Origin of the sequence: Glaciecola sp. KUL10 (assembly GCF_003203515.1) — a bacterium.
Classification (GTDB): domain Bacteria; phylum Pseudomonadota; class Gammaproteobacteria; order Enterobacterales; family Alteromonadaceae; genus Glaciecola.
The window spans coordinates 461,372-576,714 of sequence record NZ_BGNG01000001.1 but is presented as its reverse complement, the minus strand read 5'-3'; the positions used below and the strand labels follow the sequence as shown (position 1 = coordinate 576,714).

Below are 115,343 nucleotides of genomic sequence, written 5' to 3'. Positions count from 1 at the left end.
CAACAGGTGCAACTGCATCTGTAATCTATGTTCCAGCTGCATTCTGTAAAGATTCTATTGTTGAAGCCGTTGATGCAGGTATCGAGTTGGTGGTTTGTATCACCGAAGGTATCCCAACAATCGATATGCTTTACGTAAAAGAGTATGTGAATCAAAAAGGTGCACGTATGATCGGTCCTAACTGCCCAGGTGTGATTACTCCTGGAGAGTGTAAGATTGGTATCATGCCAGGACATATCCACAAACCAGGTAAAGTGGGCATCGTTTCACGCTCTGGTACATTGACTTATGAAGCCGTTAAGCAAACTACTGATGAAGGTTTTGGTCAATCTACTTGTGTTGGCATCGGTGGTGACCCAATTCCAGGTTCGAACTTCATTGATATTCTTAAGCTTTTCCAAGAGGATCCGTCGACAGAAGCAATCGTGATGATTGGTGAAATCGGTGGAACAGCGGAAGAAGAAGCGGCTGCGTTTATTAAAGAAAACGTAACTAAGCCAGTTGTTTCTTACATCGCGGGCGTGACTGCTCCTGCTGGTAAAAGAATGGGCCATGCAGGCGCAATCATCGCAGGCGGTAAAGGTACTGCTGATGAGAAGTTCAAAGCTTTAGAAGCTGCTGGTGTTAAAACTGTTCGTTCACTTGCTGATATTGGCGCAGGTTTACGCGAAATTACAGGTTGGTAGTTTCTCAAATACCCCTTTATAAAAACCCAATCTAAAGATTGGGTTTTTTTATGCTTCGACATCCATTTCAATACATTTATATCGTATATACGTTATAACTGAGTTCTTTAAGCTTAATCGCTTTACTGCCGAAATATACATATATTACACTTTTCTTTAGATCAGATATAATGCGATAGCATTTTAGTTGTAGCACAATGATCTTCATTCTTCTTAAGGGTGCATGATTCACATGGAAATTAAATGATATTAAAAGCTGGTACTATTTTAGCTGATAGATTTACAATAATAAGCCCCCTTGGGTCTGAATCTACCCCAACTATCTACAAAGTGTTTGATAAACAAGCACAGTGCAATAGTGCCATAAAAGTGATTGCAGGTGCGCAATGCAGTGCTGAACGAAAAGATGAGCTTCAGCATAAAATACGTCAAATATCAGCACTCTCTCATCCAAACATAGCTCACATTGAAAAGGTTTATGAAGAAAGCGAATTACTTTTTTACACTCTAGAGTTATGTGATGGTGAATCCATGTACTCTCGTTTGCGCAATGAAATATCTCGCCAAGATTGTGACCTATGGCTTAAGCAAATCCAAAGTGCCATGCAAGCGTTCCATCAGATCGGTTGTCAAATAGGGGAAGTTCGGATAGATAAAATCCTCATTGACATTAATAATAATATTCATGTGATGGACTTTGCGACTCAAACGCCAGAAAATGCATGCTATGAGCCGGGGACTATCGCAGATTTGCGAGCACCCGAAGTCAAAATGGGAGAGACGCCCACTGCAAAATCAGATGTCTATTCACTCGGTATGTTAGCTCATTTGCTATCAAGCTGTGTAAACCCCGATGAGCTCAACAAAGAAAACAAAGCAAGAGTTAAACTTATCAAGCAAGCTGCTAAAAAAATCTCGGTTGAATCCCCTGATAAGCGTCCAGACATTATTCAAGTAGGTAGCTTATTGTCACGTCAGAAAGAAGGGTTTTTGAGCCCTAAAAATATCATGTTGTCTTTTAGCGGGGCTATTGTACTTGCATGGGTCATTAACTATTTTGTTCTCTCTGTACATGATTATGATTCTTTAGACGGATCTCGAACACAGAATATTAGTGTATTAACGGACGATAGCCTTCAACAAATTACTGCTGTGGCATCACTGTTGTATTACCCAATTAATAATTGGTCCCAGTTTTCAGTTGTTCCGCCCAAGCGTGTTTCAAACTTCGTTAATAACCTAGCTTTAAAGCCTCTGGATAGCTCAAAAGATTTTGCAAAGGTGACAGAGGCATTTGCGCTGAATTATGTGATCACTATTAGCAGCAGACAAACATCGCAAACTTCTTACTTATTTAGCGCTCAATTAAAATCAAATAAGCAAGAAGGCAGTATCTTTGAAGTGAATAAAAGAGCTACGGCACAAACGCTTGATAGAGATCTGAGTGAATTATCAATACTGATTTTAGAAGCGATCGCAAACTGGTCGTCTAATGAGGTTGAGAAAGACTACAGCACTTTTTTTGACTTAGCACTTCGGGTTACTGATCAAACAGGCTCAAAGTTTAAGCTACTGACTGAAAAATTGGATAAGTTCCCTGAAATACAATACAAAGCGATCCTTCAAACCTTAGAAAGTGATTCTCAAAGTGCGGCGCAAGCAATGTTAGCGCCGGTTGTTATTAGCAACGATAAGTCTTATTGGTCGTTAATGCTAAATCGTATTGCAGCACAGATATCAGGGTATCCAACCAAGGAGTTAGCAATAATTGAAGAGATCGAGCAATTGTTCCCTGATCGTATTGAAGTTCTTAAGCGCAAGGCGGCTTTACTAGATGAGCTTGGCGAGAAAAATAAAGCGGATTTAGTGTTAAGAAAAGCCCTTACTCTTAATAAGCAACACCCAGATATATTGTTTTCAATTGCAAAGCTGAAACTTGATAGAGGGCTTTACCAAGAAGCCATAGATAACGAACTGTCTATGGCTCAACTTGCTTACAGACAGCAAAATAATGTGTACGAAGAAAGTCGAGTGAAAATAAAGTTTGGAGAGGCTTATATAAAATTGGGTCAACCAAAGACAGCACTTCGCTTTTTTAAGGAAGCACTAGATTTGCTGGAAATTACAGAGTTCCCCCTTAAGAGAGCTGATATTTTTAAACAGATTGCGGATATATCAATTGAAAACCTTGATTATGAAAAAGCTGAAAAAGAGCTCCTTTCAGCAATAGAAATCTATAAGCGTTCAAACGATGTGACAAAGGAAGTGGAGACTTGGCTGAAGGTAGCTGATGTGCAACAAACAGCTGGAAAAGCAAGTGACTCTCTTATCACTTTGAGTGCGATTTATGCGAAGGTGAGAAAAGAAGCAAGTGGGGATGATTATTTGCGATTAAAAATTGCCTTAGCCAAAACCCATTATTTGTTAGGGCAGTTAGCGGAGGCAAACAGTCATATTAAATACGTGGTTGAGCAAATTGAACTACTGCCAACTGATTTGCTATCTGAAGTCTTCATTGTTGAAAGTAAGATACGACTCCTGCAAGGTGATCTAGACGCTGCTAATGCCGCTTTACAGCGCTACAATACAAAGGTAACCACGAGCGAAAAAAGCTTCGTGGCAAGGTTACAAGAAAGCAGATTAGCCTTTTTAAACGGCAATCTAGCCGAATCTCAGAGAATAATCGATGCTTTAATAGAGGCTTCAGCAAATAACGGTGACGTGAACACAGTAGAAGCTTATTTATGGCAAGCTGAATTATGTTTGCTAATCGCTGACTTTGCATGCGCAGAGTTAAATAGAGTAGAAGCCAATAAATATCTTCAAACCAATATGAGCGATCTTCAGATCAAAGATATTTGGTTAACCACGGCAATAGCTCACAGCAGTGGTGCAAATAGAGGTATGTCGCCCGATCTGTTCTTTGACTTTTTAAGTGCCCAGCAAATGTCAGTTTCAGAACGGCTGGGATATCTTATTGATATTCAAGAAAGGTTTGATTTGAGTTTTGACAGTGAGTATGCGAGGGCAATAGAGCGCTCACTCAAGCAAGAGTTTATTCTGCTTAATCTTGAATATAATTTATCCAGAGCAAAGGACACCGCAGACTTTAGTGAAGTTAATCGTCAGCTTGGCCGAATACCTAGATATTGGCGCTATCATTATATGGTTCGTCAACTTAGAAAATTCGATAAGTTGGATGACGATATTAATGTTACAGAAAGTTTAATGCTTCAACAAATGACTGAAATTCAATTAAATAACTATAAGCGGTACTATCAGTAAAACAGGTATCTAAAACGATTAAGAAAAAACTTGATGTTTGTGAATGGAATGTTAATATGGTGCCTCAGGTATTAGTTGTAAGCTCTATTATTAATGAGAATAAATAGATGTCCAATTTACTTAAGGGTTGTCTAGGTCTCATTCAAGGCAACGGCTATTCTGATACTTGTATAAATTTCTATTTTTAATTCGCTGATTCGCGTTTTTATTTACACTTCATCTTAAACGATTAAGTTATGCGAAATGGCAAAGATAATAAAAACAGGGCACACACATGAAACATACAAACATATTTAAACCCGCAGTGCTATCGCTTGCAGTCGCAACTGCTTTTGGCTCATCTGGCTTAGTCGCACAAGAAATCGAAGCAAATACACCTGATGATAACGTCGAAGTAATCGCGGTGACGGGTATTCGTGGCTCGCTTATTCGTGCTCAAGCAGTTAAACAAGATTCAACTTCAATTGTCGAGGCGATTTCTGCAGAAGATATAGGGAAATTACCAGACTCATCGATTGCTGAGTCCTTAGCGCGCTTACCAGGGTTAGCAGGCGAGCGTGTAGGGGGGCGCACATCCGGTATTTCAGTTCGAGGCTTTAAAGAAGATTTCGTTGGCACATCATTAAACGGGAGAGAGCTAATAGGAATCGGCGATAATCGCGGTATTGAATATGATTTGTACCCTTCAGAAATTATGACAGGTGCGACGATCCATAAGACGGCAGATGCAACGCTCATCACGCAAGGCTTAGGTGGTACAGTGGACTTGCAAACCGTCAGACCTTTAGCTGCATCTGAAACATTGACCGTCACCGGTGTTATTGAGCAAAGCTCCGCGCCGGCGGATAACCCAGATTTTGATGATCAAGGTCATCGCTATTCATTGTCATTTGTTGAGAAGTTTGCAGATGACACTGTCGGAATTGCCGTGGCACTAGCGCACACGACAACACCCAATAACCAGCGTAAATATGGTGTTTGGGGTTATAATACAAATGACGATGGAACGATTACCCCAGCTGGTTTGGATTTAAATGCTCAGTCAACCGAGTTACAAAGAGATACCGTTTCAGTTGTACTGCAATATCAACCCAATGAGCAACTCAATGTCTTGGTTGATGCGCTTCAAATAGACTTCGAGGACTCAGGTGTTCTGCGTGGTTTTATCGAACCGTTTGCTACATCAAATGTAAGTGGAACGGGTGCAAATAACACCGGTACGCAAATTGAAGTGAATCCAGTTTTAAGAACCGATCCACTTAACAAAGATGGCGAGTTAAAGGCTTATGGTTTAAACATTGAATATTACTTAAACGATGACTGGTCAGTTGAAGTTGACGTTGCACACTCTGAAGCTAATAAGTTTGAACAGCGAGCAGAATCATATGCTGGACTTGGACGTTCAGGTTCCTTAACCAATGCTGATTTCGGCACAAGAACATTTGAAATGTCTTCTGAAGGGGTATTTTTCACCGGCAGCACAGGTTTAGATGCTTTCTCCGACCCCAATACCTTGCAACTCACTGGCCCTCAGGTTTGGGGTGGTGGTTTAGCAAATTTAGCATCTCAATTTGAGACGGATGCGTTGAAAGCAAGTGGCGAGCCCTTTAATTATTTAAACGCACAAGATGGTTTCAATAACTTCTTTACCATCAAAGAAGAGCTTACTCAATTTAAAGTAGAAGTTGAAGGCATGTTAGACGGTGGCTTTTTCACTAAATTAAATGCGGGTATACATTATTCAGACCGCTATAAAGATAAAGAAAACAATGGCTTCTTTGCAACAGCATCCTCATATCCTAATTCTCTGTCAATTTCAGAAGCGTTACCTTCAAGTGCAATAGTCGGCTTAACTGATTTAACATGGGCGGGATTGGGATTTGTTGTTGCATATGACGGCAATCAACCGTACCGCGACGGTACTTACACACAAAATAATGGTGGTTTCTTAGAGCCAGACCGATTTGGTGATACCTATGTAGTGGAAGAAGAAGTCACTACCCTTTATGTAAAAGCAGATTTTGAGTACGAAGTTGGCGATATTCTCGTTTTCGGTAATGTTGGTGCTCAATATATGGATACGGACCAAACATCTGATGGTGTGTTAGGTGTAATCGGTTCAAATTTCCGTGTGTGTGATGCGGATAGTAACTCTGTTGTTGATGATGATTGTGCAATCACTGATGGAGCTAGCTATTCGCATTTTCTTCCTAGTTTAAATATTAATGCGGAAGTCATGGAAAATAAATTTGTTCGTTTTGCAGCATCAAAGACAATATCAAGAGCGCGGTTGGACCAGATGAAAGCTTCAGGTTTTGTTAAGTTTGACCTTAACGACCAATTTATTACATTACGTGATGAAGACGTACTAGCTGGGGCTGGTTCTCCTTGGTCGAAAGAAGCGGGGAATGCACAGTTACGCCCACTAGAATCCAATAACTTTGATTTGTCTTTCGAAAATTATTTTGACGACGAGGGTTATGTGGCACTTTCTTTGTTCTACAAAGACTTGGTTAATTTAACGCGTACTGCTAATCCAACAATCGACTTTACAAACGATGAATTTAATAATGGTGCAAACTATTTTGTGCCTGGTTTCCATAGTCGGGTAATTGATGTTGATATCACTAATTCTCAAAACGGAATTACTTACCCTGCGGGAACCGAGGTTATACCTCCTTCACTTGGCCAATTTTCATTCTTTGAGGATGGTTTAGAAGGAAGCGTCTCTGGTGCTGAAATTACGGCAAACTTACCACTGGGAATGTTTACTGACACATTAGAAGGTTTTGGTATAGTGGCATCCGCGACCTTTATTGATGCTGAAGTGGATGATGGTTCATCAATTCCTGGTCAATCCGACGAAATCACTTCGTTCACGGCCTATTATGAAAATGAAGGCTTTGAAGTGCGCTTCGCGGTTACCGATCGTTCTGAGTATTCAACATACGAAAGAGGTGGCTCGAACAAAATAGCTGAGGCGACACGGGATGGCACGCAAGTTGTCGATGCTCAAATTTCCTATGATTTTGAAAATTCTGAAAGCGAAATGTTACAGGGACTGAGAGTGTCGCTTCAAGGAACAAATATTCTTGATGATGCGGATCAAATTTCTCGTGATGGCAACGGCATTGTCACACAACGTCGTGAATTTGGGCCTTCTTACATGGTCAATTTTAATTATTCTTTTTACTAAGACCTAAACGATTAAGTACGGCCTCTATTGCTATTGCGTAGAGGCCGTTTTACTTTCACGAAAGCGCTTTTGTGTTAATTTCAAAGCAGGCTCTGTGTTAATATTTAATTGGTGTTTGAATTCGGGGAAATATTTAGGACTATGCAGAATGCTATTAATAAAGTAGTGATAGCAGGTGGCGGAACAGCTGGCTGGATGACGGCTGCTTTAATGAAAAAGATTCTTGGGCAACAAGTACAAATTGAATTAGTGGAGTCCGAAGATATTGGTATCGTAGGTGTTGGCGAAGCTACTATTCCACCTATTCAAACTTTTAACCAAGTATTGGGGATCGATGAAAAAGAGTTTTTGAGAGAAACCAACGGAACGATAAAACTTGCTATTAAATTTGAAAACTGGCGAGTAGATGGAGAGAGTTACTTTCACACCTTTGGCGCTCCGGGTGCAAATATGGGCTTTTGTAATTTCCAACATTATTGGCTAAGGGCAATAAGAGAAGGACACCGAGCGTCTTTGTGGGATTACGATCTGAACTATTTATGTTGCTTAGAAGAGTCATTTAATAAAGTAAACTCTCAAAATCCGATGTTTGATATGCCATATGCTTATCATTTTGATTCGGCCTTATATGGTAGATACCTTAGAAAATTAGCAGAGCAAAGTGGTGTTGTGCGCACAGAGGGTATTATTGAGCATATCCAACAAGACTCAGAAAACGGCTATATAACTGGCTTGCAATTAAAAAATGGCGCTCAAGTACAAGGTGACTTGTTTGTAGACTGTACAGGCATCCGCGCCTTGCTGTTGCAAAAAACATTGGATATTGAATATGTCGATTGGTCAAAATGGCTGCCTGCAGACAGTGCACTTGCTGTACAAACTGAACGATTCGAAAAAACGCTACCCTATACAAGAAGCATCGCACATAAAGTCGGTTGGCAATGGCGCATTCCTTTGACACACCGAAACGGGAACGGAATAGTCTATTCGTCAAGGTACACAAACGATGAAAATGCAGAACGAATATTGCTTTCTAATCTAGAGTCTGAACCGGTTAATGATGTCAAGAAAGTAAGTTTTAAGACTGGAAGAACAGTCAAACAATGGGATAAAAACGTGATTGCTGTCGGACTCTCAAGCGGATTTTTAGAGCCCTTGGAGTCTACCAGTATTCATTTGATTCAATCCGCTGTAGTCCGCCTATTGAAGCTTTTTCCTCAAAATGGGATCACTCAATCAGTAATAGATTTATATAATCAGGAATCGGAAGTGGAATACGAAACTATTCGTGATTTTATTGTTTTGCATTACCACGTAAACCAAAGAAACGATTCTGACTTTTGGATAGACATGCGTAACATGGATATCCCAGATAGGTTGCGAAATAAAATAGAAGTATTTAGTTCAGTTGGCAATATGTTTAACGACCAGCATGACATTTTTAGGGATGCATCTTGGTTACAGGTAATGCTTGGGCAAGGCATACAACCGAAAGACTATCACCCAGCCGCAAATGTTCCCACTTCAGAGCAATTGAGGGAGACGCTCAACAGAGTATTTGAAGCGAAACGGCAACCGCTTTCAAAAATGTTGCCTCACGATGAGTTTCTCAAGCGTTACCTGAGTAGCTAGATGGAAAATATAAAGCCAATTAAAAAGATAGTGATTGCGGGAGGCGGAACCGCAGGTTGGATGGCTGCAAGCCTTTTTAATCATCATTGGGCAAAGTATGGCGTTGAAGTATCTGTCATTGAGTCACCACAAATCGGAATTATTGGTGTTGGGGAAGGTTCTACCCCCTCATTAAAAAGGTTCTTCTATAACCTTGGTATAGCTGAAAACGAGTGGATGCCTGCTTGTCACGCAACTTACAAAGTCAATATTCAGTTTGAAGGTTGGAGTCCACGTTCAGGTATCTCAAGATACGGCCATCCATTTATTTCTCAAATTGATACGTTCTCAGAGAAGCATTTTTATACTAATTGCTATACGCGTCGATTGGGCTTAGACGTGAATACTTATCCTGATGACTTCCTGCTTTGTGGTTGGCTGGCAAAACTAAAGAAAAGTCCCATTACACCAGTACATTTTCCTTTTGTGGTTGAATATGGCTATCATTTTGATTCTGCGTTATTGGGGCAGTTTCTATGTGATAGAGCTAAGAAACTCGGTGTGCAGAATATTCAAGCAAATATTGAAAGTGTTGAACTGGCTAAAAATGGCCACATAAAAAATTTAAAACTAGATAGTAGGCAAACCATAGAAGCCGATTTTTTCGTAGATTGCACTGGCTTCAACAGTTTACTGATGCAAAAAGCCCTCAATGTCGGGTTTATTCCGTATAAAAGTAACCTGTTTAATGACGCTGCGGTGGCGATGCCTTCAAAAGTAATCAAGCAACCATTGCCGCAAACTAAATCAACGGCCTTGTCCAATGGATGGGTATGGCAGATACCGTTGCAACATCGCACGGGTAATGGTTATGTTTATGCAAGTGACTATATTTCGAAAGACCAAGCTGAAACTGAATTGCGCAGTCATTTGGGTTTATTAGAATCAGATGCTGAAGCCAAGCACCTGAGAATGAATGTAGGCCAAGTTAAACAACATTGGGCACGTAACTGCTTAGCTGTCGGCTTATCACAAGGCTTCATTGAACCACTGGAGGCGACTGCATTACATTTAACTCAAGAAGCAATTGAGTGCTTTATCGATAAGTTCGAATCGGCTAACTTTACTAATGATAATCAAACTGATTTTAATAGCGAGATGAGTGAACGTTATGAGAGAGTGCGCGATTACATCGTTGCTCATTACAAATTAAATTCTAGAGATGACTCTGCGTACTGGCGAGATAATCGAGCAAATATGAATTTATCAGAGTCACTGCTAAGTCTATTGACGGTTTGGTATCGAAAAGGTGATATTGGTGCTGAAATAAAGCGTCAAAATATACAATCACATTTTGGTGTAACCTCGTGGCATTGCATGTTGGCTGGTTATGGTGCTTTTCCAGCTCTCGCCAGAGAACAACCCGGTAAAGGAGATATGTACGCAAATGAAGGACTGGCTAATTTCTTCAAATCCTGCTGTTTAAATTTCGAATCACTTTAGCCTAAGATACTGGTCTTTCCCCGTTTGCGCGTATGGGGCCTTTCAAATATTATTAAACAATAAATCACTTCCCACATAATCTCCGTATCTAGATCATGTGATGTTAGGTCTTAACACTCATAAATCTAAACACTGGATTAAACTCACTCAATAGCAACAGGAAATGACTTGAAAAATTCAACACCAAATCATCAAGAATTATGCTTTTTACCCCTTGGAGGCACTGGTGAAATTGGAATGAATATGAACTTAATTGGACATGATGAACAATGGTTGATGATAGATTGCGGTGCGACGTTTCAAGCGCCGTTGATGCAACAAGAGGACAGTAATCCAAACGCTAAAACGCATGATGTTGTTTGCGCAGATCCAACCTTTATAGAAAACCGCCTACACCAACTCCAAGGCATCGTCTTGACTCATGCCCATGAAGATCACATTGGCGCACTTCCTGCCTTGATTGAGCGTTTTAATTGTCCGATTTATGCCACTTCTTTCACTGCAGAAGTTTTAAAACGAAAACTCTATCGAGAAGATAAGGCCCACTTGGTAAACCTTGTTGTTGTGGAGCCAAAGAAATCTATTCAAATTGGAGAGTTTAATGTCAAGTGGCTGCCAATAACGCACTCTATTCCTGATTCAAATGCCATGTTTATTGAAACTAAGGTAGGAAACATTTTTCATAGCGCAGATTGGAAAATGGATAAATCGCCCGTTCAAGGCAAGCCGTTCAATAAGCAATTATTTAGCGAGCTCGCTAACAAAAAGCCATTCGCTATGTTGTGCGATTCTACAAACGCATTAAAAGAGGGGTATACGCCTTCGGAAAGCGATTGTTATGAAGGTTTATCAAGGCTTGTAGGTCTACAGAAGGGCAGAGTAGTGGTGACATGTTTTGGAAGTAATTTAGCACGCTTGATGACATTAGCGAAGATTGCAGCAGAAAACGGTCGATATATGGCCTTGCTTGGTCGCTCATTGGAAAATATGTACAGCATTGCCCGTTCACAAGAAATTTGGCCAGATGAGCTGAAGTTAGCTAATAGGAGGCACATGGGATATTTGCCTAAGCAAGAAGTCTTGCTAGTCGCGACTGGTAGTCAAGGAGAACCTCGGGCGGCACTTGGGAGGCTAGCGAATGAAACTCACCCTGATTGCGATTTAGAATCAGGTGACTGTGTCATTTATAGTTCTATTGTTATTCCAGGTAATGAAAAGCCAATTTTGCGTATGGTAAACAAACTTAAGGGAAAAGGTATAGAGGTATACCAATCCGAAAATTGTGAATTTTTGATTCATGCTTCGGGTCATCCATCCCAACGAGACTTGTTTGATATGTATCAGTTAATTAAGCCAAAAGTCGTAATTCCGACGCACGGTGAAGCCGAACATATGGCATATAATGCTAAAGTCTCACATCAGGCAGGTATCCTTCAAAATCTCGTTGGTAAAAATGGTGATCTGTTTTTGTTAAAACCTGTAACCTCGATTAAACGTGGCTTTGCGAGCAGCGGTAGGATAGATATCACTCGATAAATTTTAACAAATTTTTATCATTTTTGATTATTATGTCACTTTTGGAAAAAGTCTTTGTCCAAATTGTGGTTTTTAAAATGATGTTCCAAATTTAGATTGCAGTCACCAAGCGATGCACACCAAACAAAGGAACATTCATGAAATCAATGTTAAAAAACAAATTAGCGAGTGCCGTTTTATTCGGTTTAGGTTCATTGGCAATTCTACCAAACGCCAATGCGATTGAGCTGTTAAAAGTTGAATCTGAAACTGGGACAACTACTGTTAGCATGGGCGGATATGCAAAAGTAGATGTTCGTCATGTAAACGGTGACATTGCTTACCAAGACTATTGGGTTGCTAACTTCCCAGGCGGCGCGCCTATTGAAACCTCTGCTACCGAGTTTAACGTAAAAGAATCTAGGATTAATTTTAAGGTCACTCATGGCGACGTGACTGGCTTTATTGAAATGGATTTTTATGGTGGCAATGGTAACGAGATCATTAGTAACTCTACTAACCCTCGTGTAAGACATATCTTCCTTCAATATAAGGAATGGATGTTAGGTCAATATTGGTCGACCTTTATGCCACTTGCAGCCCTTCCTGAATCACTTGATTTTGGTGGGCCTCATGTAGGTGAAGTGTTTATTCGTCAAACAATGATTCGTTATACTAAAGGAAACTGGCAGTTTGCAATTGAAAACCCAGAAACGTTTGGTGATGGTGATTCTGGTTCAAGCTCAAGTGCTGTGGGAACGACAGGTTCAAATGTAGACCCTGATGAAAGTGTTCCTGACTTTATTGCACGGTACAACACTAAAGGTGACTGGGGGCAAATGTCTTTTGGCGCACTTTTACGCAAAATTGATCAAGGTGGTATTGATGAGACGGCCGCTGCAATTAATATTTCCGGGCGTATTAACAGTATTGGTCGAGATGATTTCCGTTTCCAAGTTAGTCTAGGTGAACCAGGGCGTTACGTAGCCGCTGCAATGACACCAGATATTTGGCCAAATCAAAATGGTGAGCTAGAAGTTGAAGAAACGACGGCATACACAGTTGCCTACCGTCATTTCTGGGGAGATAGTGATTATCGTTCAACAATATTTTATGGCGCGGCAGAAGCCGATCAATCAGGTCGTGAGCGCAATCATTTTGGTATCAATTTGTTAACCAACATTACACCTAAGCTAACAACGGGTGTAGAAATTGGTCGCTATTCAATCGAAGATGCTGGTATTGAAAGTGTGAACTCTACTTACCTACAGTTCTCTACTAAATTTGCATTTTAAATATTAACTTGGCATTTCAGAAAACAGGCTTACTAGTAATAGTAAGCCTGTTTTGTTTGTAAGGCTTCTCGGTAATGATCGACTAAGTGCTTTAATTTTTGATCGGGTTGTCTGCTCTTTGGATAAATTGCATACATGCCCATGCGTTTACCTTCAAAACCTTCAAGTATTGTTACCAGTCGGCTCTGCTTTAACTCATCATAGACCAAGGCTTTAGGTAAGAATGCGATGCCTAAATCTGCGATGGCAGCTTGTTTAATTGCCGTCAAATTATTGGTCTGGAAGCGCCCGTAAATTGGAATATTCCTTTCTATCTCGTCAATTTTAAAAGGCCAATGCTGATTACCCGCACTCTCGAACTTATAAATCAAGCAATGATGCTCTTGAAGCTTATCAGGGTGTTTAGGTTCGCCATGAGCGCGTAAATATTTAGGCGACGCACACACTACCCATTGGGAGTCTATAAGACGTCTCGCAATGAGGCTTGAGTCATCCAAAAACGCGGTTCGGATTGCTAAGTCATACCCTTCTTCAATCAAGTCAACAAAACGGTTGTTGATATAAAGTTCAAGATTGACGTTTGGGTATTCTTTGCAGAACTCTGCGCTCGCTTGGTTCAGAACAAGGTTCGCTGTGACGGCGGGCATGGTCACTTTTATCGTGCCGCGCATTTCATCTGCATACCCAGTTATTGCATCATTTGCATCTTGAATAGCTAATTTGGCTAACCTCGCTTTGCCGTATAGCGTGCGCCCTGCGTCGGTCAAATTTAGCTTTCTTGTTGTTCGATATAAAAGTTGTACATTTAAAGAGGCTTCTAAACGGCCTATACGTTTACTAACCACAGAGTTTGTAAGGTTAAGCTTATCTGCAACTCTTGAGAATGATCCCTCATCTACTACCTGCACAAAAAGAATTATATCGTCTGCTTTAACCATGTGAGGGCCCTTATAAAGCTTGTTTGATTTTGATTATGTCAAAAAAAGCAAAAAAGAATGTTTAAAGACATCATATATCAATTAATTAATAAGGAGTAGAGTACGGTAATTAGTTACAATATTTTAACGTCTTGCAATTAAAATTCGGACTAGGGCAAGTTTGAATGAGTGACATTAAATTGATATTTCGATAGAGCAGGTAGAGATTATGGGTAGCAATGTTTTTAAAACAGGTATAAACAACAGAATGCAAGCTAGAGTGCCCAGTGAATTACTGTTACAGAAATTCATTTCTTGTTTGGGTGTAAGAAATGTCAGCGCTGACCCTGCCAAAAACGAACACTTTAGAAAAGGTTGGCGATCTGGTGGTGGTGAAGCGCTTGCAGTGTTGTTTCCGCAGTCTCTTATTCAGGCCTGGGATGCCCTAAAACTGTGTGTAGAACATAATTGTATTATTATCATGCAAGCAGCCAATACGGGATTGACTGAGGGGTCGACACCGAGTGGCAATGAGTATGACAGGCCCGTTATTGTCATCAATATGCTTGCAATCGATAACCTTCATTTAATAAATAATGCTGAACAAGTGATTGGTTTTCCAGGTACTACGCTGCATCAATTAGAAAAACAATTATCTGTCGAAAAAAGAGCACCTCATTCGGTTATCGGGTCTTCCTGCTTAGGTGCCTCTGTCATTGGAGGTGTTGCGAACAACTCAGGAGGTGCACTGATAAAAAGAGGGCCTGCCTATACCGAACTTTCATTGTTTGCAAAGATAGATGAGCACGGTGAATTAGTATTGGTTAATCATTTGGGAATAGAGCTTGGCGACACACCAAAGGAAGTATTAACCAGACTCGAAAATAAAGAGTATAAACAAACAGGCTTGTCTCAGGGGGATAGGCTCGCATCAGACAAAGAATATGTTAAACGTCTTAAAGATATCGATGCGGATACGCCAAGTCGCTTCAATGCTGATAAAAGGCGTTTGTATGAAGCAAGTGGTTGTGCAGGAAAACTTGCTGTGTTTGCGGTGCGTTTGGATACACACCCAATCTCTAGCCAAGAACAAACATTTTATATTGCTACCAACGATACTCATGAACTAACAATGCTGCGCAGAAAAATGCTCAGTGACTTTGATGACCTTCCAGAAGTCGCGGAATATATGCATCGAGATATTTTTGACGTATCAGAAAAATATGGTAAAGACACTTTTTTAGCTGTGCAATATTTAGGAACCGATTTGCTGCCCAAAATGTTTGCATTGAAAGGGCGCTTTGACGCAATTTTTAATAAGTATAAATGGTTACCTCGTTATATTAGTGATAAATCGATGCAATTGATCGCTATGTGTTTCCCTAGTCATTTACCCAAACGAATACTTGAATATCGTCAAAAGTATGAGCATCACCTGATATTAAAAGTGAGCAATGACAACATTGAAAAGACACAACGCTTTTTGACACAGTATTTTGATGGTTCGGAACATGGAAGCTTTTTAGTTTGTGATAAAGAAGAAGCGAAGAAAGCTTATTTGCACCGCTTTGCCGCAGCCGGTGCAGCTATTCGATACCATACCCTTTTTGAAAAGTCGGTTGGGGATATCTTGGCGTTAGATATTGCGTTACGTCGTAATGACTTGAACTGGTTCGAAAAGTTACCAGCTGAAATTGATTCTGCGTTGGAAAAGAAACTCTACTATGGACACTTCTTTTGTTATGTATTCCATCAAGACTACATTTTAAAGAAAGGTACTGATGCCAAACAAATCAAAATGATGATGTTAAAACACCTTAACGCTAGAGGGGCAAAGTATCCTGCGGAGCATAATGTTGGCCATTTATATGAGGCTGAGCCAGACCTACAAAATTTTTATCGAGAACTCGACCCAACAAATAGTTTTAATCCTGGTGTCGGGAAGATGGAAAAGACACAAAGAAACTGTGCATGTTGCCTCTAGGTATTAGTTTTTTTAATACTTAGATAAAGTATTTTTGAAAGACGCTCAGTAGTATTTTCGTTATGATCAGTTGTTAATTTAACGAAATTGCGCTTAATATGTTGTTGCGCTTGGGAACTAATGCCGTAAAGCGAGTGTTGAGTGTATTTACCGAGAATAAAACAAAAAAAGCTATTGATTCTATAACGCAGTTTTTAACTGTTATGTTTCTGTGCTTTCTAGTTTCAAGTGTCTACGTTTTGGCTGAAGAGCCCATCATAAAAGACCCTCACTTCTCCAGTGTCAATTCTGACACTGGTCTTAATCAAAACACCATTAATGATTTGTTGCTTGATAAGCAAGGCTTTTTGTGGCTTGCGACTGATGAAGGCTTATCAAGGTTTGACGGCAATAAGCTTATCACGGTGCATGGCAATACTGGTGCGCTTACAAACAATCCCGTTAACGTTATGTTTGAAGACAAGCAAGAACGATTATGGTTAAGCTCCGGTGGGCAAGGTGTTTACATTTATGACAAACATACCGACGATGTCACCGAATTACCAAAGCAATTTTACAGCTTGACTGAACAATGGGTACAAGGCGCTGAAACCATACTTTCGCTAAATGAAACGGAAGTTGTCATTGCTTATCATGAGAAGATAATTGCATATAATAAACAAACACTTAACGAACGCCTGTTGTTTGAGTTATCGCAAGAAGACGTCAAAAATGATCGCTGGATACGAGCAATATTAGTTGAACAAAATGTGTTGTTCGTCGCTACTAATAATGGTCTCTTCGGAATTGATTTAAAGAGTAACACTCACAAAATGATTGATTTCATTCAGGGCTTGAAAGCGTCAAATCAGGTCACAACAGATACTAAATCGCTAGCAAAACATAAGCAAGATACTCTATTAATCGGCACAATTGCTGGTTTTTATAAAATGCCTTTAGGTGCGACAGTCAATTATGTTTCACAGGAATGGCAACTGCCCCCAAGTTCCTTAATAGATACTAAGCGAAATATTTGGAGTCTTTCTCAATCAATCAATAACAGTACATATGTTGGGACTGATATTGGTATTTTCGAGCTAGATGCACAAGATAATTTATCATTTTTATTCGAACCAAAAATAGCCGAAATGGCGCTTTCCGATAAGCGAGTACGCGCTATGGAAAGCGATAAATATGGCAACCTTTGGTTTGGTACCGAGTATAATGGTGCGTTATTTTGGACTAGGTCAAGCTTAATTTTTCAAAATATGTATAACCGAGTAGATACTATCGACAAGGTTCAATTAAGCGATAATAACGTGCTTGCTATTCATCAAAACAACGCACAAACACTTTGGTTAGGAACCAATAATGGTCTTACCAAACTATCATTGAACACAGGTGATACGCAAAGATACTTAATGCAAGATTACGTCGCTTCTCTTTACAGTGACTCCAATATTTCTCAAATCATATCAGTAGACAATGACAGTTTGTGGTTAATGACAGGTGAGACACTGCGCAAATTTGATATTCGCTCTGAACAATTCATAGAACTCCCTCCTAATCCAAACCAAAGTGATAATTGGCAAGGACAATATATGTGGGGAATGGCAAAACAAAGCAACCAATACATTTGGGGGTTGTTTGATGATGGTTTTTATAGAATTGATACTGCCACGGGGTTCGGAAAGCATTACCCCGTTGGTCCCAACGATTTCCCCTTATCCGGTATGCTTTCAATTCTTAAATATGATAAGAAATCCAAGCAACTTATTATTTCCGGATACGGCAGTGTTATAGGTTTAGATGTCGATACTGGTGATATTCAGATAATACACACTGTAGCGTCAGACTCTATTCAAACAGATGTATTACCTCAGAGTTACCTTAGAGACCGCGGCAATAACATATGGATAAGTTATCCCGGTAAAGGCCTTTTTAAGCTCAATGGTGAAACCAAAGAGTTAATTCATCATTATACTGTAAATGACAATTTGCCGTCTAACCTGATATATGAACTCACTCAAGACGATATAGGGAACCTTTGGTTTTCATCACACTCTGGTATCCACATGTTGGATATTGAGTCTGAATTAATATTCAGCTTTTCGAATATGCATGGCATAAGCTCCAGTGAATTCAATGCAGGTGCTTCAAAGGTATTGGTTGATGGAAGATTTGCCTTTGGTGGAACCAAAGGCATCACTATTTTTTCTGCTGCAAAGGCCCGTCAAATCTATAATGTGTCAACAGGAAACCCTTTAATAACAGAAGTTATGCTGGCTTCTCAAAATTATGCACAACCGATTTATGCAAGCAGTGCTGAAACGCTCGAATTAAAACACAGTGATTATGGCTTGAAAGTTTACTTTTCTACCTTGGATTATGCGACGATTAAAAATAATTTATATTTGTATGAGTTATCGTCTGAATCCAAAACCATAAAATACCCCCCAACGATCAATAACTTTATCGATATTCCGACACTTAGTCCGGGAAGATACACGCTGACGGCTCGCAGCATGTTGGAAAAAAATAGCGATAACCCTGCCACTGAATACACAATATTGGTTAAACATGCTCCTTGGTTATCGCCATTTGCTTACAGCGTATATTTCTTAATATTCACTTCTATTCTGGGCAGTTATATTTATAAACGTACTCTTTATCAAAAGAGCTTAGCTAGGGCAAATCAAAAAATCACTATGTATAACAACCGGTTGACGAGTGCCTTAAGGGCGAGCCAATCGGACATTTGGGAATGGCGTTCTGGTTCAAATATGATACATTCACCGCGCCTGGAGCAAGAATTAGGTTATGAAAAACATAATCTAGAGATAAATTTCGAAGAACACATAAGCTTGTTGCACGATTCAGATCGCCTACGGTATTTGAATGCTTGGCGACACTTTGTAAGTGGAAAAATTGAGCATTTCGACCACACTTATCGCATGCGCGCCTCTGATGGTAATTTCATCTGGTTTAGAGATTTGGGAAGTATCATTCGGGTTAACGATTCAAATGAAATGGTCGTAACAGGCACTTATACAAATGTTACCGATGCAATAGCTTCAAAAGAAAGGTTAAAACTGTTCGGTGATGCTTTTGAGCATACGCGCGATTGGGTATTAATCTTTGATCAAGAACGCGCGCCTGTTGCGGCAAACCCCTCATTTTTAAAAGCGTTTAATATCGGGTTCGATGAAAAGTTGAACGATGCTTTGACTGACATATTTGAGACACAACTAAGTCTATACAACAATTTATACTCAAGGCTGGCTACGCTATCGCCTGGTGACAGTTATAAGACTGAAATTTCACTCACGTTAAATGCGCGCAAAGTGACAATTATAACAGATATAAATACTATCGTTGATGATAGTAATAGCACAGAAATTTTGCACTATCTTGTGATTATGACAGATATAAGTGAGCAAAAAGAAGCTCAGTACGCATTAGAGAAGCTCGCAAACTACGATGTGTTAACCGGGCTCATAAATCGAACCCTATTAATAGACAGGCTCGAGCAATCTATCAAAACAGCAAAACGGCACAATACAAAAATTGCTTTACTTTTCATTGATTTGGATCGTTTTAAACCTATAAACGATACCTTTGGCCATGACGCAGGAGACAAAGTGTTAGTTGAAGTGGCAAATCGTTTGAAAGTTCATTTTAGAGAACAGGACTCAGTTGCAAGACTTGGAGGGGATGAATTCGTCGTTGTTCTAGAGGAAGTAGATGCAATTGATTCAGTTAATAAGCTTGTTTCAGAATTGCTCATTGATCTCGAAAGAAGCATCCTAATGATGAATCAAAGTATCAGTATATCCGCTAGTATTGGCGTAACATTGTTTCCTGATGACGGTTTAAATGCTGAACATATGTTACGCAATGCAGATGTTGCGATGTACAACGCAAAGCAAACTGGCAAAAACAGATTTCAACATTACACCGAAAGCATGAACCTCAAAGTCCAAAAAGATATGCTACTTCAAAATAAGGTTAAAAGGGCGTCGGTGGGGAAAGAGTTTGAAAACTTTTATCAACCAATCGTAGATATCGAGAAAAACAACACAGCTGGGTTTGAAATGTTAATGCGTTGGAATAGCGACGGAGAGTATATTCCCCCAGCATTGTTTATTCCTATTACCGAACAATTAGGCTTAATAAGAGACCTAACGATGAGTGCGATTGAAAGCGCCATTGAAGACTTGAGCCTTTGGTATGCAAATGGATTTGAGGGATATGTGGCTATAAACCTATCAGCTAAGCAATTTTCAACAAGACCTGATTTTGAACGCATACTAAGAATGTTATCTCTCAAGTCTCTTCCTACTAGTTGTTTACGATTTGAAATCACTGAAGGATTATTAATTGATGTGAATTCAAACACAATTGATTACATGAGTGAGATGAGACAATTAGGGTTTAAGATTTCATTGGACGATTTTGGCACGGGCTACTCTTCTTTGAAATACCTAAAAGAATTCCCCATCGACATTGTTAAAATTGATAAATCATTTGTTAGCGATATCGGCATCGATGAAGGCACTGAGTCTATAATCAAGTCAACCTTAATAATGACGGAAATGTTGAGAATTGATACTGTCGCTGAAGGTATCGAAACTCAAAAGCAAGTTGACTACTTTTTAAAAACAGACTGCCGCTATCTGCAAGGGTACTTTTTTTCGAAACCAGTTAGTAATCTCATGGCTGGGGAGCTTTTGTTTAAAAATTGGTTGGTAGATACACAACAATACCAGACTTCCAATAAAAACATTGCCTCAAACGACTAATATAAATTTTATTTATATTTTTTTATGGCCCTTATGGTTCGTTGATTTTAACCTTTTCAATGCTTAACATCGTAAAAAACTGATTAAAAAGCCTCAAAAAATCAGTTGTATATTATCTGCAATAAGCCATTATTATTAACATGTGAACAATATGTAAATAATATGGACTGAATATGCCACTAGATAACACAAATCTGATTTCTCAAGATGCCGTAGTTTCACCGATTTCAATGTTATATGAGTGGGAATCAAAGATTCCAGATGCTTTGTATATGCAACAACCAATTGATGGGGTGTATAAAACATTTACGTGGGCCGAGACGATGAATCAGGCCAGAAGGGTAGCGGCAGCACTTGTAGCCAAGGAATATCCCAAAGGCTCTAAAATAGCGATTCTTTCAAAAAACTGTGCTGAATGGATAATTTCAGATATCGGTATATCAATGGCTGGTCATGTTTCGGTACCAATATTTTCGACCGCAGGCAAGGATACGATTCAATATGTATTAGAACATGCAGAGTGTCCTTTGGTCTTTATTGGTAAGCTAGATGATTACCAAGCAGCGGTTGATGCGATCCCAGAAAGTGTTGAGACGGTGGGTTTTCCTTATAAAGGGATAGACCTAGAAAATTCATGGGATACATTCACTCAAATTGAACCGATGGCTGCAAGCCCCATTCCTGACATGAATGATATAATGACGATAATATATACGTCAGGCAGCACAGGGCAGCCCAAAGGTGTTGTGCATACATATCAAACTGTTGCTTGGGCAGCTAGAAACAGTTTGAACGAACTTAACGTTAACGATAAAGATAGAATCATGAGTTATTTGCCTTTGGCTCATATTACCGAAAGGGTGCTGGTTGAGTTAGCGAGCTTTTACGCTGCAACTAGCATGTGTTTTGTTGAATCGCTTGATACATTCACCAGAGACGTCAAACACTGCGAACCCACTTTATTTATTTCAGTACCAAGGCTTTGGACGAAGTTCCAAATGGGAGTGTTAGCAAAGCTTCCTCAAAAGAAATTGAGCTTTTTGCTCAGCGTACCCATTATCGGTAAAAAAGTAGCGAAAAAAGTAAGAAACGAATTGGGTTTGGGATCATGTCGTTTATGGGCTTCCGGTTCCGCACCTCTTGCACCTGCCACTATTCTTTGGTTTAACAAAATCGGGATTAATATATCGGAAGGCTGGGGGATGACTGAAAACTGTGCGTATGGAACCAGTAGCGTTCCTTTTCGCTTAGATAAAGTGGGCTCGATTGGTAAAGCATACAATGGCGTTGATATTCGAATCGCAGAAGATGGTGAAATTCAAGTCAAATCACCCTGTAATATGATTGGCTACTATAAAGAACAAGAAAAGACGTCGGGTGTATTCACGAATGATGGCTACCTTCGCACTGGCGATAAAGGTGAAATTGATAGTGAAGGGTATGTAAAAATTACGGGGCGCCTGAAAGATATATTCAAAACTGAAAAAGGAAAATATGTTGCACCTGCGCCAATCGAGGCAAAAATAATGGAAAACTCTATTGTTGAACAAGTGTGCGTAACGGGGACTAACTTACCTCAACCGATTGCGTTGCTTGTGTTATCACAAGATGCACTCAAACAAGAAAAAGCGATAAATGAACAAAGTCTTCAGGCGACATTAGAGACAGTCAATGCATCACTTGAAAGTCATCAAAAACTTGACAGAATTGTCGTATTTAGGGATGAGTGGTCAATAGAAAATGATTTACTAACGCCCACACTCAAGGTTAAACGTCACGTTATTGAAGACAAATTTAAGGATATCATTCTTGGTCAATATAGCGAAAGTGTCGTCTGGCAGCACTAATATTTAAGGTCTAATCCATTCAAAGGTAGCGTTCGCTACCTTTTTTTATTCAATAACTACGTATACTTGCCGATAACTTTAGATTGACGTGTTTCTATATACTGGGAACCGTTCGATCAAGAGGCGTTTTATATGAGAACAATAGTCTTAGTTTCTATGCTAGCGATAGCTCTGCTTTCTACTAATGTAAGAGCAGGCGTCGTTATCATCGTCAATAAATCTAATGCGTTGGCAATCGATCAAAAGACAATTCAACGAATATTTTTAGGTAAAGAAAAAAAGTTTCCAAATGGCTCCCCTGTAACCGCAATTAACCAAAGTCCAGACTCAGCAATTAGGTCTGAATTTGATGAAACGATATTAGGGAGAAGTTCAAGTCAAGTTTCCGCTTATTGGTCAAAGCTAGTGTTTACTGGAAAAGGTGTGCCGCCAGCTGAATTGGCAGACGATAAATCTGTAATAGAAAAAGTCGCTTCAAACCCAGATGCGATAGGGTACATCGATTCAAATTCCGTTACCGATAGTGTGTTGGTAATTGAGATTAAATAGATTGATTAACAAGGTAACAAACATATGAAAAAATTACTTCTAGCTAGTGCGATAGCAGCAGCTTGTGGGCCCGGATTTGTCTCAGCAGACATTCGTATTAACGGCTTTGCTAATTTAACTGCTGGGTTTACTACAAGTGAAAACGTAGACGGGGCGGGAAATACGACAGATCTTTTTGGTTATGACGACAATGTAGATTTCAGTAATGGCAGCCTTTTCGCAATACAAATCAGTGGCGATGTAAATGAAAAAGTGACGGCGACCGCGCAATTGCTTGCTCGCGGCGAAAATGATTACGAAGCAGACTTTGAATGGGCATACCTAACCTATTCGGTAAATGACAACTTTTCAGTGAATGCGGGCCGTTTACGACTTCCGTTATTTAGATATTCTGCATCTTCTGACGTTGGTTATTCTTTTCATTGGGCACAGACTCCCTTTTCAGTTTATGACGTACCTTTTACCAACTTGGATGGATTACGTCTAGATTATACAAACAATATAGGTGACTGGGATTACACATTGCAACTAGGCTCAGGCACATATACTAGTGAAATCGGAGGCGGTGTCGCCGATGGCGAAGATGTATTACTTATAACCGCTGAGGCAACCTATGAATCGTTTAAAGCGAGACTTGTATATGGCCAGAGTAATACAACGTTTACTGAACCGACTACTGACGCCGCATTTGCTCAGTTAGCACAAATTTCCCCCGTATTAGCTGATAAAATTGCGCTGCGCGATGATAGTGGAACATTTACTGGATTGGGTCTTGAATATGACAATTTTACTTGGTTTGTAAGCGGCGAAATTACAAAAGTAACGGGAGGTGAGTCCTTCAGTGCTGACGACAATGCCTACTTTGTCACGATGGGAACTCGAATAGGTAAATTCACGCCATCAATCACTTATGAGGCACGAGATGGTGTTGAAGATCTCAAGTTTTTAGAAGATATTGCAGCGCTACCTGCGCAGTTTCAGCCCGCGGCGACTCAAATTGTTGTTGGCTTCCAAAATTTCTTTTATGAAGATTATGCCCTTACTACTGTAGGGCTTCGCTATGACCTAGATTCCCAAGTTGCATTAAAGTTTGACGTAAGCAGCTACGAAAATAAGATTCAGGATGCGCTTGATGCAACCTTAGTTCGCATTGCAGTTAACTATGTCTTCTAACGTTAGGAATATTATTATGCTTTTTAAAAAAATTACGCTATGCGCAGCATTCCTGTTGACGAGTTCATTAGCATTCGCTGAACTAACCGTGATAGTAAACCCTTCAAACACTAATGACCTTGATGCAAAAAAAGTACAACGTCTCTTTTTAGGAAAGGACAAAAAGTTCCCAGATGGAAGTGAAGTTTTGGCGGTCAACCTCACCGCTGATTCGTCAACACGCAATAATTTCGATGAAAAAATACTTGGACGAAACTCAAGCCAGGTATCTGCATACTGGTCTAAATTGGTCTTTACAGGGAAGGGGATTCCACCAAAAGAAGTGAGTTCTGACGCTGAGGTTATTGACTTGGTCTCAAAAAACCCTAGTGTAATTGGTTATGTTGATTCAAGTTCGCTCATAGATGGGGTCAAGGTAATCAAACTTTAACATTTATCCCCGATAATTCGATTGAGTTATCGGGGATTATGATAATTGAAATGCGTTTTAGTTTGGGTAACGCTCACTAAGTCCTTTGTAAACTAGCTCCGCATAACCCTTTGAATCAGCGTCAACTAGTCCAAGTACCTCAACTAAATGTTCATTGTCTTCTCGACCATTCCATATTTTTGTATATGTACCTTCTTTGTAACCATGATCTTGTCTGAAGAAATTTAGAATATTTTTACCGACGTATTGTTCAAACAACATATCTGAAGTCATTTCCGCTTGTTCAACAATTTTGATAAAAAGAGGCACACTAAAGCGTTTAGCAACGCAAAGGCCGGCCATTAACTCTAAATTTTCAACTAAACTTTGTTTATTGAAGTCATAATCCACATTGTCAAATGAAAGAGAATCAGGACCAGATTGTAATTCTTGTACAATTAAGTCACTGGCTTTTTGTTTATCTCCATTGTACGCAATAATAATGTCTGACAAGGCAAAGTGCCAAATATCAACAAGCTCCATTTGAACTTGAGCAATATCTTTGTCTTGTGCCTTCCACCATTTCCATCCGTGATGGTCTATCGCTTCAACTGATTCAATCATCGCAGCACGTAAATATGCATATCCGGCGTTCAACCAATCTGGATTTACTTTAATATTCATTTTATCTTGCAGATCTAGCATAGTATTTAGTTGATTATTATTGAGCATGTTGAGTTCTTCTTGTTTTGGTGAGCGATGCATATCGGCGCAGCTTTGTTGTCTGAAGTGTATATAAAAGTATGTTTTTTTTCACTATTAAATAGTTGATTTATAGATAGCGGCCTGAAGAGTAGATGAGTATAAGTTGCTTATAAACAAACAAATTCTAAAATTTCTTTGCTGTCGTCTAGTTTTGATTTTACAGATATGATTTTAACGGGTTGTTTAAAGCTGAGTTGGTTTTCGTTATTTACAACATAGTCTTGAGCATCAAAGTATTGAGCTTTAGAAGTACAACCCAATTTACTCAATTGTGCGTAATTTACCCAACCAATCACAACATCTGGACTAATTATAGTATTGACCAAGCTGCTAAGGTCATCTTTGATTGTCACCGCTGCGCCAAAAACAGGTCGATCACCTAAAACGACATCGGTGTTTGCATCTAACTTTAAGCACAAAACCGTTTTGGGATCAGTGGTTAAGGCTTTATTGTTAGGAACAACCTCTAAAAAGGGCATACCAGTGCTCATTCATTCACTCTTTTTGTAATCAGCTTGGACTAAAATTTACCGATGGTTAGACTATAGCGCAGTTTTGCTTTATGTTTGCTGATGCAGATCAATGATCATTCACTTATCGCAACAGGAATAATAATGAAAATAGTGTTGAAGCCATTTACAAGATTCTTTTGTTTTTTTTATTTAAGTTTGTTTTGTGTACAAGCTGTTTACGCTCAAAAAAATGAGTTTTTAGATAACAAGCAAGTAAAAAATGGCTTGGTTCAAATCGTATATGATGCCTCTAATGATAAAATTTTCTTAGGTCTCAAAAAATCACAATTAGGTCAACAAATGCTTTTTCAAAGCAGCTTACCGCATGGGGTAGGTTCGAATGATATAGGCTTAGATCGCGGTCAACTGGGCATGACTCGTCTTGTCACCTTTAAGCGTTTTGGCAATAAAATAATGCTTAATCAACTTAATACTGATTTTCGAGCAAACTCTGATAATCAGCTCGAACGAGAAAGCATAGACCAAGCGTTTGCAGATTCTATTATTGCAGGTTTTACGGTAGAGCATGAAAACAAAGAACTTATCTATATCGATTATACCGACTATTTGCTGTCTGATATTCATGATGTATCAGGGCGTTTGAGCCGAACTGGACAAGGTGGTTATAGCCTAGATACTAGTCGCTCTGCAGTGTATCTGCCAAAAATAAAAAGCTTTGAGAAAAACACTGAGCTAGAAGCCGTGGTGACTTTTTCGGGTAGCCCCAAGGGAGCATACATTCGTGATGTAACGCCTGATCCCAAAAGTGTGACTGTTCATTTGCACCACTCGTTTATCGAACTACCCGATGATAACTACCAGCCACGTGCTTTTCATCCATTCTCAGGTTTTTGGAAGCACAGTTATATGGATTATGCCGTGCCTATTGAAGACGATATGGAACAAGCGTTTATCCCGCGTCATCGTCTTATTAAAAAAGTGCCAGGTGCGGCAAAAAGCGAAGCAATCGAGCCCATTATTTATTATTTAGATCCGGGTATTCCAGAGCCTGTAATGACAGCGCTGAAAGACGGTGCAAAATGGTGGAACCAAGCGTTTGAAGCTGCAGGTTTTATCAATGCTTTTCAGGTAAAGGTGCTACCGCCTGATGCGGACCCTATGGATGTGCGTTACAACGTGATTCAATGGGTACATCGTGCTACTAGAGGTTGGTCTTACGGCAGTTCTGTAATTGATCCACGTACTGGAGAAATTATTAAAGGTCATGTCACCTTAGGCTCATTAAGAGTAAGACAAGACTATTTAATCGCACTAGGCATGACTAGCCCGCTGACTAGCAAAGATGCTGATACCACCAAACAACAAGCTTTGGCACTAGATCGTATTCGTCAACTTTCTGCGCATGAAGTAGGGCACACATTGGGCATCGCGCATAACTTCGCTGCCAGTGAAATAAACAGAGCGTCTGTGATGGATTATCCTCACCCTCTATTTAGCTTGGGGGAATCTGGAATTGAAATGACCAATGCCTACGATAAAGGGATCGGTGATTGGGATAAATACGTGGTTAGTTATGGCTATGCAGAGTTTGATAGTGATGAGTCAACGGCGCTAAATGAACTTGTTCAAAAAGCCAAAAAAGACGGGTACCGATACAAGTCTGACCCAGATGCGAGAATCGCCAAGCGAGCATCTGCTGATGGACATCTATGGGACAACGGTAAAAACGCGATAGAAGAATTTGAACGCATGGTGAGTTTGAGAGAAAAAGCTTTGTCGAACTTCGGTTTAAATAGCTTACCTTTTGACGCGCCAATATCGGATTTGGAAGAACGCTTGGTACCCATCTATTATTCACATCGTTTTCAATTGGACGCTTTGGTCAAGCAAATATCCGGTTTGCACTATCAATACGATGTAAAAACAAGCGCTAATTCGAATCAAAAGCGCTTTGTGACCCCCGTAAATGCTGAGCAACAACGTCAGGCTATGGTATTAATGCTAGAAAGTCTAAGTAGTGATTTTTTAGCGATTCCAAACTCGATATCGCAATTGATTCCTCCAAAGGCTTACGGTTCATCGCGTAATCGTGAAAGCATGAAAAGTCGTATGGGAATTGCTTTTGATCCAATGACTGCGGCCGAATCAGTAGCAGGATATACGTCCACTATCTTACTTGACCCAAATCGCTTAAACCGATTGGCATACCAACACAGTCAAGACAAAAATGTTCCTTCGGTCTCAGAGCTTGTAGAAGCCTTATTTGAATATACGATAATGCTCAAAGAACACACTGCGTTAAGTCGTCGAATTAAAGACGTTATACTCACGGTCTATTTTGACATATTAAGCGATGACAACCTGGCGCCTGAAGTCAAACAAAGTATGCAAGCACAACTGTTAGCCTACGAAAAGTGGTTAGAAAAACACAAAAAGCAAGATGTGAATGAAGTGACACTTAGACATTTAGCGACTTATTGGCAAACTGGTAAGTGGCATGCAAGGTTTGCTATTAAACCAATGCCACCGGGATCGCCTATTTAATTTAGATAAGGCTTTATATAACCTTACTATATCGGTTTTGATGCGCATTTGATGATAAATGCGCATCAAAAGTCATGCAAATATGCCTTATCACTAACCTACCTTTTTCTTTTACTTGAATGCGTTTGTCTTGAAGTAGCAACAAGTCATCACCAACGAATCGTGCCATTTCTTTTAACTCCCATGCAAAATATTTATCAAACTCAATATTGAATTGAGCTTCAATGACAGACTTTTCTAACTGAAAATTACACATAAGACGGTTAATTACTTCACGGCGTATCGTATCGTCCTGACTCATAACGAGGCCTTTAACACCCAGCGGTCGGGCTTGATCAATGCGTTTGTAATACTCTTTCAACTCTTTTGGATTTTGAATATACAGATTATTAATGCTTGAAATTGAACTCACTCCTAAACCCAATAAAGCAGGATATTGTTTGTTGGTATAACCTTGAAAATTGCGATGTAATTCGCCCTTATTTAACGACTGACATAGTTCGTCATCAGGTTTTGCAAAGTGGTCCATGCCGATAAAAACATAACCTGCATCGCATAGTTTGCGCACTGCCAGTTCAAATAGTGCTAGCTTTTCGTCTGCTTTGGGTAACCATTCATCTTTAATTTTTCTTTGCGCGGCAAATTGACTTGGTAAATGCGCATAGCTAAAGAGTGAAATACGATCAGGGTTTATTTCAATCACTTTATCTAAGGTGCGCTCAAATCCTTCTATATCTTGTAATGGTAATCCGTATATCAGATCCAAATTAACAGACTTGAATTGATGCATTCGTGCTTGATCAACCAAACTTTCAATAAATGCAGTGTCTTGAACGCGATTAATTTTTTCTTGAACATCTTGGTTGATGTCTTGGACACCAAGACTGATCCGGTTAAAGCCGATAAACTTTAATTCTTCAATGTAGCGCTCATGAATTCTTCGAGGATCAATTTCAATACTCATATCGATGCTGGTGCTATGGTCAAACAAAGCCCTGATCGTCGAAATAATTTTGTGTAGTTGTTCCGCATTTAAAAAGCTAGGTGTACCTCCTCCAAAATGAATTTGGGATACACGATATTGTTTAAAATGAACCGCTCTACTGGAAATTTCCTTAATAAGATATTCTACATATTCATTGGCTTTGTGAACGTGCCTAGTCACAATTTTATTACACGCACAGTAGTAGCAAAGGCTGTGGCAAAAAGGGATGTGGATGTACAAGGATAAGTCTTGAACTTTGCTTTTAGTTTCATTGATTCGGATAGCTGAAAAATAACTTTGTTCTGCAATATTGTCTTCAAACGACAACGCCGTTGGGTATGACGTGTAGCGTGGTGCACTGGTATTGTATTTGTTCAGTATGGTGGCATCGAAGATTTCAAGCAAAGTGATAACCTTTTTTTAAAGAAGTTCTCTGAGTGCCAACTAGTCTACTTAAATTCAAATTTGGTTCTTTGATCCCTGTCAAGATATACCCCAGTGAGGTGAGCATAGTTGCGCTAATGTTTGGCGTATTTATAGTTTTAACTGATTAAAATACATCAACATAATAAATTACCCTTATTGGGTAGGTTTACATAACATTTCATTTACAAAATACATAGGGTTTCTAATGGCTGAATTATTTTTAATTAGACACGGACAAGCCTCATTTGGCTCTGATGATTACGATCAATTAAGCGACATTGGTGTGAAACAATCGCAGCTCTTAGGCCAACATTTCGACTCGCTCGGCCAATCATTTGATTTGTGTGTGACTGGCAGCATGAAACGTCATCATCAAACGGCAGATGGCATTTTAAAGTTTGCCAAGTTAGATGGCGAACGATTAGAACATAAAGGTTGGAATGAATTTGACTTTGAGTCTGTCATAAAGGCTTATTTAACACAGAACCCAAGTGAAACACCTGCTACCGGCGCCCCACGTGCAGTTTATTATCGTTTGTTGAAATCAGCGATGCACGACTGGTCAACAGGAAAGTTAACACAAGGACTGCCTGAAACATGGGACGCGTTTACTGGACGAGTGGATGATGCTCGACAAGCAATTCTCAATGCAGATTGCAAACGAGTGTTAGTCGCTACATCTGGCGGTGCAATCGCGATAAAACTAATGCTTTTGTTAGGCGTGAGTGCTGGTCAGGCTATCGACTTTAATTTACAAATCAAAAACACCAGTGTGAACCATTTCTTTTTTTCAAAAAAAGGGTTTCAGCTAAGTACCTTTAATGGGATTTCTCACCTTGAAAGCGAGCAGCGAAAACATCTAATAACTTACAGTTGATCGCCAAAGACAAGCAGTAAAGCAAGCATACTAACTATATGAATTAAACAAAGAGGCTCAATAATGAATTTTGATTACACAGACAAAACCAAGTCGCTGATGAGTCAATTAGACCAGTTTATGCAAACACATATCTTCCCTATTGAAGATGCATATCATCACGCTGTTTTTAATGAAGGTCCAGTTTGGCAAACACCTGCCATGATGCAAGACTTAAAGGCGAAGGCAAAAGACGCAGGATTGTGGAATTTGTTTTTACCAGAAGAATACCTGCCGCATGGCGCAGGGCTGACTAACCTTGAATATGCACCTTTATGTGAATTAATGGGCCGAGTTTTATGGAGCTCAGAAGTGTTTAATTGCAGTGCGCCAGATACTGGGAACATGGAAGTGTTAGCAAAATACGGTAACGAAGCACAAAAACAAAAATGGTTGTTGCCCTTGCTCGCTGGAGAAATTCGTTCAGCGTTTGCAATGACCGAGCCAGACGTTGCTTCTTCAGATGCGACCAATATCGAAACCAGTATCGTTAATGAAGGCGATCACTATCGCATTAATGGTAGAAAATGGTATACAAGTGGCGCAATGAACGAAAACTGTAAAATCTTAATTGTCATGGGCAAAACTGACCCCAGCGCGCAACGCCATGTCCAACAATCTCAAATTTTAGTACCTATAGATACGAAAGGTGTAACAGTAGTTAGACCGATGGCTGCGATGGGCTTTTTAGACGAACCCGTTGGACATGCAGAAGTTTTGTTCGAAGATGTCATCGTGCCAAAAGAAAACCTTATAGTAGGCGAAGGTAAAGGGTTTGAGATTGCACAGGGACGCTTGGGTCCAGGTCGTATTCACCATTGTATGAGATTAATTGGGTGTGCTCAGCGTGCGCTTGACATGGCATGCGAACGAGTGAATAAACGAGTTGCATTTGGTCAACCACTAGCCAAACAACAATCTGTTCGCGAGAGTCTCGCAACAATGCATTGCAAAGTTGAACAAGCTCGCCTGTTAACACTTAAAGCCGCTGATCATATGGATAAGTACGGCAATAAAGTCGCTAAAAACATTATTGCTGCAATTAAGATTGTTGCGCCCACGATGGCGTGTGAAGTGATCGACGAAGCGATTCAAATGCACGGCGCTGCTGGTACATCTCAAGATACGCAGTTATCAGCGATGTTGGCGTATGCAAGAACTATTCGCTTAGCTGACGGGCCTGACCAAGTACATATGATGCAACTTGGTAGAAATTTAGCGGCTGCGAAAGCGCTTTAATCTTAAAGGAAAATAGATATATGCAAGCTATTTTATGTAAATCATTTGCGCCCATCGACCAACTTGTTTTTGAAGAGGTGCCGTCGCCCGAGATTAAAAAGGGCCATGTACTTATCGAAGTGAGCGCGGCTGGCGTTAATTTTCCGGACAGTTTATTGGTTGAGGGTTTATATCAAATGAAACCCGACTTACCCTTTATTCCAGGTAGCGAAGTTGCAGGTGTCATTAAAGAAGTGGGTGAGGGAGTTGCTCATTTAAAGATCGGTCAAAAAGTCATCGGACTTTGCATGCTGGGCGGGTATGCGCAAGAGGTTTTAGTTCCTGCAACTCACGTATTGCCAATTCCCGATCAAATACCACTAGACGAAGCTGCGGGTTTAGTGACTGCTCATGCAACCGCGCATCATGCTTTAAAGCAACGAGCGTCAATTAAAAAAGGTGAAACGCTTTTAGTGACAGGTGCTGCCGGCGGAACAGGTTTGGCGGCCGTTCAGATTGGTAAAGAGATGGGCGCGACGGTAATTGCAGTGTGTTCAACTAAAGAAAAGTGCGATGTTGCGTTGGCAAACGGGGCCGACCATGCGATTAATTACACTGAACAAGACCTAAAAGAAACCGTTAAAAGCTTAACCAATAAAAAAGGCGTTGACGTTGTATATGAGTGTGTAGGTGGTGATATGTTTCATACTTGCTCACGTCTAATGGGATGGAATGGTAGGCTATTGGTAATAGGGTTTGCTGGCGGTGAAATTCCAGAATTTCCGGTAAATTTGTCACTGGTGAAGGGGTATTCAGTTGTCGGTGTGTTTTGGGGCTCATTCACTCAGCATCAACCACAAGACTTTATGGATAATATGAAAGAGTTGGTGACATGGTATATGCAGGGTAAAGTTAAAGTGAATATAGATAAGTCCTTTGCGTTAAAAGACTCAGTTGATGCATTAAAGTACGTAACTTCAAGGCAAGTCAAAGGAAAGGTTGTTATTTTACCCTAGCAAATCATTGTTTAGAGTTTATATTGTCAAACGACATAAAAAAGGGCAACCCTGGCAGGTTGCCCTAAAATGGCAGAGTTCCCTCCGCCTACCATGTTGAACTAGACAATCAACAGGTGATTTAACTTTTAAATTCGTTCAGCTAATGTCGCTGCGATAGGGTTGTCGGCTTTGCCTTGTTCTTCAATCCAAGCTTGCAATGTCTTGCCGTCCTTCTCTGGTGAAGACAAATGCTTTTTCGGCATCTTTTTCACTAGTAAAGTACCAGCTTCAACAGCGTTATTTAAAACGGCCGTTCTTATGAGACTGTTTCCATTGCATGAAATACCCTCGTAATAATCGCTTAACTTCAGCTTGAAGTTTGAGCGAACTATTTTCATCTTCTTGCGCAGCTCACTCTTGTCATCTGCTACAACAATGTTGCAGATATTGGCAAGGGCAGACTGTATGTCAGTAGCGTTAGCGTTGTATGCACAAGATGACATAAGGGCAACAACGAGTAATTTCTTTTTCAACATGATTTTCTCCAAGTGCGTTGTGTCAGAACTTGAAACGAAAGATATAGAAAAAATTTGAAGGCGTCAGTCATTGTACTGATACTTTGGTATATGAGTTGATACTCATAAAGAGGGGTTATAGAAAGTAACCCTAGGCTAAACAATGACATAGGGTTACCCTTGAAATTTGTTTTAAATCACTACCAAGCGGTTACACCACCATCGACAGCAATCATTTGACCATTCATGTATGAATTCCCAGGTGATAATAGTAGTGTCATTACATTAACCATCTCTTGCGGATCACCAAGTCGTTTCATGGGGGTGCCCCTAGCTAACATTGCTCGATCATCATCACTCAGTAAACCATCGATATTCATTATGTTCGTTGGACTAAAGAACGGACAGATTGCATTTACTTGAACACCATATCGAGCATACTCAACCGCTGCCGTTTTTGTTAAGCCTGCAACAGCATGCTTTGCCGCTACATAAGCTCCACCTTTTGGTGCTCCCCCCAAACCAGCTAAGGAACTCACGTTCAATATATGGCCCTTTTTATTTGCGAGCATTGCTGGTATTTGATATTTCATCCCAAATGCGACGCCTTTCACATTGACGTCAAATTGTTTGTCAAATATAGCTTCAGTTAATTCGTGTGTCGGTACCTGTGTGTGCGCAATTCCTGCGTTGTTCACGGCCATGTCCAACTTTCCAAATGAGCTAACGGCTAATTTGACAGCCTCTTCAGAAGAGCTTTCTTTAGAAACATCGGCTAGCATTGTTTTTATCCCTACTTTTGAATCTAGTAGTTCTTTAGTAGCATTTAACGCATCTTCGTTTATGTCAGTTAGCACCAGACTGCAACCTCGGTTGTTTAGGGACTGTGCAAGTAATCGCCCAAAACCTGTTCCAGCCCCCGTTATAATTGCTGTTTTGTTTGAAAAATCTAATAGAGAATCCATATAGCGTCCTTAATGTTATTGAAATGTTAATCTTTTAACATTAATGCTAAAGCAATAGTTTACAGCGCAATATTTTTAATCTTTATAGTCGATTATTACTCCTCCTATGCATTAGTTATGCTTATTCTACTGTATAAAACCAATAAAGTGGGATGATGGACAAGTATGTCTTAACATTTTGTTTTCATTTGAAGATTGGAATAGATCATGGCGCCAAACTTAATAGATTCAGAAGTAGTCACGTTATCCATCAGTGACAATGTTGCGAAAATCGCATTGCACAGTGCACCGGTAAATGCGTTATCGAAGGCCTTAAGGGTCGGTATCATTGATGCAGTTAAATATGCGTTGGCAAATGATGCAGCTAAAGTAATAGTGTTGAGTTCACAATTACCGCTATTTAGTGCGGGTGCTGATATTTCGGAGTTTAGCGACACAAGTGATATGCAACCGATGCTTCCGGATGTTTTAGACGTGATTGAACGTGCTAACAAGCCAGTGATTGCCGTGGTCAATGGTAATGCCTTTGGCGGTGGACTTGAACTCGCATTGTCATGTCATTACAGAATTTCTCATAGTAAAAATAAAGTCGGTTTGCCTGAAGTTCACCTTGGTATATTGCCAGGCGCAGGGGGGACTCAGAGGCTTCCTCGATTGGTCGAAGCCAAAACTGCGCTAGACATGATTGTCACCGGTGCACCCACTCCTGTAACTCGGCTACGGGGTGTATTTGATGTAATCGTTGACGATGTCACACAGTTAGAAAATGGTGTCACTGAGATGGTTGATAAGGTGATTCAGTCTGGTTTGGAAACAAAGCCTGTATGTGAAATCGACTTAAATATGGATGACTCAACCATAGCTTTGTTCGAACAATACGAACAAGGTGTTGCCGCTAAAACAAAGGGTTTTTTTGCACCGGGGCACTGTGTTAAAGCGGTAAAAGCAGCATATGAATTACCGTTTGCTGAGGGGCTAAAACGAGAGGCTGAGTTGTTCATGGAATGCATGAAAACATCTCAGGCCAGAGCTCAGCAGCACTTCTTCTTTGCGGAACGTGCAGCATCTCATGTCGAAGGATTGTCTAGAACCGCTCAAGCAAGAGATATCAAGAAAGTTGCCGTGATTGGTGCAGGTACTATGGGCGGTGGTATTGCCATGAATTTTGCCAATGTGGGCATTCCTGTAGTTATGCTCGAAATGAAGCAAGAGGCCTTGGATAAAGGCCTCTCAATTATTGCAAGTAATTATCAAAACTCGGCGAAGAAGGGCAAGCTAACTCAGCAGCAGGTTGAAGAGCGTATGGCCTTGCTATCTGGTACTACTGACTATGGTGACTTAAGTGATGTCGATCTTGTCATTGAAGCAGTGTTTGAAAAAATGTCAGTCAAAAAAGAAGTATTCGGTGCGCTTGATAAAGTATGTAAGCAAGGAGCCATACTGGCTTCTAACACGTCCACGCTTGATCTAAATGAAATTGCTCAAAGCACCTCACGTCCCGAGGATGTAATTGGCTTGCATTTCTTTTCTCCAGCTAATGTCATGAAGTTACTAGAAATTGTTAGGGGTGAAAAAACATCTGACGACGTGATTAAAACCTGTATGAAATTGGCCAAAAGCATTCGTAAAGTGGGAGTTTTAGTTGGTGTTTGCTTCGGTTTTGTTGGCAACAGAATGATTGAGCCTTATGGACGAGAAGCTAACCGTTTAATGCTAGAAGGCGCTACACCAGAGCAAGTTGACCGCGTGTTAACAAAATTTGGCATGCCAATGGGGCCGTTTACGATGGGAGATATGGCTGGCCAAGATATCGGGTATTTTGTGCGCGAATCTCGCCGTGAGTTTATTGCGCACGATCCGAGTTATTGCGTGGTTGCAGATCGCTTGGTTGAGCAAGGTAGAGTAGGTCTCAAATGTGGTAAAGGCGCTTATCTTTATGAAAAAGGAAGTAGAAAACCGATACCTGACCCAAGTGTATTAGAAGTTGCAAAACAAGAGGCTGAGCGCTTGGGCATTGAGCAACGAGAAATTTCTGATCAAGAAATTTTAGAGCGAATTTTGTATCCCTTAATCAATGAAGGCGCAGACATTTTGCAAGAAGGTATTGCCACTAAATCAAGCGACATAGACGTAATTTACGTCTACGGATATGGCTTCCCTGTGTTTAGAGGTGGACCAATGAAATATGCCGATGAGGTAGGTTTAAAAACCATCAGAGAACGGATGCAGTTTTATTATGAAAATCATGGTGAACATGGCAAAAACTGGTTCAAACCATCTTCATTATTAGAAGAACTTGCTAACAAAGGTAAGTCTTTTTCAGATTTTAAATAGTTTTCTTGCAGGTCTTCATCCTAAGGCCTGTAAACACAAAAAGAGAGAATAATATGCAAAACTTTAAGGCACCACAAAGAGATACTTTGTTTGTCACAAACGAACTGTTGGGGTTTCAAGAGCATTATGAACGTCTTGGTTTTGAGGATGCGAGTGATGATATAGTTAAAGCCATATATGCAGAAGCTGCAAAATTTGCAGAAAATGTGCTCGCACCACTAAATAGTGTAGGTGATGATGAAGGGTGTACAATTGACGATGGCGTCGTGACTACACCAACTGGCTTCAAAGAAGCTTATCATCAGTATGTTGAGGGGGGATGGCCCTCATTGGCACATCCTGTAGAGCATGGTGGTCAAGGTTTACCTTACTCTCTGTCTTCTTCACTCGCGGAATGGTTCTCAGGGGCAAACCATTCTTGGGCGATGTATCCTGGATTGAGTCAAGGGTGTATGGAAACCTTAAAGGCGCATGGTACAGAAGAACAAAAGAAAATATATCTAGAAAAGCTTGTGGAGGGCTCTTGGACAGGGACCATGTGCTTAACCGAGCCTCACTGCGGTTCTGACTTGGGCATGCTTAAATGTAAAGCTGAGCCACAAGCGGATGGAACATATCAACTAACGGGTACGAAGATCTTTATTTCAGCTGGTGAACACGATATGTCTGATAATATTGTTCACATTGTATTGGCCCGCCTGCCTGACGCCCCGGCCGGTACAAAAGGAATTTCGTTATTTATAGTGCCTAAGTTTAATGTGGATAGCGATGGTAATATCCTAGATCGAAACACGGTAAAATGTGGGTCGATTGAACATAAAATGGGCATCAAAGGCAGCGCAACCTGCGTCATGAACTTTGATGCTGCAAATGCAATATTAATCGGTGAACCAAACCGCGGTTTGAATGCGATGTTCGTATTTATGAATATGGCAAGAATCGGCACCGGTATGGAAGGTTTAGCGGCTACAGAAGCAGCTTTCCAAGGCTCACTGGCCTACGCAAAAGATCGACTACAGTTCCGCTCACTAACGGGTAAGAAAAACGTCGACGGGCCAGCAGACCCGATCATCGTGCACCCTGATGTTCGCCGCATGTTACTGACACAAAAATCCCTTAGAGAAGGCAAAAGAGCCCTCGCACTATATTGCACCCAGTTGGTTGACGTAACACTGTATGATAATGATGATGCTAGTAAGAAAATTGCTGAATCAAAGTTAGCACTGTTAACCCCTATAGTAAAAGCTTTCTTAACTGAAACTGCACAAGAAACAACAAGTTACGGTATGCAAGTATATGGCGGCCATGGCTACATCAAAGAGTGGGGTATGGAGCAGTTGGCAAGAGATACTCGCATTTGTACGATGTACGAGGGGACAACGGGTATACAAGCGATTGACTTACTTGCACGTAAAATTATGGGTTCTAATGGAAAATTACTAAGTGTCTTTACCGACGAAATTAAGCAATATTGTTCAACTATTAGGGATAAAAAGCAGTTCAATGCTTGGTCAAATGCGATTGAATCCCACGTCGATGAATGGTTGCAAATCACTCAAGATATTGGTTTGTCTGCGGCTAAAAACCCTGATGAACTAGGTGCTGCGGCAGTCGATTATTTAATGTATTCAGGTTACGTTACTGTTGGCTATTTTTGGTTGAAGATGGCTGTCGTTGCGCAAGAGCAACTTGATGCAGGGACCAGCGAAACTGATTTTTATCAGGCCAAGCTACAAACGGCTAAGTTTTATTTTGATAGAATGTTAACAAGAACACGTTCTTTAGTGTCAGCAATTCATTCTGGCTCAGAAAATTTGATGCAGATGGACGAAGAGTTATTTTATCAAGGTTAAGCCGACCTACTTGCTGTTAAAATAAAAACTTTTATTTAACAGAAGCACTAAAAAAATGCCGACTCTAGTCGCATTTTTTATGTATATCTAACACTCGCGAAAACAAATCGCTTAGGCAGCTTGAGCATGAGTTTGATATGCTTTACAGACTTCTGCGATCTGCTCTCTCATCCACATATGTGCATGATCATGATCAGCACTTACATGCCAATACAAAAAGTATTCAACAGGTGGAATATCAAATGGCATTTCATAGATTGATAGATCATAGTGTTTTGCTAGGTGGTACGGAATACAGGCGATTAAGTCAGTTTTGGAAATCGCGCTAGGCACTGTTAAGAAATGCTGACCGCGCATTACTATTTTACGTTTTTTGCCCATTTTATCCAATTCGATATCGATAGGGCCTGCGCCTGATTTTCTGTGAGAAACGTTGATATGACCAAGCTTTAGGAATGTCTCTAAATTTAATCCGTTTGATAACGCTGGATGATTTTTACGCGCTAGTGCAACAAATCTATCTGATGCAATTCGTTGCTTACAAAGGTGGGGGTCGGTAAACGTTGACGCATCAGCATAAAAATCCAAGCTACCGCTAGCCATAGCCGACACAACACTTTGCCTAGATACTTCATAGTTTGTTAGCGTAATATTAGGAGCACAATGCTGAAGCCTCGCCATTAATCTCGGCATGATGCTGACTTCTAATAGGTCTCTACTCGCAAAATGAAACGACTTTTGAGCTGTTGTAGGGTCAAAAACATGACTTTCTTGAACGCTTTTTCTCAATAGGGAGAGAGCGTCTCTCGCTGGCCCTATAATATTTTGCGCTACAGGGGTCGGGGTCATGCTATGACCTGTACGCACAAAAAGAGGATCGTTTAGCATCTCTCTCAAACGGGCAAGTGAGTTACTTACAGCAGGCTGTGTAATGCAAAGTACGTCTGCAGCTTTAGTTAGGCTGCCTGCCGTATAAATAGCATCGAAAACCGCAAAAAGATTCAAATCGATACGATTCAGATTCATGTTGCCAATTCCTTCTTGTCATTATCAAAAAATATGATGAAGTTATATTTAAGTAAACTATTTGTTACTTGTCCAAGTATAATTCAAAATAATAAAAAAAGAATTAAAATATTAGTTTTATTAATAAGAGAAGACGCCATGAAATTTTCAGATTTAACCCTAGGCCAAATTGTAGAAAGTGATCAGTGGTTGGTCATCAGCCAAGAGATGATACAGATGTTTGCCGACGCGACAGGTGATCATCAGTGGATACATTTAGACCAAGAGCGTTGTAAAAATGAGAGCCCATTCAAAACCACGATTGCACATGGTTTTTTAACGACCTCTCTCATGCCCAAATGTTTTGGTGAACTTATCACGATAGACCCAAGTAGACAGACTCTTCTCAATTATGGAGTAGATTCCCTCAGGTTTTTAGAGTCAGTGCGGGTGGATGATGCGATTAAATATCGTTTCGAGTTGATAGAAATCGAGCAGAAACCTAATGGCAAGCTGCACAAAGTTAAAGCGACAGTTTTGATAAAGGGAAGAGAAAAGCCTGCGTTAGTGGGTGTTTTTCTTTCCTTACTGATTGGATAATTTGAGTTTTCACCCCCAGTGGTCTGACCATATAGATCGATTATTATCACATATTAATAACAAATAATTTACAAACTGCAATTGTCGACCTAATATCAACTTAGCTTGATACAAATTAAGCATATTAAATTTAACACAATGAATAGCTGGTTTAGTCACGCGGGATTTGTGAGTAGGTTAGCTTTTGGGGACTCAACATGAAATTTACCGCTAGAAAGTCAGCACTTGCCGCTTTTGTTTCTGCACAATTGTTAGCTTATCCATCCATTTCGATTGCACAAGAAGCAGAAGAAGAGGCAAATCAAGTCGAATTAATCCTAGTCACAGGTAGCTTTGTAAGGCGAAGTGAAAACTTCGAATCGCCTTCTCCTCTTGCTGTTGTTGATAGTGTCGCCATTGATTCTATTGGTGCGAAAAATATCGGAGACATTACTCAAACTCTTACCATAAACACAGGTGCTGAAAATACACCAGATGCGTTTACACAAAATGCGACAGCCGGTACTTCAAATATAAATTTACGCGGTTTAGGGGTTGCGTCGACACTAGTGCTTTTGAACAACAAAAGACAAGTTGTTAACTCTCAACCAAACAATGGCGGTGTAAATTTCGTCGATACCAGTTCTTTAGTGCCGATGATAGCTATAGGAAGAATGGAAGTTGTTAAAGATGGTGCCTCGGCCCTTTATGGTTCCGATGCGGTTGCCGGTGTGGTTAACTTTATTACCAAGAAGAACTTTGAAGGTGCGCAGTTTAGCGTCGATTATCAAGATGGCGCCCATGGAGACAATAAAGAATATGTTGTGCAAGGTTTATGGGGAGCGGCTTCAGACGATAGCAGTATCATGGCAGCGGTCAGTTACACGAATCGGTCGCCTTTATTTACGTCAGACAGGCGTTTAAGTCGCCCTCAAGACGATACAAGTTCGCTTGGGATGCCAGGCGCATTTTTCATATTACCTCCCATAACTGCGGCTCCTACACCTATTATAGATCCTGGTTGTACTACTTTTGGTGGCGCTCCGATATTGCTTGCACCATCTGGTGTTGGACCTGGCGGCACCGATGTAGGATTCTGTGGGTTTGACTTTGGTAACACATACTCATTTGTTCCTGATGAAACTCGCGTTAATGCTTATTTCAAAGGAACACAGATGTTGACTGATGATATCGAGTGGATTACTGAAGTAAGTTATGCCAGAAACCGAGCAGAGCGGGGTGGTTCTCCATCATTCCCAATATTGACGCTACCCACAGTGCCAGCTGATCACCCTAATAACTTCTTCGGTTTCCCAGTTTCATTCTTTGGCCGAGAGTTGGGTAATGGCCAAGAAGGTGATCCAGCTAACACCGAGTCAGATACATTTAGATTTAGCACGATGTTAACAGGAGAGCTTGAATCAGGCTTCTGGGAGTTGAGCTTTACGAAAGCGCGCAACGATTTTATTTTTACTGTGAGAGACACGTTGGGACAACAGTTTCAAAATGCACTTAACGGTTTAGGTGGATTTAATTGTGACCCTGTGTCAGGTACACCTGGTCAAGGCGGATGTGAATACTTCAACCCATTTTCTTCAAACTTTGTGACGCCCAACAGTCAATCTGTGATTGATTCATTTACCGGTCGTCAAACCATTGATTCAGAATCAAATCTAGAAGTGGTTGAAGGCTTTGTATCGACAGAACTGTTTGAGATGGACGGTGGTTTTGCAGGTCTTGCTGTCGGCGCGCAGTATCGCTATCAAGATTTGACGCAGGACTATGACGAACTTTCCAATCAAGATCGCTTTTCTTTTGTAATCGGTAACCCTGATATCTATGGTGAACAAGACGTTTACGCGTTGTTTGGCGAGCTTGCGCTTCCTGTCACTGATGATTTAGATGTGCAAATAGCATTGCGTTATGAAGACTACGGCGGTACCACGGGCGATACGATTGACCCTAAATTTGCAGTATCGTATCGTGTAAGTGAAGACTTTTCATTACGCGGTTCTATTTCTACTTCGTTTAGAGCGCCATCGATATTTCAGCGTGATGGCGGTGCAACTAGCTTGAATCAAATGGTGGATCCACTCACGGGTGCTGCTGCATTTGCTGCTGCTAGAGCAACGGGTAACGAAGAATTGGTTCCTGAAGAATCGACTGCATACAACCTTGGTTTTTCACTTGAACCAATTGACGACTTGTCAATTGAACTAGACTACTGGAACTTCGATTTTACTAACTTGATTATTCAAGAAAGCTTTCAAGCGATCTTAAATGCAAACCCTCAAGATACAACTCGAATTGTTCGAGCAGGTGATCCATTAAACGGGCCATTGCTTCAGGTTAATACAACGTATGTCAACGCTAGTTCACTTGAGACTTCTGGTTTAGATATCGTGACAAGTTATAAAATTGAAACAGATATTGGTGATTTTACGCCATCATTCAATGCTACGTATGTTTTAGCGTATGATTTGGTCGACCCACAAGCTGGTATGATTGAAGGGGCGGGCAGTCGAAACTTTAATAACATCGGTGTATCAAGTCCAGAGCTGCGCTACAACCTTGGACTCAACTGGAAAACTGGTAGTCATTCGGCAAACGTATTCGTGCGTTATATTGATAGTTATGACGATGATCAAAATGATTTACCCATTGATAGTTATACCTCATTTGATGCGCAATATAACCTTGACTTAGGTGCGGTTTTAGAAACAGAAGCATCTTATGTGCTGACAATCGGTGGAATTAACCTAACGGACGAGAATCCACCACAAGTGTTTACCAATGCAGGGTTCGATTCTAAAGTACACGATCCAAGAGGTCGTCAAATTTATGCGCGGTTAGCAGTTCAGTTTTAGGATAAAAATGATTTAATATTTATGTATTAAAGTTCCTTTAACATAAGGGCATGATTAAAGAAAAGTTCGGTCAGAAAACCGAACTTTTTTTTCGCGTACTAAAATCTAAAATAACGATAAAAAACCAAAGGATTTTCAAATGACAGAAAAACTAACAGAAAGAGAAATTGCGCATCACTTAGAAACTCTGAATAAATTAGCAAAAGACGACATGTGGGTAATCGTAAATGGCAAGCTTCATAAGCAATTTAAGTTTAAAAGCTTCATACGAGCATTCGGTTGGATGTCTCAAATCGCAATATGGGCAGAAAAGTTAAAACATCACCCAGAGTGGTTTAACGTTTATAACACTGTGAAAGTTGATTTAGTTACTCATGATGTTGGTGGAATTAGCGAATTAGATTTTCAATTAGCTACAAAAATGGAAACGTTTAAAAGTTAATTGATTGAAAAGTGTACTAAAAATTCATAATTCGCTCGTAAAGTAAGCAATCAAAACTTTTTTATAAAAAAGCAGCTAACAAGGCTTGCTAGTTTAAAAGCGCTATGTATAATACGCACCACTTGAGAGGCTTAAGCAACTCAAACCAGAATTGACGCGGGATGGAGCAGTCTGGTAGCTCGTCGGGCTCATAACCCGAAGGTCGTAGGTTCAAATCCTGCTCCCGCAACCACAAACAAAAGCTCGCTATTATTAGCGAGCTTTTTTGTTTTTGGGCGGTTGGTTCGAAAGCTCAAAACAACGTTTATCTGAACACAGAATACCCTTCAATTTCAGTCGTCTTGACTTCAATACACTTGTCATTCGTAAAACAGATATTAATCTCGCTTGGTTTATCTACTAATCTCAACCAATCAGCTTCGCTTATCATTGCAGAATCAACATCGTTTATGGATTCAATGATACTACCTGCAACAACATTTGCTTTATCCGCAGGCAAATCAGGGAATACGTACTTAACAAAAAGGCGACCGTCACGCAGTTTTCTGAGGTCTAATCCAGCCAAGTTGTACTTAGTTTTAAACTTAGCATTGGGATACTTCCTGAAAACAAACTCTTCGTTAGGATAATCAATAATAGTGACAAATTGATTTAGTAAAGCACTGCCAAAGATCCACCAATCATCCTCGTCTTCACTTTTGATAACATTTGCTTTGACTTTGCTAATTGATAAGTCTGCAATATCTACTTGTGGGAGCGTCATTCGCTTGTGCTCTGCCTTACCGCTCATGCCAAAGTCAGCAGCATCAATAGTTTTTGTAGGAAGCGAGCCAAGGTTATTATCAAGAAAAGCGGTATTTAGCTTTAAATAGTGACGACTACCAGTGTCAATGACGATGTCTCTAGTTGTGCTTTTGTCGAGATTAAAATGAACCGTTGCAGGGATCGAAATTTTGGACAGAGAGGTGTTAAAGGGCAATATGATATCCGATTGGTAGACAGTTTTTTTTTCACCCGAAATGGTTATTTGATTGTTAGCTTTGTCAAATGTCCAAACGAAGTGTTTCATTAAGTCATGTCCAATAACACCGTCAAAAATGGCTTCATCTTGATGGTGATAGTATTGAGATTGGCTAACAGCAATGTAAGCTAAGTTAACATCATCAAATGTAATCTTACCTAGCGAAAGATTCGACAATTTGGTTTGATAAGCTGGGGTGGCATTATCTTCACCCCAGCCCGCCACACTTAGTGCGAAGCCCTTTTCAAAGCTAAGGTTTTTGACCGCTGGCGTGTCGAAAAGCATGCTAAACGAGGCCCCGGTATCTACTAAAAACAAAAGTTCCTGCTTGTTGTTAGCAACAAGCTTTATATAAGGCTTCTCACCAATATAGCGAGTACCAATGTGTACTATTTGAGGCGTTTCGTCACTCCATTTGGGTATAACACCGTTATTGGCATTCATCATTCTCAAACTATTGACAATTGAGCAACCGCTCAACGTCATTAATACCGTCATAAAAATGGTGAAGGTTCTTATTGTCGATACTAAATATCGTTCCTTTATTTTCAGGGAGTTGTTCATCTGTTTCCTCATCAACTATTTCTATGATGCAACTTTAAATTTTGCAAAGTGAATTTCAGGTGAAAATTAGCAAAGAAAAAACATGAAAATTAATGTCATCGGTTTCACCTTGAATTGACCCATGAATATTTAAATTAAGGCTAATTATTTATTTAAGCTATAGGAATAACGCTGTGAAATTTATAAAACGCATTACAATATCCGCCATGCTGTTATCTTTGGGGGCTTGTGGTTCTTCAAACAACAATAGTCCAATAACAACAGATGCCATTGACCCAGCATATCAAGGAATATGGCTTGCTAACGACAAAGGCTTAGCAATTAAAATTGGTGAACGGACTGTTGAAAATTATATGTTTACTAGTGATTTTTGTTTTCTAACTGAAGATGCTGATGAGGTTGAAACAAGGGACTTAGAACGCTATGTCAGTATAGAGAGCTCAGGAAGTTTATATTGGTTTGCAGGGTATGGACCAAGAGAAATGTCGGCATCTGGCTTTGAACTCATTTCTACTAGTGCATTACCCAATGCTTGCGAAACTAATCTAATTGCACTTGAAGGCCAAGATGGTTATCAGGAAAACCCAGAGCAGACCTTCTCTATATTTAGTCAAATATTCGAAGAGTATTACATGGATTTTGATTTGCAAAATGTAGATTGGACAGGATTAAAGCAAACATATTCAGTTGGCATAACCCAAGACTCAACAAATCTCGATCTGATGATAGCAATGGACGCTATGATTAAACCATTACGTGACGCTCATACATCGATTACAAGCGAATTTGGTACTGTATCTTACAACAATAAACAGGTTCTTACAGAGCGCCTGATAGAGGAGTTTGCAAATACTGAGGGCTTGCCTTATCCGATCCCTGGTGAAATCGTCACTGAAGCAATGCTAGAAAATCTACAAGCCTTTATTTCTGATTCTATTGAACTGCAAAAAACGTTAATACTAGATTATGCTGACGACGCAAGCAGTGTGATCTTCAGAGCAGATGGAGATGTGTTTTGGTTTGTAAATGAAGGGATTGGATATTTGCACATTGGGAAGATGATTGATTACCACCCTGACAATGAAGATGCAGATGATTTGCAAAATGATACCAACGAACTTGCTAGCTTAGACCAAATTTTAGATGAAGCATTGTCAGATTTGCAAAATGTAGATGGATTGATCCTAGATATAAGGACTAATAACGGGGGGCACGAATTTATAAGCCTCGCCATCGCGAATCGATTTACTGATGGCAATGTATTAGCCTATACAAAAAAGCATGGAAAAACCTCACCAGAGGTGGAAGTATATTTAATGCCAAGGGGCGAAGTTCGATATACAGGGCCAATAGCACTTTTAGTTAGCGCTAGCACGGTGTCGGCGGCAGAGACCTTTGCATTGTCTATGTCTGAATTAGATAACGTTGTGTTAATTGGTGAAGCAACCCAAGGCGCATTCTCTGATATTATGAATTGGGAGTTGCCACAGGGGTTTGACTTAGGTTTAAGTAGTGAATATTACTACAGTGCCAATGGGAGTTGGCTTGAGGGACAGGGTGTCCCTGTTGATATCGACACTTCATTTTTCAGTATTGATGAGCGTGAGCAAGAATATGACGCTGGTATTGAAGCAGCTATCGATTGGTTTAAGCAATAAATTAGCTATAAATGAAAGGGAAAAGGAGAGTTAGAATGTTTAAAGGAATTATTGGATTGATAGTTGTTTTGTTTACTCAGCAGACTTACGCGAATACGCAAGTATCTGTTGGTACAGGCTATCAACACGCCTCTATTTTGGGAGCCCAGTTAGCCTATAATGATGGGGTTAATCGTTATTATGTTGCTGCTGGAGTTGTTGGTTATGGTCTGGGTTATGACCGTGTCGTTAGCAACAATAAAAAGCATAGCGTTGGTATCGCAATCGGGTCTGAAGAACTTACTAGCGAAAATGGTTTTGCAGTACTTACATATAACTATTACTTCACTAATAGCAATGAGTCTGGATGGAGAATCGGTGCCACTGTGGGGCGCCGAAAAGAAGATGTTGCCTCATTTTTTGGCGATTTTGGCGAAGTAAAAACCCATTCAGCAGTTTCATTTGATTTATCCTATTTGTTTTAGGTTTTTGAGAGAGCGTATTAAGGTCATATAAAACAATGAAAAAGGTCATTAGGGTTTTACTAGTCGAAGATAATCAAGCGATAGCTAATCAAATTATTCAGTTTTTGGAATCGCATGGTTGGGATGTTGATTACGCATCAAATGGTACTCAGGGAATAAAGCTTGCTCTGGCGTTTAGTTTTGATGTTATTATTTTAGATCTTAACTTACCCGATATAGACGGGCTTCAAGTTTGTCAAAAAGTAAAGTCTGAAGCAAAGTCTAATGTACCAGTTTTAATGTTGACCGCTCGCGATGCTTACGAGGACAAGGTTAAAGGGTTTGGTTTGGGAGCTGACGACTACCTCACCAAACCTTTTGATTTAAGAGAGTTAGCATTGAGATGCGAAGCAATGTCAAGAAGGCCCAAACTTCACGAAGATAGTAGACTTAAAAAAGGCTTACTCTCAATAGATACTCGCTCGTTAGTAGTCACTTGGGGTGACGAACAAATAAAGGTTACTAAAGTTGGCTTTAATATACTTTATAAACTCCTTCTCGCTTCACCTTACCCAGTTAGTCGTTCTGAGCTAATAGACCACCTATGGGGAGATGAGCCACCTGAAAGCAATGCTTTAAAGTCCCATATTTATTCGCTCAGAAAATCAATAGAAAAGGTAACAGATGCACTTTCATTGAACACTATCAGCAATATAGGGTATCTATTGAAGGGTTTGGATGATTCGCTTTAAAAGCCTAAAAACAAGGCTGTTGATTGCATTTGGCCTGCTGTCACTAATCATTTGTCTATTCTTTATCAGACTATCGAGCTTACTGATTGAAACTGCTGAAACAAATGCATTTCAATCAATGCTTATAAAAGAACAAGAAAGGTTGTTGCAGCAAGAAAATTCCGAAAAGCCATCACTTCTTCAATACACAGTTTTGTATAAATCTATCAACTCTGTCCCTCAGGATATTCGTATTGCAATGGCCAATCAACACAGTGGAAGTTTTACAACAAGCGATGGTATGCACTATGTATTTAGACTATTTAAAAATAAAGAAAATCAAAGTGTTTTATTGATGAACGTGGGTTCGTTTACAGCTAATCAATACTTGAGCCAATATAAATCACTTTTTTTGTATAGCATTTCTGTGGCCGCTTTTATTTTATGTGCTCTTAGCTCTTGGTATCTCGCAAAACTGCTTTCCCGACCGATTGAATTACTGACCAAACAAGTGAAAAACAAAGCAACTCATTCTCAGTTAGTGATCAAGGAATCAAACAATATTGAAAAAATTTACGGCTTGGACAGACATGATGAAATAGGGATGCTAGCAAATGCTTTAGATGATTCTTATACGAAAATTGAATCTCTGTTAGTGCGAGAGCAAAACTTCACGCGGGATGTCAGCCACGAGCTTAGAACACCCATTACGATTATCAAAAATACCTTAGCATTACATGAGCACCAGTATTTAGATGCTGAAGAGTTTAACGTTCTTCAAGAGTCAACAAATGAGTTAGAACAAACTGTCGAGGTGTTGTTGGCTTTGGCACGTCAAGAAAATTTGAATTTTAAATCGTTAAAGTTGCTGCCTATTATCGAGCAAGCAGTATTAAACTTATTTCATAAGTACCCGGATATTGAATTTGAAGTGGATTTAGATATCAATTCAAAAGTCACCGCACACTGCAATGCCGCTTTGTTTGGTTTGTTATCACAAAACTTGGTAAACAATGCGTTTTATCATGGAGGTGGGCGGAAGATGAGTATTAAAGAAGTTAACAATGAATTAGTTTTCGAAAACCCAATAGTCACTTCCTCCAACAAAACATCATATAGAGGTTTGGGACACGGACAATATTTAGTCAAGCGAATCGCTGAACAAATGAATTGGAAAGTGAATATTGTCAAGAATGGCCAAGTCTATAAAGTTGCTTTTCTTATCAAGTAACTAAATATTTAATGGCTATGTTTCACCTGTTATTCACCTAGCGAAGCATAAACTGCATTTTCTGGAAGTTATTTTAAAGGATGCAGCAATGTTAGGTTTGTCACTCTCTGGTATGTTTAAAAAGATACTGAAAAGTATGTTCGTTTTTGGCGCAGTGCTACTTGTTTATTTTACGTTAAGTTTAGCATTGGTTTTTTGGCCAAATTCACTTCCATTTGAAACGATTCACAATATTTCGTCAGAAAGTAAACTAGGCTCTATTAGCCCTGACACTAAAAATGGTTTTAGGTTTATAACCAGAGATGGGGAGTCTTTGTTTGTTAAGAAGGTCGGAGAAAGCTCACATACACAGATAATCTTTTTACACGGGATTGCATCAACTCATAAAACGGTATTGAAAACTGCAAAGTTACTAAATAGTAAAACAGGCTCACAAGTGCTTCTTCCTGATTTAAGAGGACATGGAGAGTCAGGCGGTACTGCATTTGATGTCGCATACAAAGGGCAGTATGAAGATGATCTTGAAGACCTTATTTTACACTTAAATGAGCGAGGCAATTACAATATGCCCAGAGGACAGAGTCAGCTAGATAGAAAAATTCTAATTGGTGGTCACTCTATGGGAGGCGGGATAGCGATGAGATACGCGCTAAAAGAGCATAAGCCTGATGTAGATGGTTATCTGCTATTTGCCCCAAACTTTGGCGAGGGACCGACACAGAAGAAAGTCGGCGGCAATGAAAGCCATAATGCTCCTATCCACTTTGATACGAAAAGAATGATCGGCATATTAATGTTGAATTCGATTGGGGTAACTCAATTGGACTCGTTACCTATCATGTACTTTAATTTTCCTCCTCAAATGATGGCCTATAGCTATGCGTCGATAATGTCTGCCCAGCCTATTCGTCCCGATAACACTGAAATGGCACTAGCATCAATAAAACAACCCTTATTAACAATAGTCGGCAGTGAAGATGAGGTTTTTGTCGCGAGTGCTTACCCAGACTTTATTGAACAAAATACAGTTTTGGGTGAAACAGTGTTAGTTGATGAAACAGATCACATGGGGGTGTTGTACAGTGAAGATGCAATAGACAGCGCAGCACGCTGGTTTAATAAGTTATTTTGAGAATTTAGCTATACAGTGGCAATTAAGTTTTCTGTCTAAACATCAATATACCAACTATAAGGAACCAGATTATCTGTAATAGTCCAAAAATCGCGCCAATTGGTTGCAGTACAGGGACTAAGGTAAAGAAGCCAAATATGCTGATGAAATAACCAAAATAAGCGAGAGCAGAAGGGAGTTTTCGGGTTTTCAATATGCACGTATTTATTAATACAACCCATATCGCACCAACCCATTCTGCGCCTTCGCCTAAGCCCATTTGAATCGAGTATATATCTCGCCATAAATCTAAGCTTGTATCCCCAAGCTTAAAGTGCCCGCTAAATAAAAATTCAATGGATAAGATAGCAATTAGACCGCTCGCAAATATATAACAAGACCAAAGATAGCTCATTAACATTGTTATTTGTTCAAGTGAGGAAGGTTCTTTTGACTTTGTTCTCAACAATGAAATACTCAGTATCAACATGCTAACGCCAAACACTAGGTATACCAAGAAATACCAGACTTGCATAAGCAAGCTGGATTGTGAAAGAACCTTGAAGCGTTGATCTGGGCCATCATTAAAATCAGGTACTATGAGTAAAACAAGGCATAGACCGATGATGAAACTGGATGCACAAATAAATGAAGCGATCGCTCCGGCACGTTGTTGGTTATTCATTCCATTCCGATTAACAAAAATTAAATGATTGAAACTATAGTATTTGTTAGCCGCATAAGGTAACACATTAACCCTTGAAAACATAAAGCATTGGTGTTCAAGGTAGAGACTCCGAATTCAGTTGTTTTTGCTCTTGTGGTGCAATGTATCGAGTTAGTTGACAAATAGAAGTTAACAAAGCCCAAGGTTTAACAAATAAAAAAGCCCTTCTAACAAAAGGGCTTGGATGTTTCTCGATGTCGGTTTTGAGCTTCGTGCTTGCTTACGCGGACATACGCGCCATTTGTGACCAAGTAATTAATTCAACTCTATTTCTGCATTTAGTTTTTCTAAATATACTATAAATATGAGTCTTCACAGTGTTTACGCTGATGTGAAGCTGGTTAGCGATTTCTTGGTTCTGTGCACCTTTGGCGACCAAACTAACAATCATCCATTCACGCTTTGTCAGCACAGAATCAACCATTGCACTGGGATTAATTTCAGGTAGAACATTTGTAGTTTGTAAACTACTTGCCATTAAATCATTCAACACAGCATTAAGTGTTGCGCGTTTGAACCAAGATTCACCGTTAGTGATTGATTCTATTCCTTTTAAAATGATATCCCTTCTATCATCTGTGTAAAATACGCCTTTTATTCCTTGCATCAATGCCTTTTTCTCACAAATACCTTTGCCTGGCGCATTTAATAGCACAATAGAAGGAAGTCTAGTTTCCATTCGCAAAATTTTGTCGACGGTCGCATTCGAGTGATTGTTACACATATCAATACAAACGATATCTGCTTTTAACGCTAAGTATGACATATCCTCACTGTCCAACTTTCTTAGCTGAACATTAAAGCTACAAGCTTCTAAAAGTGAATAAAACTGTTCAATTGATTGGGTAGGGAGTTTAGCGCCATTCTCAACATGGGGCGATAATATTACAGCGGTTTTAGAGACCATCATTATGCATATTCCATATACTAATTGTGAGGTGTATTACCATCAAAAGTCACTTGATGTGCCAAAATCGTCTTTAACTGCGACAAAAAGGCTACACGTTTATTATTATTTTACGAACTTTCCTATACCATACCGATTAAAATTGTGTTAGGCAATAGTGATATTTTGTTTTTAAAGCAGTTTTTGAGCTAATTGGTAAAATACTACATTTGTTGATTAACTAATAATCGAATTGTGATTGTTTTTATACTTTCTTAGCTTAAATGTCTTTTATTTTCATGCCTGACTCTTTGTGGTTAGCTACGTTGTTTATTAGTCACTATTCAAAAAATGATATTAGCTATCTAGTGAAACATGAAAATAAGCTAAGTTCATAATAAACACAATATTGTGGAGTTAATATGAAGTATGTATGTATTTCATATTAAATATTGACCGTCTTTGATGTGCTAAACATACCACACAACAACAATCACTATGAAATCATATTTGCCATAGATAAAGTAGGCGCGTATACTACACCCACTTAGGTATAAAGCGTGTTCTTCTTGAGCTATTTATGCACGAGTAGTTCAAGGCGGCTTGCTTAAATTATCAAGCAAGTTGTACATCGCAGTATGATATGAGCTCCGCTTTGACCGGGGCTTTTTTGTATCTGGCGCAATGGTAAATCAAACGTCAGAATGAAATTGGGCTGTTTTGCCCTTTTTTTATATGTGGAGTTAATAATTGTCACAATTAGAAAAACGACTAACCGAAATGCTAGTTTCACCAGTTGAAGCCTTGGGCTTTGAGTTGGTTGGTGTTGAGTTTGTTCGCGCTGGAAAACACTCTATATTACGAGTGTATATAGATAAAGAAACAGGAATCGATGTGGACGATTGTGCTGATGTAAGTCATCAAGTCAGCGCTGTGTTAGACGTCGAGGATCCAATTACGACCGAATACAATTTGGAAGTATCTTCTCCAGGTATGGATAGGCCTTTGTTTAAAGCTGCTCACTACGAGTCAATTGTTGGTGAAACAGTGTCTGTGAAATTGCGAATGCCAATTGATGGCCGACGCAACTTCAAAGGCACTCTGCTGAGCTGTGAGAGCGGGATTATCTCAGTTAAGGTGGATAACGATACTTTTGAATTAGCAGTTGAAAACATAGAAAAAGGCAATTTAGTGCCTAACTTCGATTAATAGACAAATGTTAAGGATGACTCAATTGATTGAGACATCATTGGAGCAAAAATGAGTAAAGAAATCTTATTGGTAGCAGAAGCTGTTTCAAATGAAAAACAAGTGCCAAGAGAAAAAATTTTTGAAGCCCTCGAGTTCGCGCTTGCAAGTGCCACTAAAAAGAAAAATGAAGGCGAAATAGAAGTCCGCGTGAGTATCGATAGAGAAACGGGTGACTTCGATACGTTCAGACGCTGGTTAGTGACTGAAGACGATCACGAGCAAGAGAACCCTTACGCGGAAATTACCATTTCGGCTGCACAAATAGATGAGCCAGAGATTCAACTGGGCGATTACGTTGAAGAACAAATCGAGTCTATTGCGTTTGATCGAATTACTACGCAGACGGCTAAGCAAGTTATCGTGCAAAAAGTGCGCGAAGCCGAACGTGCTCAAATGATTGCCGAGTATGAAGACAGAGTAGGTGAGTTAGTCACCGGTACCGTCAAAAAAGTGAACCGAGACAATATCATTATTGACTTAGGTAACAACGCTGAAGGTGTCATCTACCGCGACGATATGTTGCCAAGAGAAACATTCAGACCAGGCGATAGAGTACGTGGTTTGTTATATGTCATTAGACCCGAAGCTCGCGGTGCACAGTTGTTCATCAGTAGAACACATCCAGACATGTTGGTTGAGTTATTCCGATTAGAAGTACCAGAAATCGCAGAAGAAACGCTTGAAATTAAAGCAGCGGCTCGCGATCCTGGTGCTCGTGCAAAAATAGCTGTTAAAACCAATGATAAACGCCTTGATCCTGTTGGCGCATGTGTGGGTATGCGCGGTTCTCGTGTTCAAGCTGTTTCAGGTGAACTCGGCGGTGAGCGTGTAGACATCGTTTTATGGGATGAGAACCCAGCTTCTTTCGTTATTAATGCAATGGCACCTGCTGAAGTCGCTTCTATTGTTGTTGATGAAGATTCAAAAACAATGGATGTAGCGGTTGAAGCAGACAACTTAGCACAAGCAATTGGTCGAAGTGGTCAAAACGTCAGATTAGCTAGCCAACTCACCGGTTGGGAATTAAACGTAATGACCGTTGACGATCTAAACGCGAAACACGAAGAAGAAAACGCAAAAGTATTAAGCGTATTCACTTCAGGTTTAGACATCGACGAAGAATTCGCAAGCGTACTTGTTGATGAAGGTTTTACGTCTTTAGAAGAAATCGCTTATGTCCCAGTAAGTGAATTGCTTGAAATCGAAGGTTTGGACGAAGACTTAGTTGAAGAGCTTAGAAACAGAGCGAAAGCTTGGTTAACGACCAAAGCCTTGGCTAATGAAGAATCGCTTGAAGCATCAGAACCAACAGAAGAATTGCTTAACCTTGAAGGTATGGATAAGCATTTAGCATACGTACTTGCAAGCAGAGGCGTAACCGACTTAGAAAGCCTAGCAGAACAAGGTACAGATGAAATCAGTGATATTGAAGAACTTGATGAAGAAAAAGCAGGTCAGCTTATTATGGCTGCTCGAAACATCGTTTGGTTTAATGAAGAATAGGTCAACAGGGAGACAGTATTAATATGGCAGAAGTATCCATAGAAAAACTCGCCACAGACATTGGCACAACCGTTGATCGTTTGGTTCAGCAGTTTAAAGACTCAGGTGTGACGAAAGCCGCAGGTGATGTCGTTTCAGAAAGCGAAAAGAAAACCTTACTTGATTACTTAAGTAAACAACACGGTGGCACAGGCGCAGAAGCACCTAAAAAGATGACTTTGCAACGCAAAACTACTAGCACGATTAGTTTGGGTAAGTCTAAAGCGGTTAAGGTCGAAGTTCGCAAAAAACGCACTTACGTTAAACGCACAGATGTTGAAGAGCAGCGTTTAGCTGAAGAAGAAGCAAAGCGCCAAGCTGAAGAAGCGCAAGCAAGGCTTGAAGCTGAGCAAAAAGCAGCTGAGGTCGCTAAAAAAGCAGCTGAAGAAAAAGCTAAAAAAGCTGAAGAAGCTCGCAAAGCCCAAGAAGCAGAGCGTGCGGCAAGAGCAGAAAAAGCGAAGAAAGAAGCTGAAGAACGTAAGAAAAACGAACCTACACTTAGCGATGAAGAACGTGCTGCTCAAGAAGAAGCGCGGGCTGAAGCTGAACGTATCAAAAAGCAGCAAGAAGAAGAAACTCAGCGCAAGCTAGAAGAAGACGCTAAAAAAGCGGCGGAAGAAGCGCGCAAACTTGCTGAAGAAAATGATAAGCGTTGGAAAGAAGAAGAAGAACGTCGCAAGAAGCAAGAAGCTGAAGACGTGCACCTCCACTCTAACCGTTATGCACAAGAAGCGGAAGATGAAGAAGACATGCAAGTTGAGCGTTCTTCTCGTCGTCGTAAAAAGTCGAAAAAGAATGCGGGTGAAGACCTTAAACACGGCTTTAATAAGCCTGCCGCACCTGTTGAGCGTATCGTCAAAATTGGTGAAACAATCACCGTTGGCGAACTAGCAAGCCGTATGGCTAAAAAAGGTACTGAAGTAATTAAAGCCATGATGAAAATGGGCGAAATGGCGACAATCAACCAAGTACTCGATCAAGACACTGCAGTGCTAGTAATTGAAGAAATGGGTCAAAAGTACGAGCTAGTAAACGACAATGCGCTAGAAGACGAATTGATTGCAGATACTGCTTCTGGTGAAAAAGTCACACGTGCACCTGTTGTCACTATCATGGGTCACGTTGACCACGGTAAAACTTCACTACTTGACTATATTCGTCGAGCGAAAGTTGCCGATGGCGAAGCAGGTGGTATTACGCAGCACATCGGTGCCTACAGTGTAGAAACTGATAACGGTCGTATCGCGTTCTTAGATACACCTGGACACGCCGCGTTTACCGCAATGCGTGCTCGTGGTGCTAACGCTACTGATATCGTAATCTTAGTGGTAGCAGCGGATGATGGTGTAATGCCGCAGACTAAAGAAGCGGTTCAGCACTCTAAAGCTGCTGGCGTTCCTTTAATTGTTGCGGTTAACAAAATGGACAAAGAAACTGCCGATCCAGACCGCGTTAAAACTGAGCTTTCTCAATTAGAAGTTATCTCAGAAGAATGGGGCGGTGAGCACCAATTCGTTAACGTATCTGCAAAAACAGGTCTTGGCATAGATGAGCTTTTAGAAGCTATTACATTACAAGCTGAAGTACTTGACCTTAAGGCAGTAAACAAAGGTGCTGCTCGCGGCATCGTCATTGAATCACGTCTTGATAAAGGCCGCGGTCCAGTTGCTTCTGTTTTGATTCAAGAAGGCGAGCTTAACGCTGGCGACATTTTACTATGTGGCGAAGAGTATGGTCGTGTTCGTGCGATGCGCGATGAAAACGGTAACCAAATCAAAGTGGCAGGACCTTCAACACCCGTCGAAGTGCTTGGTTTATCAGGCGTGCCGATCGCAGGTGAAGATGCATTAGTAGTTAAAGACGAGCGTAAAGCACGTGAAGTAGCTGCTAAACGTCATACAAAACAACGCGAAGTGAAACTTGCTAAACAGCAAAAAGCGAAACTTGAAAACATGTTTGCGAACATGGAAAGCGGCGATGTAAGCGAGTTAAACGTGGTACTTAAAGCCGACGTTCAAGGCTCTATCGAAGCAATCGCAGATAGTTTAACCAAGCTTTCAACTGACGAAGTCAAAGTCAACATAGTAGGTAGCGGAGTAGGTGGGATCACCGAGACTGACGCTAGTTTAGCTGCAGCGTCTAGCGCAATTGTAGTTGGTTTTAACGTACGTGCAGATGCAACAGCAAGACGCGTAATTGAAGCCGAAGAAATTGATTTGCGTTACTACAGCATCATTTATGAACTAATTGATGAAGTAAAAGCTGCGATGAGCGGTATGTTAGCACCTGAGTTTAAACAAGAAATCATCGGACTTGCAGAAGTACGTGATGTGTTTAAATCGCCAAAACTTGGTGCAATCGCTGGTTGTATGGTAACTGAGGGTGTTATCAAGCGTAGCAATCCAATTCGTGTATTGCGTGAAAACGTTGTTATTTACGAAGGTGAGTTAGAATCACTTAGACGTTTCAAAGATGATGTTCAAGACGTCAAAAAAGGTATCGAGTGTGGTATCGGCGTTAAGAACTACAATGATGTAAAAGTAGGCGACCAAATCGAAGTATTTGAAATCGTCGAAGTTGCACGAACCATTTAATTATAGTCTTTACTAAATTTTAAATCGGTAACTCATATAAACGGGGGCACATTGCCTCCGTTTTTGTCATTAATACTGTCTCATTTAGGGCAGTACGATTAAAGCAAATATGAGCAAGGCAATATGAGCCAATCGTACTTTAAGGAGTTTTTATGGCTAGAGAATTTTCTAGAACAGACCGCGTAGGTCAACAAGTTCACAAAGAAGTCGCCAGTATTTTACAAAACGAATTTAAACACCGTGAGCCTGATACAGGTTTCATCACCATTAGTAGCGTTGAGGTGTCTCGCGACTTAGCTCACGCTAAGATTTATGTCACTTTTTACGGCGATGACGAAGACGTTATCAATGCTGATCTCGTTAAACTAAAAGATGCTAAGCCGATGGTTAGAAGTCTGTTAGCAAAGCGTTTAAGAATGAGAAGCGTACCTGATTTGCATTTCTTTAGAGATGAATCAATCACAGAAGGCATTCGAATTTCGACCCTTGTCAATCAGGCAAGAGCGTCTGATGACGCAAAAACACAAGGCAAAGACGAAGAAGAGTAATGGGCAGAAAACGCAAAGGCCGCCTTATCAACGGCGTTATACTGGTTGATAAATACACGGGTGAGTCATCAAATTTTATTCTTCAGCAAGTTAAACGGAGTTTTGGCGCTGCCAAAGCAGGACATACTGGCGCGCTTGATCCGCTAGCAACCGGCATGTTGCCAATCTGTTTAGGTGAAGCGACCAAGTTTTCACAATTTTTATTAGAAGCGGATAAAACCTACATTACAACTGCGACACTTGGTGTGAGAACTGATACCTCTGATAGCGATGGTGAAGTAGTTGAAACCAAGCCCGTTGATGTCACAGAAGCGCAAATAGCTGAGGCGTTAAATGGTTTTAGGGGGCAGATAAAACAAGTTCCATCAATGTTTTCTGCGTTAAAGCACAATGGTAAGCCACTTTATACTTACGCAAGGCAAGGGATTACAATTGATCGCGAAGCGCGTGATATTACTATTTATGAACTTAAGTTATTGCGGTTTGAGGGCGACGAACTCGACCTCGAAGTTAGGTGTTCAAAAGGGACTTACATTCGTTCACTCGTCGACGATATTGGGCAAGTGCTGCGTTGTGGCGCTCATGTCAGTATGTTGAGAAGAACTCAAGTAGCTAATTATCCAGCTGATCAAATGATCACAATGAATAATTTATTGGCTTTATCTAAGACTATCAAAGACACTGCTGAATCGACTGAACAAGAACCTGACTACCAAACACTAGATAAGCTTTTATTACCAATGGACACTGCGGTATTAGCGCTTCCAAAATTGTATGCGACTACTGCTGGAAAATTTGCATTCTCACAAGGCCAACCGGTTGATGTCGAGCACTCACTTGATAAAGAACAGTTAGTAAGACTTTATTTGGAAGAGCACGAGACATTCTTGGGCATTGCAACAATTGATGATAGCGGTCGACTTCAACCCAAACGAGTTGTGGTATATCCCTAGCATAAAGCTTGTGTATTAAACGAAGATCGTTATAATACGCGCTCTTTCGGACATGACTGAATTAGTGATCGGCATGTCTTATCTTTAAATCCTTAATATTAGGAGTAATTTATGTCACTAACTACAAAAGAAACTGCAGACATCATCGCAGAATTTGGTCTTAAAGAAGGCGATACAGGTTCACCTGAAGTACAAGTTGCATTGTTAACTAACAACATCAACAAACTACAAGGTCACTTCAAAGATCATAAGAAAGATCACCATTCACGTCGTGGTCTATTGCGCATGGTTAGCCAACGTAGAAAGCTTCTTGATTACCTTAAAGGCAAAAATCAAGATCGTTACACTGACTTAATCAAGCGTTTAGGTCTACGTCGATAAGCGTTAGCGTTTCGTGAAAAAGGCGCCGTTTGGCGCCTTTTTTGTATCTAAAATATCTGTCTAGTTAAGCTATTCTGCGATATCCGAATGCAAGTTCAGTGTATCGCTCTTAACTTGCTGGTTGCTGACTGTTTTAGTGGCTAATTCACGTAGTTGGGTTTCTAAATCAGCGATTTTTGATAACAGATCACCATTTCGTTTTTCTAAAAGCATAATTTTTTCATTAAGTGCATCAATTCTTGTGCCTTGACCTCTTGTCGCTTCTGACGCTTGTTCCGCACTTACGCTAGCAGCAAGAATATCGTTTGCTTGATTATTTAACTTGCCATTTATCCCATCTACTCTTGAGATGAGCGCTTGAGTACTTGATTGTGCTTCGCTTGCTTTCTTATCTATGCCCGTTAATAACTGTTGGGTGTCCGTTTGTACTTTTTTGACCTGCCCATCTAATGACTTAATATCTTGTTGGTTGCGTCTCCAAGCAGAAGCCCACAGCTTGTCCATTTGATCCCAAAGCTCATTTGACTTATTCGTCAATTCGGTAACTTTCACTTGCAATGCAACCGTTGAATTTCCTATTTCTTCGCCTGTCGCTGAAATTTTGTCTTCAAGAGAAAGAATTCGAGTTTCTGCAGCATTGGCTCTTTTCTGTTCAGCTTCTATTTGTTTATATAAAAATACATTCACGCCTAAGGCAGCAACCGCAAACATAAACGCGATAACACCAAACGCGTTGCTGGATTTTGGTGCTGCGGATTGGGATATTGCTGCACTTTGAGCACTTTTATTTGAGGTCTTTCGTTCGATAGGTCTGTGCTCATCCATATCGATGTTTATTGTCGGAAAATCTTTATCATCTTGCTTATTTGACATGTTGAGAACTTCGTTATTGTTGTTTTTCCTGATGTTAAAACAAAACTATTTTTTATGCATGTTATTAAGCTAAAAATGTCACTTTTGATTAAAGAAACAAGTCCTTAGCGCGGATATATATATTAGACAAGTATATATGGATGGCATATATTGATTTTAGGTAAACAAATGAGTTACAAAATTCAGTGAAGTTAAGAAAAAAGCTATCATTTGTTTTAGGTCTGCGCAGCTTACTTTTAGTATCTTTGCTAGGACTCTTAATGGCGTTTCAACAGACGTATTTCGATTTTAAAAATCGAACTGAGGATATAAATGCCTCGATATCGTCCATTATTGATTCAAACAAAGCGTCTGCCTCTAGAGCAGTATATTTGATGGACCCTAACTTAGCAGAGCAAATTGTTAAGGGGCTCAGCTTGTTTGAGTATTTTTCTTATGTTGCTTTAGTTGACGATCGCGGTGAAACAATGTTTGAGATTGTTCGCGAAGAGCTGAGGTACATTAACCCAGTGCTATCTCTCGTTGCACCTAATTATACAGAATACAGTGTTGACGTAGGCGAAGGTAATTTTTCAGGTAAACTGATTCTTCAAGCTAACAACCATGTTGCGCTAAAAGAGGTGTATCAAAGGGCTATTCGTACGTTTAGCATTTCATTACTTGGCTACATGTTGCTTTCTCTCGCTTTGGTTTTACTCTACCACAACTCACTTGCCGTTCCACTTACTCGCCTTGCCAAAAGGCTGCAACGCGTCAACACCTCGTCAATAACAGAGCAGTCTATTGCTCATATTAAAGGGCATGAATCCAATGAGTTTAGCTTGATTGTTGATTCTGCAAATGACCTTTTAAATCGTATCGCCTCAGGGCAATTGTTGTTGACTCAGCGAAGCCAGCGTTTTCGTTTAATTCTTGATACTGCCCCGTTGCTAATTTTTGCAATAGACAATGATGGGCTTTTTGCGTTTGCAAATAAATCAACTGCCGCATTCTATGGTTATTCAATATTTGACCTTAAGGGTAAAAACGCCGAAAAGGTAATTAAAAAGATAGACGCGGATTTGAATCAAAAAATACTCTTATTCATGAACAGTGAGCAGCGACAGCTAGATCTTACTTGTCCTATGATAAATGCTAGTCAACAAACGACGATTCACGAAGTCTCGTTAGTTAAATTTCACACCTTTGACGGACAGAGTTTACTTGCGGTCTGCAATGATGTAACCAAAAGAATAGAAGCAGAAGCTCAAATCGAAGCGCTAGCTTATAAAGACCCACTCACAAACCTACCCAATCGCAATAGACTGTTTGACATATTAAAAGAAGCTAAGCCAATACAAGATACTGATAAATACGATGTTGCTATCCTTGCCGACTTAGACCAATTTAAACGCATAAATGACACCCTAAGTCACAGTGTAGGAGATATTCTCATTGTTGAGTTATGTGATGAATTGGTGAACCAATTTTCTTCAACAGGTGTTGTAGGGCGACTTGGAGCAGATGAGTTTTTATATTTCAGAGAAAATTTAAGTAACGATTTTGAAGTTGCAAAAATAATGGCTACTGAAATCGCTGAAAAAATTAGGCTTTGTATTAATAAAGACATCAAACTGTCTATGCATAGCTACTCTTTATCTGCGAGCATCGGCGTGGTTGTATTTAGACGGGGAGAACATAGCGCTGACTTGATTTTACAGTATGCAGATACAGCTATGTATGAATCTAAAAAACGAGGTCGCAATTGTGTAACCATGTTTAAAGATGAAATGGCAATGCAAGCTGCTAAATTATTAGAGCTTGAGCGCGACATTACCAAGGCGATGCAAGATGATGAATTTTGCTTTGTGTTACAGCCAATTTACGATTCAACTTCTTCCGAAATTGTTTCTGCTGAAGCGCTTATAAGATGGCAAAAAGGTGATGAAACGATATCACCAGATTCATTCATCCCGTTTTTAGAGGAAAGTTCTCTCATTATCGAAGTTGGCGATATTATGCTTGATAAGGTTTGTGCCTTTCTTGCTAAAGTCCAAAGTGCAGGCTTGCTAAAAGATGACTTTAGAATCGCGGTAAATATTAGTGGTAAACAGTTTTCAGATGAACGCTTTCTAGAGCGAGTTATCGGTACTCTGCGCAAGCACCAAGTGGCTGGTCATCATTTAGAGATGGAAATCACAGAAAGCGTTGCTTTGGAAAACTTGGCTGAAACAATTGACAAGATCCACGAACTCAAAAAGCTTAAAATAAGTTTTTCCTTGGATGACTTTGGCACTGGTTACAGTTCTTTGAGTCACCTTAAAGATCTTCCAGTTGATAAATTAAAAATTGATAGATCATTTATTAATGATATTTCAATAGATAAACAAGATGAAAACCTTGTCCGCTCTATCATTCAGCTATCAAATAACCTTGGGCTAACAACGGTTGCTGAAGGTGTCGAAACTCAGCAGCAATTAAACTGGCTCTGCAGCACGGGCCACATGCTTATCCAAGGTTATTTGTTTAGCCGACCGCTTTCTCCAGACGTTTTTTATAGTCAGTTCTTTTCGGATGAATAAAAGCTTTAATGAAAAGCATGGAGCAAACTTCTTAATTATAACGGCGACCATCTTATTGATATTATTGGTTAGTGGTGTACATCCTGCCTCAGCCCAATCTAGTATCCATGAAGAAGACCAAACGTGTGTGGTAAGGTACCCCGCTAGATTAAATTCAATTTATCCCTTTGCTAGTTACCCCAAGATATTACTTCAAGCTGCAATAAAGGTAACTGAAAATGAATTTGGGAACTGCCGATTAGTGCACGTGGGCGGTTACAGTGAACTAAGAAAAGTTACCACATTAACAAAAAACGAAGGTATTGATGTTGCGTGGTTTCCAGCCTCCAAAGAACTAAGTGAAAAATTGCGGCATATCAGCGTGCCAATCCGGAAAGGAATGTTGGGCTGGCGTTTGCTACTAACGCACAAAGACAAATCGATTAATATTTCTCAAGCAGAAACATTAGTAGGTATACAAGGGTTAACGTTGGGCTATGGAGCAGATTGGATAGACTTACCTGCGATGCAAAAATATTTTCCAAAGGTAGTGATGTCGAGTAATGCAGACAATCTTTATCAAATGTTGGCCTTTAAACGATTTGACATTTTTCCGAGGGCGATACACGAAGCGTCGGCAGAATTAATGTTTTACAAATCCGAATTCCCGCAGTTGCGTGTTGCCCCTAAAATTGCATTGTATTATCCACAAGCGGATTTGTTTTACGTAAATCGAAGTAATAAAGCGCTGTATAATCGGTTAACGAAAGGTTTGTTCATTCTAATCGAAGATGGTACCTACGACCGGCTGTTTAATCGATACCATAAGAGATATATTTTAGAGGCAAATTTGATGGATAGAAATGTGATTAAATTAGAAAACCCAAATATGCCTACTGATGTTTTATTTGATGATACTAGATTATGGTTTGACCCGAGTAAATACGATTGATAAATTACAAAACTCAAAATACTTCATTAGGCTTTCATGGACTTTAATTTAAGCGATAGCGCCGCAACAATCATTCAATTGTCACTTGCTCCTATTTTTTTAATCGTCGGTATTGGTCAACTGGTCAATGTAGCAACGGGCAGATTAGCTCGAATTGTCGACCGTGCAAGGTACTTCGACGACATGCTTAGTGAAGATCCTAGTAAGCTCAATAACAAGTGTATTCGTGAACTGGTTTCTTTAAGAAGACGCATGCGTTTTTCAAATTGGGCAATTACATTGCTCACTAGTTCTGCAGTAACTGTCTGTATTAATGTAATTTTATTATTGCTCAATGGTGTACTCACGACTGAGTTAAATGCAGCAGTCATTGTGACATTTATCATTAGTTTGACATTTTTGACTGCCGGACTTGCTGCATTTTTATTCGAAGTCAGTTTAGCAACAGCGTCATTGAAAATTAACCCTAAGTATTTTGACCACTAAGAATCTTTATATTCACTTTCGCTTTTCAATTGACAATAAAGCAACAATATTTTAACTTTAGTCTTATATAAGATATAAAACCTGAGTAGGTGAGCCTTAAAATGACAAAACAACTAAATACCATTCCTCGCGTTGGTTTTGGACTCTGGAAAGTCCCAAAAGAAGAGTGTGCAGATGCAGTCTATAATGCAATAAAGTTAGGCTATCGGCATTTAGATAGTGCGTGCGATTATGGGAATGAGCTTCAAGTTGGAGAAGGCATTAAGCGCGCCATTGATGATGGTCTTTGTACGCGAGATGAGCTATGGATTACTTCTAAATTGTGGAATACCTACCATGCCAAAGAACATGTAGAAATTGCACTACAAAAATCACTTGATGATTTGCAGTTAGATTACTTAGATTTGTACTTAATTCATTTTCCAATAGCTCAGAAATACGTACCTATAGATGTGCGATATCCACCTGAGTGGATTTTTGACCCCAGCTCAGAAAACCCAACAATGCAAAGAGCACCTGTTCCTTTATGTGAGACTTGGGCTGCTATGGAAGTTGTTTGTAAAAAAGGGTTGGCGAAACAGATTGGCATATGCAATTACAACTCAGGACTATTGCATGATTTAATGTCTTATGCAGAAATAAAACCAGCCATGTTACAAATTGAAAGTCATCCCTATCTGACTCAACAACGACTCATTAGACTAGCGAAAGACTATGGGCTCGATGTCACTGCATTTTCTCCACTTGGGGCATTGTCTTATCTTGAACTAGATATGGCAGGAGCATCTGAGTCAATATTGGAGCAAGATGTGGTAATATCTGTTGCAAAAAGGCTGAATAAAACGCCTGCTCAAGTTGTTTTAAGATGGGGTATACAACGTGGGAATGCGATCATACCAAAGACTTCAAAAGTTGAGCGTTTGAAAGAAAATATCTCAATTTTTGATTTCGAATTATCACAAGCAGAAATGGCCGCAATTGACGAACTCAACATTAACCGTCGATTTAATGATCCCGGTGATTTTTGTGAGGCCGCATTCAATACTTTCAACCCAATATATGACTAGGAGCGAACATGACTAATGTAATCAGGTTTGTCGACGTGCCACATCAACTTGCATGTGGTGATTCCGTATTCCCTAGTGTAGTGTTAAATGAAGATGGGTTAAAAACCACGCAAGAGTGTGCTGAATGGATAGTAGCGAACAAACAAGTGTTAGAAGAACGTCTTCAAAGTTCCGGTGCAATATTGTTTAGAGGTTTTCCTTTGTATTCTGCAGAGACCTTTGATGAATTTTCAAATTCATTTGGTTATCCGAACTTTACATACAAAGAATCGCTTTCTAACGCAGTCAGAATTAACTTTACTGAACGCGTATTTACAGCAAACGAAGCACCCAAGGACGTTGAAATATACTTGCATCATGAAATGGCCCAAACACCTATTTCACCTAGTAAGCTATTTTTCTTTTGTAAAAGTGCAGCCGAAGAGGGGGGCGCTACGCCGCTGTGTCGCTCGGATATGTTGTTCTTAGAACTCCAAAAGCAAGACCGCACTTTAGCTGATGAGTTTGAACAAAAGGGCCTTAAATATACCACACATATGCCGGCTGAAGACGACCCCAATAGTGGTCAAGGTCGAAGCTGGAAAAGTACATTAAGCGTTGAATCAGTTGAAGAGGGCGAAGCAAAGCTTAAAGAACTTGGTTACTCGTGGGAATGGATGCCGGATAACAGTCTTCGCGCGACCACGCCAGTACTTCCGGCTGTTGTTACCCTAAAAAATGGAAATAAGGTTTTCTATAATCAATTAATCGCAGCATACATGGGCTGGAAAGGCGTCAGAGAAAACCCTGCTAGTGCAATTACTTTTGGCGATGGCTCTCATATCGCAGCAAGTGGACTTGAGCTCGTTGCATCTCTAGCGGCGCAGTTTACTTTTGACTTACCTTGGCAAGACGGTGACGTCGCACTCGTTGACAATTATATGGCTATGCACGGGCGTAAGCCGTTTTCAGGTGAAAGAAAGCGACAGGTTTTAGTTGCCCTCGCTATGGATGAAGCTTGAGCTCTGTCGCACAAGGTCCTGTGGAGCAAGTAAAGGTCTTGCTGCCCGGTATAGCCACTACCATTGTTGTGGGTTTGGCCGCACTCTTTTTAAGTGAGCATTATGGCGCGCCAGCGATGTTGTTTGCATTGCTTCTCGGTATCGCTATGTCGTTTATCTACCAAGATACAAAATGCAAAGCTGGCATTGAGTTTACTGCTTGCCATATATTACGAATTGGCGTTGCATTACTAGGATTAAGAATCGCTTTTAATGATTTGGTCACGATGGGCTGGAAAACCGGTGCACTACTCATTTTTGCCATTGGGTCGACTATCTTATTGGGTATTGCATTGGCAAAAGGCTTTGGATTAAAAAAGCGTTTTGGTGTGCTAACAGGTGGTTCAGTAGGGATCTGTGGGGCATCAGCAGCCATGGCAATTTCAGCTGTATTGCCAGAAAGTAAACAAAAAGACAGAGACACTATGCTGACCATCATCGGCGTAACCACATTATCCACGATAGCTATGGTGCTTTATCCCATCTTCGCGAGTGCGTTGAGTTTAGATGAAACACAAACGAGTTTATTTTTAGGTGCGACGATTCACGATGTCGCTCAAGTGGTAGGCGCCGGCTATTCAGTATCAGAACAAACGGGTGACCTTGCAACCTTGACCAAGTTAGTCAGAGTGGCGTTTTTGATGCCTGTGGTGGTATGTATATTATTGGTTTTGCGGATGAATTTTGATAGCGCAAAAGATGCTAAACCACCTGGTGTTCCCGCCTTTCTAGTTGGCTTTATATTGCTTATGACACTCAATAGCTGGGTTGAATTGCCCGCTATTGTAACTAATGGGGCAACCGATATTTCTCGTTTCGCATTGGTTGTTTCTATCGCGGCAATTGGTATGAAGTCTAACCTAGCCCAAATCACCGAAGTTGGCTTTAAACCGATCTTCATCCTGATTGCAGAAACCGTATGGATCGCCGGCCTAATTCTGCTTTGTATTCCAATGCTATAGCTAATGATGTAACAACTTACACCGGTGAAACTTGTTACATCGAAGAAACGTCATTCCCTTGAAAAAGAGAACCTCCTTGGAACATAGCAAGCTTTAAACATCAACCAACGCACTTCGTAAGCAATATTCAGCTTTTGCCAGATAAGCCCTATGCATTCATAAAACCGCTGTGCGCCATCCTTGGCCGCTGCTGCCAACACGTCCTGTGTTGGAAGCTTTTATGAATGCATAGGGCTTACCTGGCGCGCTGAATGTTCTTTGGTAATGTTTGCTCGATAATTTGATTGAATAGTTTGATCGATTTGTTTTACGTTTATAAATTTACGAGATTCCTTCATTCGAAGGAATGACGATATAAATTTGTCACAACAAAGTAACGTTACGAACGCAAACACAGTATGCTGCTTAGAACTCAAAGAATTATAAAACCAATAAAAAAGGCGTCCACAAGGACGCCTAAGCACACCACACAAAGAACTTTAGAAGTTCACTCGCAACTGAACACCGAAGTGGCGGTCAGCATCTCTAGGGATTTGATAGCGGAAATTATCGCCGCTGTATGTTGTTACGAATTTCTCATCGGTAAGGTTCTTCGCAATTAGAGAAACTCTGTAAGCATCGTCATCAAACGAGAATGCGACACTTGCATTAATTAATGCGTAGTCAGGTAAGAACGTAACATCACCTGGGTTGGCATCAGTGCCAGGGCCACCCGCGTTGATATCGTCTGTATAAACATAAGAAGTATTAAAGAATACGTCCATGTCATCCATTTCCATCACGTACTCACCGGTTAATGAGTATTTTAGATCAGGTGAAAACGGTAGGTCTGCGCCTGAATTTCCGTCACATGTATCAAGACCAACTGGACATCTGAATTGATCTACAACGGCATCAACGCTAGACAAGCCACCTGTTAGTAAGAAGTTATCCGTTGCTTGCCACATGAAGTCTAACTCAATACCTTCGGTGGTCACCGATCCTGCATTGGTTAAGCGAGTGATAAATACGCCATCTAATAACTCGGGGTTGTTAGCTTGGAAACCATCAATGTCTGTTCTAAAGGCTGCAACATTAAAAATTAAGTCACTGGTTGCGTACTTATATCCGATTTCGTAAGCGTCTGATTCTTCTGGGCCGATAGGCAAGGTGTCTTTTTCTGACATGTTATAGAACACATTAAACGCAGGGCCTTTATAGCCTTGTGAATAAGTTGCATAAACCATGCTTTCATCACTGATGTCATACTGACCACCAAACTTTATTGAAGTATTCGATTCGTCAGTTGAGCCGTCAAAATCAGTACCAAATGCACGAACTCCAACGCCTGTTCTGCTGTATTGATCGTTGCTACGACGATTGTGCTTAAAACTAATATCATCTTGGGTGTAACGCGCACCAAAGAGTAAACGAAGATCATCATTTATGTGGTACTTAGCATCAGCAAACAAGGCCCAGTTTTTAAACTCTGTTTCCATAAATGCTGTTGCACTCACAATATCGTTTGCGTTACAGCTCAAGCCTTCGCTTGCGATAAAGTCATTGATTTGCGCATCAGTGGGATTAGCGACACCTAATGTGTTTTCGAGGTATGCGCCAATAGCAGCAGGGAATTGTCCGTTATTATTCTGACATGAAGCATCACGTGTAAAATTACGCTCTGACTGCTGATTCCACCAGAAGAACCCTGCTTGATAATCAAATGCGCCGCCCACTGGAGAGGCAATTCTTAACTCTTGAGAAATCTGATCCCATTCTTGGGGGCCAATATCATGTAGTTGGAAAGGCACACCAAAGACAGGGAAGGGGGCATCACCTGCTGTTGACGTAAAGTCACCTTCACGAAATTCTGTATTACTCCACGAACGATACGCTGTAATTGATGTTAGGGTATGGTCGCCTAATTCTTTATCTACTTGAATAGAGAAAGCAGTGTGTTCGTCGATTGTGCGAGTTTCAAAATCGTGGTCAACAAAACGCTGGTCTAGGTCTAAATCGCCAGGACCTGAACTATTTGGAGAAGCTTCAGAGTTGTGACGGCCGCTTGGTGCTAATTCTAGATCCGCACAACAGTTATCATTTGACTTTACACTCTCAAAGATAAATAAAATGTCGGTATCGTTACCAGCGTCTACATCTAGCATGGCTCGCACGCCTTCTTTGTCGTAGCCATTGGTCGTTTGGTTGTTGAACACGTTTTCAATGTAACCGTCAAATTGGCTTTTAAGGAAGGTTAGGCTGCCGTTTACATTATCGTTTAACGCTCCTGATACTTTTCCTTTCAACCGATATTCATTGTCTTCCATTAGTGTGGCTTCAAACATGCCTTCGAAAGTGTCTGTTGGACGCTTTGACACCATATTTACCACACCAGCGGATGCATTTTTACCAAATAACGTGCCTTGTGGCCCGCGCAACACTTCAATGCGTTCTAAATCATATAAATCTACAAAAGCTTGACCTGAACGACCTAATACTACGTTATCAACGACGGTTGAAACACTTGGCTCTGCTGCAATACTGAATGAAATTGTACCAATACCACGCACGGTAATTGCCGAGTTTCTTGTCGTATTGCCTTTTCTAAAGCTAACGGAAGGCACCAGAGCCTGCAAACCTTCGATATTTGCTGCAAACGCTGAGTTAATTTGCGCTTCTCGCAAAACTGATACTGCAACAGGCACTTCATTTAAATTCTCAACGCGCTTTTGCGATGTAACGGTAATTTTCTCTAAGCCTTGTGATTCAGCATCTGAATTTTCTTGTGCATTCGCTGTCAGTCCAAACGCAAGGCAGGTACTTAATGCCAATGCTTTTGTAAGGCCTTGTTGTATGGTGCTTGGTTTAAAAGTCATCATGTGTTCTCCAAGATTTGTTTTTATTGTGTCCGTGTATCTGATTGATCAGATTAGAACCAGTGCGGCAACGAGAAAATATGTGTGTGTTTTCATTGCTGCCCTTCTTACGACTACGTATTTTGAGTTGTGTATTTGAATAGTCGCTTTCCTAAATAAAACAAGTGGTCTTATATAAGATAGAAGATATACAAAATTTAGCTGATAAGTTAATGATGTGCAATATAAATGTTATAAAATCGTTATTTATTGATTTAATTTTCTTTATACGCTTTGATGAATGATAGGATTAAGTGTGTTTGAGCAACTCGTTTAGACTGGACACTGTGCAACAGAGTCTTCTAATAAAGTTAGCCATCGATTTCCAAACTTGCTAATAAACCACTCTCTTATTGGGGTAGAAGTTTTTTTAAAAGCTTCTTTTTCTTCTATCGAGGGTCTGTAAATTGTCCCGCCGGCTTCTTCAAAAATTTGATAAGAACGAGATTCCATAGTTGCTACGAGATTGTTCGCTGCGACTTGTTGTTTTTCAAAGCCTTCTAAAATGATAGCTTGGATATCTGGAGGAAGTGTTTGCCAAACGGGCTCTGAAAACCACCACAAGGTCGCCATGTATGAATGGCCATCTAACACTATGAACTTTAAATGCTCCTCGAGTTTTGCGCCAATGATGTCCTGTATACCGTTTTTGCTTCCTTCAACTACGCCAGTTGCCAGCGCTGTATAAAGCTCGGCCCAGGATATTGGCGTAGGGTTAGCGCCTAATGCTCTGACTAATTCTTGTTGAATTTCGGCAGGTGTTGTACGAATCTTTTGACCAACTAAGTCTTCGGGCTTTTGTATCGCTTTGTTGGTAGTAGCGAAGTTTCGCCAGCCCCCGGTATTTGAGACTCCGACCAGGCGCAAGCCAAGTGCTTTGTCTAAAACAGCTTTTCTCATTTCATTAATAATGGGGCCATCTAACACGCATTCAGCTTGTTTATCGCTTTTGAATAAATAAGGAATATCCAAGACTTGGGCAGGACCAAAAAAATTCCCAGTACCGCCTGCTGTGCTGGGGAACATCTCTAAAACACCTTGTTGCAAATTACTAATGCATTCTGGGACGCTTGCACAAAACTGACCAGATGGATAAATCGCGACTTCTACTCGCCCATTACTCTTTGCTTCGACATATTCTTTAAATGCCATCAAACCGACATAATCTTCATCTTGAGTAGAGGCTTGAATAGCGGCTTTTATTGTAAATTCCGCTTGGCTTGTGGTGGAACGCCAAATACCGACAATACTGCTAATAGCTACGAGCGCATAGATAAGCAACAGTGAGAGGCGTTTGGTATTAAATCGATTCGACATCTTTAGCCCCTAAGCGAAACCAAACCATCTTGGTAAGGTCATCGTGATTGCAGGAAAGTAGGTGATTAAGAAAATAACAAAGGCTTCGACCGCTAGGAAGGGAAGCATTTCGTAGGCAATATTTTCGGTCTTCTCACCAGACACTGATGCAGAAACAAACAGGACTAAGCCCATTGGAGGTGTTGCCAAGCCAACGGTTAAATTGACACACATGATGACTGCAAAGTGAAGTGGATCGATGCCTAATGAGATAAATATAGGCGCAAGCACGGGGCCTAGTATTAATATCGCTGGACCCGCATCTAGGAACATGCCGATTGCAAATAAAAATATATTAATAATGAGTAAAAGCAGCAATACATTACTCGTTATTTGCGTGATCTGTTGAGCCAGTGTATCTGCCATGCCCGAAACTGTGATTATCCAAGCAAAGGTCACGGCAGACCCCACTAGTAGTAAAATCGTGCCTGATTGCACGGCTGCGTTAACCAACACCAGTGGAAGTTGTTTAGGTTTAAGCGTACCGGTTATAAATAGCGTAACGACTAAGGCATAGGCAACAGCAACTGCTGCGGCTTCGGTCGGGGTAAACACACCTGCTAATATGCCACCTAACAAAATAACCGGCGTCAGTAATGGCAAAAAAGAGCTTTTAAACGCACTTCCTCGTTGGCCCCAAGTGGCCTTTTCATTCGCTACGGGGTAATTTCGCTTTTTAGCAATGCGACTCGTCACCAACATTAATCCGATGCAAATCATAATGCCTGGCACAATACCCGCCAAAAACATGCCTGCAACCGACACGTTCATGATAAACGCATAGAGAATCATGATCCCAGAGGGTGGAATGATTGGTCCAATAACGGAAGACGCTGCGGTCACTGCGGCAGCAAATCGTCGACTATAGCCATTTTGCTCCATAGCAGGTATGAGCATTTTACCCAGTGCAGAGGTATCGGCGACTGCAGAACCAGACAAACCCGCAAATAGTACTGAAGATAAAATATTAACCTGAGCAAGCCCCCCTCGATAATGTCCAATCAGTGTTTGGCTAAAGCGAACAATTGATTGAGTAATACCGCCTTGATTCATCAATTCACCTGCTAAGATGAAAAAAGGAACGGCCATCAACGGAAAGGAATTCATGCCTGAAAATAAACGATTTACCAAGGCTGATAAATACACCTCTTTGCCATCTATCATTAGGCTGACACCGGGACCTATCAACAATGCGAAAACAACAGGCGTACCAGCAGTTAATAATAGAATGAAAATCCATATATAGCTGAGCGACATCTATTTCAGCTCCTGTTGGAAGACATTATTTGAATGAATAATTGGTGTTGAGGTTTGCTCTAGCAAGCGTTGAATGCCGACTAGAAATAAAGAGCCAAAAGCGTAGGGCATGCACAAATAAACATAAAACAATGAAAGTGGCACTGATGCAGCGTTGATACTTGCGCCGTTTGCAACAAAGCCCAAACTGTATTTAAAAAATAAATAGGATATCAGTAGCACCAAAAGTGTAACGGCAATTTCGGCCACACGCGCAAGTGCCGCAGGCAGCGCTTGGTGAAACATTTCGATTGACACATTTAGATGATGTTTATACGCATATGGGGCAACTAAACAGGCGATCCACACCATTGCGAACTTTGAAAGTTCTTCTGTCCAAGTTAATGAATCATTGAGCAAATAGCGAAAGCCTACTTGAGCGATGATCATACAGACCATCGCGGCTAAGAACAGCCCCGCAGTCCATCTACCAAAATTAGCATTAGCTTCATTTAAGGTATCAAGTAAATTAATAAATCCTTTTAACAAATTCATCATTGCCTAGTTAAGTTCAATCGCTGAGTTTGGCCACTGAGGGAGTCGTTCAAGCTTAGTATAATCGGCAGAAATTGCCTGCGTATGTTCAACTTGTTCGCCGATAGCTATTGTATGCCCTTGTTTTACAAACACAGCCATTTCGTCAAGTTCAAGCGAGAGTGTTAACAGTTGTCCACCCGAAAATGGCGTTGCGCAAGGAAAACGTAGCCAATCGCCTTTGGGCAAATAAACCTCAACTTTGCTGTGTGGGTTAGTACAAGGTGCAACTAACATACTGTCGCCAAGCATGTACTGCATTTCAAAGCTTTGGGCGATGCGATCATCTGCAAAGGCGAGGGGCATTGCTCGCATCACGGGCAGGCCTGTTTCGCTAGCTTGGTGCATTACACTGTAAATATATGGCATCAATATGTATCTTAGTTTTAATGCTTTATTGACCGCGGCCTCTGCCTCAGGTCCATAACTCCAGGGTTCACGCTGACCAATGCCATGCAAACGCATGTGAGCACTGAACACTGCAGCTTGTGACCATCTAACGAATAACAATGGGTCACGCTTGTCTTTGTAGAAGCCACCAACATCTGTTGCAAAGTAGGGCGCGCCAGACATTCCCCAAGATAAAGCGCCGCGAATACTGCCAATTAGACCACCCCAATCAGCTTGTGGATCGCCACCCCATTGGCTTGGGTATCGTTGTGAACCTGCCCAAGCAGATCGACTAAATAAGAACGGACCTGATTGACAGTATTTAGCCGCTGCCTCATACACACAACGGTTATATAACAAGCTATATGCATTGTGCAGTCTAATGCCTGAATCGCCATTGTAGGCAAGCATATTGTCGTCTTCTAGTTGCTCACCAAAATCAGCTTTTATCATATCAACGCCGATATCAAATAAAGGTTTATGGGCTTCTAGCCAAAAATTAAATGCGTCAGGGTGCGTAAAATCAACGATACCAGATTCAGGTAACGGAGTGAGCACTTCGGCAAATGCGCTCATGTCCCATTGGTAGCGATAGGCTTCACCCGTTCGTTTATCTTTAAGTAGCCAACCTTTGGCCGCCATTTCATCAAACAGCTTGTTTTGAACCGAAACCAAAGGGTATTCCCAAACGCATACTTTAAAGTTTTGATCCTTGAGCGTTTTGATAACAGATGCTGGGTCGTCATAACGTTTAGGATCCCACTCAAAAGCAAAACGCGTATCAGTATCTTGCCAAGCTCTGCCATCTATGGTGATCACATCACATGGCATATTGTGTTCGCGCACTGCTTTTGCTGTCGCAAGTAGCTCAGGCACATCTTTGTAATAAGCTTTTGATAAAATCACACCAAGGCTCCACAAAGGTGGAACGGGGGCTTTGCCTGTTAAGTGCGTATACATTTCCAGTGTATGTAGCGGCGAGTCTGAGTCGAGTAAGTAAATATCAAAAAATGCATCTTCAATTAGCGCAGTGTATGCACGTTGTGACCAAGCAGGGTGACCAACAGAATGAGTAACGGGCGCAGGAGTATTAATAAATATTCCCCACCCCTCAGGACTCCACGCAAAGGGCGTGTTTTTATATGAAATTTCTGCGTTGACACCCAAAGCATCAACGTTAAATGAGCGGATAAGGTGACCGCGTTTGTTTAAAGAAGACCATTTTTCACCGAGCCCATAAACAGGCTCTTCAGCACCAAGATCCAAACTAAACAGCCAACCTTCATCTGTTTGAGCAAGCGGAGGTAACCGGTACTGTCTAACAAAATGTTCGTCGTTAGGTGTTTTTTGAATGATGTGTTTACCCTTTGACCAAGTAAAAGCAAAAGGGGATTTTTGAATGCTTATTTGATACTTATCCGATGAGATAAAAACATGAGTATCAGATAAGTCCAATTTAAGCGTACACGCAACAGTGTCATTAATCACAATGCCATAATCAAAATCGTGCGCTTTTTTAGTAGTTGTTAAGCGCAATCCAAACTCATTAATTGAAATGCAAATATCGTCTTGATTAGTCTTAAGAATGACCGTCTCTTTTGAAGACAGACTTGCATCGAGAACGACGCACTGTTCTATTTTGTTCCAGTCAGGAGTCTGTAAAGAAAGCACAGGCTTAGAATTCCTTTAGTATATGCTACTGGTTAGTCTTGTATAAGACATAAGTTATAGTTTTGTTAAATTATTGTCAATCTGCAAATGTGAGTATTTCAATTTCGTTGATAGGTGCGCAATTAATATTAGCAGTGATCGAGAGGCCATTTGTTCAAATATGGGATGATTGGCCTTAATAGCTTGAATATTAATAGGTATTAATATTAATCTAGTCGCAAGTGTTTAAAAGAATCCAGTATGAACAAGCAGAAATTTGACAACAAGCTCAATAGACCTAACCTAGCTTTTCAACCCTTGTATAAACAGGTTGAAGAGCATGTAAAGCAATTAATAATCGAGCAAAGATGGAAGCCCGGCGAAGCCTTGCCAAATGAATTTCAACTTGCTGACGAGTTAGGCGTTAGCCAAGGTACTGTTCGTAAAGCGTTAAATGGCCTGACTGATTCTAAGATATTAACGCGTAAACAAGGCGTTGGAACCTTTGTCTCTGAGCACAATAACCAGCAAAGTTTGTATCGCTTTTTCCCGCTCATCAAAGACGGAGCAGCGCCGGAATTACCTAAAGCCGTACTATTATCACTCGCTATCGAAGAGGTGACTCCCGAAATAAGAAGTAAGTTAGGCTTAAAGTCGACAGAAAAAGTTATCCACCTTGTGCGCCAACGCGTCCTGCAAGAGCAGTTTTGTATTATCGAGTCTATTTATTTACCACACAAGTTTTTTAAAGGCTTGGAAACTGAAACTGACTTGCCACACACCCTATATCATTATTACCAGCAAGAATTTAACTTAACTGTTCAAGATACCCAAGACAGCATCAAAGCCGTGTTGGCAAACATAGAAGATGAAAAGCTTTTAGGTATCAAACCAAACTCCGCATTGTTAGAAGTTAAACGAATTACACGTACTATAGACGGTAAAACGATCGAATATCGAGTGAGTCGTTGCCGCAGTGATGAGTTTCATTATTTGGTGGATCTGGGATAGGCGAATCCTAAGTCTTAGACGAAATCAGTGCCAATGCGAAGCTGGCTTATGGCTTTCTAAAGATTAAGACTGTTTTATTGATAAGCTAGGTTTATAAACTGTAGTGTTATATTATAACAATATCATAAAAATAAATTCAGCTAGTTACCTTGAACAAATATTCCACACTGTCTTTCGCACTTAAACTAATAGGTATTACTGCTCTATTAGTTTATACCTTGAGTATCCCAAGCAAAGCTGACGATTCTAATGCCGAGTACCTAGAAATCGAGTGGATACAGCTAATGCCAAAGGATGATTTAAACGCTTTACTGAACCCTCCAGAGGTGCTTTTAGATATTGAAGATGGCGCAAGCAACGATAATTTGGACTCGTTAGATAAATTAAGCGAAACCGACGAAAACGCCAAACGTTTTAAACAGGCATTGACGTCGACGCGTGTGATTGAGTCTTATCACAATAAACGAATCAGAATCCCAGGCTTTATGGTGCCGCTTGAATCAAATGAAGACCAACTTATTACCGAATTTTTTATCGTGCCGTATTTTGGCGCTTGTCTTCACCTTCCACCTCCACCACCTAACCAAATTATTCACGGTAGATTTGAGCAAGGCGTTGAACTCAATTCACTGCAAGATCCTTTTTGGTTTGATGGCACAATAATAATTGAACTTACCGAAAATGACTTAGGTCAATCTGCATATACAATGCAATTAGATAAGGTAATTTTGTTTGGTGATGAATGAGTTTAAGCGGCGATTAAACATGCTAAGACCAACAACGTAATTGGATTAGCAGTTCCAGTGATAAGAAAAAATCAAACAAGAGGATTTGATGAAACGAGGTATTAAGTTAAGTATCAGCTTTATCGTTTGTATTTTACTTGGTTGTTCACTTGGGTATGTTTTATTTAAGTATCAACATGATTTAAAGCAATGGTCTTTGTTTAGTTCAATACTTTACCAAACAAGTGATATTCAACTAATCGAACAATACGAATCGCAAGACCCTGTTCGCCTTCAATGGTCTCAGTTGCTGCCGTTTGACGAAAAATCCATATTGCAAAAATATCAACAAAAGCAGGCGAGCACCGCGACAGAATTTGCAGATAATATCTTATTGTCAATTCAAGCATCGACAGATAAAGCTTACAGTGACGCGATGATATCCACTAATGCGGTGGAATCATTTGATGAGCAGGCTGTCTCGATTGCGGGTTTTATTGTACCGATAGACTACTATGAAGCACAAAATGTGCAAAGTATGTTTCTGGTACCTTACTTTGGCGCCTGCTTGCATTTTCCGCCACCACCGCCTAATCAAATTATCTTTGCGCAACTCGAACAAGGGTTCGATGAGTTGGATATTACCAAAGCCTACTTGTTGAAGGGTGTATTGCGTAGAGGTCTATTCGAAGACCCACTCGGTACATCAGCATATATGCTTGATGTGATATCTATCGAAGCTTATTATGAAGATCCCGACGATTTTCGTCAGCATTGACAACTAAACCAAATCCAAAGTCATCACTAACCGCTTTTCACTCGCTCCCAAAGCAGGGGAGCGATGCACGAGTCCCGCTCCTTCATTATCATCCCACAACTCACCTTTCAGTAAGGCAACATCACCACAATTAAGTTGTTGAATATCTTGCTGAGCTGAATAGAGGCCTGAAATGTCATCTGCGAGCCCTTTACTACCATGCCCTAGCTTTTCTCTATTCACTTTTTCGTGTGGTAGCCATTGAGTGCCAACACCATAAAAAGTAGTAATAAATCTGCATGGCACGTGGTCGACGTGAAACCGAGGACACATTGCTTTATCCAAGGTTGAAAGCCTTAATCCTACTTCTTTTGCATCAAATAGGACACAAAACATGTCTATGTCTTGGGCGATGTATTCACGAAGTTGTTTGCCATAAGGTTTGTCAAACGCAATTTTTTCAATATCTTTTTCAATGGAATTTGCACTCACACTTAATACCGAATTGACTAGTGGATTTTGGTGGATATCACTCGCAATTTGCGCGAGAAAGCTTTGGCAAAGTGTGCGCTTCCATACAGCGATATTACATGACGCCTCATAAATATTTGCGAGAATATCTGGCGTTTCTGAAATGAATGATAAGAAGGTTTTTTGGCTGCAGACTTCATTAAAATTATTTTCAGCAATCGCATTCATAATTTGGCTCCGTTTGTTATTTCGCTTGAGTTATTGCGTTTGAATTGAGCGCTTTCGCAAAGCAATATTTCGCAAATGGCAATAAGCAATTAGGGCTGAACCTACTATCGTCAGTCCTATCTCACCAACATCACCTAAACCATCGTGACCAAAGACAACAGCAGCCAATAACATACTCATACCAACTCCACTAATAAAAAACAGTTGCTTGTTGTAGTGATTAAAATATCCAAAAGTAATGGCGAGTAGACTGACTGGGATAACTGCAAACACCAACCAAAGGTGGAAGTGCTCATCAAATGCAAAAAATCCTGATAAAGACGGCAAGGCAATTAAAACGATTGGCACCGCAATACAATGCATGACACACGCAAAAGAAAGACCAACGGCTGTTTTGTCACTAAAATCTAATAATATGTTCAATTTAATTTTCCCTCTTGAATTGTTGTTACAATATAACATAACATAAATATTGAAAAGTATTTATAACAACAAAATTTGAGGGAGCAAATGAGAAAACTATCTAAAGTTGCGAGTCTGGTGCTTGCAACGCTTTCTAGTTGCACACTAGCACAATCACTTGAGGGGCTTGTGTTGGATGCAAATGGTAATCCTCTTGCCAATGCAAATGTTGAAATTCATGGTTCGAATCAGTCAACTGTCACTGACAGTGCTGGGCGGTTTTTGTTTGAAAACCTCAAGGCTGGTAATACTGAAATTCATATCAGAGCCGCGGGCCATGCGCATTTACATCAAGACGTTAACCTAACAGATGCAGGCTTAAGCAATTTGAAGTTTGCATTGAGTCGTTCGCCAATCGAAGTCATTGATATTGTTTCTACGCCTCTACACATGTCGTCTATGGAGTCGTCAATTCCTATCAGTGTATTGAGCGGCGAAGCACTGCGCAGACAACAAAGCGCGACACTCGGCGATTCGCTTGAAAAGCTAACAGGCGTTCATACAAATTTCCATGCAAAAGTATCAAGCACGCCTATTATCCGCGGCTTGAGCGGACCGCGCGTTTTGATTGCGCAAAATGGACTAGATGTGAGTGATGTTTCGCGTGTAGGCCCAGATCACGCAGTCGCAAGTGAAGCCTCTACCGCAACACAGATTGAAGTACTGCGAGGTCCCGCTACTTTATTTTATGGCAGCGGCGCAATCGGTGGAGTAGTTAATATAGTTGATACTAGAGTACCGCAAAGTAACGAAACCAAAGGTGAATGGTTACTCGAAACCAGTTCAGTCGATGAACAACAACTGGCCTCTTTTAACATTACGACTGGGTTAGACAAATTTGCCGTTTATGCTGACGGTTTTTATCGCAAATCTGATGATTATGAAGTTCCCGTTATGGCAGAACTGGACGTCCACGATCATGAACATGAATCTGAAGACGAACATGGCTCCGAAAACAAAGACTTTTTTGTTGAAAATAGCGTAGAAGAGTCCTATGGCTTTACTTTAGGCGGAAGCTATTTGCTAAACAATGGGTTTATTGGTGCTTCTGTTGAGCAGTTTAATCGAGAATATGGGATCCCTGGTCACTCTCATGGGGATGAAGAAGGGCATGATCACGATGACGAACATAGTGATGATGAGCACTCGGAAGAGCACTCAGAAGAAGTATTCGCTGACATGCAACAAACGCGTGCACAGATATTAGGTGAATTTACCTTTGAACATCCCATTATTAAAGAGATTAACCTGCGTGCAGGCTACACAGACTACGAACATGCTGAAATAGAGCATGGAAGCGTCGGTACGGTATTCGCTAATGAAACTTACGAGTTTAGACTAGATGCCTTGCATCAAACCTTTAAAGACTGGCGTGGAGGCTTGTCTTTTCGCTACAAAAAGAGTGATGTAGAAGCGCAAGGAAGTGAAGCGTTTACCCCACCATCTAGCACTGAAATGCTCGGCGTTGCGTTGTTAGAAGAGCGTCATTTCGGCGATATTTTATTGCAACTAGGCGCACGCATTGAACGCGTCACCATGAAAGCCAATGATGTCATGCTACCGATGCTCGACGCTGATAGTCATGATGAAGAGAGTGATGATGATCATGACCATGAACACGACCATGGAGATGAGCAAGAAATAACCCGTGTTTTTAGCGCTGATCACGAATTTACACCTGTTACCTTGAGCGTTGGCGGCGTATGGGATTTTGCAAAAGGATATAACCTTGGGCTATCAGTTTCACGCTCTGAACGAGCACCTTCGGCATCAGAGCTTTTGTCATTTGGTCCACATATTGGCACTCGCACCTATGAGGTAGGAGCACTGTTTGCTTTAAGTGAAGAAACATCTGAAATCGGGCTCACCGATTCAGTTATTGATCTGGAAACGGCAAGTAATATTGATTTAACCCTCAGAAAAACCGAAGGAGATATCGGCTTTATTTTGAACCTGTTTTACAACAGTGTAGATAATTATTACTACCAAATTGACACGGGTTTATTTGCGGACGATGGCCACGATCACGGCAGTGATGAGCACGATGGACATGACCATTCTAGTCACGATCATGACGATCACGACCATGATTCAGATAGCCAAGATGACGAACACGCAGGTGAGTTACTGGTATTTTTATTCAAAACCGACGACGTAATTTTGCATGGATTTGAAGCTCAAGTCGCTTGGCAAGCAAGTTCACACTTCAAAGCAAGTTTATTCACTGATTATGTCAGGGCACGATTAAAAGATGGAGGCGATTTACCAAGAACACCGCCACTAAGGTTTGGTACGCAATTTAGCTATCAAAATGAAAGTATTAGTGCGCATTTAGATATCACTCGCTATCAATCTCAAGATCGCATTGCTGAATTTGAGACTCAAACAGATGCATATACGCTTGTCGACGCAAGTATTGCCTATGACTTACCCATATTAAATAACAGCGTCACGGCTTACCTAAAGGGAAATAACCTTACGGATACAGAGGCGAGGGTGCACACATCATTTTTAAAAGATATCGCACCCCGACCTGGGCGAAATATTAGCGTTGGCATCAGAGGCTACTTTTAGTCGCTATTTTTAAGAACATTCAATTTGAAACTATTTAAATAAACGGAACATATTTATGAACAACACTAAAAAACTTAGCCTTGTCGCGCTTTGCATTAGCACTATTTTAATGGGTGGTTGTGGCGATGCTGAAACCACTATTATTGAACGAGAGCCTATTGTTGAAACACCACCTACTGATGGGGGCGACAGCGGCAGCACTCCGCCAAGCAATGACTTCTTGATCGAAAGCATGGGGCGTTTGGCAGTGACCTCTAGCGAGAGTAACACGGTATCTTTGATCGATTTAGATGACAGTACTTTACTTGATACCTTCACTCTGAATCACGATGGTAGTCGCGTGTATGCGTCACCTTCGTATCGCTATGCAGTAGTGACAGCTCGAAACGATGACATGGTTGAATTTATCGACGGCGGGCTATGGCGTGAAGATCACGTTGATCATCTTCATGACTATGAACAAGCGCCACAAATGAGTGACTATACACTAAGCAGTTCAAGGCCCACTCACTTTGTGACACATGATGGTCAATCGGCGATTTTTTATGATGGCGATGCAGAGACAGGTATACCTGCTTCTGTACATGTCATTAGTGATTTAGACATCACCAATGAAAATGACAGCCCAGCTAGTTTAATTTATACAGTCAATATGCACGGTGTTGCAGAGCCTCGAGGTGAATTTCTATTATCAACCATTCGCAGGGATGACGCAGAAAGTACATCTGGCAATACTATACTCCCTGACCAAGTGGGGGTATATCACTTACATGACGGCGAATACGAACTTGAAAAAACGCTTGAAACAGCTTGCCCTGATTTGCACGGTGCAGCTCAAAATCACGATTTTGTGTTATTTGGTTGCGGTGACGGCGTTTTAGTCGCTCATGAACATGACGGTGAGTACGAATCAAGCAAAATAGAAAATATCGACGAAATAGCGGGCCTTCGTATAGGTAGCTTATACAGTCATCATGACGCTGAAGTCTTTATTGGCATTGCGAGCAATCGTGCTACAGGTGAAGTGTTTGTTTTAAATATTGACCCTGAAGCAGGCGCAATGGAAGTGCTTGATTGGCAAGCGCAAGAGGGAGTGAGTCCAATTTCTTATGCCTTTAGCTATGACGGCAATCACGCACTTGTCTTAGATAATTTAGGCGGTTTAACAATTTTATCGGCGCACTTGCACGATGGTGTCAATGAGCTTGAATTTGAGGGCAGAGTTCAACTTAGCGATGAAGATCTGAGTGCCATGCCTGATGGACACTCGTTTAACATGAGTGTGGCTCAAAATGGCGACTACGTATTCGTATCTGATCCGATTGCACAACATGTATTAATGGTGCACATTGAAGATATGGAAATAGAAGGTGATATTGAACTAGATTTTGTGCCTGCGACAGTCACATGGTTAGGCATTAAAGATGAAGATCACTAGAATTGGTGCTTACTAGAAGACCAATCGCAATTAATAGCGAACAATAAAGAGAAATAACGATGCTAAACAGACGCCAGTTTAATAAAGGATTGCTCGCCGTTGCACTAGGCGGCTTAGCGAGTCACTTGAGTGCTAATGATAAGATTAAGTTTAATCAAATGATGGCAGAACAAAGTGCCTATGGGCCCTTGGTTGAAGATCCCAAAGGGATACTTGATTTACCTGCGCGGTTTAGTTATCAAATTATTTCTCGCTTAAATGAGCCAATGAACGATGGCTTATTGGTGCCCGACAGAGCTGATGGGATGGGCTGTTTTGCACTTGATGATGAGCGAGTAGTGCTTGTCAGAAATCACGAAATAGCACCACCAAAGACATGTCTAGTTTAACGACTAAGAGCAAGACCTTTGCTGAAAAAGCCTTTGACAGCAATGCCGAAGGCTATCCACTTCCGGGCGGTACTAGCAATATTGTTTATAACTTAAAAACGGGCATAGTCGAAGATCAGTTCATGTCGTTACTCGGTACCATTCGCAATTGCTCAGGGGGCATTACACCATGGGGAACATGGTTAACTTGCGAAGAGTCAGTCGCGCACGCATCTGAAACGATTGGAAAAAACCATGGATATGTATTCGAAGTGTCTGCCTCTGCAAGCAGTATGGTGAATGCTGAACCTTTGAAAAGCATGGGGAGGTTTAATCACGAAGCCGCTTGCGTCGACCCAAAAACAGGTATTGTATATCTCACTGAAGATAGAGGAGACAGCCTGTTTTATCGTTTTATTCCGAATCAAGCTGGCAAACTTTTACAAGGCGGAAGGCTTCAAGCCTTGAAATTTAACGCAATGGATAAATTTGATACTCGTAATTGGGAAAATGCCAATATGTTATTAGGCACGGAGCATGCTTGCGAGTGGATAGATCTCGATGACGTCGATGGCGAAAAAGACGATTTAAGGATTAGAGGACATGAAAAAGGCGCAGCCCTTTTTGCAAGAGGGGAAGGGATACATTTTGAAAACGGAGAAATGTATTTCTGTTGCACCAACGGGGGCCGTAAAAAGTTAGGCCAAATCATGCGTTATCGACCTTCGGCATTCGAGGGAAGCAAGCAGGAAACGAAAAGCCCTGGTGTGTTAAGCTTATTTTTAGAAAGCGATAATAAAGCTTCATTTAACTATGGAGACAATATCACTGTCGCGCCAAATGGACATTTGTTAGTTTGTGAAGATCAGTATTCTGACGTAGTGAATAACAAGCTAAAAGGGATAGTTGCAACAGGCGAAATTTACGACTTTGCTAAAGTGAGATGGCAAACAGAGCCTGCGGGCGTGTGTTTTTCACCTGACGGCAGTACCTTATTTGTTAATTTGTACTCTCCAACCGCCACATTGGCAATCACGGGCCCATGGAATGAATTTGTTAGCTAACTCCATCACATGAAAATTATAAAAACGGTGCCCACTAATATTATTACTGGCGCTTTAGGTGTGGGCAAAACGACGTTTATTCAAAAGGTGTTAGCTTCAAAGCCTGAACACGAACGCTGGGCAATTCTAGTCAATGAATTTGGTGAAATAGGCATTGATGGCGTACTATTAAGTAGCCATCTAGGAAAAACGATACACCTGCGCGAGATTCCCGGGGGGTGCATGTGTTGTGCTTCAGGTTTACCCATGCAAATCGCATTAAATCAGTTGCTCGCAGTCGCTAAACCACATCGTTTGTTAATAGAGCCCACTGGCTTGGGCCATCCCAAAGAGCTCATTGATGTGCTCAGCAGTGAGCATTATCGAGATGTCATCGCACTGCAAACTACCTTTTGTTTAAGTGATGCTCGCAAGCTTAAAGAAGCAAAATGGAGAGACCATCAAACCTTCAAAGATCAATTTCAAATCGCAGATGTCGTCATTGCGACAAAATCTGACCTCTATGAAGAGGGGGATAGTGAGCAATTGAGCATTTATTTGACCGAAATAAACGATAATCACCAACCTGTTATAAATTCGACAGATCAAAGCTTAACGACCAATATCTTAGATTTGTTATCACGAAAAAGCGCTTTCCCCATACATCGAAAAATAAATCATCTAGCTAATAACTTAGCACAGCGACTAAGAATTAAAGAGGAAACACCATTAGCTCAACCAGTGAGCGAACCCATTAAAAAGCAAAATCAGGGAGAAGGCTTTTATTCTCAAGGATGGATTTGGCCAGCAAGTTTTCAGTTTGATTTTCACCAGCTAATTAATATCTTGGAGAAAACAGAGTTTGTGAGGGTCAAAGGTGTCATGATTACTAACCGCGGTATTTTTGGCTTCAATGCGGTGGGAAATGAACTTAACATTAATGAGTTTGATGAAGTTTTGGAATCTCGGATGGAAATCATAGCTGAGAGTGAAGAGCAGGCTAGGGTGTTTGCTGAGCAGATAAATTTGTTAGCTTAATGGGTATTTGAAGAAGATGGCACAGCTTATTTAGCTTGGACTTGGTTCAGCGAGGTTAAGTACCAAGACAATAAAAAAGGCTGAATAATCAGCCTTTTTTACATCGATTGGTGGAGCTGGCGGGAATTGAATAGAAGACTTAAGGTAATGTTTTAATATGTTTTTATATTAATCATTTAAATGTGGTACTTCTTTTGGTACTACTTAAAACTAATATCATAGAAAAATATGTCTTTCCTTGTTTACTTAACAATCCTATCATCATTGTAATACTATTAATTCATTGTATTTTATAATTATTGTTTAATTGTAAGATGCGTTTTCTACTAAAAAAACCTCATTTGTTGTCGGTAAATGTAACCAAAATACTGTATTTGTGCGTCGATGACACAGAGAGCCTTAGGCATTAAATGTCCTACTTACTTAGATGCAAAAACAAGGCATGAAGCCTGAAAAGGACAAAAACTAAATATGGCAATTAAAAAGACAGAACTTTATTCATCACTGTGGGCAAGCTGTGACGAGCTGCGCGGAGGTATGGATGCGAGTCAATATAAAGACTACGTATTAACAATGCTCTTCATGAAGTACGTTAGCGACAAATATAAAGGCGACCCATATGGCATGATAGTAGTGCCAAAGGGCGCTAGCTATGACGACATGATAGCTGCCAAAAACGACAAAGAGATTGGCGATAAGATTAATAAAATTATTGCAGCCCTTGCCGAAGAAAACGACCTGAAAGGTATAATAGATGTCGCCGACTTCAACGATGAAGACAAGCTAGGTAAAGGCAAAGACATGGTTGACCGCCTCACCAAGCTAGTCGGTATTTTCCAAGGCTTAGACTTAAGCTCTAACCGAGCTGGCGATGATGATTTATTAGGTGACGCTTACGAATATCTAATGCGTCATTTCGCTACTGAATCAGGTAAATCTAAAGGCCAATTCTATACGCCATCGGAAGTATCTCAAATTCTCGCCAAAGTGGTAGGCATTGAAGAAGACACTCCACAGGATGCAACTGCCTATGATCCAACCTGCGGCTCAGGTTCATTGTTGTTAAAAGCCAGCTACCAAGCCGAACGTGGTTTAACCCTATACGGACAAGAAATGGATAACGCGACTAGCGCACTTGCCCGTATGAATATGATCTTACATAACAATACCACCGCTAAGATCTGGAAAGGTAATACACTTTCTGAGCCGCAATGGAAAGATGCCGATAACCAACTCAAAACGTTTGATTTTGCGGTTGCCAATCCTCCATTTTCAAATAAAAACTGGACCAGTGGCGTAACCCCAGAAAACGATTTATATAACCGTTTTACTTGGGGTATTCCACCAGAGAAAAACGGTGACTACACCTTCTTGCTACACGTTATCAAAAGCTTAAAAAGCACTGGTAAAGGTGCGGTAATCTTACCGCACGGTGTTTTATTCCGAGGTAATGCTGAAGCTGCGATTCGTGAGAACCTTATCAAACAAGGTTACATCAAAGGCATTATTGGTTTACCTGCCAACCTGTTTTACGGTACGGGTATTCCTGCCTGTATTATCGTGATTGATAAAGAACACGCGCAAAAAGCAGTGACGAGCTTTAACGAAGGTGATGAAGAGTTACCAACTGTATCAGGTCGCCCAATCTTTATGATTGATGCCAGCAAAGGCTTTATCAAAGATGGCAACAAAAACCGACTGCGCAGCCAAGACATTCATAAAATTGTTGATGTATTTAACAGAGGCTTAGAACTTGAGCGTTACAGCCGCTTAGTTCAAATTGATGAAATCGCCGCTAACGACTACAACCTTAACATCCCGCGTTATATCGACTCATCTGAGCCAGAAGACTTACACGATTTAAGCGCTCACCTGCAAGGTGGCATTCCTTACCGTGACATTGATGCCCTTGAGCATTACTGGCAGGTATTCCCAAGTATTCGAGCAACATTATTTAAACCTGAACGTGAAGGTTATAGCCATGGACTGGTAGAAGCTAGCCAAGTTAAAAGCACCATTTTGGCTCACCAAGAATTTAAAGACTTTGCCGCTCGTAGCCTATTGCCATTCAAACAATGGATACCAGAAGCAAAACTTAAAGAGATCAAAGTAGGCGATAACCCGAAAAACTTTATCTTTAACATTTCAGAGAACTTGTTAAATAGCTATGCCAATAGCGACCTATTAAGCAAATACGATATTTACCAAATCCTGATGGATTACTGGGCTGATACCATGCAAGACGATGTATATGTATTGGTACAGGACGATTGGCAGGCAGGTAATACCCTTCGTGAGTTAGTGGCTAAAAAAGGCGAAAAGCTCAAAGAAACACCAGACTTAATTATCAATAAGAAAAAGTACAAAGCCGAGATTATTCCACCTAGCTTAATCGTTGCTCGTTATTTTTCCGACCAGCAAGCGCAAGTGGATGCGCTGCAAGCCAAACAAGACGAAGCCACCCAAGCACTGGAAAGCTATCTTGAGGAACATGGCAGTGAAGAAGGCTTATTGGTTGAAGCCCTCAACGATAAAGATAAAATCACCAAAGCCAGCGTAGCCGCCAGATTAAAAGAATTAGCCGTCATTCCCGCGAAGGCGGGAATCTCAGAAGAGATTAAGGCGCTGAAACAAGCAACCAAGCTGTTTAACGCTGAAGCGGCTACGAAAAAAGCAGTCAAAGAAGCGCAAGAAGCACTCGATTTAAGCGTATTCAATCAATATCCAAAACTAACTATTGATGAAATCAAAACCCTAATTGTCGATGACAAATGGCTTGCCACATTACAAGCCAATATCGTTGCTGAAATTGAGCGCGTTACCCAACAAATGGCAAACCGCGTTAAGCAACTGGAAGAACGCTATAGCACACCATTACCAACCCTCTCTAAATCGGTTGATGACCTTAGCGATAAAGTTGCAGGCCACTTAAAAGCAATGGGTTTGGAGTGGTCATTATGAGCGCTTTAGAACAAACAGTTCCTGAAGGATATAAACAGACTGAAGTTGGGGTTATTCCAATTGATTGGGAGTCACCGGAATTAGGAAATTTCGTCCAATCATTAGATGCTGGTGTTAGTGTTAATTCTATCGATAAGCCAGATGCATTTTCGCATGGGTTACACATCCTTAAGACCTCATGTGTTTCTAATGGTTACTTTTTTCCCAGAGAAATAAAGTCAATTATTCCTGAGGATATAGTTAGAGCGAAAACAATTGTTTCAAAAGGCTCTATCATCATAAGCAGGATGAATACGCCAGATCTAGTAGGAGAGTTAGGTTATATAGACAAGGACTATCCAAATTGTTTCTTACCAGATCGTTTGTGGCAAATGCGATTTCGTGCAAACCTTGCAACAAATACTCGTTGGTTAGCATATATTTTAAGTTTTCCAGCTATTGCAAAGAAGATTAAGGAATCTGCAACTGGTACTAGCAATAGTATGAAGAATATTTCGAAGGGTTCTTTATTATCTGTTAGCTTTCCTGCTCCTTCCTACGAAGAACAAACCGCCATTGCCAATGCCTTGTCCGATGTAGATGCACTATTAACGGAATTGGAAAAACTGATCGCGAAAAAACAAGCGATTAAAACCACCACCATGCAGCAACTGCTGACAGGAAAAACCCGTTTACCGCTATTCGCCACATACTCCGAAGGCAAAAAGCAAGGCCAGCCAAAAGGCACAAAACCCAGTGAACTAGGCGAAATCCCCGAGGATTGGGACTTTATAAACATAGGCAACAATGCTGTTTTGAAAGCCCGAATAGGCTGGCAGGCTTTAACTACAAAAGAGTATTTAGATACTGGTTCCAAGTATCTCGTAACTGGTACTGATTTTGACGCTGGAGAAGTTAACTGGAATAGTTGCTGTTTTGTTAGTGATTGGAGATATAAGCAAGATACTAACATTCAATTAAAGGAAAACGATGTTCTTATCACCAAAGACGGAACAATTGGCAAAGTTGGTTTTATAAACGAATTACCACTACCAGCGACTTTAAATAGTGGGGTATTTGTTGTTCGCCCCAAGGCTAAAAGTTTCTATCCTAAATACCTCTTTTACGTTCTAACCTCTTCAATATTTAAATTCTTTATCAAAGGAATTACAGCAGGTTCGACAATTACACATCTATATCAAAAAGATTTTGTTTATTTTGAATTCCCAGCTCCAGATGTTGAAGAACAAACTGCTATCGCCACCATTCTCTCGGATATGGATGATGAAATCCAAACCATTGAACAGCGCTTAGCGAAAACCCGCCAAATCAAACAAGGCATGATGCAAGAGCTACTCACAGGTCGCACAAGGTTACCAATAAGCAAGGAGGCTGTATGAACATATTAGTTGACCAAGTTCGGATTGCTGGATTTAGAGGGATTGCTAATTTAGAAATATCTTTACCCAGAGTCGCAGTACTTATTGGTACAAATAATTCTGGTAAAACCTCAATCATAAAAGCGCTACAACTCGCCTTGGGCGATTATTCGCGCTTTTTAACTGAGGAAGATTTTCATATTGATGGGGAAGATCACGGCAGTGAATCTATCATCGTCGATGTCAGAATTGTCGCGACAGACGAACATGGTAATAGAGTTCAAGCATTTGAAGCTGAATGGATAGAAGAGTTTGAAGACATTATTCAATCTGAAGCTGACGGTCATCAATTAGTTGTTATTAGAACAAAATGTGAAAGAGACAAAGTAAAAGGTGGATTTTTAACTTCTCGATTCTGGATGGAAACGTGGCCCGATTTTGAAGGTTGGGCAGACGTAAAAGTGATATCTTCAAGACAAATTAGAAAACGTTACGATGCACTACCTTTTATTTCAATTGATGCCCAGCGCGATATCCATCAAGAATTAAGAGAGAAAACATCTTACATAGGCAAAGTACTTTCAAGTATTGAGTATGATGAGAAAGATATTGAAGAACTGGAAAAAATGGTCGCTGACATTAATGAAAAGGCGGTTGCTAAAAGTGAACCTTTATCTGAACTTAAAACTCACCTCGATTCATTGAGTCAGTCATTTGAAGGTAATGGGCAAACAGAAATTACACCTTTCCCCAAAAAAATTAGAGACTTGTCTAAGCGTTTTACAGTCCACTTTGGAGAACATGCTAGTAATTCTTTTTCAATGGAATACCACGGCATGGGCACACGAAGTTGGGCATCAATGTTAACAGTGAAAGCATTTACCGAGCTTTCATCTAAAAAGCATGAGTTAGAAGTTGAACCGTTTTTTCCAATCATTGCAGCGGAAGAACCAGAAGCTCACTTGCACCCGAATGCTCAAAGGGCAATTTACAAACAATTATGTGAAACCAAAGGTCAAGTTTTAATAAGTACCCACTCGCCTTACTTAGCTGCTATCGCTAAACAAGATCAGCTGAGAGCTCTTAGCAAAAAAGATGGCACTACAAAAGTCAAAGCTCTTATTTCTGCTACTGAACCTGAAGATTTGAGGAAAGTTCATCGAGAAGTTATTCATTCTAGAGGGGATATATTGTTTGCTAGTGCAATTGTTTTGTCTGAGGGTGAAACCGAAGAACAGTCATTACCAATTTTATTTGAAACTTTTTTTAAGCAAATGCCATTTGAAACGGGAATTAACTTTGTTGGTGTAAACGGTTCAGGAGCCAAATATAGGCCATTTTTATTGCTTGCTCATGATTTTGGTATTCCAGTTTATATATTTAGTGATGGAGAAGAAAAAACAGTTAGAGAATTGCGAAAGCATTACGAAAAAGTATTTGGTGAAAATAGCTTTGATAATGCCAATAACATTGTGATCCTTGATAACACCGATTTTGAAGGATACTTACTTAATTCTGGTTTTGTCCATGTTATTGAAAATGCAATAGTCAAAGTTGATGGCGAAGAAAAAATAGATAACTGGATGAGAAAACGTCAGGGAACCCCTACTAAGCCAATAAGAGCAGATAAGCCGCTTTGCGAAAAATGTAAACAACCAATTTTCGAATCTGAATTAAGGGACTATACGCAAGATGGTGGAAGAAATAAGGCTATCTTGGAAATTTTAGATTCAAAAAAACCTATGTACGCCAAAGCTGTTGCAGAAGAGCTTGCTACCTTGTCTAAGTCAGATTTGCCAGACAAAGTCATTCAATTGTTTGAAGAATTGCAAGCAGGAGTCCAGTGATATGAACTTGTCTATCAAACAAAAGGAAATTGTAGAAAGCGAAATCGGATTTCCGATACAAATACTAGCATCTGCTGGTTCAGGTAAAACAAGAGTATTGACTGAGCGAATTCGGTTTATTCTGGAAAATACCAAAAAAGATAGAGTGATTGCCCTTACTTTTACTAATAAAGCTGCTGAAGAAATGCAGGAGCGCTTAGTTGAAGTGGATGACATTGAAGATCGAACTTGGATTTCTACCGTTCATTCAGTTGCACAGAGAATACTGGAGCAATATGGGCACACCATCGGCTTACCTTCTGAGTTACACATTTACGACAGAGATAAAGATCGCATGGAAGTGTTTCTTCAATCACTAAGAGATGAAGGTGTCGATATTGACACGTATCTCAACATTGAAGATTCGCGAGAGAAGAAGAACCGCCAACAAGTCATGCAAAAATATATGGATACTTTTTCCATAATAAAAAGGGAACTGCTAAGCCAAGGCGAAGCAGATGAACGCTTTGGTGCAGAAAGTGGCGTTTGGAAAGTTTATCAGGATTACCAAAATGCACTGCTAGCAAGTGGTGGTATTGATTACGATGATATCCTCATCTACGCCCATAAATTACTGCTAACCCAAGAGTGGATTGCTGACTTATACCGTACAAAATACAAACACATTTGTGTGGATGAAGCACAAGATCTTAACAAAGCCCAATACGAATTTATAAACGCTTTTTGTGGTGACAAAATTAAAAGTATCTTAATGGTGGGTGATCCTAACCAAATGATTTATGGGTTTAATGGTTCATCGGAAAAGTATCTCTTAACTCAATTTGTTGACGATTATCAGCCCACTCAATACAAACTTACAGAAAATTATCGAAGCACCAAAGCGGTAATTAATGTCGCTAATAAAATCAAACCGCTTTCTCAAACAGAACATGAAATGGCGTTAAATGGCGTGTTTCATAAGCAATCGTGTGACGATGAATATGATGAAGCACTATGGGTCGTTAACCAAATTAATGAGTTGTTAAAGCTGGGGATACACCCAGAGATTGAAGGAAAAATATCTCTAAAGAATATGGTTGTAATAGCAAGAAACCGATTTGTATTTAACGCTATTACTGAGAAGCTTGAGCAAGAAAATAGACCTTACCATTTCAAAAAAGGTGAACGCCAAACAGAACCAACGTCGCTATTTGGCAAAGTGCTCGATTTTGCACTTCGTCTAAAACTAAACCCTAAAGATTGGGTTGATGGTAAAAAGCTATGTGCCATTCTCAAAGTAACCCCACCTGATGATTGGGGTAGTGAAGACTATTTGAGTGTATGGGCAAAAGATGTACTAAATTCAGAAATACTGTTTTCTGATCTTCAATCAAAAGTGTTGATTCAAATACAGAATCTAGATGCTGATGAACCAAACATTCCAAAGTTTCACAAAGAATTAGTGGCTGAGCTTAATATATTAGCCAACGATAAAGCCTTAGAAGATAAAAAACCAGAAATTGAACGTAGCTTAGCTGAGCTAGAAGAATTTAGAAATTCTTGGACTCGCTTCAAATCAAAGGGGCTTGGTAATTCACTACAAGCATTTAGAAATGCGTTTGCTCTAGGGCAATTGGCAGAAACAGCTCAGGGAGAAGGAATAACGCTTAGCACAGTTCATACGATGAAGGGACTGGAAAAGGACATTGTATTCCTAATTGGTATGGTTGAGGGCGTTTTCCCTGACTATAGAGCCAAGACTTTACAAGAAATAGAAGAAGAGAAAAACAGCGCTTTTGTAGCAGTAACAAGAGCTAAAAGGTGGCTTTATATCACTTACCCTCAAAAAAGGACGATGCCTTGGGGTGATATTAAATCTCAGTCGCCATCTCGATTTATAAGGGATTTATAAAAGTGAATATTCTAAGCAAAGCAAGTTTTGAGACAAGAACTTGATAAGCAAACAGATCGATAAAGAAATCATAACGGTAAAAGCACTATTGTCTTTGCCAAACTTGAGCATTCCGGCATATCAACGCCCTTATAAATGGTCTCAAACAAATTTGGCTGATTTGCTAAGTGATTTAAAGGTATATCGAGAGAAATCGGCATACCGCTTGGGATCTGTGGTATTTCATAAGCACATAGATAGCGACAAAGAAGCACTTGATATTGTTGATGGACAACAGCGGACATTAACCTTATTACTGTTAGTAAAAGCCTTGTTAGAAGAGCGCCTCAATAGTTTAAAACGGCAAGATGTTAGAGAAACTCTAATCGCACTTACTGAGCCTATTAATAGTTTTTTAGCGCGGCAAACCTTTAATAGTGATATTTCGCATCGAAATTTGCATCAAAACTTTATGGCGGCAAAACGTGCTGTTGCTCGCAGTGACTTTACCGAAGCAGACATCGATTTCTTATTAAACCGTTGTGAAGTTGTGACCTTTGTTCTAGATGATGTATCAGAGGCATTTCAGTTTTTTGATTCACAAAATGCCAGAGGTCGAGATTTAGACCCTCATGATTTGTTAAAAGCGTTTCACTTACGTGAGTTTTCACAAAGCGAAAGTCAACTTAAAGCTGACTCGGTACGACATTGGGAAAGCTTAGAAAGTGAACAGTTGGCGCGGCTATTTGCCAACTACTTGTTCCGTATTCGCAACTGGGCACAAGGTAAATCGGCACAGTATTTTAATAAATCAAAAGTCGGTTTATTTAAGGGCGTGAATCTCGATCAAGTTGGACTATACCCCTATGTAGAACCCCTTCGCATAGCTCACCATTTTGTTGATAACTATAACGGGGAGTATCAGCGTCATATTGATCACCAACATATGCGTTTTCCTTTCCATTTAGATCAGATGATCATAAATGGCAGACGCTTTTTTGAAATGACCAGCCATTATCAGCATAAGATTCATGAGATAGTCAGCGATGAACGAAGTGGCAAACCAATGGCTAAGAATAGTGAAGACAAAAGCCAAACTATTCGCATATTGGATCACGAATTAGAACCATTAGCCAGTAAGATTCTACATACTCTAAACACCTACCGTTCTCGAACCCGCACTGGAGATGGTTATATACGTACTCTATTTGATTGTGCAGTGATTTTTTATCTAGATAAGTTTGGCGCACATCAGCTCTCGCAAGCTATAGAGAAGCTGTTTATTTGGGCATATAGCTGCCGATTACAAATGCAAGTCGTGGGTATAGAGCGCATGGATAAACACGCTCTTACACAAAATGTATTTGAACGTATAAAACAAGCGGTGCAGCCAAGTGATGTTTTAAATTGGCCGTTAGGCACATTGAAAGTATCTGATTGTAAGGGAACCAAGCTGAGTGAGATCACAAAGCTGTTTAAGGACATGAAGTACTATGAGTAATACGCAAGCATCATACCTGCAAAACAATGATGGAACTGCAAGTAAAGCAATCACCAGCTTTAGCGTTAAAGTATTACTTTGTGATACAAGCCGCTATTTAGTCCCAATGTACCAACGTAACTATGCGTGGGGTGAAGGTGAAATCAACCAGTTAATCCAAGACGTATTAGACTTTCAGCAAAGTAAACCTAATCAAACCTATTATATTGGCACACTGGTAGTTTTTGAGCGTAAAGATGGCAGCTTTGAAGTGATTGATGGGCAGCAACGTTTTACCACGCTCACTTTATTAGCTTTTGCACTTAAGCGCTTATCTTGTACTAACAAATCGACGGTTGACATGGGCTGGTACTATGCAGCCAATCTCAATTTTGAAAGCAGACCAAAATCATCAGATACCTTTGCTAGCCTAATTCAAGGTGTTGCATTAGAACACTTAAAAACTGACGACTATAACCTAGATGTCGTAAATGGATTCTTGTTACTTGAAAAAGGTTTATTGGCTCTGGGTGATAAGCTAGAAGTTTTCTGCGAATACCTGTTCGAAAAAGTAGAAATAGTGCGTGTATCAGTGCCTAAGGATACTGACTTAAATCATTATTTTGAGGTAATGAATAATCGTGGTGAGCAGCTAGAGAAGCACGAAGTAGTCAAAGCAAGATTAATGTCGGTACTAAATGAAATTACTGACCCCGATGAGCGCGAACAGAGTACACAGCTACTCAGTAAAGTATGGGACGCAACAGCGAATATGGAGCGTTACGTTCAATATGGCTTTAGCCCAGAAGAAAGGCACCTTATTTTTGGTAAAGACGATTGGGGGCAATTTACACCAAGGTGCTACACTGATTTAGCTGTAAGTATTGACGAGGCAACCACTCAAAACAGCGAATTCACTAAAACCATATCGCTGACCCTCAATGAGATATTAGCTAAGCCACCTCAGTCTTCTTCTAGTGCAGATGTAACGCTAACACCAGAGCGTTTTAATAGCGTTATTAATTTTTCTAACTTCTTACTGCATGTTTTGAGAGTGATAACAAAGCAGGATATCGCATTAGATGATAAGCGTTTGCTAGAGCAGTTTGATGCCTATTTAAAAGAAAACAGCAATTACAAAGTTAATGCTGTTAAAGAGTTTGTATTTGCCTTACTCAAGTGCAAATACCTTTTCGACCAGTTCATCATTAAACGTGAATTTAGTGATGGCACAAATAAGTGGAGCTTGAAGAGGCTTCATTTTTACAATAAAGATAGCCAAAGTTATATCAATACGTTTAATGATAACGATGACTTAGAAAGCGAAGAAGGTTTTGAAGGTAATAATCGTCAGATCTTAATGTTGTTAAGTGCATTACATGTCTCTACTCCGACACTGGTCTATAAACACTGGTTAAATGGTGCATTGTTTCATTTATTCAATATGGATGAAATTACGCCTCGTCTGTATTTACAGAAGCTCGAACACTTAGCTCGCCAATTTGTATATGGACGCTTTTTAAGTGAATCACCTTCTGATTACTTTCAAATGATTTATCAAAACGAGAGATATTTTACATTTGATTTAAGTAACCAGAGCGCAATGGCTAGGCTGCATTATGGCGTTATTGAAAATAACCTAGTGTTTAACTATCTCGATTATTTGTTGTGGTGTGATAGCGTTCAAAACAAAAAAGATGATGTAATTAATCAGTTTGAATTTACTTTCCGAAGCTCTGTTGAACACTTTTATCCTCAGCATCCACTTGATGGGCACCGTGTATTAGCCGAGGCTGACCTACATCGATTCGGAAATTTGTGTCTGATAAGTCACAGTAAAAATTCAAAATTGAGTAACGTACAACCAACTGCTAAACGCGATCATTTTAAAGCCGCCATTGCTGATAAAAGCATCGACACCCTAAAACTGTATGAAATGATTAAGCTGATGAATACTGCTAACGAGTGGACTGAAACTCAAATAGCCGAGCATGAACAAAGAATGTTAATGGTATTCGTTAACGACTCGAAAAAGGAATTAGACGATGAGTAATGTCGGTCAATTAGAACGAAAAACCCAAAACCGCGTGGTTAGGTTTTTTCAAGAACAGCTTGATTACGACTATCTAGGCAATTGGGAATATCGTGAAGGTAATAGCAATCTTGAAAAAGACCTACTTACTAAATGGCTAAAAGCTCGTGGGAATTCTGATTCACTAATTGCCCGCACATTACGCCAACTCGATACCGCCGCAGCTCTTGGTGAAGGTAAAAAACTCTTTGATGCAAACAAAGAAGTGTATCGTTTACTTCGATACGGTGTAAAAGAAAAAGAAGGAGCAGGTGAGCAAAACCAAACTGTTTGGCTAATTGACTGGGAAAACCCTGAGGTCAATGATTTTGCTATTGCTGAAGAAGTCACCATAAAAGGTGAATTGAAAAAGCGCCCTGATATCGTTATCTACGTTAATGGTATTGCACTTGGTGTAATTGAATTAAAACGCTCTTCAGTATCAGTTAGCGAAGGTATACGCCAAAACCTAGACAATCAAAAGAAAGCCTTTATTCGAAATTTCTTTACTACTATGCAGTTTGTAATGGCAGGTAATGACACCCAAGGTGCCCGTTACGGCACAATTGAAACGTCAGAAAAATATTACCTTGAATGGAAAGAATGTAGCGGAAAAGAAAACCCCAATCCACTGCCAGCACACGATATAAAAACAGAAAACTTACTCGATACTCATATCGCGCAATTGTGTGATAAGCAGCGCTTCCTGCAACTAATCCACGACTTTATTGTGTTTGACGCTGGGGTGAAGAAAACATGTCGACACAATCAATACTTCGGCATCCAAGCTGCGCAGAAACATGTTAAAACACGCGATGATGGTATTATTTGGCACACGCAAGGTTCAGGCAAAAGCTTGACGATGGTTTGGCTTGCCAAGTGGATACGTGAAAACGTAACGGATTCACGGGTGCTTATTGTTACTGACCGAACTGAATTAGACGAACAAATAGAAAAAGTATTTTCTGGTGTTGATGAAGACATATATCGTACTAAGAGTGGGCATGATTTAGTCGCGACGCTCAACCAATCGAATCCTTGGTTATTCTGTTCACTTGTTCATAAATTTGGCAGAAATGGGGAAGCAGTCACAGAAGAAGACGATGATGTAGCAACAAAAGACTACCTTGAAGCTTTGACTAAAAACCTACCAAGCGACTTTACTGCAAAAGGTAACTTGTTTGTGTTTGTCGATGAATGTCATCGAACTCAGTCAGGTAAGCTACATGAAGCAATGAAGGCGATTTTACCTAAAGCTATGTTTATAGGTTTTACGGGTACGCCACTGATGAAAAAAGACAAGAAGAAGTCCTTGGAAGTGTTTGGTCCTTATATTCACACCTACAAATTTGATGAAGCAGTGAGTGATGGTGTGGTGCTGGACCTTCGTTATGAAGCGAGAGATATTGATCAGCATTTAACCTCAGAGAAAAAAGTTGATCAATGGTTTGAAGCTAAAACTAAAGGCTTATCTAACCTAGCTAAAATGCAGCTCAAACAAAAATGGGGCACCATGCAAAAAGTGCTTTCCAGTAAATCTCGCTTAGAGCAAATTGTTAGCGACATCTTAATGGACATGGAAATCAAACCTTCGCTGATGTCTGGTAGAGGTAATGCCATGCTAGTTTGCGCCAGCGTCCATCAAGCATGTGTGGTTTTTGATTTGTTTGGTAAAACTGACCTTGCAGGGAAGTGTGCAGTAGTAACAAGTTATCAGCCTGCCACAAGCTCTATAAAAGGTGAAGAGTCAGGTGAGGGATTAACTGAAAAGCTTTTCAAATACGACACCTACCGCAAGATGTTAGCTGAATACTTCGAGCAAAGTGAAGAGGAAGCCGCTAAGCGTGTTGAAGAGTTCGAAAAAGTCGTTAAGAAACGCTTTATCGAAGAGCCGGGGCAAATGCGTCTACTGATAGTTGTAGATAAGCTGCTTACTGGCTTTGACGCTCCTTCAGCAACTTATCTTTATATTGATAAAAAGATGGCTGATCATAGCCTTTTCCAAGCGATCTGCCGTGTAAACCGGTTAGATGGTGAAGATAAGGACTACGGTTACATTATCGACTACAAAGACTTGTTCCGTTCACTTGATAAAGCAATTAAAGATTATACAGCTGAAGCGTTTGATGGTTACGATGCTGACGATGTTAAAGGGCTTTTAAAGGATCGCTTGCAAGAATCTCGTGCTGATTTAGATAACGCGCTTGAAGCAGTGCGAGCTTTATGTGAACCAGTGAAGGCTCCCAGAGATACTAAAGATTTTATCCATTATTTTTGTGGTGAGTCTGGTATTGAACCTAAAGATGAAAATGAGCGCACTGAAAAAGAAGCGTTACGTTTAACACTTTATCAATCAGTCGCTAAGTTGATTCGTGCTTACACTAATCTCGCTAATGAAATGGAGCAGGCGGGCTACTCCTTTGAAGAAGCTGAAAATACTAAGAAAGAAGTGGCGTACTTCGAAAAGGTTCGCGACGAAGTTAAGCTCGCCAGTGGTGATTTACTTGAAATGAAACGTTTTGAGCCAGCTATGCGTCATCTATTGGATATGTATATTCGAGCTGATGACAGTGAACGACTTATGGATTTTGAAGAGTTGGGCTTGATTGATCTAGTGGTAAACAACAACGGTGAAGGCTTAGAAGGTTTACCTGAAGGTTTACGTAACAGTGAAGATGCGATGGCTGAAGCCATTGAAAATAACGTCAGAAAAACTATCGTTGATGAGAACCCAGTTAACCCAAAGTACTTCGACAGTATGGCTGCATTACTTGATGAAATCATTAAGCAACGAAGAGAGCTAGCTATTAGCTACCAAGAGTATTTAGAGCAGATTAAAGCACTAGCAAAGAAAGTGATTAATCCAACGGAAAATAGCACAATAAGCTACCCTGAATCTGTTGATACGCCAGCCAAGCAAGCAATATATGATAACTTTGGTAACGATGAAGTGCTCACTACTAAGATTGATACTGCTGTACGGTACACTAAAAAAGCAGATTGGCTTGGGGACAGGTTTAAAGAGCGTGAAATAGCCAATGCAGTTAGACAAGAAGCAGCAGGTTATGAGGTCAATATTGTTGAAGTAATGGAGCTGATTAAGGCTCAGAAGGAATATCGTTAGTGCGCCATACCAAAGGTAATATTCAAAGTATTGAAGTGGTTCGCATTGGGGACATTGATGTAGAGCTAAATCGAAGAGCCATCAAAAACATTCACCTAAGTGTATTGCCGCCTAATGGCAAAGTACGCTTGTCTATTCCTAACGATACGAGCGAACAAAAGGTAAGGCTGGCTATTGTTAATAAGTTTGCGTGGATTAAAAAACAGAAAGCTGATTTTGTAGGCCAAGAACGCCAATCGATACGAGAAATGGTTAATGGTGAATGCCACTATTTGTGGGGCAATAAATATCGTTTAAAGCTTGTTGATGCAAAAGGCAAGTATAGTGTTACTGCGAAAGGCAATGGCAATTTAGTGTTGGCCGTTTCAGAAAACACATCTGCCGACAACAAACTCAAACTGGTTAACCGTTTTTATCGGAATGAAATACAGCGTTTACTGAAAAAACTGGTACCGCAATGGGAAAAAAAGCTGGGTGTAAGTGCAAGTTCTCTTAATATCAGAAAAATGAAAACGAAATGGGGAAGCTGCAATGTTCAGGGAAAGCGTATATGGCTAAATCTAGAACTCGCTAAGAAGCCACCTGAATGTATTGAGTTCATTCTAGTCCACGAACTAGTTCATTTGCTAGAACGCCATCACAACGAAAGGTTCCGTTCTATAATGGACAAACATATGCCTAATTGGCGAGAGCGCAGAAATTTACTTAATAGCTTACCTCTCGCTTATGAGGATTGGAGTTATTGAAAAATTACTGACTCTTTGGGCAACAAGAAATTGATTGATAAATAAGGCAATTGACTTTAGGGGGATACCTTACCTTCAACGAAGCAGTTAACTCAGACAACGGGATTAATTATTTGTGCAGCTTGTTTGAACAAATCTACCTTTTCATTTATTCCGATCATTGTTGCGACAATATAGAGCATTACGCTTAAAAGAATGAAAACGATACTCAAGTTTTTGGAGTAGGTCATATTTGACGCAATTTTAAGCTGTAAGTCATAAAATTTCTGCTGAATAGCATTACGATTAGAGTCTTTATGCAACAAAGATATTTTGATAGTAAACCTATAAAAAGCAGCTAATAGAAAAATGCCAACAACAAATGCTACCAAATAAGTTATATACTTCCTCAAGTATAAGTAGTTACTTTCGATAACGCACGCAGTAGTTTGAGGTAGCGTTTCAATGCAGTTTTCTGTGCTGACGCCCGGCATGTATGCTACGATTCCTAGACAAACTCCGGCTATAAATGACAGCCGTACTGAAAATGCATTTATAAAGATAATTACAGGTAAAAATACAAAATGCTTAGAGTAATCATAGTATTTTAACCAACGATTTAATGGGAAACGTAGCTTACCTTTTAGTAGGTGTGTTGCCTTGGACAATAGGTAGAAGTATATAGATAAGCAAATCAATACCGTCGATAGCATTAGCAGAGCAGTCTCAAATACATACATAGATGGATCAATTAGTTTCGAAGCTAATGAAAATTTCGATAATTCGTTCATTACTTTTTGATTTTGAGCGAGTTCACACCCAATTAGCAGCGCAATTAGAAAAGATAGAAGATTTAAAATAACATATGTAGTAAGTCCAACCAGTTTGCTTGTTTTTTCAAGAGCAAGAAGAGCCTGATTTATTTCGATTTCAAACTTTCTATATTTATCTAGCAGTCGCTTTGTTCTTTTATGCTCAGTTTTCACTAAAAGTCCTTTTTAAACTTGACAGTTAATTGAATCTTGTTTGTCGGTTAGAGCTAAAATAATCTATACCGTATCAGAGTTAGATGATATCTATGTTGTTTAGACTAAAATCAAAAAGCAACAACTTGTAATTATTATTTTTTACGCTGCGCAAAATACTCTAGTGCATCAGCCAGTGACAATATATGCCAACCATCTACCACTATTGGGTCGCTTAGCACAACTCCAAATCTTCTTTTTGTCCAAGCAAGCTCAAGAGCTTTTGAATTTGGATTGTTAGGTAAAGAATAAGCTACCTCTGGAGCAGTATATCCTTTAACTTTGCAATGCTCTAAGATTCCATGAACAGACGGATCGGCCTTTTTGAAAACAGTATTCCAATCACAAGACGCATAAACATTCTGCATCGCCCGTAATTCATTTATTCTTTGAGTATCGGAATGCTTTACAAACATATGACCGTGATAGGGCTCTTTGCGGTGGCAATCAGCGCAAAGCGCTATTAGGTTATGTGCTGAGTTATCTGACTTTACGCCGTTTCTATGATGAACATGAAGCAATCGTTTATCTGATGATAAGTTTACTTCACAGTGTTGGCATTGGTAGCCTACTGAAGCTCTTACTTTTGATGATGTTTTTTCCCAGTCATCGCTATAACCTTTCGTCTTATTTGAGGCTAATTCTCTTGGTAGTCTTTTAAATAAAGAGCTGTAAGTGGTGAAGAATTCTTCAAGGTCAAAGTTTTCTACAAGTTTGTTTCTCTCTGACACGCTAGCGTTTGCTATGCCTTTGTAGTTAAGTTGATTGATGCAATTTTTACAGACGTGTAATTGAGTAATCCCTTCAAGCGGCAAGTTTATTTCTGATGTACCATATATTTCAAATCTTCCAGACATATTGTTCGTTACTTTATATCTATTAAAGCGGTTTTGCTTCTTCATTGTTTCCAAAGTTGTGCAATCAGCTACATGAAATTTGTTGCCCTGTTGTCCATTAAGTAGAGCTTTCTCTACTTTAAAAGCATGGTCTGGTATAAAAAGTAAAACCTGTCTACCTCTTACACTAAGAAGACCTTCCTCGGATTCTATATCATCTAAGTCAATTTCAATGCCCGAAGAACTCAGTTGATCATCAAATTCAATATCACTATCGTGCCATACGTCACTAACATCGAACGCAACGTATTCTGCTCGCATCTCGTCAACTTTAGCCCACAAGTTTTTTAAATCTACATTAAGTTTCATGTTGATTCTTGTAATATCCGTTTAATTTGTATATCTGCGTTGGTGATCACTCTGAAGCTAACACGCCGAGATTTGGCTTTATTTTCTACTTCTCCATCTTTGATTATTTTTGAAGATGATAAACCAACCGCTGCTATATGTTTTGTAATCCATGGCAAATCTGGGATACTTGAATTGAGGGTGTATATATATTCAAGGACACTTCGCGTTCGTCCTTGTGATAAACGCATGTTTCTAAAGTATGCGCATTCGTTAATGCAGTTTGCGCTCCAAACACTACTCGTATGGCCCTCAATGCGAACTTCGTTTATTGAACTCTGAAAAGGTCTTAACACCGACATATATCTGGGGAAAAACTCATTTAGTAATTTTTGATATTGAACACTGATGTCAGCTTCACCAGTTTTAAATAAAACTTCCGGTGCTTTAAATGTGAAGGTCAATGTATTTTCATCTATGTCGGCGTTCCAGCTTTCTAAGTCACCCGCAAATTCGGCTGTAAGGGCGTCATAAATAGCTACTTGATTTTCTTGGTAAGCTACTGCTACCTGCTTAATCTTATCTCTTTCAGCAAATGCATTGCGCATCAGCGCAATAGCAATAAAAAGAAAGACCATCATCAAGCCTGCCATTAGGTCAGATACAGAGAGCCAATGCGACTCTTCTTGTTCGTCATGTTTTGCGTCGAATAAATTACTCATTTAAAGCACTATCCTTGCTGTTTTACGATATCAGACATTTGCCTAACAAGCTTAGAATAGTCATCAGTGAATTTACCGCTTATGGAAACTAAAGCGCTTCCCATAGATTGCATCACTTTTTCTATTTCCTGGCCCATCGTTTGGTCGATCATAGCCACTTGCTTTTGAACAGATTCACCTGTTTGTGAAAGCGCCTCTTCAATGCTTCTCTCTAGGCCAGAGAATACCTTATCAGCTTGTTTTTTATGTTCTGTCGCTTGCTCTTCTATTGTTCTAGACAGAGCAGACTTCATGTTTTCCATATCGGCGCTAAAAGATGTACTGACAGCCTTCGTGTCGGACATCATCTGTGTGCTAGCTTCTTTGTAGTTCGCGGTTAACGATTTACTACCATCCTGAAGTTCACCAATAAGCTCACGCACATTGGTGTTAATATCTTGTACAGCGGCTGAGAATGTCTCTTTTATTTCAGAGCTAGAGTTCGCCGTGGTTTGCGCTGATTCAGTTAGTGCCCCTCGCGTCTTGTCTACTGCATCTCTATAATTGTCAGCACTTTCGACTATGGCTAGTTTTATATGATCGGTACTTTCATTTATACCTGAGGCAAGCTTGTCGTTAGCTTCTTTTGCACCCGCAATAGCCATCTCTATTTGACCTTTTATCTCAGGAACAGCCTCTACAGCTTTGTCTCTTATATCTTTAAAGGCTTCAAGGTGGCGATCTAATTCACTAATTTGTTGCTGATTTACTTCCATAACGGTTTTAAGATTGTTCATTGTTTCTGGAATGACTTTAGCGTCAGTACTTATATTGCTTACGGACTCCTCTGTTTTAGTTATTGCAAGTACTCCTTGGTCGTACTGAATTTTCATCTCAGACAGTTGCTCTTTATAGTTTTCTTGCCATACAACTAATTTCATTACAGCTTCGTTTAGCTGCTTAAAGTTTTCTCCAAACTGTTCAACTAAATGATTATTGAAATCTTGAATAACTTCCTTTAGTGCTTCAATGACCTGTTCTGTAGCGGACTTTGATAACATATCTGCAAAATCTTGAAGTTTGATCCACAGACGCTCTTCGAAATCTTTAAAACGCTGATGTTGCTGGTTTGAAAGATCAACTAAACTCAACAGGGATTCATTTGCTTGTTGAAGGTGCTGGTTGGTAAGTTTTTGACTATCATTAATGTCGGACCTCAGAAGTTTGAATTGTCCAACGAGGCTAGTTTCATCGTTTTCGTTTATCGATTTTTTTAAGTCTTGAATACCATCAGCTTGTTGTTTCATAACTTGATAAAGGTCAGATATATCTATCTCTGATTCGTTTACACCCGCATCATTTACCTTGCTAAAAAAGCCAGCTGATACAATTAACTTGTACGCGATTGATAACAACATCCCAGCTAAACTTGTGATGAAGGCTGTTTTCAAACCAGATAATAGTGGTCCTATGCTAGCGTCAATATCGTTGGTGTTGAAATCGAGTAGTCCTGAAATTATTCCCGTAAATGTTCCAAGGATACCCAATGAGGTTAATAGTGTTGGAGTATAGCTAGTAAAAGCTGCATGTTTATCCCTGCTTTTCCAGAACAAAGATAGGGTAAACAATACTATTAACAAAAACAAAAAAACGTCGGTTAATGTAGAGGCGTCGGCACCTCTCAATAAAGCTTCTAAAAAAGGGGATAGCATGTGAATTCCTAAAGTATTTATAAGTAATCTTTAATCAATACATTCAGGGGAGACTAAGCTTAATTAGGGCTATTTATTCAACTAGGCTGTAGAGACTTATTCGATCCTTGAATCTATCTTTTTATACTTTAGTAGTTTGCTGCCCACATGTACAGGCTTAAAATTTAAAAAGAGTTATAAACAAAAGTTAAGCCAACCCTGAACGGTTTAAACCATCTATTTTTACAAACGTCCACTTAGACTACAGTAGGGTCAACCTCCATATCTTTTTCAACGCGATAACATGATAAGTCTGGTATCAATTAATTTCAGCAAACACAAAATTACTTATGTGCTCCAGCCGAATTTGCTAGTGGTTAAACTGTTTTTGATACTTTAACCACTAGTGTTGTGTGTAGCTAGATCTTGCAAATAATTCATAAGCTCTTCGCCAACTAAGCTTTCGTTACAAGGTGTTATAATTGCCTCTTCTTAATTTTATCAATAATCCATTCATCAATCTCACTTTCAAGCCACGCAACTGCTTTGTCACCAAGTGCTAGAGGTTTTGGGAATGCGTCGTTGGCAATGTACTTATAAATGGTAGACTTTCCTAACCCGCACTTGTAAATGACTTCTTTCAATCTGATTAATCTCATGACACTGACCTTGTTTGGTTACTTCATGAGATAAGTCATCCTTGTATCTTTTTACATGTATTCACAAAAGATGCAGTTCACGAATGACTTGAAAAACTTAGTCAACCGATAAATTTTGAGACCTATATCACTTACATGCATAAGCAATCATGCAAGTGCCAAGCAATAGCTTGTTTTAAATAAAGGATATTAATTATGCCAATAGTATTTGCTCTTGGATTTATTACAGGGGTTGAAGCGTTTAACTATTATCAGGAGTCGATGTCATGCAGATAGTTGGAAGCATTAACCCCTTAGTACACTGTTTTGTTTTGGGTGTGGTAGCGGGATTGAAATATGCAAAAGATAGAGCAAAGGGGTAAACATCGACAGAACACAGCCTTCCCTTGATGGAAGGCTTTTTTATGAGCTTAAGTTGTTAAAAGTAGGAGATTTTAAAAAAATGAACGATAAGCAAAGTCATTTAACGGCACAGATACGACAAAGTAATGAACATCAGGTACTAGAACAAGCAGCAGAGATTTTGTCAAAGCGACATTTTGGGGGTGATGCGTTTACCTCAGCAGAGGATACAGTACAATTTTTATCAATAAAATTGGGAAATGAGCAACGCGAAGTCTTTGCAGTAATGTGCTTGGACAGTCAACACAGATTGATTGAGTACCGCAATATGTTTTTTGGGACGGTGAACTGCGCCGCCGTCTACCCGAGAGAAATTGTCAAGACTATTATTGAGACTAACGCTGCCGCGATTATCATCTCACACAACCATCCTTCAGGTGTACCTGAGCCTTCACAGGCAGATATACAAATCACTGAGCGCATTAAAAATGCGATTAGTCTTATTGATGTGCCCTTGTTAGATCACATCATAGTGGGTGAGACATGTGTTTCTATGGCACAAAGAGGGCTGATATAGAACAATAAATTTAAAGTCAATATCATTGTTCCCAATTTACCATTTTGGGAACATTACATCCCCTTAAAAATGCGGGCTTGATGTGCTGATGCGCCATTAAGTTCCCGTTTCATCAATATTTTGAAAAAATCGGTACTTAACATGTCTGAAGTTCACGCTATTAAAGATCTTAACACCATTAAATTAATGAGCATATTGCTATCAAAACGCTATGGGCAACAGATAGCAGACGTGTGGGACGTCGGTGTAAATGTAGCATTAAGAATATCTGATTTACTGTCAATTCGATTTGAAGATATCAACGAAGATAAGCTTGTGTTACGTGAATGTAAAACTGGAAAGCTAGCTCATATTCTGCTTAACCAACGAGCGTTTGAGATTATAAAACGCATTAAAACAACACACCCGACTCATGACTACGTGTTTCAGTCTCATCGTAGTCGCTTCGTAATCAATAAACAGCCCCGTCCATTGTCTCGACGAATTGTCTCCAAAGCGTTTAAGGAAGTAGGGCAGGAGCTGGGTATTGTCCTTGGTACACATTCAATGCGAAAGACTAGAGGTTATCATCTTTACAAACAAACGAATGATATTGCTCGCGTAATGAGGATGCTTAGGCACTCCTCTGAGGCGCAGACCCTTCGATATATAGGGATTACTCAGCAGGATATTGATGCGGATTTTAGACACCTTGTCCTGTAGCATACTGTCCTGTGTCTCGACTTACGACTTCATAATCTCTTGGTATCCGAGACGACCCAAAGTTTCGGATGCCATCATTATTGGTTTTGGTATTTACTTTCGCAAAATAGCTTAGCCGAAAAAAGAGTCTTCGGTATTCATTTGTGTACTCAAGGTTTAAAGAGTCTTTGCTATTCCTATCATAACGTTCCAAGCGCGTTTGACCATTCTTAGTAAATGTAACTAAAGACGGACTAAATACAAACGGTGTGTATAAAAATTTGGTTTCAAGTGCGCTCTGCCAAGAATGGACTATTTTGCTAAATAGCGTTTGTTGTTCTGGACAATAGATCCCAAGTCTAGAATAAGCATGACCATTGAGGAATATACAAAAATGATAATGAGGCTTACCAGCTGAACGGCTGTCACTACCTACTTCTCTCACCCAAATATACTCCATCCCAGGGCAGTTGGCATGCTTACCATTACGTAGGGCTTTCGAATACTGATAATTGAGTTTCTCATTCAGCGATTTAAAGAATCGTGTAATGAGTTCAGTATCGTTATAGTTATAACTATCAGGAAGATGCAAGATACCTTGGATAGTCAGTACTTTTGAATATCGCTTAGACGTATAGATTAGAAGTTCATCAATGCGTTGTAAGATATTGTCGTAAGAACCATTGTGTATGTTCATTATTGGTTGAGTCATCCATTTCCCACCCGTTACTATTTTTTTATTCATTGTAGTTTCCTGATTTTAATTAGGTTCATACAATGGGTATAAGTCTCGGTTATAAATTACGTATAGATTCCCCTTTACCTGAGCTATTGTGGTATCTTTTGATTTGAGAATCGCTGTAAATACGGGCTTTTTCGTTCAAAACAAGATAAAAAGTTAGTCGAAGATTGTTGCTGAACTGATTGATGTCTACCGAAGTAGCGTTAAAGGCAATCTTTAGGTTGATGAACTTAGGAAAGAGCCCGTTCTGACAAACAAGAAGCTCGGCAAACATACTTACAAACAATAAAAAGTTGAGCGACCGGGCATCCCTAATTTGTTAAATCGGCAGTTTGTGCAAAGGTAGCCTTTTTAAGCTTGGTAAGTTGACATTACCTATTGAAGGACTGTTGGTAATTGCCACTATGCTACTGTCGGCATCGAGATATGTGCGCGCAGAGTAATCGGTTTGGGTCTATCAAAGAAACCTAACTCAGAGTTAGCATCAAAAGTGTTAGATATGGTATATGGTTAACGTGGTGAGCTACAAAGTGTGCTTATTCCAAAACGACCAAGGTTTTCAATATGGAGTGCGTAAGTTCAGACAGCGGCTATGGCGTTATCACATGGCGTGAAGAATGAGGACGCGCAGGAACCGTTGGTATTGTAGCCTAATGGAGAGAGTGTTTAGATGCTTAAAACCAGCAAAAGCTGATAAGCTAGCTAAAAAACAGTGTACAGATTTTGTTATCCACTTGTATGTTGAACTAAAGTGAGTGCAGAGAGGGTTAAACTGCAAGAATCTAGTAGTTTCTCGCTCTTAGTTTGTAAATGAATTTGAATTAGATTGGAAACGCATAAATTGAAACTGTTTAAATTGACGGATTTGTTAGCTGTGGGAGACTTTGAGGAGCAGATAGATAATGAAGCGCAAATGCATGAACTCAATAACTTCCCTAACACTGACTACAAAATAACTTTTTGTGTACGTAGTCCTAATTTTCCAATTTATAAGTTTCCGAATGAGTCACTTTCCGAATCGAATAACAAAAATAATGTTGACATCGTGGAGGATAGTCCAAGATATTCTGCCAATAGTGAACGTATTTATCCTGATTTCTTGCATGTCGAACTCTCAATGATTGAGCGCTTCGGCGGTGTAACTGACACGCAATACTTCACAGGCGCATATTACATCAAAACTGAAGACGAAGTTGTTGAAGTTGAGTCAGAAGAATCTGGATGTCGAATTCGTATGTTCGACAAAAATAAGACGTCCGATACATTCAACGAGTATGGACAGACACTTTTTGCAATTTGTGATTGGAATTTATATGTTGGCGCTGAACCAATTGGAAATAATAATAGCACTCAAGTCCTCTCAGATAACTCAAAAACAAAAATCAACGTTAGGTTAGATGAAATTACAAATATTTCTGACTTGCGAAATACTCTTGGAATATATGAAGAGATTCCTAAATCAGTGCGCAAAAAGCTTGAAATATATCCTGACATTAGACATGGAAATTTTAATCTATTGGAATATCTCATACTCATGCATAAAGAGTATTGGACCAATTATGGTTTTAAAGACTATTTGGAATTGCGTATATTAGACAGCTATGACATCAAAGCCGATCGTTTTTTAAAGTGGGACTATAAAGACGTTGATAAAAAAATAAGAAGAAAAATACGGCATATTGACAGAAACGCTACCACAGAGTTGCTCAGACTATTTATAAACGATGCGTTAGGAAGTAAGGAACAGCTCCCAAAAGGGGTAAGCCGCGCCCATATTATGGAAGTAGCGCAAAAGAAGAAGATTTTCGAGGACGGAAAAACGCTGGGTGAACGTTGTGCTAAAGTGGCGGCTAAACTGATTAGGCCAACTTTTGAGGAACGGTCTGACGGTCACTTCAAAAGATCTAAGCATAAATTTTATCCTCTTAAACTGTGGATTGTTTGCAATCTAGCTGTGTTTTTTTGGGGGAAAGTTGACCCTGATGATCACAAATCGCATCCGCTCAACAATCATGTAAAGTCATTGGTTTTATTAATAAATAACATAAGACCAGACCAAGTTTTGGATAATGGGACAATGTTGAGATTTGAAGCATTTTTGGGTGTTTGCCCTGAGTTAAAGTATTTCCCAAATATATCGTTTACTGAAGAGGAAGCAAAGTATGTCCCAACGTTTATTCGACCTCTATGGGGGTACGCAAAGAACAGATAGTTTCGTGTATTTCGTCTAATCAAATTGTCAATAGGGTGTACCAAAATCTCACTCATCCAGTAAGTATTTTTTTACTTCACCGTCTCGTCAAACTCTTCGCTATTTTTTATTGTCACTTTCGGCAAGACATAGAGTTATGTCTGCTACAAATTCAATAGTAAATTATGAGAAAGGTGCAATGAAAATTATCAGAAACAAACAAACTTATTCAGCTCGCCTCCTTAAGTTAGAAGAAGTGCTGAATCTGCTGTCTATTTCAAAAGCGTACCATTTTGCGTTACTTAACGAAGAATCAAAGAGCTTTGATCCAGCATATCCAAAGCAAATTAGTATAGGGATTCGTGCGGTTAGATATAGTGAAAAGGAACTTTTGGAGTGGATAGAGATTAAAAAGTCAGGAGGTAGGGCTTGAATAATATAATCTATAGACCAACCTTGATTAACTGCCCAAGAACAAGAGGGCTTTTAAATGCAATTCGTAGAAAAACACAATCGCCAGATTCACTTATTACATTTTCAATTCTTTCAATGTATTCATGTCTGTCACAGGGAGTTATTGATGTGGAAATCTTTGAGGGCGAAAGAGGTAGTGTCAGTTTATACATTTGGGTAGTAGCTGATTCAGGCGTTGGTAAATCTTTTGTATTACGCTTGCTTGACCCACCATTAGTAAAAATTGACAAGGATTTTGAGCAAAAGTTTGTTGAAGAGTACAAGGATCACGTTGCTGAAAAGGAGGTAGCTAAGATCCAAATTAATACCATAAAAGGTTTGATTAAGGAGTTAACAGAACAAGACAAAGTAGATGAAATTAGCACGCAAAAGGAGAAACTCAAAAAAATTAATGCAAGATTAACTGCTCCGCACAAAACGAGAATGACGATTGATGATTCAACATACGAAGCAATTGTGGAGGAACTTCATTTAGGACCAGGTATTTTGAATCTGATATCACCAGAAGGAGCTAGTATTGCAAACGGTAGGATAATGAATAATGTCCCCTTACTTTGTAAAGCATGGCAAGGAGAACAGCTTTCGATAGACCGTAAAAGTTCACCTAGTTTTACGGTTTATGATCCAAGAGTGAGCATGCTGATACTTTCGCAGAAAAGTGTGTTAGATAAACAAGTGAAATCTAAAGGGGAGGAGATGATAGATATTGGTTTCTATCCTAGGTTTTTATTTGTCTTTGCTGAAAACAATCAAGGAAAACGTCAGAGAGAAGACTTCTATATTGAAGATGATCGATACTACAAACAATACCTAGCTTCAGCTTATGAGTTATCAGAGGAGTTAAAGTATTTCAGTTCAAAACCTAACAAAGGAAAAATACTAGTAAAATTTTCACACGAAGCGAGGCAATATTTCTCACAGATAAATCGGTATTTGGAAGGTCAACTTGGAAATTATGGTGCGTATCAATATGCGAAAGGGCATGGTGCGAAACTTGGCGTGACAATAGGTAGAGTTGCGGCGCTATTGACTTATTTCGAGTTGGGTAAGGGGGCTGACATTACTCTTGGTATTCTCCAAGATGCTGAGCAACTAGTAATGTATTCATCACAACAGTATTTAGAATTTTTTCAAATACTACCTGACCACGTAAAATCAGCAAATACTCTTCGCAAATACCTTGTTGGTTTTCGCGAGGATGGACATCGTTTTGTTAAAAAAAATAAGATACTTCAAAGTGGGCCTAGGGCTCTAAGGAATCTGGATAAATTAAATATGGCACTCAATGAGCTTGTAACAAGTCAGGAAGTCTTTGTTGGGGTATTGCCTACTGGATTAGTATACATAGATCTTTATCCACTTGTGGGCCGTGATGATTTTATGTGGAATAAATTTCTCAACGTTAATGGCGTCACTTTTTAAAAACGTAAAAAGTTGGATATTTTGGATATTTGTATCCAAAATATCCTTTGTTATCTTAAAGTCGTCCGTTTAGTTTATTTGTTGAGGTGGTACAGGTTGTTTAAAGAGCCTCTTGCATCTTCAATACCTAAATGAAGTGAAACCATATACCTAAGAATGGATTGAGATTTACAACAACGAATGGCCTCATGACTCACTCAACAATATGACGCTTGTTGAGTATAGAAATGTAGCTTAATAATTCCACGAGGAAGCTATTTTAAGAATGGGGTATTTACAAATACTCCACGAAATAACTGTGCTATACAGAAGTTATTTACACTCGTTGTCTAATTTTTCCTGTAAGTAATAATTGTGGAGTGGAAATATAAGTATTACTGCCGTTTTGGATTCACAGAAAGAGTTGGACAAATCACCGTTTTGATTACTTAGATGCATTAGCCATCATTTGATCTGACAGATTCAATTTCGGGGCTTAATTAATTCTGGCAGTCACTGATGTACGTATTTCGGACCTTCAGGTTTTATGTGAACCAGTAGTAACTAATCGTGCAAAGCGGTCGCTCACGACTACAAACTAATTCTGAAATTACGATTTATATGAGCTGGTTCTCCTGAGACAAAGCGGAAATTGACTCCTGTTTTATTTAATAACGCTTGAGATGTTCAAATAACCTCACCCGAAAAAAGCACAAGCGCACCATAAAGCAATATTGGCAAGTGTTTAGAAGTTGTTTTGACCTTGTGATTACGATGCATGCATCGTAATCACAGAAAAACTGCTAGGATTTATCATTAAAAAGATAGTAAGCTATTGATATTCAATAAATATAAGACCGAAATGTAATGAAATAGTGTCATCGTTACTATGCGGTCGTCATAATAAGATGGTATACGTAGTACAAGGACGTAATTTTATGCCAAAAGATGAATCAAACTTAGAACTTTATCTTTCATCAAGCCTTAGCGCTTTATTCGAGTTGGCATTTATATTTTTACCGGCATTAGCTTGGGCAGCTACAATATTGTCCTTGGGTGGAAGCCCTGAAGAAGTTAAAAGGCTTGCCGCGTGGCCTTTCGTTTCACTGGCATTATTTTCAGCAACCCTTAAGGACGGTATAGCGGCATTTCACAGAGACACCCCAAAAGACAAGCGACAACGCAAAGCTGTCATCACAGTTTCAATACTTGGTATCGTATTAAGTACAGTTTTACTAACACTTGCTATTATCGATTCCAAGCAATCAGAGATAGCATTGTTTGACTATTTTTATGAGTTTGTTTACTTATTAGTGTTTTGTGGCGCGACTTTAGTTTTCGTTACAAAGGCAATACTGGCTCAAAGGGAAGATTTTGACCACTACGTTTAACAAACGCATCAATGCGCTCACTTCGTTCACTAGGACTAAAATACAATTCTATGCTGCGCATATAATACCATTGTATTTTGGCCGGTTATGCGAGCGTTATGGTTTTAAATGGAAGTTTCAAAAATGGATGTAAAGCTAATTGCAGTCTTAATTGGAGTCGTTTTTGGTGCCATCGGCTATTGGGTTTCGACATTTTGGATGCAACCAATTGTTCGTTACCGTTCGATCATAAGTAAAGTACATGAGGATTTTATACTTTATGCACAAGTAGTTAATGCAAGCGACTTAAATGAAGACATGCAAAAATTGCATAGAGAGCGAATACTTGAGAACAGGAAGTCATCCGCACGATTATCTGCATCGTTCTTGGAGTTGCCCAAATGGTATAAGCTTTTTCTACATCTTAAAGGATTTAATCCGATGAATGCTGCAAAGAACCTGATTGGTTACTCAAACACAGTTGATTATGAGAAGTCTAGCGACCTGCAAAAGCTCGTAAGGATGGACCTTGGCCTACCACCGGAAAGCTAAAACAAGAACATGAGTGGATTATTTATATTCGGCATGGTTACGTTAGTTCTCTGGAGTTATTTCAGCGATGTTTTCCGTGGGCGAAAACCAAACCCAAAAGAATCTGACGCAGTACTTAGCCTTTTTATCCTAGTAATTTCGCCTTTAGCATCTGTTCTTGTTTTGCTTTCTATATTTGGTCCTTCACCAATTCAACTAAATGGGGTAATGACTATTATATTGTGGGGTTTTGGTTGGTGGATTTTTGCAAAGCTTTCAACGTTCTTTTCAAACAAATTTAGTGATGATCAAAACAAAACATAACTATTTACTCGGGTACGTAGCGGGCTTACAGCCTCCTCCACAGGACAGTCATCGAAGTGCGATGTCTGCTTCTCAGTAAAGCGTTAAGTGCCAAGGACATATGACTGAAGCAGACAAGGAAATAATAGAGATTCTCAAAGAGTTGTTTCGCAATAAAGACAACGAATTTGTCGATCCGGATGAGTTGCTCCAAGAACAAATCGTTAAATGGTCAATTTATGTGGCAGGTGCTGGTTTAACAATTCTTCTGCCTATCAAGCTGCTCGGTAGTGCTGACCATTCGGCCGCTAGCGGCCTCTTATCTGGTATCGTCGGTGTAGCGTTTACTCTTTTATTCATTCATTTAAATGTAAAGTCTAAAAATCCTAGCGTCATCTTGTATATCCTCACATGGCTATCGTTGATGCTAAGCTTATGGCTAGCGGGTTGATAGCACCTAACAAAAGCATATTGTCAGGCGCTGGCGCTCCTTCGGACATTTTGCATTTGCTAAAATCTGCTATTCACTGAGTTCAATTATCTTAGATTTTAGCAAATACAAACTTTCGCAGATGCGAGCGTTGAGTGTGCACTAATTCTGCA

Annotated in this window: 86 protein-coding genes, 1 tRNA gene and 1 pseudogene (1 of these 88 cut by a window edge); 64 read left to right on the top strand and 24 right to left on the bottom strand. The window is 40.0% G+C overall.

Annotated features, from left to right (window positions below):
- The 7 genes from sucD to KUL10_RS02570 form a co-directional block, all read left to right on the top strand.
- Positions 1 to 686: the 3' portion of a succinate--CoA ligase subunit alpha gene (sucD, locus tag KUL10_RS02600; RefSeq protein ID WP_110427328.1), read on the top strand. It extends 187 nt beyond the left edge of the window; the window shows 686 of its 873 coding nt (coding positions 188-873); its start codon lies off the left edge, out of view; the stop codon is at positions 684 to 686.
- 243 nt (positions 687 to 929) lie between these two features.
- Positions 930 to 3,971 carry a protein kinase gene (locus tag KUL10_RS02595; protein ID WP_110427327.1) on the top strand — a complete coding sequence of 1,014 codons (3,042 nt, stop codon included), beginning with the start codon at positions 930 to 932 and terminating at the stop codon, positions 3,969 to 3,971.
- Positions 3,972 to 4,245: 274 nt separating this feature from the next.
- Positions 4,246 to 7,167, top strand: coding sequence for a TonB-dependent receptor (locus KUL10_RS02590; RefSeq protein WP_110427326.1), 2,922 nt, complete (start codon positions 4,246 to 4,248; stop codon positions 7,165 to 7,167).
- Positions 7,168 to 7,308: 141 nt separating this feature from the next.
- A complete protein-coding gene (locus KUL10_RS02585; RefSeq protein ID WP_110427325.1) occupies positions 7,309 to 8,799 on the top strand; it encodes a tryptophan halogenase family protein in 1,491 nt (496 codons plus the stop codon).
- Positions 8,800 to 10,281, top strand: a complete 1,482-nt coding sequence (locus KUL10_RS02580; RefSeq protein ID WP_110427324.1) for a tryptophan halogenase family protein — start codon at positions 8,800 to 8,802, stop codon at positions 10,279 to 10,281.
- A 243-nt stretch (positions 10,282 to 10,524) separates the two neighbouring features.
- Positions 10,525 to 11,817: a ribonuclease J gene (locus tag KUL10_RS02575; RefSeq protein WP_233499689.1), complete on the top strand. Its 1,293-nt coding sequence runs from the start codon at positions 10,525 to 10,527 to the stop codon at positions 11,815 to 11,817.
- 137 nt (positions 11,818 to 11,954) lie between these two features.
- Complete coding sequence (locus tag KUL10_RS02570) at positions 11,955 to 13,091, top strand: hypothetical protein (RefSeq protein ID WP_199509175.1); 1,137 nt, start codon at positions 11,955 to 11,957, stop codon at positions 13,089 to 13,091.
- Between the two features lie 32 nt (positions 13,092 to 13,123).
- Here KUL10_RS02570 and KUL10_RS02565 read toward each other — a convergent pair whose 3' ends face one another.
- Positions 13,124 to 14,029: a LysR family transcriptional regulator gene (locus tag KUL10_RS02565; protein WP_110427323.1), complete on the bottom strand. Its 906-nt coding sequence runs from the start codon at positions 14,027 to 14,029 to the stop codon at positions 13,124 to 13,126.
- Positions 14,030 to 14,276: 247 nt separating this feature from the next.
- Here KUL10_RS02565 and dld point away from each other — a divergent pair, with 247 nt between their 5' ends.
- The 6 genes from dld (at position 14,277) to KUL10_RS02535 (ending at position 24,772) form a co-directional block, all read left to right on the top strand.
- A complete protein-coding gene (gene dld, locus KUL10_RS02560; protein WP_373415169.1) occupies positions 14,277 to 15,992 on the top strand; it encodes a D-lactate dehydrogenase in 1,716 nt (571 codons plus the stop codon).
- Between the two features lie 239 nt (positions 15,993 to 16,231).
- Positions 16,232 to 20,773 (top strand): EAL domain-containing protein, encoded by a 4,542-nt coding sequence (locus KUL10_RS02555; protein ID WP_158525299.1) that lies wholly within the window; start codon positions 16,232 to 16,234, stop codon positions 20,771 to 20,773.
- 173 nt (positions 20,774 to 20,946) lie between these two features.
- Positions 20,947 to 22,620, top strand: a complete 1,674-nt coding sequence (locus KUL10_RS02550) for an AMP-binding protein (protein WP_110427320.1) — start codon at positions 20,947 to 20,949, stop codon at positions 22,618 to 22,620.
- Positions 22,621 to 22,752: 132 nt separating this feature from the next.
- Positions 22,753 to 23,169 (top strand): substrate-binding domain-containing protein, encoded by a 417-nt coding sequence (locus KUL10_RS02545; protein WP_110427319.1) that lies wholly within the window; start codon positions 22,753 to 22,755, stop codon positions 23,167 to 23,169.
- Between the two features lie 24 nt (positions 23,170 to 23,193).
- Entirely contained in the window at positions 23,194 to 24,342 is a 1,149-nt protein-coding gene (locus tag KUL10_RS02540) for a topoisomerase IV (protein ID WP_199509174.1), read from the top strand.
- Between the two features lie 16 nt (positions 24,343 to 24,358).
- Positions 24,359 to 24,772 carry a phosphate ABC transporter substrate-binding protein gene (locus KUL10_RS02535; protein ID WP_110427318.1) on the top strand — a complete coding sequence of 138 codons (414 nt, stop codon included), beginning with the start codon at positions 24,359 to 24,361 and terminating at the stop codon, positions 24,770 to 24,772.
- 57 nt (positions 24,773 to 24,829) lie between these two features.
- Here the strand turns inward: KUL10_RS02535 and KUL10_RS02530 are convergent, their stop codons facing one another.
- The gene (locus tag KUL10_RS02530; protein WP_110427593.1) at positions 24,830 to 25,483 is read right to left on the bottom strand and encodes a dUTP diphosphatase; all 654 of its coding nucleotides are present in this window, start codon (positions 25,481 to 25,483) and stop codon (positions 24,830 to 24,832) included.
- Positions 25,484 to 25,623: 140 nt separating this feature from the next.
- Positions 25,624 to 26,007: a hypothetical protein gene (locus KUL10_RS02525; protein WP_110427317.1), complete on the bottom strand. Its 384-nt coding sequence runs from the start codon at positions 26,005 to 26,007 to the stop codon at positions 25,624 to 25,626.
- A gap of 123 nt (positions 26,008 to 26,130) precedes the next feature.
- On the opposite strand from KUL10_RS02525, the gene KUL10_RS02520 reads away from it, so the two are divergent.
- Positions 26,131 to 28,533, top strand: a complete 2,403-nt coding sequence (locus tag KUL10_RS02520) for a zinc-dependent metalloprotease (protein WP_110427316.1) — start codon at positions 26,131 to 26,133, stop codon at positions 28,531 to 28,533.
- Positions 28,534 to 28,546: 13 nt separating this feature from the next.
- Here KUL10_RS02520 and hemN read toward each other — a convergent pair whose 3' ends face one another.
- The gene (gene hemN / locus KUL10_RS02515) at positions 28,547 to 29,929 is read right to left on the bottom strand and encodes an oxygen-independent coproporphyrinogen III oxidase (protein WP_110427315.1); all 1,383 of its coding nucleotides are present in this window, start codon (positions 29,927 to 29,929) and stop codon (positions 28,547 to 28,549) included.
- 220 nt (positions 29,930 to 30,149) lie between these two features.
- Between hemN and KUL10_RS02510 the strand changes: the two genes are divergently transcribed.
- From KUL10_RS02510 to KUL10_RS02500, 3 genes are all read left to right on the top strand, one after another.
- Positions 30,150 to 30,821 carry a histidine phosphatase family protein gene (locus KUL10_RS02510; protein ID WP_110427314.1) on the top strand — a complete coding sequence of 224 codons (672 nt, stop codon included), beginning with the start codon at positions 30,150 to 30,152 and terminating at the stop codon, positions 30,819 to 30,821.
- A 63-nt stretch (positions 30,822 to 30,884) separates the two neighbouring features.
- The gene (locus KUL10_RS02505; RefSeq protein ID WP_110427313.1) at positions 30,885 to 32,099 is read left to right on the top strand and encodes an acyl-CoA dehydrogenase family protein; all 1,215 of its coding nucleotides are present in this window, start codon (positions 30,885 to 30,887) and stop codon (positions 32,097 to 32,099) included.
- 20 nt (positions 32,100 to 32,119) lie between these two features.
- The gene (locus tag KUL10_RS02500; RefSeq protein WP_110427312.1) at positions 32,120 to 33,094 is read left to right on the top strand and encodes an NADPH:quinone oxidoreductase family protein; all 975 of its coding nucleotides are present in this window, start codon (positions 32,120 to 32,122) and stop codon (positions 33,092 to 33,094) included.
- Positions 33,095 to 33,222: 128 nt separating this feature from the next.
- Here the strand turns inward: KUL10_RS02500 and KUL10_RS02495 are convergent, their stop codons facing one another.
- Both KUL10_RS02495 and KUL10_RS02490 read right to left on the bottom strand, forming a co-directional pair.
- The gene (locus KUL10_RS02495) at positions 33,223 to 33,612 is read right to left on the bottom strand and encodes a DUF3718 domain-containing protein (protein ID WP_110427311.1); all 390 of its coding nucleotides are present in this window, start codon (positions 33,610 to 33,612) and stop codon (positions 33,223 to 33,225) included.
- A gap of 179 nt (positions 33,613 to 33,791) precedes the next feature.
- Positions 33,792 to 34,556: an SDR family NAD(P)-dependent oxidoreductase gene (locus KUL10_RS02490; protein WP_110427310.1), complete on the bottom strand. Its 765-nt coding sequence runs from the start codon at positions 34,554 to 34,556 to the stop codon at positions 33,792 to 33,794.
- A gap of 207 nt (positions 34,557 to 34,763) precedes the next feature.
- On the opposite strand from KUL10_RS02490, the gene KUL10_RS02485 reads away from it, so the two are divergent.
- Both KUL10_RS02485 and KUL10_RS02480 read left to right on the top strand, forming a co-directional pair.
- A complete protein-coding gene (locus KUL10_RS02485) occupies positions 34,764 to 36,890 on the top strand; it encodes a 3-hydroxyacyl-CoA dehydrogenase NAD-binding domain-containing protein (protein WP_110427309.1) in 2,127 nt (708 codons plus the stop codon).
- 53 nt (positions 36,891 to 36,943) lie between these two features.
- On the top strand, positions 36,944 to 38,743 hold the full coding sequence (locus KUL10_RS02480; protein ID WP_110427308.1) for an acyl-CoA dehydrogenase C-terminal domain-containing protein: 1,800 nt from the start codon (positions 36,944 to 36,946) through the stop codon (positions 38,741 to 38,743).
- A 111-nt stretch (positions 38,744 to 38,854) separates the two neighbouring features.
- Here the strand turns inward: KUL10_RS02480 and KUL10_RS02475 are convergent, their stop codons facing one another.
- Positions 38,855 to 39,769, bottom strand: coding sequence for a LysR family transcriptional regulator (locus tag KUL10_RS02475; RefSeq protein WP_110427307.1), 915 nt, complete (start codon positions 39,767 to 39,769; stop codon positions 38,855 to 38,857).
- Positions 39,770 to 39,907: 138 nt separating this feature from the next.
- Here KUL10_RS02475 and KUL10_RS02470 point away from each other — a divergent pair, with 138 nt between their 5' ends.
- The 4 genes from KUL10_RS02470 (at position 39,908) to KUL10_RS02455 (ending at position 43,868) form a co-directional block, all read left to right on the top strand.
- Entirely contained in the window at positions 39,908 to 40,348 is a 441-nt protein-coding gene (locus KUL10_RS02470) for a MaoC family dehydratase (protein ID WP_110427306.1), read from the top strand.
- Positions 40,349 to 40,545: 197 nt separating this feature from the next.
- The gene (locus KUL10_RS02465; RefSeq protein WP_110427305.1) at positions 40,546 to 43,194 is read left to right on the top strand and encodes a TonB-dependent siderophore receptor; all 2,649 of its coding nucleotides are present in this window, start codon (positions 40,546 to 40,548) and stop codon (positions 43,192 to 43,194) included.
- Positions 43,195 to 43,333: 139 nt separating this feature from the next.
- Positions 43,334 to 43,636: a 4a-hydroxytetrahydrobiopterin dehydratase gene (locus KUL10_RS02460; RefSeq protein WP_110427304.1), complete on the top strand. Its 303-nt coding sequence runs from the start codon at positions 43,334 to 43,336 to the stop codon at positions 43,634 to 43,636.
- Positions 43,637 to 43,791: 155 nt separating this feature from the next.
- Positions 43,792 to 43,868: transfer RNA gene (locus tag KUL10_RS02455), tRNA-Met, on the top strand.
- A 72-nt stretch (positions 43,869 to 43,940) separates the two neighbouring features.
- On the opposite strand, the gene KUL10_RS02450 is transcribed toward KUL10_RS02455, so the two are convergent.
- Positions 43,941 to 45,221, bottom strand: a complete 1,281-nt coding sequence (locus KUL10_RS02450; RefSeq protein WP_158525298.1) for a retropepsin-like aspartic protease — start codon at positions 45,219 to 45,221, stop codon at positions 43,941 to 43,943.
- 173 nt (positions 45,222 to 45,394) lie between these two features.
- Between KUL10_RS02450 and KUL10_RS02445 the strand changes: the two genes are divergently transcribed.
- The 5 genes from KUL10_RS02445 (at position 45,395) to KUL10_RS02425 (ending at position 50,416) form a co-directional block, all read left to right on the top strand.
- Positions 45,395 to 46,879, top strand: a complete 1,485-nt coding sequence (locus KUL10_RS02445; RefSeq protein ID WP_110427302.1) for a S41 family peptidase — start codon at positions 45,395 to 45,397, stop codon at positions 46,877 to 46,879.
- A gap of 35 nt (positions 46,880 to 46,914) precedes the next feature.
- A complete protein-coding gene (locus KUL10_RS02440) occupies positions 46,915 to 47,343 on the top strand; it encodes a hypothetical protein (protein ID WP_110427301.1) in 429 nt (142 codons plus the stop codon).
- Between the two features lie 35 nt (positions 47,344 to 47,378).
- Positions 47,379 to 48,074 (top strand): response regulator transcription factor, encoded by a 696-nt coding sequence (locus KUL10_RS02435; RefSeq protein ID WP_110427300.1) that lies wholly within the window; start codon positions 47,379 to 47,381, stop codon positions 48,072 to 48,074.
- Positions 48,061 to 49,284: a HAMP domain-containing sensor histidine kinase gene (locus KUL10_RS02430; protein ID WP_110427299.1), complete on the top strand. Its 1,224-nt coding sequence runs from the start codon at positions 48,061 to 48,063 to the stop codon at positions 49,282 to 49,284. The genes KUL10_RS02435 and KUL10_RS02430 overlap by 14 nt, the downstream gene beginning before the upstream one ends.
- An 88-nt stretch (positions 49,285 to 49,372) precedes the next feature.
- Positions 49,373 to 50,416: an alpha/beta hydrolase gene (locus tag KUL10_RS02425; protein ID WP_110427298.1), complete on the top strand. Its 1,044-nt coding sequence runs from the start codon at positions 49,373 to 49,375 to the stop codon at positions 50,414 to 50,416.
- A 22-nt stretch (positions 50,417 to 50,438) separates the two neighbouring features.
- On the opposite strand, the gene KUL10_RS02420 is transcribed toward KUL10_RS02425, so the two are convergent.
- Positions 50,439 to 51,080: a hypothetical protein gene (locus KUL10_RS02420; RefSeq protein WP_110427297.1), complete on the bottom strand. Its 642-nt coding sequence runs from the start codon at positions 51,078 to 51,080 to the stop codon at positions 50,439 to 50,441.
- 262 nt (positions 51,081 to 51,342) lie between these two features.
- Complete coding sequence (locus KUL10_RS02415; RefSeq protein WP_110427296.1) at positions 51,343 to 52,032, bottom strand: helix-turn-helix transcriptional regulator; 690 nt, start codon at positions 52,030 to 52,032, stop codon at positions 51,343 to 51,345.
- A 726-nt stretch (positions 52,033 to 52,758) separates the two neighbouring features.
- Here KUL10_RS02415 and rimP point away from each other — a divergent pair.
- The 6 genes from rimP (at position 52,759) to rpsO (ending at position 59,277) form a co-directional block, all read left to right on the top strand.
- Complete coding sequence (gene rimP, locus KUL10_RS02410) at positions 52,759 to 53,217, top strand: ribosome maturation factor RimP (RefSeq protein WP_110427295.1); 459 nt, start codon at positions 52,759 to 52,761, stop codon at positions 53,215 to 53,217.
- 51 nt (positions 53,218 to 53,268) lie between these two features.
- Positions 53,269 to 54,762 carry a transcription termination factor NusA gene (gene nusA / locus KUL10_RS02405; RefSeq protein WP_110427294.1) on the top strand — a complete coding sequence of 498 codons (1,494 nt, stop codon included), beginning with the start codon at positions 53,269 to 53,271 and terminating at the stop codon, positions 54,760 to 54,762.
- 23 nt (positions 54,763 to 54,785) lie between these two features.
- The gene (gene infB, locus KUL10_RS02400) at positions 54,786 to 57,395 is read left to right on the top strand and encodes a translation initiation factor IF-2 (protein WP_110427293.1); all 2,610 of its coding nucleotides are present in this window, start codon (positions 54,786 to 54,788) and stop codon (positions 57,393 to 57,395) included.
- 152 nt (positions 57,396 to 57,547) lie between these two features.
- Positions 57,548 to 57,943, top strand: a complete 396-nt coding sequence (rbfA, locus tag KUL10_RS02395; protein WP_110427292.1) for a 30S ribosome-binding factor RbfA — start codon at positions 57,548 to 57,550, stop codon at positions 57,941 to 57,943.
- Positions 57,943 to 58,896, top strand: a complete 954-nt coding sequence (gene truB / locus KUL10_RS02390) for a tRNA pseudouridine(55) synthase TruB (RefSeq protein ID WP_110427291.1) — start codon at positions 57,943 to 57,945, stop codon at positions 58,894 to 58,896. The genes rbfA and truB overlap by 1 nt, the downstream gene beginning before the upstream one ends.
- 111 nt (positions 58,897 to 59,007) lie before the next feature.
- A complete protein-coding gene (rpsO, locus tag KUL10_RS02385; RefSeq protein ID WP_110427290.1) occupies positions 59,008 to 59,277 on the top strand; it encodes a 30S ribosomal protein S15 in 270 nt (89 codons plus the stop codon).
- 69 nt (positions 59,278 to 59,346) lie between these two features.
- On the opposite strand, the gene KUL10_RS02380 is transcribed toward rpsO, so the two are convergent.
- Positions 59,347 to 60,150 (bottom strand): hypothetical protein, encoded by an 804-nt coding sequence (locus tag KUL10_RS02380; RefSeq protein ID WP_110427289.1) that lies wholly within the window; start codon positions 60,148 to 60,150, stop codon positions 59,347 to 59,349.
- Positions 60,151 to 60,410: 260 nt separating this feature from the next.
- Between KUL10_RS02380 and KUL10_RS02375 the strand changes: the two genes are divergently transcribed.
- The 6 genes from KUL10_RS02375 to KUL10_RS02350 all read left to right on the top strand — a co-directional run bounded on the left by KUL10_RS02375 (position 60,411) and on the right by KUL10_RS02350 (position 67,197).
- Positions 60,411 to 62,711, top strand: coding sequence for a bifunctional diguanylate cyclase/phosphodiesterase (locus KUL10_RS02375; RefSeq protein WP_233499672.1), 2,301 nt, complete (start codon positions 60,411 to 60,413; stop codon positions 62,709 to 62,711).
- The gene (locus KUL10_RS02370) at positions 62,704 to 63,642 is read left to right on the top strand and encodes a transporter substrate-binding domain-containing protein (RefSeq protein ID WP_110427287.1); all 939 of its coding nucleotides are present in this window, start codon (positions 62,704 to 62,706) and stop codon (positions 63,640 to 63,642) included. The genes KUL10_RS02375 and KUL10_RS02370 overlap by 8 nt, the downstream gene beginning before the upstream one ends.
- Before the next feature lie 36 nt (positions 63,643 to 63,678).
- A complete protein-coding gene (locus tag KUL10_RS02365; protein WP_110427286.1) occupies positions 63,679 to 64,128 on the top strand; it encodes a DUF2721 domain-containing protein in 450 nt (149 codons plus the stop codon).
- Between the two features lie 101 nt (positions 64,129 to 64,229).
- Positions 64,230 to 65,195 carry an aldo/keto reductase gene (locus KUL10_RS02360; RefSeq protein ID WP_110427285.1) on the top strand — a complete coding sequence of 322 codons (966 nt, stop codon included), beginning with the start codon at positions 64,230 to 64,232 and terminating at the stop codon, positions 65,193 to 65,195.
- A gap of 8 nt (positions 65,196 to 65,203) precedes the next feature.
- Positions 65,204 to 66,196 (top strand): TauD/TfdA family dioxygenase, encoded by a 993-nt coding sequence (locus KUL10_RS02355; protein ID WP_110427284.1) that lies wholly within the window; start codon positions 65,204 to 65,206, stop codon positions 66,194 to 66,196.
- The gene (locus KUL10_RS02350; RefSeq protein WP_373415167.1) at positions 66,193 to 67,197 is read left to right on the top strand and encodes a YeiH family protein; all 1,005 of its coding nucleotides are present in this window, start codon (positions 66,193 to 66,195) and stop codon (positions 67,195 to 67,197) included. The genes KUL10_RS02355 and KUL10_RS02350 overlap by 4 nt, the downstream gene beginning before the upstream one ends.
- Positions 67,198 to 67,676: 479 nt before the next feature.
- Here the strand turns inward: KUL10_RS02350 and KUL10_RS02345 are convergent, their stop codons facing one another.
- From KUL10_RS02345 to KUL10_RS02325, 5 genes are all read right to left on the bottom strand, one after another.
- Entirely contained in the window at positions 67,677 to 70,052 is a 2,376-nt protein-coding gene (locus tag KUL10_RS02345; protein ID WP_110427591.1) for a TonB-dependent receptor, read from the bottom strand.
- Between the two features lie 312 nt (positions 70,053 to 70,364).
- Positions 70,365 to 71,408 carry a TRAP transporter substrate-binding protein DctP gene (gene dctP / locus KUL10_RS02340; protein ID WP_110427283.1) on the bottom strand — a complete coding sequence of 348 codons (1,044 nt, stop codon included), beginning with the start codon at positions 71,406 to 71,408 and terminating at the stop codon, positions 70,365 to 70,367.
- Between the two features lie 9 nt (positions 71,409 to 71,417).
- A complete protein-coding gene (locus KUL10_RS02335; RefSeq protein WP_110427282.1) occupies positions 71,418 to 72,704 on the bottom strand; it encodes a TRAP transporter large permease in 1,287 nt (428 codons plus the stop codon).
- Complete coding sequence (locus KUL10_RS02330) at positions 72,705 to 73,238, bottom strand: TRAP transporter small permease (RefSeq protein ID WP_233499688.1); 534 nt, start codon at positions 73,236 to 73,238, stop codon at positions 72,705 to 72,707.
- 6 nt (positions 73,239 to 73,244) lie between these two features.
- Positions 73,245 to 75,338 carry an alpha-xylosidase gene (locus KUL10_RS02325; RefSeq protein WP_110427280.1) on the bottom strand — a complete coding sequence of 698 codons (2,094 nt, stop codon included), beginning with the start codon at positions 75,336 to 75,338 and terminating at the stop codon, positions 73,245 to 73,247.
- Positions 75,339 to 75,578: 240 nt separating this feature from the next.
- On the opposite strand from KUL10_RS02325, the gene KUL10_RS02320 reads away from it, so the two are divergent.
- The 3 genes from KUL10_RS02320 to KUL10_RS02310 all read left to right on the top strand — a co-directional run bounded on the left by KUL10_RS02320 (position 75,579) and on the right by KUL10_RS02310 (position 77,831).
- The gene (locus KUL10_RS02320) at positions 75,579 to 76,328 is read left to right on the top strand and encodes a GntR family transcriptional regulator (RefSeq protein WP_110427279.1); all 750 of its coding nucleotides are present in this window, start codon (positions 75,579 to 75,581) and stop codon (positions 76,326 to 76,328) included.
- A gap of 149 nt (positions 76,329 to 76,477) precedes the next feature.
- Entirely contained in the window at positions 76,478 to 77,074 is a 597-nt protein-coding gene (locus KUL10_RS02315; protein ID WP_233499671.1) for a DUF3299 domain-containing protein, read from the top strand.
- An 88-nt stretch (positions 77,075 to 77,162) separates the two neighbouring features.
- Entirely contained in the window at positions 77,163 to 77,831 is a 669-nt protein-coding gene (locus tag KUL10_RS02310) for a DUF3299 domain-containing protein (RefSeq protein WP_110427278.1), read from the top strand.
- A gap of 3 nt (positions 77,832 to 77,834) precedes the next feature.
- On the opposite strand, the gene KUL10_RS02305 is transcribed toward KUL10_RS02310, so the two are convergent.
- Positions 77,835 to 78,509: a DUF1826 domain-containing protein gene (locus tag KUL10_RS02305; protein ID WP_110427277.1), complete on the bottom strand. Its 675-nt coding sequence runs from the start codon at positions 78,507 to 78,509 to the stop codon at positions 77,835 to 77,837.
- 30 nt (positions 78,510 to 78,539) lie between these two features.
- Positions 78,540 to 78,932 (bottom strand): MerC domain-containing protein, encoded by a 393-nt coding sequence (locus KUL10_RS02300; RefSeq protein ID WP_158525297.1) that lies wholly within the window; start codon positions 78,930 to 78,932, stop codon positions 78,540 to 78,542.
- A gap of 87 nt (positions 78,933 to 79,019) precedes the next feature.
- Between KUL10_RS02300 and KUL10_RS02295 the strand changes: the two genes are divergently transcribed.
- The 12 genes and pseudogenes from KUL10_RS02295 to KUL10_RS02240 all read left to right on the top strand — a co-directional run bounded on the left by KUL10_RS02295 (position 79,020) and on the right by KUL10_RS02240 (position 100,889).
- Entirely contained in the window at positions 79,020 to 81,545 is a 2,526-nt protein-coding gene (locus KUL10_RS02295; RefSeq protein ID WP_110427275.1) for a TonB-dependent receptor, read from the top strand.
- Positions 81,546 to 81,600: 55 nt separating this feature from the next.
- Complete coding sequence (locus KUL10_RS02290) at positions 81,601 to 82,983, top strand: 5-methyltetrahydrofolate--homocysteine methyltransferase (RefSeq protein ID WP_110427274.1); 1,383 nt, start codon at positions 81,601 to 81,603, stop codon at positions 82,981 to 82,983.
- 59 nt (positions 82,984 to 83,042) lie between these two features.
- Positions 83,043 to 84,415: pseudogene (locus tag KUL10_RS02285) on the top strand (alkaline phosphatase PhoX).
- 9 nt (positions 84,416 to 84,424) lie between these two features.
- A complete protein-coding gene (locus KUL10_RS02280; RefSeq protein WP_110427273.1) occupies positions 84,425 to 85,432 on the top strand; it encodes a GTP-binding protein in 1,008 nt (335 codons plus the stop codon).
- Between the two features lie 471 nt (positions 85,433 to 85,903).
- Positions 85,904 to 88,393: a type I restriction-modification system subunit M gene (locus KUL10_RS02275; RefSeq protein WP_110427272.1), complete on the top strand. Its 2,490-nt coding sequence runs from the start codon at positions 85,904 to 85,906 to the stop codon at positions 88,391 to 88,393.
- Positions 88,390 to 89,772 carry a restriction endonuclease subunit S gene (locus tag KUL10_RS02270; protein ID WP_110427271.1) on the top strand — a complete coding sequence of 461 codons (1,383 nt, stop codon included), beginning with the start codon at positions 88,390 to 88,392 and terminating at the stop codon, positions 89,770 to 89,772. The genes KUL10_RS02275 and KUL10_RS02270 overlap by 4 nt, the downstream gene beginning before the upstream one ends.
- Positions 89,769 to 91,598 (top strand): ATP-dependent endonuclease, encoded by a 1,830-nt coding sequence (locus KUL10_RS02265; RefSeq protein ID WP_110427270.1) that lies wholly within the window; start codon positions 89,769 to 89,771, stop codon positions 91,596 to 91,598. Before KUL10_RS02270 ends, KUL10_RS02265 begins: the two co-directional genes overlap by 4 nt.
- A 1-nt stretch (position 91,599) precedes the next feature.
- The gene (locus tag KUL10_RS02260; RefSeq protein ID WP_110427269.1) at positions 91,600 to 93,489 is read left to right on the top strand and encodes an ATP-dependent helicase; all 1,890 of its coding nucleotides are present in this window, start codon (positions 91,600 to 91,602) and stop codon (positions 93,487 to 93,489) included.
- A gap of 40 nt (positions 93,490 to 93,529) precedes the next feature.
- Positions 93,530 to 94,969, top strand: coding sequence for a DUF262 domain-containing protein (locus KUL10_RS02255; RefSeq protein WP_199509173.1), 1,440 nt, complete (start codon positions 93,530 to 93,532; stop codon positions 94,967 to 94,969).
- Entirely contained in the window at positions 94,962 to 97,001 is a 2,040-nt protein-coding gene (locus KUL10_RS02250) for a DUF262 domain-containing protein (RefSeq protein ID WP_110427268.1), read from the top strand. Before KUL10_RS02255 ends, KUL10_RS02250 begins: the two co-directional genes overlap by 8 nt.
- The gene (locus KUL10_RS02245) at positions 96,994 to 100,143 is read left to right on the top strand and encodes a type I restriction endonuclease subunit R (RefSeq protein ID WP_110427267.1); all 3,150 of its coding nucleotides are present in this window, start codon (positions 96,994 to 96,996) and stop codon (positions 100,141 to 100,143) included. The genes KUL10_RS02250 and KUL10_RS02245 overlap by 8 nt, the downstream gene beginning before the upstream one ends.
- A complete protein-coding gene (locus KUL10_RS02240) occupies positions 100,143 to 100,889 on the top strand; it encodes a M48 family metallopeptidase (protein ID WP_110427266.1) in 747 nt (248 codons plus the stop codon). The genes KUL10_RS02245 and KUL10_RS02240 overlap by 1 nt, the downstream gene beginning before the upstream one ends.
- Positions 100,890 to 100,981: 92 nt before the next feature.
- On the opposite strand, the gene KUL10_RS02235 is transcribed toward KUL10_RS02240, so the two are convergent.
- The 5 genes from KUL10_RS02235 to KUL10_RS02215 form a co-directional block, all read right to left on the bottom strand.
- Entirely contained in the window at positions 100,982 to 101,854 is an 873-nt protein-coding gene (locus KUL10_RS02235; protein ID WP_110427265.1) for a hypothetical protein, read from the bottom strand.
- 134 nt (positions 101,855 to 101,988) lie between these two features.
- Positions 101,989 to 103,098, bottom strand: a complete 1,110-nt coding sequence (locus KUL10_RS02230) for an HNH endonuclease (protein WP_110427264.1) — start codon at positions 103,096 to 103,098, stop codon at positions 101,989 to 101,991.
- Positions 103,095 to 103,799 carry an OmpA family protein gene (locus tag KUL10_RS02225; protein WP_110427263.1) on the bottom strand — a complete coding sequence of 235 codons (705 nt, stop codon included), beginning with the start codon at positions 103,797 to 103,799 and terminating at the stop codon, positions 103,095 to 103,097. Before KUL10_RS02225 ends, KUL10_RS02230 begins: the two co-directional genes overlap by 4 nt.
- 8 nt (positions 103,800 to 103,807) lie before the next feature.
- A complete protein-coding gene (locus KUL10_RS02220) occupies positions 103,808 to 105,490 on the bottom strand; it encodes a MotA/TolQ/ExbB proton channel family protein (protein ID WP_110427262.1) in 1,683 nt (560 codons plus the stop codon).
- Positions 105,491 to 105,945: 455 nt separating this feature from the next.
- Positions 105,946 to 106,128: an AlpA family transcriptional regulator gene (locus tag KUL10_RS02215; protein WP_110427261.1), complete on the bottom strand. Its 183-nt coding sequence runs from the start codon at positions 106,126 to 106,128 to the stop codon at positions 105,946 to 105,948.
- Positions 106,129 to 106,570: 442 nt separating this feature from the next.
- Here KUL10_RS02215 and radC point away from each other — a divergent pair, with 442 nt between their 5' ends.
- Both radC and KUL10_RS02205 read left to right on the top strand, forming a co-directional pair.
- Positions 106,571 to 107,047: a DNA repair protein RadC gene (radC, locus tag KUL10_RS02210; RefSeq protein ID WP_110427260.1), complete on the top strand. Its 477-nt coding sequence runs from the start codon at positions 106,571 to 106,573 to the stop codon at positions 107,045 to 107,047.
- A 141-nt stretch (positions 107,048 to 107,188) separates the two neighbouring features.
- The gene (locus tag KUL10_RS02205) at positions 107,189 to 107,749 is read left to right on the top strand and encodes a tyrosine-type recombinase/integrase (RefSeq protein WP_110427259.1); all 561 of its coding nucleotides are present in this window, start codon (positions 107,189 to 107,191) and stop codon (positions 107,747 to 107,749) included.
- Here KUL10_RS02205 and KUL10_RS02200 read toward each other — a convergent pair.
- Positions 107,730 to 108,473 (bottom strand): inovirus Gp2 family protein, encoded by a 744-nt coding sequence (locus tag KUL10_RS02200; protein ID WP_110427258.1) that lies wholly within the window; start codon positions 108,471 to 108,473, stop codon positions 107,730 to 107,732. The genes KUL10_RS02205 and KUL10_RS02200 overlap by 20 nt on opposite strands.
- 838 nt (positions 108,474 to 109,311) lie before the next feature.
- Here KUL10_RS02200 and KUL10_RS02195 point away from each other — a divergent pair.
- The 7 genes from KUL10_RS02195 (at position 109,312) to KUL10_RS02165 (ending at position 115,191) form a co-directional block, all read left to right on the top strand.
- Complete coding sequence (locus KUL10_RS02195; protein ID WP_110427257.1) at positions 109,312 to 110,682, top strand: hypothetical protein; 1,371 nt, start codon at positions 109,312 to 109,314, stop codon at positions 110,680 to 110,682.
- A gap of 136 nt (positions 110,683 to 110,818) precedes the next feature.
- Positions 110,819 to 111,094 carry an AlpA family transcriptional regulator gene (locus KUL10_RS02190; protein WP_110427256.1) on the top strand — a complete coding sequence of 92 codons (276 nt, stop codon included), beginning with the start codon at positions 110,819 to 110,821 and terminating at the stop codon, positions 111,092 to 111,094.
- Entirely contained in the window at positions 111,091 to 112,557 is a 1,467-nt protein-coding gene (locus KUL10_RS02185) for a DUF3987 domain-containing protein (RefSeq protein ID WP_110427255.1), read from the top strand. The genes KUL10_RS02190 and KUL10_RS02185 overlap by 4 nt, the downstream gene beginning before the upstream one ends.
- 917 nt (positions 112,558 to 113,474) lie before the next feature.
- Entirely contained in the window at positions 113,475 to 113,927 is a 453-nt protein-coding gene (locus KUL10_RS02180; protein WP_110427254.1) for a hypothetical protein, read from the top strand.
- A gap of 108 nt (positions 113,928 to 114,035) precedes the next feature.
- Positions 114,036 to 114,458 carry a hypothetical protein gene (locus KUL10_RS02175; RefSeq protein ID WP_146216745.1) on the top strand — a complete coding sequence of 141 codons (423 nt, stop codon included), beginning with the start codon at positions 114,036 to 114,038 and terminating at the stop codon, positions 114,456 to 114,458.
- A gap of 9 nt (positions 114,459 to 114,467) precedes the next feature.
- Entirely contained in the window at positions 114,468 to 114,761 is a 294-nt protein-coding gene (locus KUL10_RS02170; RefSeq protein ID WP_110427252.1) for a hypothetical protein, read from the top strand.
- 100 nt (positions 114,762 to 114,861) lie between these two features.
- Positions 114,862 to 115,191: a hypothetical protein gene (locus KUL10_RS02165; RefSeq protein WP_110427251.1), complete on the top strand. Its 330-nt coding sequence runs from the start codon at positions 114,862 to 114,864 to the stop codon at positions 115,189 to 115,191.
- The last annotated feature ends 152 nt before the right edge of the window (positions 115,192 to 115,343 follow it).

Excerpts from the sequence above, each read along its gene's own strand:
- KUL10_RS02540 (WP_199509174.1), top strand. The coding sequence starts at position 23,194 with ATGAAAAAATTACTTCTAGCTAGTGCGATAGCAGCAGCTTGTGGGCCC.
- KUL10_RS02485 (WP_110427309.1), top strand. The coding sequence starts at position 34,764 with ATGGCGCCAAACTTAATAGATTCAGAAGTAGTCACGTTATCCATCAGT.
- KUL10_RS02380 (WP_110427289.1), bottom strand. The coding sequence starts at position 60,150 with ATGTCAAATAAGCAAGATGATAAAGATTTTCCGACAATAAACATCGAT.
- KUL10_RS02460 (WP_110427304.1), top strand. The coding sequence starts at position 43,334 with ATGACAGAAAAACTAACAGAAAGAGAAATTGCGCATCACTTAGAAACT.
- KUL10_RS02470 (WP_110427306.1), top strand. The coding sequence starts at position 39,908 with ATGAAATTTTCAGATTTAACCCTAGGCCAAATTGTAGAAAGTGATCAG.
- KUL10_RS02420 (WP_110427297.1), bottom strand. The coding sequence starts at position 51,080 with ATGAATAACCAACAACGTGCCGGAGCGATCGCTTCATTTATTTGTGCA.
- rpsO (WP_110427290.1), top strand. The coding sequence starts at position 59,008 with ATGTCACTAACTACAAAAGAAACTGCAGACATCATCGCAGAATTTGGT.
- KUL10_RS02425 (WP_110427298.1), top strand. The coding sequence starts at position 49,373 with ATGTTAGGTTTGTCACTCTCTGGTATGTTTAAAAAGATACTGAAAAGT.
- KUL10_RS02305 (WP_110427277.1), bottom strand. The coding sequence starts at position 78,509 with ATGAATGCGATTGCTGAAAATAATTTTAATGAAGTCTGCAGCCAAAAA.
- rbfA (WP_110427292.1), top strand. The coding sequence starts at position 57,548 with ATGGCTAGAGAATTTTCTAGAACAGACCGCGTAGGTCAACAAGTTCAC.
- KUL10_RS02465 (WP_110427305.1), top strand. The coding sequence starts at position 40,546 with ATGAAATTTACCGCTAGAAAGTCAGCACTTGCCGCTTTTGTTTCTGCA.
- KUL10_RS02295 (WP_110427275.1), top strand. The coding sequence starts at position 79,020 with ATGAGAAAACTATCTAAAGTTGCGAGTCTGGTGCTTGCAACGCTTTCT.
- KUL10_RS02415 (WP_110427296.1), bottom strand. The coding sequence starts at position 52,032 with ATGATGGTCTCTAAAACCGCTGTAATATTATCGCCCCATGTTGAGAAT.
- KUL10_RS02310 (WP_110427278.1), top strand. The coding sequence starts at position 77,163 with ATGAAACGAGGTATTAAGTTAAGTATCAGCTTTATCGTTTGTATTTTA.
- KUL10_RS02435 (WP_110427300.1), top strand. The coding sequence starts at position 47,379 with ATGAAAAAGGTCATTAGGGTTTTACTAGTCGAAGATAATCAAGCGATA.
- KUL10_RS02535 (WP_110427318.1), top strand. The coding sequence starts at position 24,359 with ATGCTTTTTAAAAAAATTACGCTATGCGCAGCATTCCTGTTGACGAGT.
- KUL10_RS02530 (WP_110427593.1), bottom strand. The coding sequence starts at position 25,483 with ATGCTCAATAATAATCAACTAAATACTATGCTAGATCTGCAAGATAAA.
- KUL10_RS02450 (WP_158525298.1), bottom strand. The coding sequence starts at position 45,221 with ATGAACAACTCCCTGAAAATAAAGGAACGATATTTAGTATCGACAATA.
- KUL10_RS02170 (WP_110427252.1), top strand. The coding sequence starts at position 114,468 with ATGAGTGGATTATTTATATTCGGCATGGTTACGTTAGTTCTCTGGAGT.
- KUL10_RS02180 (WP_110427254.1), top strand. The coding sequence starts at position 113,475 with ATGCCAAAAGATGAATCAAACTTAGAACTTTATCTTTCATCAAGCCTT.
- KUL10_RS02280 (WP_110427273.1), top strand. The coding sequence starts at position 84,425 with ATGAAAATTATAAAAACGGTGCCCACTAATATTATTACTGGCGCTTTA.
- KUL10_RS02570 (WP_199509175.1), top strand. The coding sequence starts at position 11,955 with ATGAAATCAATGTTAAAAAACAAATTAGCGAGTGCCGTTTTATTCGGT.
- KUL10_RS02430 (WP_110427299.1), top strand. The coding sequence starts at position 48,061 with ATGATTCGCTTTAAAAGCCTAAAAACAAGGCTGTTGATTGCATTTGGC.
- KUL10_RS02580 (WP_110427324.1), top strand. The coding sequence starts at position 8,800 with ATGGAAAATATAAAGCCAATTAAAAAGATAGTGATTGCGGGAGGCGGA.
- KUL10_RS02355 (WP_110427284.1), top strand. The coding sequence starts at position 65,204 with ATGACTAATGTAATCAGGTTTGTCGACGTGCCACATCAACTTGCATGT.
- dctP (WP_110427283.1), bottom strand. The coding sequence starts at position 71,408 with ATGTCGAATCGATTTAATACCAAACGCCTCTCACTGTTGCTTATCTAT.
- KUL10_RS02545 (WP_110427319.1), top strand. The coding sequence starts at position 22,753 with ATGAGAACAATAGTCTTAGTTTCTATGCTAGCGATAGCTCTGCTTTCT.
- KUL10_RS02230 (WP_110427264.1), bottom strand. The coding sequence starts at position 103,098 with ATGAAACTTAATGTAGATTTAAAAAACTTGTGGGCTAAAGTTGACGAG.
- KUL10_RS02275 (WP_110427272.1), top strand. The coding sequence starts at position 85,904 with ATGGCAATTAAAAAGACAGAACTTTATTCATCACTGTGGGCAAGCTGT.
- KUL10_RS02190 (WP_110427256.1), top strand. The coding sequence starts at position 110,819 with ATGTCTGCTACAAATTCAATAGTAAATTATGAGAAAGGTGCAATGAAA.
- KUL10_RS02290 (WP_110427274.1), top strand. The coding sequence starts at position 81,601 with ATGAACAACACTAAAAAACTTAGCCTTGTCGCGCTTTGCATTAGCACT.
- KUL10_RS02575 (WP_233499689.1), top strand. The coding sequence starts at position 10,525 with ATGAACTTAATTGGACATGATGAACAATGGTTGATGATAGATTGCGGT.
- KUL10_RS02475 (WP_110427307.1), bottom strand. The coding sequence starts at position 39,769 with ATGAATCTGAATCGTATCGATTTGAATCTTTTTGCGGTTTTCGATGCT.
- KUL10_RS02520 (WP_110427316.1), top strand. The coding sequence starts at position 26,131 with ATGAAAATAGTGTTGAAGCCATTTACAAGATTCTTTTGTTTTTTTTAT.
- KUL10_RS02490 (WP_110427310.1), bottom strand. The coding sequence starts at position 34,556 with ATGGATTCTCTATTAGATTTTTCAAACAAAACAGCAATTATAACGGGG.
- KUL10_RS02595 (WP_110427327.1), top strand. The coding sequence starts at position 930 with ATGATATTAAAAGCTGGTACTATTTTAGCTGATAGATTTACAATAATA.
- KUL10_RS02165 (WP_110427251.1), top strand. The coding sequence starts at position 114,862 with ATGACTGAAGCAGACAAGGAAATAATAGAGATTCTCAAAGAGTTGTTT.
- KUL10_RS02505 (WP_110427313.1), top strand. The coding sequence starts at position 30,885 with ATGAATTTTGATTACACAGACAAAACCAAGTCGCTGATGAGTCAATTA.
- KUL10_RS02200 (WP_110427258.1), bottom strand. The coding sequence starts at position 108,473 with ATGAATAAAAAAATAGTAACGGGTGGGAAATGGATGACTCAACCAATA.
- KUL10_RS02375 (WP_233499672.1), top strand. The coding sequence starts at position 60,411 with ATGGCGTTTCAACAGACGTATTTCGATTTTAAAAATCGAACTGAGGAT.
- KUL10_RS02585 (WP_110427325.1), top strand. The coding sequence starts at position 7,309 with ATGCAGAATGCTATTAATAAAGTAGTGATAGCAGGTGGCGGAACAGCT.
- KUL10_RS02495 (WP_110427311.1), bottom strand. The coding sequence starts at position 33,612 with ATGTTGAAAAAGAAATTACTCGTTGTTGCCCTTATGTCATCTTGTGCA.
- KUL10_RS02245 (WP_110427267.1), top strand. The coding sequence starts at position 96,994 with ATGAGTAATGTCGGTCAATTAGAACGAAAAACCCAAAACCGCGTGGTT.
- KUL10_RS02370 (WP_110427287.1), top strand. The coding sequence starts at position 62,704 with ATGAATAAAAGCTTTAATGAAAAGCATGGAGCAAACTTCTTAATTATA.
- KUL10_RS02525 (WP_110427317.1), bottom strand. The coding sequence starts at position 26,007 with ATGAGCACTGGTATGCCCTTTTTAGAGGTTGTTCCTAACAATAAAGCC.
- KUL10_RS02265 (WP_110427270.1), top strand. The coding sequence starts at position 89,769 with ATGAACATATTAGTTGACCAAGTTCGGATTGCTGGATTTAGAGGGATT.
- radC (WP_110427260.1), top strand. The coding sequence starts at position 106,571 with ATGAACGATAAGCAAAGTCATTTAACGGCACAGATACGACAAAGTAAT.
- KUL10_RS02270 (WP_110427271.1), top strand. The coding sequence starts at position 88,390 with ATGAGCGCTTTAGAACAAACAGTTCCTGAAGGATATAAACAGACTGAA.
- KUL10_RS02335 (WP_110427282.1), bottom strand. The coding sequence starts at position 72,704 with ATGTCGCTCAGCTATATATGGATTTTCATTCTATTATTAACTGCTGGT.
- KUL10_RS02320 (WP_110427279.1), top strand. The coding sequence starts at position 75,579 with ATGAACAAGCAGAAATTTGACAACAAGCTCAATAGACCTAACCTAGCT.
- KUL10_RS02175 (WP_146216745.1), top strand. The coding sequence starts at position 114,036 with ATGGAAGTTTCAAAAATGGATGTAAAGCTAATTGCAGTCTTAATTGGA.
- dld (WP_373415169.1), top strand. The coding sequence starts at position 14,277 with ATGCAAGCTAGAGTGCCCAGTGAATTACTGTTACAGAAATTCATTTCT.
- KUL10_RS02480 (WP_110427308.1), top strand. The coding sequence starts at position 36,944 with ATGCAAAACTTTAAGGCACCACAAAGAGATACTTTGTTTGTCACAAAC.
- nusA (WP_110427294.1), top strand. The coding sequence starts at position 53,269 with ATGAGTAAAGAAATCTTATTGGTAGCAGAAGCTGTTTCAAATGAAAAA.
- truB (WP_110427291.1), top strand. The coding sequence starts at position 57,943 with ATGGGCAGAAAACGCAAAGGCCGCCTTATCAACGGCGTTATACTGGTT.
- KUL10_RS02220 (WP_110427262.1), bottom strand. The coding sequence starts at position 105,490 with ATGCTATCCCCTTTTTTAGAAGCTTTATTGAGAGGTGCCGACGCCTCT.
- KUL10_RS02330 (WP_233499688.1), bottom strand. The coding sequence starts at position 73,238 with ATGAATTTGTTAAAAGGATTTATTAATTTACTTGATACCTTAAATGAA.
- KUL10_RS02510 (WP_110427314.1), top strand. The coding sequence starts at position 30,150 with ATGGCTGAATTATTTTTAATTAGACACGGACAAGCCTCATTTGGCTCT.
- KUL10_RS02345 (WP_110427591.1), bottom strand. The coding sequence starts at position 70,052 with ATGACTTTTAAACCAAGCACCATACAACAAGGCCTTACAAAAGCATTG.
- KUL10_RS02590 (WP_110427326.1), top strand. The coding sequence starts at position 4,246 with ATGAAACATACAAACATATTTAAACCCGCAGTGCTATCGCTTGCAGTC.
- KUL10_RS02260 (WP_110427269.1), top strand. The coding sequence starts at position 91,600 with ATGAACTTGTCTATCAAACAAAAGGAAATTGTAGAAAGCGAAATCGGA.
- KUL10_RS02360 (WP_110427285.1), top strand. The coding sequence starts at position 64,230 with ATGACAAAACAACTAAATACCATTCCTCGCGTTGGTTTTGGACTCTGG.
- KUL10_RS02205 (WP_110427259.1), top strand. The coding sequence starts at position 107,189 with ATGTCTGAAGTTCACGCTATTAAAGATCTTAACACCATTAAATTAATG.
- infB (WP_110427293.1), top strand. The coding sequence starts at position 54,786 with ATGGCAGAAGTATCCATAGAAAAACTCGCCACAGACATTGGCACAACC.
- KUL10_RS02365 (WP_110427286.1), top strand. The coding sequence starts at position 63,679 with ATGGACTTTAATTTAAGCGATAGCGCCGCAACAATCATTCAATTGTCA.
- KUL10_RS02225 (WP_110427263.1), bottom strand. The coding sequence starts at position 103,799 with ATGAGTAATTTATTCGACGCAAAACATGACGAACAAGAAGAGTCGCAT.
- KUL10_RS02250 (WP_110427268.1), top strand. The coding sequence starts at position 94,962 with ATGAGTAATACGCAAGCATCATACCTGCAAAACAATGATGGAACTGCA.
- KUL10_RS02215 (WP_110427261.1), bottom strand. The coding sequence starts at position 106,128 with ATGAGATTAATCAGATTGAAAGAAGTCATTTACAAGTGCGGGTTAGGA.
- KUL10_RS02550 (WP_110427320.1), top strand. The coding sequence starts at position 20,947 with ATGCCACTAGATAACACAAATCTGATTTCTCAAGATGCCGTAGTTTCA.
- KUL10_RS02500 (WP_110427312.1), top strand. The coding sequence starts at position 32,120 with ATGCAAGCTATTTTATGTAAATCATTTGCGCCCATCGACCAACTTGTT.
- KUL10_RS02440 (WP_110427301.1), top strand. The coding sequence starts at position 46,915 with ATGTTTAAAGGAATTATTGGATTGATAGTTGTTTTGTTTACTCAGCAG.
- KUL10_RS02565 (WP_110427323.1), bottom strand. The coding sequence starts at position 14,029 with ATGGTTAAAGCAGACGATATAATTCTTTTTGTGCAGGTAGTAGATGAG.